At 67.3% G+C, this 112,769-nt stretch carries 114 protein-coding genes (2 of these 114 cut by a window edge); 49 read left to right on the forward strand and 65 right to left on the reverse strand.

Annotation, left to right across the window (positions count from 1 at the left end):
- Together ACFW6D_RS11810 and ACFW6D_RS11815 are read right to left on the reverse strand one after the other, a co-directional pair.
- Positions 1–117, reverse strand: the beginning of a protein-coding gene (locus ACFW6D_RS11810; RefSeq protein WP_379327314.1) for a hypothetical protein. It extends 123 nt beyond the left edge of the window; the window shows 117 of its 240 coding nt (coding positions 1–117); it begins with the start codon at positions 115–117; its stop codon lies off the left edge, out of view.
- Entirely contained in the window at positions 118–675 is a 558-nt protein-coding gene (locus ACFW6D_RS11815; protein WP_379327316.1) for a hypothetical protein, read from the reverse strand.
- A gap of 230 nt (positions 676–905) precedes the next feature.
- Between ACFW6D_RS11815 and ACFW6D_RS11820 the strand changes: the two genes are divergently transcribed.
- On the forward strand, positions 906–1,718 hold the full coding sequence (locus ACFW6D_RS11820; protein WP_379327318.1) for a CPBP family intramembrane glutamic endopeptidase: 813 nt from the start codon (positions 906–908) through the stop codon (positions 1,716–1,718).
- 251 nt (positions 1,719–1,969) lie between these two features.
- Here ACFW6D_RS11820 and ACFW6D_RS11825 read toward each other — a convergent pair whose 3' ends face one another.
- On the reverse strand, positions 1,970–2,875 hold the full coding sequence (locus tag ACFW6D_RS11825) for a GNAT family N-acetyltransferase (RefSeq protein ID WP_379327320.1): 906 nt from the start codon (positions 2,873–2,875) through the stop codon (positions 1,970–1,972).
- A 269-nt stretch (positions 2,876–3,144) separates the two neighbouring features.
- Between ACFW6D_RS11825 and ACFW6D_RS11830 the strand changes: the two genes are divergently transcribed.
- The 8 genes from ACFW6D_RS11830 (at position 3,145) to ACFW6D_RS11865 (ending at position 10,510) form a co-directional block, all read left to right on the forward strand.
- Complete coding sequence (locus ACFW6D_RS11830; RefSeq protein WP_379327322.1) at positions 3,145–4,383, forward strand: PQQ-binding-like beta-propeller repeat protein; 1,239 nt, start codon at positions 3,145–3,147, stop codon at positions 4,381–4,383.
- A 108-nt stretch (positions 4,384–4,491) separates the two neighbouring features.
- Positions 4,492–5,916 (forward strand): hypothetical protein, encoded by a 1,425-nt coding sequence (locus tag ACFW6D_RS11835; RefSeq protein ID WP_379327324.1) that lies wholly within the window; start codon positions 4,492–4,494, stop codon positions 5,914–5,916.
- 197 nt (positions 5,917–6,113) lie between these two features.
- Entirely contained in the window at positions 6,114–6,416 is a 303-nt protein-coding gene (locus tag ACFW6D_RS11840) for an urease subunit gamma (protein WP_379229652.1), read from the forward strand.
- A complete protein-coding gene (gene ureB, locus ACFW6D_RS11845) occupies positions 6,413–6,697 on the forward strand; it encodes an urease subunit beta (RefSeq protein WP_379229651.1) in 285 nt (94 codons plus the stop codon). Before ACFW6D_RS11840 ends, ureB begins: the two co-directional genes overlap by 4 nt.
- Complete coding sequence (locus tag ACFW6D_RS11850; RefSeq protein WP_379327326.1) at positions 6,694–8,403, forward strand: urease subunit alpha; 1,710 nt, start codon at positions 6,694–6,696, stop codon at positions 8,401–8,403. The genes ureB and ACFW6D_RS11850 overlap by 4 nt, the downstream gene beginning before the upstream one ends.
- Complete coding sequence (locus tag ACFW6D_RS11855; RefSeq protein ID WP_379327327.1) at positions 8,400–9,062, forward strand: urease accessory protein UreF; 663 nt, start codon at positions 8,400–8,402, stop codon at positions 9,060–9,062. Before ACFW6D_RS11850 ends, ACFW6D_RS11855 begins: the two co-directional genes overlap by 4 nt.
- On the forward strand, positions 9,055–9,786 hold the full coding sequence (gene ureG, locus ACFW6D_RS11860) for an urease accessory protein UreG (RefSeq protein WP_379327328.1): 732 nt from the start codon (positions 9,055–9,057) through the stop codon (positions 9,784–9,786). The genes ACFW6D_RS11855 and ureG overlap by 8 nt, the downstream gene beginning before the upstream one ends.
- Positions 9,758–10,510 (forward strand): urease accessory protein UreD, encoded by a 753-nt coding sequence (locus tag ACFW6D_RS11865; protein WP_379327329.1) that lies wholly within the window; start codon positions 9,758–9,760, stop codon positions 10,508–10,510. Before ureG ends, ACFW6D_RS11865 begins: the two co-directional genes overlap by 29 nt.
- A gap of 24 nt (positions 10,511–10,534) precedes the next feature.
- Here ACFW6D_RS11865 and ACFW6D_RS11870 read toward each other — a convergent pair whose 3' ends face one another.
- On the reverse strand, positions 10,535–11,827 hold the full coding sequence (locus tag ACFW6D_RS11870) for a DUF1576 domain-containing protein (protein WP_379327330.1): 1,293 nt from the start codon (positions 11,825–11,827) through the stop codon (positions 10,535–10,537).
- 220 nt (positions 11,828–12,047) lie between these two features.
- Between ACFW6D_RS11870 and ACFW6D_RS11875 the strand changes: the two genes are divergently transcribed.
- The 3 genes from ACFW6D_RS11875 to ACFW6D_RS11885 are packed head-to-tail and all read left to right on the forward strand — an operon-like array spanning position 12,048 to position 14,151.
- Positions 12,048–12,221, forward strand: coding sequence for a hypothetical protein (locus tag ACFW6D_RS11875; protein ID WP_379327331.1), 174 nt, complete (start codon positions 12,048–12,050; stop codon positions 12,219–12,221).
- Positions 12,214–13,869 carry an alpha/beta hydrolase gene (locus ACFW6D_RS11880; RefSeq protein ID WP_379327333.1) on the forward strand — a complete coding sequence of 552 codons (1,656 nt, stop codon included), beginning with the start codon at positions 12,214–12,216 and terminating at the stop codon, positions 13,867–13,869. Before ACFW6D_RS11875 ends, ACFW6D_RS11880 begins: the two co-directional genes overlap by 8 nt.
- Positions 13,870–13,923: 54 nt before the next feature.
- A complete protein-coding gene (locus ACFW6D_RS11885) occupies positions 13,924–14,151 on the forward strand; it encodes a hypothetical protein (protein ID WP_379327335.1) in 228 nt (75 codons plus the stop codon).
- Between the two features lie 21 nt (positions 14,152–14,172).
- Here the strand turns inward: ACFW6D_RS11885 and ACFW6D_RS11890 are convergent, their stop codons facing one another.
- Entirely contained in the window at positions 14,173–15,348 is a 1,176-nt protein-coding gene (locus ACFW6D_RS11890; RefSeq protein ID WP_379327337.1) for a M20/M25/M40 family metallo-hydrolase, read from the reverse strand.
- A 321-nt stretch (positions 15,349–15,669) separates the two neighbouring features.
- Between ACFW6D_RS11890 and ACFW6D_RS11895 the strand changes: the two genes are divergently transcribed.
- The gene (locus tag ACFW6D_RS11895) at positions 15,670–16,233 is read left to right on the forward strand and encodes a hypothetical protein (RefSeq protein ID WP_379327339.1); all 564 of its coding nucleotides are present in this window, start codon (positions 15,670–15,672) and stop codon (positions 16,231–16,233) included.
- Positions 16,234–16,300: 67 nt separating this feature from the next.
- On the opposite strand, the gene ACFW6D_RS11900 is transcribed toward ACFW6D_RS11895, so the two are convergent.
- The gene (locus tag ACFW6D_RS11900) at positions 16,301–17,632 is read right to left on the reverse strand and encodes an MFS transporter (protein WP_379327341.1); all 1,332 of its coding nucleotides are present in this window, start codon (positions 17,630–17,632) and stop codon (positions 16,301–16,303) included.
- Between the two features lie 159 nt (positions 17,633–17,791).
- On the opposite strand from ACFW6D_RS11900, the gene ACFW6D_RS11905 reads away from it, so the two are divergent.
- The 5 genes from ACFW6D_RS11905 (at position 17,792) to ACFW6D_RS11925 (ending at position 21,053) form a co-directional block, all read left to right on the forward strand.
- Positions 17,792–18,979, forward strand: coding sequence for a PucR family transcriptional regulator (locus tag ACFW6D_RS11905; protein ID WP_379327343.1), 1,188 nt, complete (start codon positions 17,792–17,794; stop codon positions 18,977–18,979).
- Positions 18,980–19,026: 47 nt separating this feature from the next.
- Positions 19,027–19,347: a hypothetical protein gene (locus ACFW6D_RS11910; RefSeq protein WP_379327345.1), complete on the forward strand. Its 321-nt coding sequence runs from the start codon at positions 19,027–19,029 to the stop codon at positions 19,345–19,347.
- A 399-nt stretch (positions 19,348–19,746) separates the two neighbouring features.
- A complete protein-coding gene (locus ACFW6D_RS11915; RefSeq protein ID WP_379327347.1) occupies positions 19,747–20,052 on the forward strand; it encodes a hypothetical protein in 306 nt (101 codons plus the stop codon).
- Positions 20,042–20,419 (forward strand): hypothetical protein, encoded by a 378-nt coding sequence (locus ACFW6D_RS11920; RefSeq protein ID WP_379327349.1) that lies wholly within the window; start codon positions 20,042–20,044, stop codon positions 20,417–20,419. Before ACFW6D_RS11915 ends, ACFW6D_RS11920 begins: the two co-directional genes overlap by 11 nt.
- A 34-nt stretch (positions 20,420–20,453) precedes the next feature.
- Entirely contained in the window at positions 20,454–21,053 is a 600-nt protein-coding gene (locus ACFW6D_RS11925) for a hypothetical protein (protein WP_379327351.1), read from the forward strand.
- Here the strand turns inward: ACFW6D_RS11925 and ACFW6D_RS11930 are convergent.
- The gene (locus ACFW6D_RS11930; RefSeq protein ID WP_379327353.1) at positions 21,044–21,724 is read right to left on the reverse strand and encodes a TetR/AcrR family transcriptional regulator; all 681 of its coding nucleotides are present in this window, start codon (positions 21,722–21,724) and stop codon (positions 21,044–21,046) included. The genes ACFW6D_RS11925 and ACFW6D_RS11930 overlap by 10 nt on opposite strands.
- A gap of 81 nt (positions 21,725–21,805) precedes the next feature.
- Here ACFW6D_RS11930 and ACFW6D_RS11935 point away from each other — a divergent pair, with 81 nt between their 5' ends.
- Positions 21,806–22,333 (forward strand): ester cyclase, encoded by a 528-nt coding sequence (locus ACFW6D_RS11935; RefSeq protein ID WP_379327355.1) that lies wholly within the window; start codon positions 21,806–21,808, stop codon positions 22,331–22,333.
- Positions 22,334–22,397: 64 nt separating this feature from the next.
- On the opposite strand, the gene ACFW6D_RS11940 is transcribed toward ACFW6D_RS11935, so the two are convergent.
- Positions 22,398–22,847 carry a MarR family winged helix-turn-helix transcriptional regulator gene (locus tag ACFW6D_RS11940; RefSeq protein ID WP_379327357.1) on the reverse strand — a complete coding sequence of 150 codons (450 nt, stop codon included), beginning with the start codon at positions 22,845–22,847 and terminating at the stop codon, positions 22,398–22,400.
- Positions 22,848–22,904: 57 nt separating this feature from the next.
- On the opposite strand from ACFW6D_RS11940, the gene ACFW6D_RS11945 reads away from it, so the two are divergent.
- From ACFW6D_RS11945 to ACFW6D_RS11955, 3 genes are all read left to right on the forward strand, one after another.
- On the forward strand, positions 22,905–23,300 hold the full coding sequence (locus ACFW6D_RS11945) for a hypothetical protein (RefSeq protein WP_379327359.1): 396 nt from the start codon (positions 22,905–22,907) through the stop codon (positions 23,298–23,300).
- A 54-nt stretch (positions 23,301–23,354) separates the two neighbouring features.
- A complete protein-coding gene (locus ACFW6D_RS11950; RefSeq protein ID WP_379327361.1) occupies positions 23,355–24,158 on the forward strand; it encodes a HEAT repeat domain-containing protein in 804 nt (267 codons plus the stop codon).
- Positions 24,159–24,236: 78 nt separating this feature from the next.
- The gene (locus ACFW6D_RS11955) at positions 24,237–25,625 is read left to right on the forward strand and encodes an FAD-dependent oxidoreductase (protein WP_379327363.1); all 1,389 of its coding nucleotides are present in this window, start codon (positions 24,237–24,239) and stop codon (positions 25,623–25,625) included.
- A gap of 416 nt (positions 25,626–26,041) precedes the next feature.
- Here the strand turns inward: ACFW6D_RS11955 and ACFW6D_RS11960 are convergent, their stop codons facing one another.
- From ACFW6D_RS11960 to ACFW6D_RS11980, 5 genes are read right to left on the reverse strand one after another with little or no spacing between them, the layout of a single operon-like run.
- Positions 26,042–27,406: a hypothetical protein gene (locus tag ACFW6D_RS11960; RefSeq protein WP_379327365.1), complete on the reverse strand. Its 1,365-nt coding sequence runs from the start codon at positions 27,404–27,406 to the stop codon at positions 26,042–26,044.
- A gap of 10 nt (positions 27,407–27,416) precedes the next feature.
- A complete protein-coding gene (locus ACFW6D_RS11965) occupies positions 27,417–28,250 on the reverse strand; it encodes an ABC transporter permease (protein WP_379327367.1) in 834 nt (277 codons plus the stop codon).
- Between the two features lie 20 nt (positions 28,251–28,270).
- The gene (locus ACFW6D_RS11970) at positions 28,271–29,218 is read right to left on the reverse strand and encodes an ATP-binding cassette domain-containing protein (protein ID WP_379327369.1); all 948 of its coding nucleotides are present in this window, start codon (positions 29,216–29,218) and stop codon (positions 28,271–28,273) included.
- Positions 29,215–30,636 (reverse strand): glycosyltransferase, encoded by a 1,422-nt coding sequence (locus tag ACFW6D_RS11975; protein ID WP_379327371.1) that lies wholly within the window; start codon positions 30,634–30,636, stop codon positions 29,215–29,217. The genes ACFW6D_RS11970 and ACFW6D_RS11975 overlap by 4 nt, the downstream gene beginning before the upstream one ends.
- A 4-nt stretch (positions 30,637–30,640) precedes the next feature.
- Complete coding sequence (locus ACFW6D_RS11980) at positions 30,641–32,131, reverse strand: condensation domain-containing protein (RefSeq protein WP_379327373.1); 1,491 nt, start codon at positions 32,129–32,131, stop codon at positions 30,641–30,643.
- 811 nt (positions 32,132–32,942) lie between these two features.
- Between ACFW6D_RS11980 and ACFW6D_RS11985 the strand changes: the two genes are divergently transcribed.
- A complete protein-coding gene (locus ACFW6D_RS11985) occupies positions 32,943–33,344 on the forward strand; it encodes a YybH family protein (protein WP_379327375.1) in 402 nt (133 codons plus the stop codon).
- Here ACFW6D_RS11985 and ACFW6D_RS11990 read toward each other — a convergent pair whose 3' ends face one another.
- Positions 33,345–33,686, reverse strand: a complete 342-nt coding sequence (locus ACFW6D_RS11990; RefSeq protein ID WP_379327377.1) for a hypothetical protein — start codon at positions 33,684–33,686, stop codon at positions 33,345–33,347.
- Positions 33,687–33,869: 183 nt separating this feature from the next.
- Here ACFW6D_RS11990 and ACFW6D_RS11995 point away from each other — a divergent pair, with 183 nt between their 5' ends.
- On the forward strand, positions 33,870–34,571 hold the full coding sequence (locus ACFW6D_RS11995; RefSeq protein WP_379327379.1) for a 2'-5' RNA ligase family protein: 702 nt from the start codon (positions 33,870–33,872) through the stop codon (positions 34,569–34,571).
- Here the strand turns inward: ACFW6D_RS11995 and ACFW6D_RS12000 are convergent.
- The 14 genes from ACFW6D_RS12000 to ACFW6D_RS12065 form a co-directional block, all read right to left on the reverse strand.
- The gene (locus ACFW6D_RS12000; RefSeq protein WP_379327381.1) at positions 34,561–34,899 is read right to left on the reverse strand and encodes a 4Fe-4S dicluster domain-containing protein; all 339 of its coding nucleotides are present in this window, start codon (positions 34,897–34,899) and stop codon (positions 34,561–34,563) included. The two genes, ACFW6D_RS11995 and ACFW6D_RS12000, sit on opposite strands and share 11 nt — an antisense overlap.
- The gene (locus ACFW6D_RS12005; RefSeq protein WP_379327383.1) at positions 34,896–36,485 is read right to left on the reverse strand and encodes an FAD-dependent oxidoreductase; all 1,590 of its coding nucleotides are present in this window, start codon (positions 36,483–36,485) and stop codon (positions 34,896–34,898) included. Before ACFW6D_RS12005 ends, ACFW6D_RS12000 begins: the two co-directional genes overlap by 4 nt.
- A gap of 78 nt (positions 36,486–36,563) precedes the next feature.
- On the reverse strand, positions 36,564–37,496 hold the full coding sequence (locus ACFW6D_RS12010) for a TauD/TfdA dioxygenase family protein (RefSeq protein WP_379327385.1): 933 nt from the start codon (positions 37,494–37,496) through the stop codon (positions 36,564–36,566).
- 109 nt (positions 37,497–37,605) lie between these two features.
- Positions 37,606–38,946, reverse strand: a complete 1,341-nt coding sequence (locus tag ACFW6D_RS12015; protein WP_379327387.1) for an LLM class flavin-dependent oxidoreductase — start codon at positions 38,944–38,946, stop codon at positions 37,606–37,608.
- Positions 38,947–38,959: 13 nt separating this feature from the next.
- Positions 38,960–39,835: an ABC transporter permease gene (locus ACFW6D_RS12020; protein ID WP_379327389.1), complete on the reverse strand. Its 876-nt coding sequence runs from the start codon at positions 39,833–39,835 to the stop codon at positions 38,960–38,962.
- Positions 39,828–40,670: an ABC transporter ATP-binding protein gene (locus ACFW6D_RS12025; RefSeq protein ID WP_379327391.1), complete on the reverse strand. Its 843-nt coding sequence runs from the start codon at positions 40,668–40,670 to the stop codon at positions 39,828–39,830. Before ACFW6D_RS12025 ends, ACFW6D_RS12020 begins: the two co-directional genes overlap by 8 nt.
- Complete coding sequence (locus ACFW6D_RS12030; RefSeq protein WP_379327393.1) at positions 40,667–41,749, reverse strand: ABC transporter substrate-binding protein; 1,083 nt, start codon at positions 41,747–41,749, stop codon at positions 40,667–40,669. Before ACFW6D_RS12030 ends, ACFW6D_RS12025 begins: the two co-directional genes overlap by 4 nt.
- 320 nt (positions 41,750–42,069) lie before the next feature.
- Complete coding sequence (locus ACFW6D_RS12035; RefSeq protein WP_379327395.1) at positions 42,070–42,798, reverse strand: IclR family transcriptional regulator; 729 nt, start codon at positions 42,796–42,798, stop codon at positions 42,070–42,072.
- Between the two features lie 97 nt (positions 42,799–42,895).
- Complete coding sequence (locus ACFW6D_RS12040; protein WP_379327570.1) at positions 42,896–43,051, reverse strand: hypothetical protein; 156 nt, start codon at positions 43,049–43,051, stop codon at positions 42,896–42,898.
- 47 nt (positions 43,052–43,098) lie between these two features.
- A complete protein-coding gene (locus ACFW6D_RS12045) occupies positions 43,099–44,241 on the reverse strand; it encodes a peptide synthetase (protein WP_379327397.1) in 1,143 nt (380 codons plus the stop codon).
- A 91-nt stretch (positions 44,242–44,332) separates the two neighbouring features.
- On the reverse strand, positions 44,333–45,376 hold the full coding sequence (locus ACFW6D_RS12050; protein WP_379327399.1) for an NAD-dependent epimerase/dehydratase family protein: 1,044 nt from the start codon (positions 45,374–45,376) through the stop codon (positions 44,333–44,335).
- Entirely contained in the window at positions 45,373–47,031 is a 1,659-nt protein-coding gene (locus tag ACFW6D_RS12055; protein ID WP_379327401.1) for a fatty acid CoA ligase family protein, read from the reverse strand. Before ACFW6D_RS12055 ends, ACFW6D_RS12050 begins: the two co-directional genes overlap by 4 nt.
- Positions 47,028–47,924: a hypothetical protein gene (locus tag ACFW6D_RS12060; RefSeq protein ID WP_379327403.1), complete on the reverse strand. Its 897-nt coding sequence runs from the start codon at positions 47,922–47,924 to the stop codon at positions 47,028–47,030. Before ACFW6D_RS12060 ends, ACFW6D_RS12055 begins: the two co-directional genes overlap by 4 nt.
- Before the next feature lie 8 nt (positions 47,925–47,932).
- Positions 47,933–48,982 carry a 3-oxoacyl-ACP synthase III family protein gene (locus ACFW6D_RS12065; RefSeq protein WP_379327405.1) on the reverse strand — a complete coding sequence of 350 codons (1,050 nt, stop codon included), beginning with the start codon at positions 48,980–48,982 and terminating at the stop codon, positions 47,933–47,935.
- Between the two features lie 460 nt (positions 48,983–49,442).
- Here ACFW6D_RS12065 and ACFW6D_RS12070 point away from each other — a divergent pair, with 460 nt between their 5' ends.
- Both ACFW6D_RS12070 and ACFW6D_RS12075 read left to right on the forward strand, forming a co-directional pair.
- Positions 49,443–49,952, forward strand: a complete 510-nt coding sequence (locus ACFW6D_RS12070; protein WP_379327407.1) for a pyridoxamine 5'-phosphate oxidase family protein — start codon at positions 49,443–49,445, stop codon at positions 49,950–49,952.
- Positions 49,953–50,069: 117 nt separating this feature from the next.
- On the forward strand, positions 50,070–50,468 hold the full coding sequence (locus tag ACFW6D_RS12075; protein WP_379327409.1) for a DUF779 domain-containing protein: 399 nt from the start codon (positions 50,070–50,072) through the stop codon (positions 50,466–50,468).
- A 4-nt stretch (positions 50,469–50,472) separates the two neighbouring features.
- On the opposite strand, the gene ACFW6D_RS12080 is transcribed toward ACFW6D_RS12075, so the two are convergent.
- The 6 genes from ACFW6D_RS12080 to ACFW6D_RS12105 all read right to left on the reverse strand — a co-directional run bounded on the left by ACFW6D_RS12080 (position 50,473) and on the right by ACFW6D_RS12105 (position 57,275).
- Positions 50,473–51,858 (reverse strand): hypothetical protein, encoded by a 1,386-nt coding sequence (locus tag ACFW6D_RS12080; RefSeq protein WP_379327411.1) that lies wholly within the window; start codon positions 51,856–51,858, stop codon positions 50,473–50,475.
- 14 nt (positions 51,859–51,872) lie between these two features.
- Positions 51,873–52,715 (reverse strand): ABC transporter permease, encoded by an 843-nt coding sequence (locus tag ACFW6D_RS12085; RefSeq protein WP_379229604.1) that lies wholly within the window; start codon positions 52,713–52,715, stop codon positions 51,873–51,875.
- A complete protein-coding gene (locus ACFW6D_RS12090; protein ID WP_379327413.1) occupies positions 52,712–53,665 on the reverse strand; it encodes an ATP-binding cassette domain-containing protein in 954 nt (317 codons plus the stop codon). Before ACFW6D_RS12090 ends, ACFW6D_RS12085 begins: the two co-directional genes overlap by 4 nt.
- A complete protein-coding gene (locus ACFW6D_RS12095) occupies positions 53,662–54,918 on the reverse strand; it encodes a glycosyltransferase (protein ID WP_379327415.1) in 1,257 nt (418 codons plus the stop codon). Before ACFW6D_RS12095 ends, ACFW6D_RS12090 begins: the two co-directional genes overlap by 4 nt.
- A 2-nt stretch (positions 54,919–54,920) precedes the next feature.
- Entirely contained in the window at positions 54,921–56,339 is a 1,419-nt protein-coding gene (locus ACFW6D_RS12100) for a condensation domain-containing protein (protein WP_379327417.1), read from the reverse strand.
- Positions 56,340–56,594: 255 nt separating this feature from the next.
- Positions 56,595–57,275, reverse strand: a complete 681-nt coding sequence (locus ACFW6D_RS12105; protein WP_379327419.1) for a TVP38/TMEM64 family protein — start codon at positions 57,273–57,275, stop codon at positions 56,595–56,597.
- A 173-nt stretch (positions 57,276–57,448) separates the two neighbouring features.
- On the opposite strand from ACFW6D_RS12105, the gene ACFW6D_RS12110 reads away from it, so the two are divergent.
- From ACFW6D_RS12110 to ACFW6D_RS12125, 4 genes are all read left to right on the forward strand, one after another.
- A complete protein-coding gene (locus ACFW6D_RS12110) occupies positions 57,449–59,320 on the forward strand; it encodes a methylmalonyl-CoA mutase family protein (protein ID WP_379327421.1) in 1,872 nt (623 codons plus the stop codon).
- The gene (gene scpA / locus ACFW6D_RS12115) at positions 59,320–61,584 is read left to right on the forward strand and encodes a methylmalonyl-CoA mutase (RefSeq protein ID WP_379327423.1); all 2,265 of its coding nucleotides are present in this window, start codon (positions 59,320–59,322) and stop codon (positions 61,582–61,584) included. Before ACFW6D_RS12110 ends, scpA begins: the two co-directional genes overlap by 1 nt.
- A 70-nt stretch (positions 61,585–61,654) precedes the next feature.
- Positions 61,655–62,752: a methylmalonyl Co-A mutase-associated GTPase MeaB gene (gene meaB, locus ACFW6D_RS12120; protein WP_379327425.1), complete on the forward strand. Its 1,098-nt coding sequence runs from the start codon at positions 61,655–61,657 to the stop codon at positions 62,750–62,752.
- Positions 62,753–62,941: 189 nt separating this feature from the next.
- Positions 62,942–63,265 (forward strand): hypothetical protein, encoded by a 324-nt coding sequence (locus ACFW6D_RS12125; RefSeq protein ID WP_379327427.1) that lies wholly within the window; start codon positions 62,942–62,944, stop codon positions 63,263–63,265.
- Between the two features lie 5 nt (positions 63,266–63,270).
- Here ACFW6D_RS12125 and ACFW6D_RS12130 read toward each other — a convergent pair whose 3' ends face one another.
- Positions 63,271–64,335 (reverse strand): magnesium and cobalt transport protein CorA, encoded by a 1,065-nt coding sequence (locus tag ACFW6D_RS12130; protein WP_379327566.1) that lies wholly within the window; start codon positions 64,333–64,335, stop codon positions 63,271–63,273.
- Positions 64,336–64,494: 159 nt separating this feature from the next.
- Between ACFW6D_RS12130 and ACFW6D_RS12135 the strand changes: the two genes are divergently transcribed.
- Positions 64,495–64,860, forward strand: a complete 366-nt coding sequence (locus tag ACFW6D_RS12135) for an ArsR/SmtB family transcription factor (RefSeq protein ID WP_379327429.1) — start codon at positions 64,495–64,497, stop codon at positions 64,858–64,860.
- The gene (locus tag ACFW6D_RS12140; protein ID WP_379327431.1) at positions 64,857–65,327 is read left to right on the forward strand and encodes an SRPBCC domain-containing protein; all 471 of its coding nucleotides are present in this window, start codon (positions 64,857–64,859) and stop codon (positions 65,325–65,327) included. The genes ACFW6D_RS12135 and ACFW6D_RS12140 overlap by 4 nt, the downstream gene beginning before the upstream one ends.
- 8 nt (positions 65,328–65,335) lie before the next feature.
- Here the strand turns inward: ACFW6D_RS12140 and ACFW6D_RS12145 are convergent, their stop codons facing one another.
- Entirely contained in the window at positions 65,336–66,646 is a 1,311-nt protein-coding gene (locus tag ACFW6D_RS12145; protein WP_379327433.1) for a cryptochrome/photolyase family protein, read from the reverse strand.
- Positions 66,643–67,230 carry a lipocalin family protein gene (locus tag ACFW6D_RS12150; RefSeq protein ID WP_379327435.1) on the reverse strand — a complete coding sequence of 196 codons (588 nt, stop codon included), beginning with the start codon at positions 67,228–67,230 and terminating at the stop codon, positions 66,643–66,645. The genes ACFW6D_RS12145 and ACFW6D_RS12150 overlap by 4 nt, the downstream gene beginning before the upstream one ends.
- 158 nt (positions 67,231–67,388) lie before the next feature.
- On the opposite strand from ACFW6D_RS12150, the gene ACFW6D_RS12155 reads away from it, so the two are divergent.
- Positions 67,389–68,225 (forward strand): MerR family transcriptional regulator, encoded by an 837-nt coding sequence (locus tag ACFW6D_RS12155; protein ID WP_379327437.1) that lies wholly within the window; start codon positions 67,389–67,391, stop codon positions 68,223–68,225.
- Positions 68,226–68,384: 159 nt separating this feature from the next.
- On the opposite strand, the gene ACFW6D_RS12160 is transcribed toward ACFW6D_RS12155, so the two are convergent.
- On the reverse strand, positions 68,385–69,737 hold the full coding sequence (locus ACFW6D_RS12160) for a TIGR01777 family oxidoreductase (protein WP_379327439.1): 1,353 nt from the start codon (positions 69,735–69,737) through the stop codon (positions 68,385–68,387).
- A gap of 54 nt (positions 69,738–69,791) precedes the next feature.
- The gene (locus tag ACFW6D_RS12165; RefSeq protein ID WP_379327441.1) at positions 69,792–71,303 is read right to left on the reverse strand and encodes a multicopper oxidase family protein; all 1,512 of its coding nucleotides are present in this window, start codon (positions 71,301–71,303) and stop codon (positions 69,792–69,794) included.
- 157 nt (positions 71,304–71,460) lie between these two features.
- Here ACFW6D_RS12165 and ACFW6D_RS12170 point away from each other — a divergent pair, with 157 nt between their 5' ends.
- The 3 genes from ACFW6D_RS12170 to ACFW6D_RS12180 are packed head-to-tail and all read left to right on the forward strand — an operon-like array spanning position 71,461 to position 73,864.
- Positions 71,461–72,603 (forward strand): sensor histidine kinase, encoded by a 1,143-nt coding sequence (locus ACFW6D_RS12170; protein ID WP_379327443.1) that lies wholly within the window; start codon positions 71,461–71,463, stop codon positions 72,601–72,603.
- Positions 72,600–73,232, forward strand: a complete 633-nt coding sequence (locus ACFW6D_RS12175; RefSeq protein WP_379327445.1) for a response regulator — start codon at positions 72,600–72,602, stop codon at positions 73,230–73,232. The genes ACFW6D_RS12170 and ACFW6D_RS12175 overlap by 4 nt, the downstream gene beginning before the upstream one ends.
- A 2-nt stretch (positions 73,233–73,234) precedes the next feature.
- Positions 73,235–73,864: an NAD(P)-dependent oxidoreductase gene (locus ACFW6D_RS12180; RefSeq protein ID WP_379327447.1), complete on the forward strand. Its 630-nt coding sequence runs from the start codon at positions 73,235–73,237 to the stop codon at positions 73,862–73,864.
- A 31-nt stretch (positions 73,865–73,895) separates the two neighbouring features.
- Here ACFW6D_RS12180 and ACFW6D_RS12185 read toward each other — a convergent pair whose 3' ends face one another.
- Genes ACFW6D_RS12185 through ACFW6D_RS12195 form a run of 3 tightly spaced genes read right to left on the reverse strand, consistent with a single transcriptional unit; the run spans position 73,896 to position 77,072 of the window.
- Positions 73,896–74,774, reverse strand: coding sequence for an amidohydrolase family protein (locus tag ACFW6D_RS12185; protein ID WP_379327449.1), 879 nt, complete (start codon positions 74,772–74,774; stop codon positions 73,896–73,898).
- Positions 74,771–75,811: a nucleoside hydrolase gene (locus ACFW6D_RS12190; protein WP_379327451.1), complete on the reverse strand. Its 1,041-nt coding sequence runs from the start codon at positions 75,809–75,811 to the stop codon at positions 74,771–74,773. The genes ACFW6D_RS12185 and ACFW6D_RS12190 overlap by 4 nt, the downstream gene beginning before the upstream one ends.
- A gap of 46 nt (positions 75,812–75,857) precedes the next feature.
- Entirely contained in the window at positions 75,858–77,072 is a 1,215-nt protein-coding gene (locus tag ACFW6D_RS12195; RefSeq protein WP_379327453.1) for an FAD-dependent monooxygenase, read from the reverse strand.
- A gap of 106 nt (positions 77,073–77,178) precedes the next feature.
- On the opposite strand from ACFW6D_RS12195, the gene ACFW6D_RS12200 reads away from it, so the two are divergent.
- Positions 77,179–77,748 (forward strand): TetR/AcrR family transcriptional regulator, encoded by a 570-nt coding sequence (locus ACFW6D_RS12200; protein ID WP_379327455.1) that lies wholly within the window; start codon positions 77,179–77,181, stop codon positions 77,746–77,748.
- Between the two features lie 10 nt (positions 77,749–77,758).
- Here the strand turns inward: ACFW6D_RS12200 and ACFW6D_RS12205 are convergent, their stop codons facing one another.
- Complete coding sequence (locus ACFW6D_RS12205; protein ID WP_379327457.1) at positions 77,759–79,207, reverse strand: CoA transferase; 1,449 nt, start codon at positions 79,205–79,207, stop codon at positions 77,759–77,761.
- 48 nt (positions 79,208–79,255) lie between these two features.
- On the opposite strand from ACFW6D_RS12205, the gene ACFW6D_RS12210 reads away from it, so the two are divergent.
- On the forward strand, positions 79,256–80,002 hold the full coding sequence (locus tag ACFW6D_RS12210) for a thioesterase II family protein (protein WP_379327459.1): 747 nt from the start codon (positions 79,256–79,258) through the stop codon (positions 80,000–80,002).
- On the opposite strand, the gene ACFW6D_RS12215 is transcribed toward ACFW6D_RS12210, so the two are convergent.
- Positions 79,983–80,357 (reverse strand): DUF2784 domain-containing protein, encoded by a 375-nt coding sequence (locus ACFW6D_RS12215; RefSeq protein WP_379327461.1) that lies wholly within the window; start codon positions 80,355–80,357, stop codon positions 79,983–79,985. The two genes, ACFW6D_RS12210 and ACFW6D_RS12215, sit on opposite strands and share 20 nt — an antisense overlap.
- Positions 80,358–80,426: 69 nt before the next feature.
- Positions 80,427–81,857, reverse strand: coding sequence for an SDR family NAD(P)-dependent oxidoreductase (locus ACFW6D_RS12220; protein ID WP_379327463.1), 1,431 nt, complete (start codon positions 81,855–81,857; stop codon positions 80,427–80,429).
- Here ACFW6D_RS12220 and ACFW6D_RS12225 point away from each other — a divergent pair.
- Positions 81,844–82,650, forward strand: a complete 807-nt coding sequence (locus ACFW6D_RS12225) for a TetR/AcrR family transcriptional regulator (RefSeq protein ID WP_379327465.1) — start codon at positions 81,844–81,846, stop codon at positions 82,648–82,650. The genes ACFW6D_RS12220 and ACFW6D_RS12225 overlap by 14 nt on opposite strands.
- Here ACFW6D_RS12225 and ACFW6D_RS12230 read toward each other — a convergent pair.
- Positions 82,647–83,000 (reverse strand): hypothetical protein, encoded by a 354-nt coding sequence (locus tag ACFW6D_RS12230; protein ID WP_379327467.1) that lies wholly within the window; start codon positions 82,998–83,000, stop codon positions 82,647–82,649. The two genes, ACFW6D_RS12225 and ACFW6D_RS12230, sit on opposite strands and share 4 nt — an antisense overlap.
- Before the next feature lie 258 nt (positions 83,001–83,258).
- On the opposite strand from ACFW6D_RS12230, the gene ACFW6D_RS12235 reads away from it, so the two are divergent.
- A complete protein-coding gene (locus tag ACFW6D_RS12235; RefSeq protein WP_379327469.1) occupies positions 83,259–83,966 on the forward strand; it encodes a hypothetical protein in 708 nt (235 codons plus the stop codon).
- Between the two features lie 3 nt (positions 83,967–83,969).
- Here ACFW6D_RS12235 and ligD read toward each other — a convergent pair whose 3' ends face one another.
- The 4 genes from ligD to ACFW6D_RS12255 form a co-directional block, all read right to left on the reverse strand.
- Positions 83,970–84,968, reverse strand: coding sequence for a non-homologous end-joining DNA ligase (gene ligD / locus ACFW6D_RS12240; protein WP_379327471.1), 999 nt, complete (start codon positions 84,966–84,968; stop codon positions 83,970–83,972).
- Positions 84,965–86,044: an ATP-dependent DNA ligase gene (locus tag ACFW6D_RS12245; protein ID WP_379327473.1), complete on the reverse strand. Its 1,080-nt coding sequence runs from the start codon at positions 86,042–86,044 to the stop codon at positions 84,965–84,967. Before ACFW6D_RS12245 ends, ligD begins: the two co-directional genes overlap by 4 nt.
- 121 nt (positions 86,045–86,165) lie before the next feature.
- A complete protein-coding gene (locus ACFW6D_RS12250; protein ID WP_379327568.1) occupies positions 86,166–88,031 on the reverse strand; it encodes an amino acid transporter in 1,866 nt (621 codons plus the stop codon).
- Positions 88,032–88,204: 173 nt separating this feature from the next.
- Positions 88,205–88,591: a cold shock domain-containing protein gene (locus ACFW6D_RS12255; protein ID WP_379327475.1), complete on the reverse strand. Its 387-nt coding sequence runs from the start codon at positions 88,589–88,591 to the stop codon at positions 88,205–88,207.
- 210 nt (positions 88,592–88,801) lie between these two features.
- Between ACFW6D_RS12255 and ACFW6D_RS12260 the strand changes: the two genes are divergently transcribed.
- On the forward strand, positions 88,802–90,313 hold the full coding sequence (locus ACFW6D_RS12260) for a condensation domain-containing protein (RefSeq protein ID WP_379327477.1): 1,512 nt from the start codon (positions 88,802–88,804) through the stop codon (positions 90,311–90,313).
- Here ACFW6D_RS12260 and ACFW6D_RS12265 read toward each other — a convergent pair whose 3' ends face one another.
- The 6 genes from ACFW6D_RS12265 to ACFW6D_RS12290 form a co-directional block, all read right to left on the reverse strand.
- The gene (locus ACFW6D_RS12265; protein ID WP_379327479.1) at positions 90,314–91,627 is read right to left on the reverse strand and encodes a pyridoxal-phosphate dependent enzyme; all 1,314 of its coding nucleotides are present in this window, start codon (positions 91,625–91,627) and stop codon (positions 90,314–90,316) included.
- Entirely contained in the window at positions 91,627–93,030 is a 1,404-nt protein-coding gene (locus tag ACFW6D_RS12270) for an alanine racemase (protein ID WP_379327481.1), read from the reverse strand. Before ACFW6D_RS12270 ends, ACFW6D_RS12265 begins: the two co-directional genes overlap by 1 nt.
- Positions 93,027–94,274 (reverse strand): heavy-metal-associated domain-containing protein, encoded by a 1,248-nt coding sequence (locus ACFW6D_RS12275; protein ID WP_379327483.1) that lies wholly within the window; start codon positions 94,272–94,274, stop codon positions 93,027–93,029. The genes ACFW6D_RS12270 and ACFW6D_RS12275 overlap by 4 nt, the downstream gene beginning before the upstream one ends.
- A gap of 25 nt (positions 94,275–94,299) precedes the next feature.
- Positions 94,300–95,577: an aminotransferase class V-fold PLP-dependent enzyme gene (locus ACFW6D_RS12280; protein WP_379327485.1), complete on the reverse strand. Its 1,278-nt coding sequence runs from the start codon at positions 95,575–95,577 to the stop codon at positions 94,300–94,302.
- A gap of 74 nt (positions 95,578–95,651) precedes the next feature.
- Positions 95,652–96,086 carry a CBS domain-containing protein gene (locus ACFW6D_RS12285; RefSeq protein WP_379327487.1) on the reverse strand — a complete coding sequence of 145 codons (435 nt, stop codon included), beginning with the start codon at positions 96,084–96,086 and terminating at the stop codon, positions 95,652–95,654.
- A gap of 87 nt (positions 96,087–96,173) precedes the next feature.
- The gene (locus tag ACFW6D_RS12290; RefSeq protein ID WP_379327489.1) at positions 96,174–96,362 is read right to left on the reverse strand and encodes a hypothetical protein; all 189 of its coding nucleotides are present in this window, start codon (positions 96,360–96,362) and stop codon (positions 96,174–96,176) included.
- Between the two features lie 353 nt (positions 96,363–96,715).
- On the opposite strand from ACFW6D_RS12290, the gene ACFW6D_RS12295 reads away from it, so the two are divergent.
- Together ACFW6D_RS12295 and ACFW6D_RS12300 are read left to right on the forward strand one after the other, a co-directional pair.
- A complete protein-coding gene (locus tag ACFW6D_RS12295; RefSeq protein WP_379327491.1) occupies positions 96,716–96,949 on the forward strand; it encodes a DUF397 domain-containing protein in 234 nt (77 codons plus the stop codon).
- An 18-nt stretch (positions 96,950–96,967) separates the two neighbouring features.
- Positions 96,968–97,852, forward strand: coding sequence for a helix-turn-helix domain-containing protein (locus ACFW6D_RS12300; protein WP_379327493.1), 885 nt, complete (start codon positions 96,968–96,970; stop codon positions 97,850–97,852).
- Between the two features lie 42 nt (positions 97,853–97,894).
- On the opposite strand, the gene ACFW6D_RS12305 is transcribed toward ACFW6D_RS12300, so the two are convergent.
- The 4 genes from ACFW6D_RS12305 to ACFW6D_RS12320 all read right to left on the reverse strand — a co-directional run bounded on the left by ACFW6D_RS12305 (position 97,895) and on the right by ACFW6D_RS12320 (position 99,985).
- On the reverse strand, positions 97,895–98,149 hold the full coding sequence (locus ACFW6D_RS12305; RefSeq protein WP_379327495.1) for a hypothetical protein: 255 nt from the start codon (positions 98,147–98,149) through the stop codon (positions 97,895–97,897).
- 351 nt (positions 98,150–98,500) lie between these two features.
- A complete protein-coding gene (locus ACFW6D_RS12310; protein ID WP_379327497.1) occupies positions 98,501–99,157 on the reverse strand; it encodes an SDR family oxidoreductase in 657 nt (218 codons plus the stop codon).
- Between the two features lie 12 nt (positions 99,158–99,169).
- Complete coding sequence (locus ACFW6D_RS12315) at positions 99,170–99,652, reverse strand: DUF2599 domain-containing protein (protein WP_379327499.1); 483 nt, start codon at positions 99,650–99,652, stop codon at positions 99,170–99,172.
- Between the two features lie 81 nt (positions 99,653–99,733).
- Positions 99,734–99,985 (reverse strand): hypothetical protein, encoded by a 252-nt coding sequence (locus ACFW6D_RS12320; RefSeq protein WP_379229559.1) that lies wholly within the window; start codon positions 99,983–99,985, stop codon positions 99,734–99,736.
- Between the two features lie 276 nt (positions 99,986–100,261).
- On the opposite strand from ACFW6D_RS12320, the gene ACFW6D_RS12325 reads away from it, so the two are divergent.
- The 3 genes from ACFW6D_RS12325 to ACFW6D_RS12335 all read left to right on the forward strand — a co-directional run bounded on the left by ACFW6D_RS12325 (position 100,262) and on the right by ACFW6D_RS12335 (position 104,473).
- Positions 100,262–101,491 (forward strand): lipase family protein, encoded by a 1,230-nt coding sequence (locus ACFW6D_RS12325; RefSeq protein WP_379327501.1) that lies wholly within the window; start codon positions 100,262–100,264, stop codon positions 101,489–101,491.
- Between the two features lie 251 nt (positions 101,492–101,742).
- On the forward strand, positions 101,743–103,107 hold the full coding sequence (locus ACFW6D_RS12330; protein ID WP_379327503.1) for a lipase family protein: 1,365 nt from the start codon (positions 101,743–101,745) through the stop codon (positions 103,105–103,107).
- A gap of 184 nt (positions 103,108–103,291) precedes the next feature.
- Positions 103,292–104,473 (forward strand): esterase/lipase family protein, encoded by a 1,182-nt coding sequence (locus tag ACFW6D_RS12335; RefSeq protein ID WP_379327505.1) that lies wholly within the window; start codon positions 103,292–103,294, stop codon positions 104,471–104,473.
- Between the two features lie 62 nt (positions 104,474–104,535).
- On the opposite strand, the gene ACFW6D_RS12340 is transcribed toward ACFW6D_RS12335, so the two are convergent.
- Positions 104,536–105,765: a PucR family transcriptional regulator gene (locus ACFW6D_RS12340; RefSeq protein WP_379327507.1), complete on the reverse strand. Its 1,230-nt coding sequence runs from the start codon at positions 105,763–105,765 to the stop codon at positions 104,536–104,538.
- 184 nt (positions 105,766–105,949) lie between these two features.
- Between ACFW6D_RS12340 and ACFW6D_RS12345 the strand changes: the two genes are divergently transcribed.
- Positions 105,950–106,426 (forward strand): HAD-IIIC family phosphatase, encoded by a 477-nt coding sequence (locus ACFW6D_RS12345; protein WP_379327509.1) that lies wholly within the window; start codon positions 105,950–105,952, stop codon positions 106,424–106,426.
- Positions 106,427–106,516: 90 nt separating this feature from the next.
- Here ACFW6D_RS12345 and ACFW6D_RS12350 read toward each other — a convergent pair whose 3' ends face one another.
- Positions 106,517–107,404, reverse strand: a complete 888-nt coding sequence (locus ACFW6D_RS12350) for a sigma-70 family RNA polymerase sigma factor (RefSeq protein ID WP_379327511.1) — start codon at positions 107,402–107,404, stop codon at positions 106,517–106,519.
- Between the two features lie 16 nt (positions 107,405–107,420).
- On the opposite strand from ACFW6D_RS12350, the gene ACFW6D_RS12355 reads away from it, so the two are divergent.
- Positions 107,421–107,861, forward strand: a complete 441-nt coding sequence (locus ACFW6D_RS12355) for a DoxX family protein (RefSeq protein WP_379327513.1) — start codon at positions 107,421–107,423, stop codon at positions 107,859–107,861.
- A gap of 45 nt (positions 107,862–107,906) precedes the next feature.
- Here ACFW6D_RS12355 and ACFW6D_RS12360 read toward each other — a convergent pair whose 3' ends face one another.
- Entirely contained in the window at positions 107,907–109,496 is a 1,590-nt protein-coding gene (locus tag ACFW6D_RS12360; protein ID WP_379327515.1) for a GMC family oxidoreductase, read from the reverse strand.
- 145 nt (positions 109,497–109,641) lie between these two features.
- Positions 109,642–111,114 carry an FAD-dependent oxidoreductase gene (locus ACFW6D_RS12365; RefSeq protein WP_379327517.1) on the reverse strand — a complete coding sequence of 491 codons (1,473 nt, stop codon included), beginning with the start codon at positions 111,112–111,114 and terminating at the stop codon, positions 109,642–109,644.
- Between the two features lie 174 nt (positions 111,115–111,288).
- Between ACFW6D_RS12365 and ACFW6D_RS12370 the strand changes: the two genes are divergently transcribed.
- Complete coding sequence (locus tag ACFW6D_RS12370) at positions 111,289–111,780, forward strand: glutathione peroxidase (protein ID WP_379327519.1); 492 nt, start codon at positions 111,289–111,291, stop codon at positions 111,778–111,780.
- Here the strand turns inward: ACFW6D_RS12370 and ACFW6D_RS12375 are convergent.
- A protein-coding gene (locus tag ACFW6D_RS12375) for a hypothetical protein (RefSeq protein WP_379327521.1) crosses the window boundary here: on the reverse strand, positions 111,771–112,769 show its 3' portion. The gene runs 222 nt beyond the window's last position; 999 of the gene's 1,221 nt are visible here — the last part of the coding sequence; its start codon lies off the right edge, out of view; its stop codon occupies positions 111,771–111,773. The genes ACFW6D_RS12370 and ACFW6D_RS12375 overlap by 10 nt on opposite strands.

A 112,769-nucleotide genomic window follows, 5' to 3' on the forward strand; every position in this document is an offset into this window, starting at 1 on the left:
ATCGGTGCGCAACCGGTCGATACCGGCGGTGAATTCCTGGTTCTGGGTCAGGATCCGCTGCCCGGCGTCGGCGAGCCGGGCCGGATTCCACTGGTTGACCTCGGCGCGAGTCGGCATCTATGCCCCACCCAGTGCGGTGATGCGCTTGCTGAACTCGAAGGTGTCGGCGTTGCCTCTGGCGATCTGTGAGATCCTGCGGCACCGGCTGCCCATTCGTCGGAACGCGGTCTCGGTGACCTCTCCGGAACTGGCGCAGATATCGGCGAGGTCCGCGCCGGGAAGCGCGGCACCGAAGCGTTCGCGGCAGTCCGGAGCTCGAGTGCGTCCAGCGCTCCGGCGACTGACCTCCATCGACGAAGTCAGGCTTCGCAATTCGTCGGGATCCACGTTCAGCATCACAATCCCCTTCAGGACCGAGCTTCCCAACCCCTTCATGCACGGTACCGCATGGCCTTTTGCGGAACGCTGACACTGCGCGATCGAGGCGGGAACCCGACCATCGCGAACCACCAAGGCCGAACTCCGCTCGGGCGGGTAGCTGCGGTCGGCGACAAACCCCTGATCAGGGCTGTCTTCGTTGATTTGCTCGATGGGCCAAGTGCTGGGCCGACGATCCTGCACCGGCGTCGTCGCGAGTTCAAGGCTGCGCAGAAGTAGTGCTGCCTCTGCTGTCACCGGAGATCACCTCGGATACCGTCGAGGTGACGCGGGTAGGGGAGCTTTCAGGGTAGAAATCCGGGTCTTTCCCGGATTCGGAGAACCGAAACCTATTGCTACGGTCCGTGCATGAACCATGCTGCCTGCTTGTCGACAACGAATTCTGGTCTGTGTGGCCCGTTGTCGACGTCGAGAGCGAAGCGAGGACGGGTAGGCGAGGAATCTGTCGACAGCGCCGACGGGCAGTCATGATGACAACCCGTGCGCGCGGCAGTGCTACCGGATCGAATTTCATGGAAGTCGCGTGGTTCTTCGCGATCGCCACCGTGCTGTGCTACGCGCTGTCCGTTCCGATGGTCTTCGGGCTGGTCTCCACGGACTTGAACAACCTGATCGTTCCGATTCTGCAATTGACCCCGCTGCTCGCTGCGGTCATCATGTGGCGCGCCCGACGACCCGGAACGTTCCGAGAAACATTCGCCACCGGGTGGCGCGGCACACCCAAGTGGGCGGGCATCGGCATCGGCATCATCGCCGCGATCGCCGCCATCCAGGCCTGCATCGCACTGGCATCGGGGATCTGGCCGCTCAACCCGCTCGACGAGATCTTGGCGGCGACAGTTTGGGTCGTTCCGGTCTTGGTGCTGCAGTCGGTATTCGCTATCGGAGAGGAGTTCGGCTGGCGCGGCTGGCTTGCGACCCGCGCCGCGTCGTGGGGATTCTGGCCGCTGGCCCTTGTCAGCGGTCTGGTCTGGATCGTCTGGCACCTGCCGGTGCTCGCCGTCATCGGAGACCGCCCACCGTGGGACATCGTCATCTATTTCGCGGGGATGCTGCCGTGGGCACCGCTGCTGCTCGCGCTTCGTTGGCGGTCGGGGAGTGTCTGGCCGGCAGTCATAACGCACGGAGCGATCAACAGCGTCCGGGTGTACTTGCTGCAATCGGTTCCCGATGCGACAGATCATCTGCTGATCGAAGTGATCGGCTGGGTGTTGACGCTCGCCGCCGCGGTGTGGCTGATGCGCGCGAGCCCGGCGCCGGTCGTCCAGGGAGCCGTTTAAGCTCGCGCCCTTCCACCGCTCGGCAGCAAAGAGCGGGAATCCCCGCGACCGACGACGCCCCCTGGACCGATCGCAGCTCGTTCCGACCGGACCGGACGCTTCTGGAGTCAGAGACGTAGCCGTGTGTGACCCACCGATCGCCGCCGACCACTACGCCGGCCGGATCGAGTACGTACTCGTCAAGAGCGAGAACTTCATCTACAGGCGCACCGGCGTCGCGTACTGCTTCCGCGAAAAGTAGCTGCGCCGGATCAGGGAAGCCGCTGGGTGACGGACCCGATGAGGTCGGGGACGGGTTCGCTCGTGGTGAATCCGGCTGCGAGGTAGGTGGCGAGGGCTCCGGGGGTGGAGTTCTCGGCGACGACGACTGCGGCAGAAGCGTTGTGCTGCTGCAGAACCCGCGCGGCGGCGAGGGTGATGGCCGTGCCGTAACCGTTGCCGTGGTGCTCGCGGTGCACTCCCATCGGTTCGATGAGTCCGGGGCGTCCGTCTCCGGCCGTCCAGACGGTGGCGACGGCGACGGGCCGGTCGGTGTTGTCGTAGCCGATGAGGTGGTGGGCGAGGTGTGCGAACGGGCCTGTTGCCATGGTGGTCCACCGTTGGGTGAGCCGCTGCCTGTCCTCGCTGCTCGGCGTTGTTCCCTTGAACGCAGCACAGTGCACCGAGGTCCACTGTGCTGCGTCGTCGAGGCCGATCTCCTCGACTCGCAGCGCCGCGTCGCGCGGATTCGCGGGGACGGGGGTGCGCAGGTCGAGCTGTAGCGGCGTCCAGGGTTGACCCTCGTCCCACCCTCGGGCGCGGAGCCGCTGCCGCAATGCGAGCGCGCCGCGGGCTTCGACGGTCACCGTTCCTGGTGGAAGCACTCGACCGCTCGTGAGATCGGCTTCGATCTGGAGCGCGAGTTCGTCATCGTCGAGGGCTGAGGGGTCCATCGCCATGCGGAAGAGATCCTCGCCGTCGAACATGCCGATCGCGACGATCGTTTCATCGACCGTCCAGCACCGCAGATCCGCGGCGGATTCGTCGGCCCCGACCATCGAGTGCCAACCCAGGTCTCCGGGATGCAGGAATCCCTTCCAGTCAACGGTCTGCCACTCACTCAGCGTTCTGGTGATCCCGGCGAGCTGAGCAGCAGTCGGTGTGGTGAGAGTGGTCATCTCTTCCATCCTATGAGCTTCGTTCGCCCATGCCGGTCTCATCAGCAACTATGAGTCAGCGGTAGACCAGTGGATGTTGATAGGCTCCCGCCGGGCGATGTGAACAGCAGCGGCCCAGTATGAGGGGGCCGAAGTTGCGCGGGTTGGTTACTGCTGGGATTGTCGTTGCGGCGCTGGTCATCTCAGGATGTGCCGGCACGGGGAAGCAGCAGGGCTACCCGATTCCCGCCACCACATCATCATCTTCGCCGACCACGACGACTACGACGGTGAACAAGCCCGCCGTGTGGACGATCGACGGTGAGGTCGGCGCGGAGGAGATCGCCGTGGTGGGCGAGATGGTTCTCGTCCCGCTCGAGACGTCGCTGGTCGCGGTCGACCGTGTCACCGGTCAGCAGCGGTGGCGTCGAGATCAGAAGATCGCCGATGGTGGCTGGTTCCGATACCGGATCCGTGGCGAGTTGATCGTGCTCTACGAGGGCAGGGCCGCATCCGATGACCCGATCTTGGTGGAAGTGATCGAGGCGGCCACCGGCCGCACCCGGTGGCAGGGGAGTTCCCATCGGGTGAATGTCTACGGCGACGCGGTGTACCAGACCGACTGCACGGGGTTGGGCACGCGGGATGTGCAGTGCACCACGATGCGTCGCGCTATCGGTGATGGAAAGCCGACGTGGCCGCACCCGGCGACCGGCACGCTCGGTGACGACGTGATCGGAAACTGGCACCAGCTGGCGCCACCGGAATCGGAGTATCTGCCTGTCTGGTTGGGGCCATCGACCCCGGTTCCTAGTGATCGGCCCTGGGGTTTGGTTGCGACAGCGACCGGCAACGTTCTACCCGGACGCGGTCCAAGTCACGCCTGGTATGCGTTCAGCGCCGGTGACCTGCTGGTGATCACCAACCACGACAGGGACGAGTACCGCTGCGAAATCGGCCTGGAGGCCATCAGCGGGCCGACCGGGACGCGGCAGTGGGAGAAACCTGTCCACGCTGGTCGATACAAGGATAAGGACGCTTGCCGGAAGCGGCTGAGTGGTTCGGAGCAGAGCCAAATGATCGGAAGTGGTTCCCGGATAGCGGCTGTCACCGCCGACCGGACTCCGCAACTGTTCGATTTGGCAACAGGTTCGACGGTGTGGGCAGCGGCTGAGCGCGGGAGCCCCATCGATGGCGACGAACGGTCGCTGCTGGTCGGCGAATTCGCCGACCAGGGTGCCTTGTCGTTACTGGATCTCGAGACAGGCGCGAAGAAGTGGTCGATACCTGATCCGGGCTTTTCCCCACACCCGAGCGAACGCAACACGTTTCTGGTCGGTGATCGGGTTGTAGTGGGCGCAACGATCCGGATGGGCAATTCCGGCGGACCGGCGGTGATCGTCTACGACCGCGAAACCGGTCGCGAAGTAGATCGCTACGTCGGCTATCTGCAAGGTGCGGGCGCTGACTGGGTTGCTGTGCTGGTGACCGAGTACGGCAAACCTGACACGATCCAGTTCCACGGCTGACGAAGTCGTGAGCCAGCCACGAGCTGCGTACATGCTGAGTTCGATGTCGGTGGCCGGTGTAACAATGCCGCCCAACAGGTTTCGAAGTTCATACGGTGGAGGACGGCTGTGGGGTTCGCCATTATCGCGGGCGCGATGTTCACATCGGTCATCGCGGTTGGGGTGGTTACCGATGAAGGGTGGGGCGAGGGGTGGTCGTGCGTCGCGTTCGCGGCGTTCATGTGGCTGTTCGGCCTGCCCGCTCTCGATGAATGGTTCGCCCGTCCCAACGCTCGAACAAGTGCTCAGCCGACGGTCGTCCCCGTTCGTAGGGAGCCGACCGGGGATGCGGCCGCCGCTCTCGCTCGATTGACCGCCATGTTGACCGCCGACCCGTGGGTCGCGATGACGGCGGACCCTGTTGAGTTGATACAGCGCCTCGGCCCGAACGGAATCGGACGCTTGGCGTGGGTCGACGGCGTCGACAGCATCGACGACCTACTCATCTCGCTCGCGTTGACCGACGGCTTCCCACCCGGAGTGTCCGACCAGCGGCTGCGCGCATCCCTTCGAGTCCTCGACTGGATCGACCCTGAGACAGGTGAAGTCGAGGAGATTCCCGATGAGGCATATCTCGATGAGGTCGCACTACAGCAGCTTCTGAGCGAGGTCGGGGCGTGCTGCCTCGAGTTCGGTACCGCAGCTGTGTTGCTCGGGGAGGTGGGTGAACGTGGTCTGGTATTCCTGTCGTACGAGCTGACCGATCAGTTCGAAAAACTGTCTGCGACAGCTGGATTAGCGGTCCAGCCGATAGGGGTCGAGCTGTGGCGACAGCGTGGCTGCCCGACGCAGCTTGCTGGTGAGACCGCAGATCTGATCGACGAGTTGGTTGATCTGTCCCTGTCTGGCGGTGAGTCGGCGCCAACTCGCCGTGAAGACGAATGGTGTCCGCATCCATGGTGTTTCGCGCCCTGGCACGGCTTGCCCGCCACCTGGGTGATCCCCGCAAAGGAAGGCCATGAGGTAATTCTTTGTCCTGGGTCGACGTTCGTTGGCGTGTTCACCCCGCCGACGGAACATGAACTGTGGCAATGGAGCGCCGCGAGCGAATACCGCGGGCGTGGCCGGACGGCGGTCCGTATCGGTGTCCGTCTGCTCGTTGTCGCCGTCGTTCTCGGATCCTTCGGTCTGCTCAACTGGGTGGCAACGGCCCGTGCGGCGGCCGTTACCGAGCGCCGCCGCGACTACGCGGCCTTTCTCGTCGTGATCGCGGCGAACGGATTCTTTTGGATTTCCGTGGCGATTGCTCCCGAGACAGACGCGTTGACAGAGTTCTGGAACATCCCCACGGTCGTGCTGGTCGCGACCACTGTCATCGGTACGCTGCACTATCTTGTCGCCGATCTCTGTCATGCCTACCGCATAAAACGGACGCTCCGAACCCAGCCTCTCCCTGAACCCATGCTCGAGCCGCGCAGTTTGTCGGCGAGTTCGACGACCGTTGCGCCAGGCAGCACAGACGGTCGCCGATCCGCCGTTATCGACATCGCGTAGCCATATACCCCGACCTTCGAACACGACAGTGGCCGGAGATCGCCTCGGATACCGGCTCGTCGGGTATTTCGCTCGTGAGGCGGAATATGGTCGGCCCACCAGTTGATAGAGTGGGAAACGCAACTTGTGTGTTGCTCGATCGTTGCGTGTGTTGTGTGAATCTCGGTGTCGGACTCCAGAGATCGGAACAGCTCGATATGCGACTTAATCCTTCGGATACGGAAAAGCTGCTGCTCAGCGTCGCGGGGATGGTCGCGCGCGACCGGCACCAGCGTGGCGTGAAACTCAACTATCCCGAGGCGGTGGCGTTGCTGTCGTGCTGGGCGATCGAACGCGCTCGCGACGGCAGGTCGGTGGCTGAGGTGATGAGCGCGGGTCGCCAGGTGCTCACTCGCGGCGATGTGATGGACGGTATCCCGGAGATGCTGGGAGACGTGCAGGTCGAAGCGACGTTCCGCGACGGTCGCAAGCTGGTCACCATCACCGAGCCGATCCGATGATCCCGGGCGAATACCGGTTCGGTGAGATCCCCTTGCCGGACGAGAGCGGTCGCGACCAACTCGACGTGGTGATGGTGAACACCGGGGATCGGCCGATCCAGATCGGCTCGCATCTGCACCTGCCCGAGGCAAACGCGGCGCTGGAGTTCGACCGCACCGTCACGGTCGGTTTCCATCTCGATATCCAGGCGGGCACCTCGATCCGATTCGAACCGGGGGTCAGCCGCAACGTGGCGTGCACCCGCTTCGGTGGCCGGGTGGGTCGGGAGATGATGCAGTGAACGCGATTTCACGGCATCGGTCAGCAGAATTGTTCGGGCCGACCACCGGCGATCAGATCCGGCTCGGCGACACCGATGTCTGGATCGAGGTCGAATCCGATCGCACCAACCGCTACGACGCGGTCGTCTTCGGCGGCGGCAAGACCATTCGCGACGGCATGGGCCAGGGGCGGGCCAGCCGGGAACAGGGCGCCCTGGATGTGGTGGTCACCAACGTTGTCGTGCTGGACCATTGGGGCATTGTCAAAGCCGATGTCGGGATCCGTGACGGGCGCATCGTCGCGGTCGGGCGCGCGGGCAACAGCGAGATCATGGACGGCATCGATGCGGGGATGGAGATCGGGCCGAGCACCGATGTCATCGCCGGGGAGGGCTGCATTCTGACCGCGGGCGCGGTGGACACCCATGTGCACTTCCTGTCCGAGATCGAAGTTCGCGAGGGCATCGCGGCAGGCACGACCACCATGATCGGCGGCGGCGCCGGGCCGACGAAGGGCACGAAGGCGACCTCGGTGACGCCGGGTGCGTGGTCGTTGGCGATGGTCCATCGCGCGCTGGACGAATTGCCGGTCAACGTCCTGCTTTTCGGTAAGGGCAGTACCACCAGCACCGATGCGCTGCGGGAGGATGCGCTCGCCGGGGCCGGCGGCTACAAGATCCACGAGGACTGGGGTTCGGCGCCACCGGTGATCGATGCGGCTTTGCGCGCGGCCGACGAGTTCGGTCTGCAGGTCGCCCTGCACAGCGACAGCCTCAACGAAACCGGGTACGTGCGCGAGACGATCGAGGCGATCGCCGGGCGCGGGATCCACGCGTTCCACTCCGAGGGCGCGGGCGGCGGCCACGCGCCCGACATCATGGTGTTGGCCGGTCAGCCCACTGTGCTTCCCGCGTCGACGAATCCGACGATGCCGTTCAGCGTCAACACCGTCGTGGAGCACCTGGACATGCTGATCGTGTGCCACGCGCTCAATCCGAAAGTGCCCGAGGATCTGGCGTTCGCCGAGTCACGCATCCGCGCCACGACCATGGCCGCCGAGGACATCCTGCACGACATCGGCGCCATCTCGATCATGTCCACCGACGGTCAGGCGATGGGGCGCATCGGGGAGATGATCTGCCGCACCTGGCAGACCGCGCACGTGATGAAATCCCGCTTCGGACGCGGTGATTCGACGCTGCCCGCCGACAACGAGCGCGCCCGCCGTTATGTCGCCAAGTACACGATCTGCCCGGCGGTGGCGCACGGCATCGACCACGAGGTCGGGTCGGTGGAGGCTGGCAAGATGGCCGACCTGGTGCTGTGGAAACCGGCGTTCTTCGGGATCCGGCCCGAGGCGGTCATCAAGTCCGGTGCGGTGGTCGTCGCGCCGCTGGGCGACCCCGCCGCCTCGATCACCACACCTCAGCCGGTGTTGATGCGGCCCGGTTTGGCGGCTCACGGTGCGGCGGCGGCATACCTGTCGACGACGTTCGTGGCGCCGATCGCCCTGGATACCGGCCTCGAGCAGCGGCTCGGACTCACCCGCAGGCTGGCGGCGGTGCGTCCCACCCGCGACGTCGGGAAGAAGGACCTGCCGCGAAACAACGCACTGCCGCGCATCGAGATCGACCCGGAAACCTTCATCGTGTCGATCGACGGAGATCCGGTGCCGCCGCAGCCCGCTGTCGAGCTTCCGCTCACCCAACGCTATCTCCTGTTTTGATCGGCGTCGTCGACCTGTTGCTGGCGGATGGGCGCCTGCCCGTGGGTGGTCACGCCCATTCCGCCGGGCTCGAACCGGCCTTGCGCGCGGCGATGCCACCGGCGCAGATCTCGCACTACCTGACCGCGCGCCTGCACACCGTGGGACGCGTGGAGGCCGCTACGGCGGTCCTTGCGCGGCGGGCAGCGCTCGGCGAGTTCACCGATCTCGATCAGATTCACAGTGCGTATGCGGCAAGGACTTCCAGCTCGGCGCTGCGTGCGGCCTCGGTACAGCTGGGCCGGGGGATCGCCAGGCTCGCGCAGCAGTTGTGGCCCGCGGAACCCTCGGTAGCCGCACTCGCCACGATGGCGGCACCGTATCGCCCGGTCGCCTTCGGAGTTGTCGCGGCGGTCGCCGGACTCGACGACATCCGGACCGCCCGCACCGCGCTCTACGACGATCTGCAGACCGCCGCCTGCGCCGCACCGAAGCTGATCGCCGTCGACCCGGTCGAGCCGGTGCGCTGGGTACTCGCACTGGCATCCACCGTCGAACGCATCGCCGACCTGGCCGTGACCGTCACCGGGTATGCCGATCTGCCCGCGCTGACCGCACCACAGATCGAGCAGTGGTCCCTCGAACATGCGAACCGACACAGGAGGATTTTCCATGCTTGAAAAGTCTGACCCGCCGACACGTCCGTTGCGTTTGGGCGTGGCGGGGCCCGTCGGTACCGGCAAGAGCACGCTCATCGCCACCCTGTGCCGACGTTTGGCCGACGAGCTCGAGATGGCCGTGGTCACCAACGACATCTACACCGATGAGGACGCCCGGCTGCTGCGGGCCGCGGGGGTGTTGCCGGTGGAACGGATCGTCGCGGTGGAGACCGGCGCGTGCCCGCACACTGCGATCCGCGACGACGTGACCCCCAACCTGCTGGCGGTCGAGGATCTCGAAAGGCAGTTCGCGCCTTTGGATCTGGTGCTGGTCGAAAGTGGTGGCGACAACCTCACCGCGACGTTCAGCCCCGCCCTGGTCGACGCGCAGGTATTCTGCATCGACGTCGCCGGTGGGGGAGACGTCGCCCGCAAAGGCGGTCCCGGCATCGAACGGGCGGATCTGCTCGTGGTCAACAAGACGGACCTGGGCCCGCACGTGGGGGTGGACCCGGATCAGATGGTGCGTGATGCCACCGCGGTGCGCGGCGGGTTGCCGGTGATCGCGTTGAGTCAGCGCGATCCGGCCAGCATCGACGAACTGGTCGACTGGCTGCGCACGGTACTGAGCGCACACCGCGGTGGCGCTTTGGTACCGGCGGATCCGGGTCCGATGGCGCCGCACTTCCACGCCGATGACGAGCACGGACACGTCCATGACCATCAGCACGCTCACCAGCACTGAGCCTGACATCGCGTCGGTGCTGCCGACGCGAATCTCAGTGCAGCCCAGTGCAACCGGTGTGGTGGTCGAGGTGCTCGATCGAGGCGAGTTCCTGGCGCCGCGACTGCTGAGCATCGACGGTCGACGGGTGCGGATCGCGCTGGTCGGCTGCTGCGCGATGCTCGTCGCGGGTGACCGGCTGGAGCTCGACATCGCGGTCGGCGCCGGTATGGAACTCGAACTCGTCGAGCCCTCTGGCACCGTCGCCTACAACGCCCGCGGTGGGAGCGCGAGCTGGACGGCTCGGGTGTCGGTGGCGCGCGGCGGGGTACTGAACTGGCAGGCAGCACCTTTGGTCATCGCCGAGGGCGCGGATCTCACCCGCTCCGTCACCATCGATCTGGCCGAGGATGCGCGTGCGGTGCTGTCGGAGGTCGTGGTGTTGGGTCGAACCGGCGAGCCAGGCGGGGCGCTGCGTTCCTGCCAGCACGTCACTTACGCCGGGGCACCCCTGCTGGTCGAGGAAATGGACCTCACCGACCACGAATTGCGTTCTTGCCCTGGCATTCTGGGCGGGTACCGTGTTGTCGGCACCGTCGCGATATTCGGGCATCGGACGGCGACGCTGCCGAGTCCGACCGCCACCTACCTGGCCGGGCCGGGCGCGCTGGTTCGGGTGCTGAGCGATGCGGCACATACGATCGAGCACGAGATGAACCACTGGTGGCGGGCCTGGCATCGGTGATTCCCGCACCGGACGACGCCCGATTCAGGCCGCCGGTACCGGTTCGTCGGTGGTGCCGGGGGTGCGGCGCGGCTGGGCCAGGAATGCCGCGACCGGTGCCACCACGGCAGCGACCAGGCCGGCGGCGAATCCGTTGCCGTAGAGGTTGAGTCCGATCACCAACACGCCGGTCACCTGAGCGGTCGACGCGTGCAGGAAACCGGCGACCACCCCCCATTGCGGGCCGAACCGGCCCGAGATCGGTGCCAGGCACGTGCCGAACAGCGCGGCCCAGATCATGCCCGGATCGGTCAGCTCGAGCGGTTTGAGCAGCCCGGCCAGCACCACGCCGACGACGATCGGAACGATATTGAGTGCGTGCTTGCCGCAGGCACCGAACCCGATCACGCTGAGAATCCCCGCCACGACCGGACCGTTGAGCGGTGCGCCGATGACGAGCACATAGCCGGTGGCCAGCGCACCGATCACGGCGATGTTGAGCAATACCGCTGCCGCGCCGTAGTCGGCGAGGAAATCCGACGGTGCACGGCCGTCATTGCGCAGCAGCCGTGCGTAGGCCCCCCACGGCGAGCGGTCGCAGACGAACGCCGCGACCAGCATGGCAACCAGGCAGATCGTCAACAGGATGAGAATCGCGGTGTTGTGCCCGGAGGTCCACGCCATCTCCGGTTGCGGGCCGAGTCCGAAGGTCTGATAGACCGCCACGATCACCGCGCCGATGACCCCGGCGACGAACCCCATGTTGTACAGGCTGTATCCAGCGTGGGTATGGAACAGGCGCCGCGCGACCGGCGGCACCACGAAACCGATGAGCACCGACGTCGAGACGCCGAGCGCGATCCCGGCCCACACGGGAAGCGTTGTGGTGAAGGCCAGTACCGAGAAGATCGGCGACAGTGCGGTGGCGAAGAACGCCGTCGAAACATAGTCGGCAAACCGATCACCGCGAACCACGGCATACAGTGCGACACCCGCGATGATCGGCCAGATATTGAGCAGCGTCTTGCCGTACATGGCGGTACCGAGCAGCAGCAGCAAGCAGGCCACCGCGTCCCCGTTCACCGGTGCGCCGGTGAGCCGAAACACCAGGCACGCCACCAACGTGACCAACCCCGCCTGGACGAACGCGCCGCCGAGGCCGCCGACGCCGACGAAGTCGGTGATCACCAGATCGCGCGCGAACACGATATCCCCGATGCCGCGCACCACCTGTTCGGGTGTGTCGACGAGGAAACCGAACAGTACGAATGCCAGCGCCGTTGCCGCGATGATCAATAGCAGCGTTTGTTGGTCACGTCGGCCGGTCGTCGAGTTCAACGAACTTCTCCTCGCTGTCGAGCAACTTCAGTCAATGCCGCGACAAACCGCGCGAGTCTTCGCAGCGATCAGAGGGCAATCGGTTATCGCGGGGAGAGTCGATCGCGATGCTAGCGGATACGACGTCAGCTCCGGAGTGGGCCGGGCGCATTCGGCGCGCCCTGCTCGATGGCGGCTACTGCCTGCGCCATCAGGGTTCGATGAGCGACATTTCGCGCGAATGAGCCGTCCGGTTCGCAGGCCGGGTGATATCGTCACGAATAGTGCTATTCGGGCCTGCCTGCTCGGATTTCGTTCGACAGATTCATCTTTCGGCAACGATATGGCATCCGCGATTGTCGGCGATATTCAAGACTTTGCTGGTGATCCGATTACAGAGGAACACGATGAATGACGTCGCAAGCAGTCGTGGTTCCGAGGCTCCACGGCGGGGATTCGCCTTCGGCGGCGCGGTCGGCGTACTGGTGTTGACCTGGCTGTCGTTGACGCCGTCGTTGTTGCCGCGCGGGCCGCTGTTCCAAGGCATTGTCACCGGCGCGGCAGCCGTACTCGGTTACGGACTCGGAGTAGCGGTCACCGCTGCGCTCGGATGGATGCTGGAACGTCGGATCGGGCCGGCGCCGAAGGCGCTGCGTTGGGGTTTGGCGGTAGTGGCGGTCCTCGGCACGATCGGAGTGCTGCTCTGGTATTCCGACTGGCAGAGCGAACTGCGTGCGCTGATGGGCGTGGAGGACCTGCCGTGGCACGCGTATCCGATCATCGTGGTGGTCGCCGTTGTCGTCTTCGCGATATTGCTCTCGGTCGTGCGTGTGTGTGCGGCGACGGCTCGGTGGGTCGGTCGGCAATTGGGACGGGTGCTGCCCGCACGCGTTTCCGCGGTGGTGGGCGCGGTGGTGGTGGCGCTGATCTTGGTCGCGGCAGTCAACGGTGTGGTTGCCGAGGCCGGGATGTCGGTGCTCAATCAGTCCTTCAAGGCAGTCAACGAGCAGTCGCCGGACGACACTTCGGCGCCGACGCTGCCGCAGCGATCAGGCGGGCCGGGCTCGTTGGTGAGCTGGGACTCCCTGGGCAGGCAAGGGCGCATTTTCGTCAGCAACGGTCCGACGCCCGCCGAGTTGACCGCGTTCAGCGGCAAACCCGCACCCGAGCCGATTCGCGTCTACACGGGTCTGGACTCCGCGGAGAACGTTCGCGCCGAAGCCGATCTCGCGGTCGCGGAGTTGCGGCGAACCGGGGGATTCGACCGCGCCGTGCTCGGCGTGGCCACCACGACCGGCACCGGGTGGATCAACGAGTCGACCGCTTCCGCGCTGGAATACCTGGCCAACGGTGACAGTGCGCTGGTGAGCATGCAGTACTCCTTCCTGCCGAGTGCGCTGTCGTTCATCGTCGATCAGGAACGCGCGCGCCAGGCCGGCCAAGCCCTGTTCGAAGCGGTGCACGCGGTGTGGGACACCCTGCCCGCCGACCAGCGGCCCAAGCTGGTCGTTTTCGGCGAGAGTCTCGGATCCTTCGGCGGTGAGGCCGCGTTCGCCAGCGTGCAGGACATCGCCGCGCGCACCGACGGCGCCCTGTTCGTCGGTCCGACCGGCCTCAACACCGTCTGGGGCGATGCCACCGCGCGCCGCGACCCGGGTTCGCCGGAAACGCTGCCGATCTATCGCGACGGACAGACCGTACGATTCGTCGCCGACGCTGCCGACCTGGCACGCCCCTCGGCCGCATGGCCGAAGCCTCGGATGGTGTACCTCCAGCATGCCTCCGACCCCATCACGTGGTGGTCACCGCAGTTGCTGTTCCAGAAACCGGACTGGCTCGACGAGGAACGCGGCAGCGATGTCCTGCCCAGCACCCGCTGGATCCCCGTCGTGACGTTCCTCCAGGTCTCAGCGGACATGGCAGTCTCCACCGATGTTCCCGACGGCCACGGCCACACCTTCCACGGCGCTATCGCCGACGCCTGGGCGGCGATCCTCGAACCGCCGGAATGGACTCCGGCAGATACTGAACGGCTTCGCGCAATTCTGCGCGGCGAAGGCTGAACGCGACGTCGACATGACTGATGACGGCGACGGAAACCATCGAGGAGACCTACGATGAATGCAGACGACAAACCCTCACTGCTGCATCGAGTATCGCCGACGCAATGGGTCGCACTCGGACTGAGCATCCTTGCGGTGATTTTCGTGCTGGAGAACCGCACCCACGTGTCGGTGGAGTTCTTGCTGATCACCCTCGGATCACCGATGTGGCTGATCCTGCTGGTGATGTTCGTGGCCGGCCTGGTCACCGGTGTACTGCTGACCCGCCGCCGACACCGCTGACTGCTGTCTCCGACGAACCGCTCAGTGGCTACGACGCAGGACTGCCTCGTAGAAGCGGATGCCGTGTTCGAGGGCGTCGACGGAAAGCCGTTCATTGACGGAATGGAGCAGGCCACGGGCCTGTGCGTCGAGCTCGAACGGGTAGAAGCGGTAGACGTAGTCGCTGATCTGGGCGAGATGGCGCGCATCGCTGGCGCCGACGACGAGGAACGGGGAGATCACCGCGCCGGGAAACGTTTCGGCGACAGCCTCTTTGACGCGTTCGAACGCCGGACCGTCGGTGCGCGCCGCCGGGGTCGGTTCGGAGGCGTTGATGATCGTGAGCTCGATCTGCGGGTCGTCGATGACCTTGCGGACGCGGTCGACGGTGCCGGTGACGGTTTCGCCGGTGAGGATGCGGATGTTGAGCACCGCCGACGCGGATTCGGCCATGATGTTGGTGCCCTGGCTGCCTTCGAGCATCGTCGGCACCGCGGTGGTGCGGATCATCGCGTTCATCAGCGGCCCGGATCGTGGCATGAGGGTTGTGATCAGGCGCTGGAACCTGTCGGCGCGTGAGAGGACCGCGGCGAGGGGGCCGCTGGAGTGTTCGCCGATGATGGTGAGCATTTCCATGATCGGCGGGGTGACCTGGGCCGGAAAGTTGTAGTCACCCAGTTTCACCAGGGCGCGCGCGATGCGGGTAGTGGCCGGGTTCTTGCCGGGCATCGAGGCGTGACCACCGGGATCGACCGCGGTGAGTTGCAGGTCGAGCAACCCTTTTTCGGCCGTTCCGATCACGGCGACCTTCTCGTTGATCGGGAACAGATCCCCGGCCACGCCGCCGCCCTCGTCGATGACCAAGCCGGGCACGATCTGTTGCTCGCGGAAGTACTCCACCACGGTGGGGACGCCGATGCCCGCGACCTCCTCGTCGTGTCCGAACAGCAGATAGACATCGCGATCGGGTGTAAAGCCCTGGGCGAGAAGGTTTTCGACGGCATCGCAAATGCAGACGAGCGGACCCTTGTCGTCGATGGCGCCGCGACCCCAGATCACCCCGTCCGCGACAGCGCCGGAAAACGGCGGGTGGGTCCAGCTGTCCAGGTCGCCGGGGGCGACGACGTCCTGATGGGCCATGAGCACGAGCGGGTCGGCGCTCGACCCGCTGTCCCAGTGGTAGACCAGGGTGTGGTCGGCGAAGATCTGCCGGCGCAATTCGCGGTGATCAGCGGGTAGAGGGACTCGAGAGTCTCGCGGAAGATCGCGAATTGCGCCCAGTCGGTATCCTTCGCGTCCTGCGTGGTGACGGTCGGGATCTGCAGCAAGGTGGACAGGCGCTTGACCGCGCCGTCCAGGTCGATGGTGCCCTCCGGCATGCCGCTGTCCTCTCCCGAGAAATGCACCTGCGGTGTGTCGATCCAGCTTCACACCGTATACCTCTTCCTCGCCTCCACCAGGCAGGATGGCTGGGCGAACAGTCCGAGGATTTCGCGGTTGCGGGCCCGGTCGAGGCGCTGTCGTTCTAGGGTGCTGATCATGTCGAAGGTGGGGACGTCGGGGGAGGTCGAGACGCCACGCGCGTGGCGACGGGCGATGCGGGCGACAACGGTGGTGACGTGCCTCGGGATCGCGGCCCTGTTGTTCGAGTTGGTCACTGATTACGATCTACTCGTTCTGTTGGTAGCGGGCGCCCTGCTGTTCGTTGCCGGGGTGGCGTGGATGGTGCTCGGCCCGATCGGCTGTGCCAAGTATCGGGAGTATCTGGCGGTCGCCGCCGCTCCGATCGTGGTGGGTCTCGGTCTCGGACTGGCGTTTTCCGGGTTGCCGGACCGACTCGCCTGGTGGTTGTCGGAGGGGGCGATGACGCGGGCCGCGCAGGATTGTTCGGACAGTGGTGCCTGGTTCGGTGTCATGCGCGTCGACAATGTCTATCGGACCGACGGTGGGTGCGTGTTCGCGAGGTACGCCACCGACGGTGGCGTGGCCTACTTCGCTCCCGGAACAACGCCACCGGACGGCCCACCACAGCCCTACCGTCACGTGTACGAGCCCTTCGCCCCGAACTGGTATCGGTTCAGTACGCCCATCCTGCACGACTGAATCGGCGAAATCCCCTGGGCGCGTTGGGCTCCAGGGGAATCGTCGTAATGGTGTCAGGTCTGTCGGGTCAGTTCTCGCGCCCGTCCTGCTCGTGCATACCGGCCAGCAGCCGAATGCAGATCACCGCCAGTACGGACAGCCCGATCAGCATCAGCGACAGAGCGGTCGTCGAGCCGGTGCGGTCGAGCAGTTCGACAGCGATCAGCGGTGTCGCGGCGCCGCCGATCACCGATCCCAGCTGATAGCCGAGCGACGCACCGCTGTAGCGGAGCTCCGGCGGGAATAGTTCGCCGAAGAACGCGGCCAGCGGCCCGTACATCATGGTCAGAAAGGTCGATCCGACGGCGAGGCCGAGCGTCATGCCGAGGAAGGTCTTGGTGTCGATCAGCGTGAAGAAGGGGAAGGCCCACAGCGCGGTGAGGACCGCGCCCGCGGTGTAGAGCGGTCGACGTCCGATCCGGTCCGACAAGGCCGCGAACAACGGGATGCACACGAGCAACAGCAGCGTCGACAGGCTGAGCGGCAGCAGCACATCGGCCATCTTCAGCTTCAGGGTCCGCGTGCCGTAGTCGAGCATGAAGGTGATGTAGAGGTAGAAGGTCGCGTTGACCACGATGAACGCGCCGCCGGCCAGCAGCACTCGCTGCCAGTGGTTGCGCAGCACCTCGATGATCGGCGATTTGCTGATCGACGGCTCGGTCGCCGCCTTCTCGGCCGAAGCGCGCTGCAGGTTCTGGAAGGCGGGGGTTTCCTCCAGGCGGTGATGGACATAGAGGACAACGCCGACGAACAAGATGCTGATCACGAACGGAATTCGCCACCCGTAGCTGGCGAACGCCTCGGCGCCGAGGGAGACCGAGAGGAAGAAGTACGCCGACACACCGAGCAGGACGCCGATGGGGACGCCGAGCTGGGCGAAGCTTCCGTAGAACCCGCGCTTGTTCGCGGGCGCGGATTCGGTCGCCATCAACGCCGCGCCACCCCACTGGCCGCCCACCGCGAGACCCTGCGCGAACCGGAGCACCGTCAACGCGATCGGCGCCGCGATACCGATGCTGGCGTAGGTCGGCAGCAGACCGATCAGCGCACTGGCGACCGCCATCAGTCCCAGCGCGGCGACGAACGCCTTCTTTCGACCGACTTTGTCGCCGAAATGCCCCCAGATGATGCCGCCGACCGGCCGCGCGATGAAACCGATGCCGAAGATGCCGAAGGAGGCGAGCACCGCGGTGACGGGGTCGGTGCTGGGAAAGAACAGCTTGGGAAACACCAACGCGGCCGCGGTACCGAAAAGGAAGAAGTCGAACCACTCGACACTGGCACCCACCAGGCTGACCAAGGCGACTTTGCGTACATCGGCCTCGCTCACGGTAGCTGGGCGCCCAGGGCTGATCGTCATAGCCCGTCTCCTTCGACTGCGTGCATCCACCCTGGGTGGATGCGGTTCCACTGATACCGCTGGAACGCTAGATTCTGCGGTCGCGCAGGTCAGTGGTCGCCGCGACACCGTAGGCGGCCCCGCAGTGTCGCCCGTCACACTCGCGGATAAACTGGGCGGATGCTCAGCGCTGTCAGTTCCACGGATTCGGCCCTGGTGCAGGAGGTCGTCAGAAGAGTGCGGCACGATCTGCCCGCGATGGCCGATCGCGTCACCAGCCAGATGTTCGCCGAGGTGCCGTTCTACCGAACCGGTGGGGCGGGTGAGCACGCGGAGGTTCGGGCGCGTTTGCTGCTCAATCTCGAGGCAGCCCTCGCGGCGTTGCTCGGCGCCAGGCACGCCCCGCAGGCGCCCGCGGAGACCGGGCGCTTACGGGCCAGACAGAATGCGCCGCTCGCCGACGTGCTGTGCGCTTATCGGCTCGGTTACCTGGCGATGTCGACGGCGCTCGTGGATGCCGGTGCGCAGACCCCGGTCGTGCCCGCCGCGGTCATCATCGAACTCATGCAGTCGGTGTTCCGCAATCACAGCCTCGACGCCGACGCGATGGTCGACGCCTACCGTGAGGAGGCGGATTACCTGCTGTCGCAGCGCGAGCGGGAGCGCGCCGCACTCGTCGACGTACTCCTGTCGGACGATCCGGGGTCGGCGATGCTGATCGATGTGGCACGCGCGCTGCGTCTTCCGATGGACGGGTCGTTCCTCGTTATCGCCACCGCGAGCGACCGTGGCCAGGATCCGATGCCGCGGCTCGGGTCGGCGCTGGCAGCGATCGACGTGACGATGGTCTGGCGCGTCCGTTACGACACCGCCGTCGGCGTGCTCTCGATGCACCACCCCGCCCGCGCCGACCTGGCGATCAGCGTGCTGCGCCGACATGCGAGCGGTCCGGTCGGCATCAGCCCCGCCTTCGGGTCGCTGCGGCAGACCGCCTGGGCACTCGACCTGGCCGAACTGGTGCGTGACGGTCTGCACGGCAGCCAGACCGTCGAACAATTCGAGAACACCCCGTTGAACATGCTCGTCGCCGGTGGCCGCGACGTCACGCGCGAGACTGCGCGCACCGTTCTCGGCGGGTTGCTCGACGCACCCGACGAGACACAGCAGATGTTGCTGGGCACCCTGCAGATGTGGGTCACGTCGGCAGGTTCGGCGGATCGCACCGCCGAACGACTGCACTGCCACCCCAACACCGTGCGCAAAAGGTTGCGCCGACTCGAGGAACTCACCGGCCGCAATCTGAGCGAGCCGGGTGGAATCGCGGAGCTCGTCACCGCAAGCCACGCCTGGGCGCAACTCCGGCACTGAACATTCACGGCGTAAATGGCGATGTTCGACTGAACCGGATAGAGATGATGGCTGATAGCCCGATGGGGAACATGATGTACGCGACATTTTCTGATATCGCGGAAAGTATTCGCAGACTTCCCGAGGAGAAGAATATATCTGCCGCGTGTTTCAACGAACTCCGTGAGCTGTACATCGATAACGGCTGGCGGCGGATATACGAGTACGACGGCCCCGATGCCGGGATAGATTACGTTCGCGTTCACCTGAAAAAGGGTGGCAGTGTGCTGCGGTTTCGCTGGGACCACTATGACCAGGGCAGCGTGGCCGGTCCTCGGAGGTACATCGAGGAAATCGCCCGCTACGTTCGCGAGAACTGTGGTCAGTAGGGAGATACGAGCGACGTGGCCGAGGGCGGTTGCCGCAGCACCTCGCACACCGATGTCGTGGCTGGCAAGGAGCGGCACTGCCTGTGCGGTAACCCAGCTTCCGTCGTGGTCGTGCAGCGCCAAAACTCAAGATCGCTTCGACTACCACCGCCGTCCGGCGAACCGAGCAGGGCGACAGCATGTTGCCGATCTATGGGTTCGAGACTTTGGTACAGATTCAATGCAGCCGGCCTGTCCTGTTGCATCGTTCATGTTGATGAAATCCCGTGGCAGGATGCTGGTTTCAGGAGAAATCTGCGCTTCCGGTTGCCCCGGACCGACGGCAAGCTCCGGTAAGGGCAACGATAGTCCCTCGGGTGTGGCTCGTTCGTGTCGGTGGGTGCGGTTAGGGTCGGTGGCGTGTCTGTGAATGTCGGTGTCTTCGTGGAGATCTCCGGGTTGCGTGACGATCGGGAGCAGGTGGGGATGACCGCGCTGTTGACCGAGGTCGTGCGGGCGGAGGGGATGGAATTTGAGGTGTTCGTGAGTATGCGGGGTGAGGGGTCGGATCTGGCCGTGCGCGCCGATTCCGGCGAGCACAAGGTGATCTTCAGCGGGTTCTTTCGCTGGCAGCCGGCCTTCGAGGAGCGGCTGACGGCGCGGGCTACGCAGTTGGTCCCGCACGCTCAGGTGCGGTTCGGTTGGGAGTACGAAGATGAGTTCTGATCCACGTCCGAACGAAGACCGGCTCCCAGATCCGGTGCCGGTCGTACATCGCAATCTCGATGTGCGCGTGGGCGGATGGGAGCTGACGACGGTGACCCGCGAGCACCTCGAATACTGGGTGGGCTGTATCCCCGCGCAACAAGGGAACACCTTCATGGTGGTCTCGCGCCAGGATCAGCCCGGATTCATCCAGACCTACCGCAACGGTCCCAACAACTACGACCTCGAATTGTCCACCGTCCCACCGGAGATCAGCCGCACCGTCGTCCGCGACGAGGCACAGATCGTGGAAGTCCTGTGGGCCTGGCTGGAAGGCGATCTCGCGACGGTTGCCGCACTGGACTGGGAGCTCGCCGATCAACTGTGACCGGCACTGTCCGATAGCTGGATAGTGTGGGCGCATGACTACGGTGGGGGAGCTTCAGCGGCAGGCGCGACGACGTCCACCACCGTCTGGGTGGTGGACGTCGACGATGTGCGTGCTGTGCGTCGTGACGTGGTTCGCCGCCGTGATACTTGTGATCACGGCGGCTGTCAGTCCGAATCTGATGGCCGCGCTTTTGGCGATGGTGACAATCCTTGCGGCGGGGATAGCTTGGCTGTTCTCGGCGTTGTTCGGCGCGATCAAGTACCAGGCGTTCGTGGTGTCGTCGATCCTGCCGGTGATCGTCGGGCTGACGTTCGTGGCGGGTGAGCAGCGACTGCCGGAACGGGCGGCGTGGAGACTGTCGGAGGGGGCGCTGACAGACGCGGCACAGGAGTGCGTCAAGCACAGCCAGTCGCAGTGGATCGGCGTGTACTACGTCGAGTCGATGGGCCGAAGTCGTGACGGCGCCTGCTTGTTCCAAATCGGCGACGGCGTCGGGTCGAATGGATTCGCCTCCTTCGCGCCAGGCACGGTGGTACCCGAGCGAAACCGATCCGAGGGTGCGACTTACTACATCCCGTTCGATCTCCCGTCCGACGGGACCTGGCACAGGTACGACTACAACTACTTCTGACGCGGTGGGTCGGTGCTCATCCCGGAGGGTTCCGGGGTGAGGAGGGATTCGGTGGTGGCGGTGTAGAGCCACTGCTGGTATTTGTCCCAATCCCAACCGCGGCGGTTGATCAGTCGATCGGCGAGTTCGGGGGCGGTGAGGGCCCACAGAATGTCGGCGGCGTCGGCGGGAGTGAGGCCGGAGCGCAGGCCGAAGCGGCTGTGGAGGTGGTTGGCGAGGTGGTTGGCGCCGAACGCGCGTTCGTTCTCGGTGGTGTCGGTGAAGGCGCGTAGGTCGGGGTCGCCGGTCGCGGCCTGAGCCAGTGCCATCGAGACCAAGGGGAGCACGCGATGGGCGATGGTGCGGCCGATGGCGGTGTAGTGGGCGAGGCATTCGGTGGCGGTCTCGGCGGCGTGCATCGCCCGGAACTCGGGGCGGTCGATCATGGGGACGGGTTCGTCGTCGCCTGCGAGCATCGTGTCGTACACGGTCTTGAGCAGGGCGGGTTTGTTGCCGACGGTGTTGTAGATCGTCTGCACGCTGACCTGGGCGGATCGCGAGATGGCCGAGACCGTGGTGCCGAGGTAGCCGTGTTCCAGGAACAGCTCGCGGGCGGCGTCGATGATGCGAGTGCGGGTGAGGGCGGTCTGCTGGGTGCGCAGGGCCGTCGAGTATCGACGCTTTTCGGTCACCAGATCTCCTGAACCATTTTGGATGGAGCGCCGTTCTAACTAATAGAACTTCATTCATTCTAATCCTGGAAGGCGACCAACATGGCGCGTGAGTACGGCGACATCGCAGACCTGGCGGTGCGGTCGATGCAGATCATGGCGACCGGCGAACCGTCTGATTTCGAGAAGCTGATCCACCCGGAGGCGGTCAACAGGGAAGGGGCGACGGAGCCGCCGGCGTGCCGAGGGCTCGGACCGGACGCGTTCTACGCCACCGCGTTGTGGTTGCGGCAAGCGTTCGCGGACCTCGCCTGGGACGTGCACACGGTCGTGACCGAGGGCGACACCGTCGTCGCGCATACCACGATGTCGGGCCGCCAGATCGGGCCGTTCGTCGCCTATGACGCGGAAGGTGCTGTCGCGCAGGCATTCCCCGCCACCGGCAATCGGTTCGCGATCACCCAGACGCACTGGATCCGGGTGGTCGACGGCATGGTCGTCGAGCACTGGGCCAACCGGGACGATCTCGGGATGTCGGTCCAGCTGGGCTGGAATCCGCCGACGCCTCGCTACCTGCTGCGGATGCGCCGCGCGACCAAGCAGGCCCGGCGAGCGGAGGCTGCGGGATAGGTCACGCGCACTTGACCTGGCGAAATCCCCTGGGAACCGCAAAGTTCCAGGGGATCACGCGGTGCTAGGTGTTGCATGAGGGGTCGTGTGCGGTGAAAAGTCGAGACAGCGACGATTTCATCGCTTGCTTGCCTGTGGGGCTCAATGTAGCGAGGAACTCCTCCTGAACCTGCTCCAGTTCGGCGAAAGCGTCTGTCAGGGTTTGCAATCCGAGATCGGTGGGGACCACAACCTGTCGGCGCCGGTCGTCTCCGCGTTCGCGCACGGCCATGCCGAGTCGTTCCAATCGGTCGATCACGCCGACCATGGTGGTGCGGTCCAGACCTGTTGCCCGGGACAACTCCTGTTGGGAGTGGGCGCCGGTGCCGGCATAGGCGAGCGTGCGAAAGTCTTTGCCGCGCAGGCCATGGCGGTCCAGCGACTGTTCCACAGCATCGCGGGCGGCGTCGCCGACCCGGAACAACAGGAAGATCGGCGCCTGGGTGATCCGCTCTACTGGATTCGACTCTCGCATGGAGTCATTGTAGTCACGTACACTGATCGTCAGTACCGCTGATGATTGGAGTCTGCAATGTCTACCGATAGAGCCGTCAAGACAGCCCTCGTCGTGCTCGGTGTGATCACGATGACGCCGGTGCTCGCCCTGGTGAGCCCGGCTGCCCTCGAGTACTACGGGCTGACCCAGCTGAGCCCGATGGAAACCGCCTTGTTGCGACACCGTGGCGTGATGCAGGCCGTGCTGGGTGCCGCGCTGGTGTGGGCGGCGTTCGTGCCGGCGGTCCAGGTGCCGGTCGCGGTGGCCGCGATCGCCACCAAGACGGCGAATCTTGTTCTGACCCTGTCGGATCCGGTTACCCGACCGGATGCACCGCTGTTCAGCACGGTATTCGACACCCTGGCCGTGCTGTTGCTGATCGGTCTCGTCGCACTCCGCCTCCGGCCTGCTCCGAGTCGTGCGGTCGCCTGACAGGCGCCCCTGGCGTGGTCCGGGAAGGAGTTGGTCGCGAGGTACCGTTGGTCGGTGAACCCAGCTGACATGCGACTCCTCAAAGACGGTGACCTCGAGACCCGCGAGGAGAACCTGCGGCAACTGCTCGCGCAGGCCGAGGACGGCGACACGGCTGCCAAGGAAACATTGCGCACGCTCGTGCGCGACTATCCCGACTACCACCGGTCGCTCTACAGCCGTGCGATGAACCGGGCGGAGGTTTTCGGCGACGACACCCTGCGCGAACCGCTGCTCGCGTCACTCGCCGACACCCGCTACAACTGCCAGGCCTGGGCCGCGATGGGCTGCGCTGCCCTCGGCGTCCGCGACGCGGTCCCCGGCCTGGTCGCGATGCTCGACCACCCGCAGGACATCGCACGCGACCAGGCGGTAATCGCCCTCGGCGCCCTCGGCGACGAATCGGTCGTCCCGTCGCTGGCGCCCCTGCTGCAGGACTCGGTCAGCGGAATGCGCGAACGCGCCGCCGAAGCCCTCGGCATGATCGGCGGCGACGCGGCCCTGGCCGCCCTCTGGGACGAATTCGACAACCGCCGCTACTACCGCATCGGCTACATCGCCAGCGCACTGTCCGAGTTCGCCCCCGCCATCATCCCGAGGCTGATCGAGGCCGCCTCGAGCGACGACCCGGACAAGCGCTACTGGGCCGCCGTTGCACTCGGATCGACCGGCGACGACCGCGCCGTCCCGACCCTGGAACGGTTGATGGCCAACGACCGCGGATCGACCGTCTTCGACGGCATGGTGAGCGTCGCCGCGAAGAAGGGCCTGCGCACCCTCCGCCGAATCCAAGCCGCGATCGCCGCCCGCGAATCCTGAACGTTCTGCTCCGGTACAGCAGTGGCGACTCGCGGTCCTGGTAGTCGAAACCACGAGATGCTCTCGTACGGTGGTGCCATGGGCGAACGCATGGTGGTTGTCGGCGCGGATGCGACGGGGATGGCGGCGGCGTCGCAGGCTCGTCGGCTGCGGGGTGTCGAGGAGTTCGAGATCGTGGTGTTCGAGAAGGGGAATGATGCGTCGTATTCCGCGTGCGGGATTCCGTATTGGGTTGCTGGGGATGTGGCGGGGGCCGATGATCTGATTGCGCGTTCGGTGGCTGAGCATCGGGCTCGTGACATTGATCTGCGGATGCGGACCGAGGTGGTCGAGATCGACACGGGGCGCAAGCGGGTGCGTTCGCGTGATCTCGACAGTGGCGCCGAGGTTTGGACGAGTTACGACAAGCTCGTGATCGCTACGGGGGCGACGCCGGTCCGTCCGCCATTGCCCGGGATCGATGCCGAGGGCGTTTACGGGGTGCAGACTCTCGATGACGGACAGGCGCTCATCGAGGCATTGGAGTCGGCGACCGGGCGGGAAGTTGTCGTGGTCGGCGCGGGGTATATCGGTGTCGAAATGGCGGAAGCGTTGGTGCGTCGGGGGTTCGATGTCACCATGATCACTCGGGCCGCCGAGCCCATGGCGACCCTTGACCCCGATATGGGGGCGCTGGTGCGAGAAGCCATGGTGGGGATGGGAATTCGGGTCGTTCGCGATACCGAGGTGACCGGAATGCGGACCGGTGAGGACGGGCGCGTGTGCGCGGTGACGACCGCCGACGGCGAGTATCCGGCGGCTGTTGTCGTGCTGGGGATCGGCGTGCGACCGGCCACCGATCTCGCCCGTGACGCCGGACTACCGCTGGGTGAGAGCGGTGGTCTGCTCACCGATCTCGCGCAGCGGGTGCGCGGGTATGACGACGTCTGGGCCGGTGGTGACTGTGTGGAAGTGTTCGATCTGGTGTCGAATACGCTTCGCTACATTCCGTTGGGCACCCATGCCAACAAGCACGGGCAGGTGATCGGCTCGGGTGTCGGCGGTGGTTACGCCACGTTCCCCGGTGTGGTCGGGACGGCGATGAGCAAGGTGTGTGATCTCGAGGTGGCGCGAACAGGTCTGGGCGAGAAGGACGCTCGCCTAGCCGGTCTTCAATTCCACTGTGTCACTATCGAATCCACCGGCCGTGCGGGGTATTTCCCCGGCGCGGAACCCATGACGGTGAAGATGCTGGCCGAACGCCGCACCGGCCGACTGCTCGGCGTGCAGATCGTCGGACGCGACGGCGCCGCCAAGCGTATCGACATCGCCGCAGTGGCACTCACGGCCCGAATGACGGTGGAGCAGGTGACCGCCCTCGACCTCGGCTACGCCCCACCGTTCTCCCCGGTCTGGGATCCCATCCTGGTCGCCGCCCGCGCCGCCGTCCGCGCGGTGGCATCAGCACATTCGGGCGGTGCAGCGTGAGTGTTGGAAGGGCCGCACGAGACAGGGCCGCGCGCGAGGCTAGAAAACGATTGCAAGACCCTGTGGTTGTAGCGGCTCGAAATCAGCGGATCAACCGGTTGAATACTGAATCACGTGATCTTCTCGAGCGTCTCGCCGATCGGTTGCCCCCCGATCTTCTCCAGACGTATCGGACGTACAGCGATGTAGGGGAGTGGGCTTTGCTTGTCGACGATCTGTGCGCAACCCTCGTCAAAGGTCAGGTCCCTGTCACCGAGGCAGAACGGGGTGAGTTGGCCAACGTACTCGGCCAATTCACCCTGCCGACAGATTGCTGGAACTACATCAACAACCGGGAATCCGTTCTGTCGCAGTTAAATCTTGTGTCGGCATAGGTGCCGAACTGGTCATCCGTGGTCAAGCGCGCACCGAGTTCTTCACCAGAAACGCGGAGTCAGATTCCAGGATTCGAGCTCGGCGGTCAGCAGTTCGCGGAGGGTGGTGCGGGTGGGGAAGTGGTCGGGGTCGGCGGCGGTTACGGCGAGGGTGATGGTGTGGCCGTCGGTGGAGAAGGAGAGGTTTACGCCTACTTCTACCTGGCGGAACATGGTGGTGTCGTTGGTGCAGACGACGGGGCGCATGAGGACTGCGGAGGCGTGGTGGTTTGCGAAAGCTGCTACGCCGCTGGCGGTTTCGCCGAGGTTGGTGCACAGGCATTCGGGGGCTTTGGCGGTGCGGGCGAAGTGGCGTAGGACGAAGCGGGGCAGGATCATTTGTAGCGGTTGGAGGTGTTGTAGGGCGGGGGTGGTGGCTGGGTCGCGGTAGGCGGTGGCGGCGCGTTTCACGGCGGTGCGGATGGTGGGGAGGTCGATGGGGGTGCCGGTGCGGTAGGGGACCGAGATGGGGAGGCCGGTGGTGGCGTTGGCGCGGGGGTCGTCGGGGGTGCGCATCGAGTGGGGGATGTCGACGCGGATTTCGGCGGTGTCGCCGACGCGCCCGCTGCGGCCGAGTAGGCCTGCGCCCAGGGCGATCAGGAGGCCGTTTGTGGTGCCGGATTGCTTGGCGGCGGCGGTGTTCCATTCGGTGAGATCGAGCTGGACCACCAGGTCCGATGGTGACCACTGAGAAGGGAGTCGGAGTTCGGGGAGAGGAGGACGGGGGTTGCGGTCGGGCTCGGTGACGTCGCGGGTGGCTATCGCCGCCCGGATTCCTTTCGCGACGGCGCTGAGCTGTCGGCCAGCGTCGATGATGTTCGCACCCAACGGGTTCCGTGGTCGCGTCCCGACGAGGCTGCCCGAACCCGTGGCGAAGTCAGGACTCTCGTCGAGCCGAGCGAGCGCGTCGCCTACGGCGTACAACACCGCGCCGCCATCGGATGCCACATGCGAGGTCACCAGCGATACCAGTGTCCCGCCCGCAGCGGTCGGTGCCGCGGACAGCCGCCACACCCGACCGGTCTCTGGATCGAAGTCGACCCGGCTCTGTGCGAAATACCAGTCCAGTACCTCGTCGTCAGCGACCGGCTCCGTATCCCAGCCCAGGGGAAGCGATTCCGTCGCGGGCAGCCAGTAGGGGCGGGCGAACGGTACCCGGGTGGGTTGGACTCGGCGGGCCAGGAATCCCTGGGCCAACTGCGCGTGGAAGCGGGCGAGCAAATCACGGGGCAGGGGTTCGTCGAATCGCCAGGCGAGCTGGTTGACCAGCGCGTTGCCGTAGAGGCTGTGGAGCTTCAGGAACAGGTCGTCGTCGGCGGTGAGCCGGTTGACGGCGGCGGGCATGGTGGCGGGGGCGGTGAGTGTCATCGGAAACTCCTCAGCGGGCACGCAGGGTGCGGACGGTCAGGGGTGCGAAGACGGCGGCGATCACCAGCGAGGCGACCACCGACCACAGGGCGTCGGTGCCGATGACACCGTCCTCGGCGAGCCCGCGCACCGCGGACACGAGGTAGGACACCGGGTTGTAATCGGAGACGTAGCGCAGCCAGGTCGGCATCGCCGATTCGGGCACCAGCGCGTTGGACGCGAAGCTCAGGAAGGTGAGCACCAGCATCGACATGCCTTGCACGGCAGCGGGTCTCGACACCGTGACGCCGATGAACGCGAACAGCCAGCTGATCGCCGTGGTGGCCAGCACGACCAGTACCGCACCGGCGACGAACCCGACCGGATGATCGGGCCGATAACCCATCGAGAACCCGACGATCACCACCGTGGTCGCGGCGATCACGTACCGGGTGGCCCCGGCCAGCAGCGCCCCGGCGACCGGCGCCGACCGGGCGATCGGCATGGCGACGAACCGATCGAACACCCCGGACCGGATGTCCTCCGACAGTTGGACACCGGTCGCGACCGACGAGGTGAGCACGATCTGAACCAGCACGCCCGGAATGAGAATCGGCAGATACGCCTCGGTACTGCCTGCGATAGCGGTGCCGAAGATGCTGCCGAACAGCAGCGGCCCGACGATGGGCAGCAACAGTGCGTCGTAGAGCAACTGCGGGCTGTGCCGGAAGGTGAGCAGACCCCGCCACGCCATCATCAGCGATTGGAACAGCGAGGCGCGCAGGCTCACGTGGGTGATGCGGGGGCGGCGGTCGATCGTCGCGGCGGGACGCTCGACGGCGGTCTCGGCAAGGGTGACGGTCATGATGGCCTCGGTCTTTCGGATCAGGCGGCGACGCGGTCGGTGCCGGTCAGAGCGAGGAACACGGCGTTGAGGTCGGGGCGGTCGACGGCGAAACCGCGCAGCCCGATCCCCGCGGCGCGGCAGGCGGCGACGATGTCGGCGGCGGTGCCGGCATCGGTCAGCGCGACGGTGAGCGTGCCCGCCGTCGATCCCTCGGGGACCTCGCCGGTGAGTTCGGCGACGATGGACTCGGCATGGGCGGATTGGGTGGCATCGGCCAGGTCGAGGCGCAGCACCTGGTCACCGATGGAGGCCTTCAGCTCCGCGGCGGTGCCCTCGGCGACGATGGCGCCGCGGTCGATCACGGCGATCCGGTCGGCGAGTGCGTCGGCTTCCTCGAGGTACTGGGTGGTGAGCAGGACGGTCGCGCCACGGGCGACGAGCTTGCGGATGATGCCCCACATCTTGTCGCGGGTGTGCGGGTCGAGGCCGGTGGTCGGCTCGTCGAGGAAGATCAGCGGGGGGTCGGTGATCAGGGTCGCCGCCAGATCCAGGCGTCGTCGCATGCCGCCGGAGAACTGGTTCACCGGCCGGTCGGTGACCTTGGACAGTTCGAAATCTTCGAGGAGTTCGGTGCTGCGGCGGGCGGCGTCGCGGCGGGAGAGGCCGAGTAGGCGGCCGAACAGGCGCAAATTCTCACCGGCGGTGAGGGTTTCGTCGACCGAGGCGTATTGGCCGGTGAGGCCGATCATCGAGCGCACGGCGGTGGCATCGCGCGCGATGTCGTAGCCGAAGATCTCGGCGGTGCCGCGATCGGGACGGACGAGGGTCGCGAGCATGCGGACGGTGGTTGTTTTGCCTGCGCCGTTGGGGCCGAGCAGGGCGAAGACGGTTCCGGCCTCGATGGTGAGGTCGACGCTGCCGACGGCGGTGAAGTCGCCGTAGGACTTGCCGAGACCGGTTGTGCGGATGGCGATTTCGGTGCTCATAGCTGCCTCCCGGCGGTCTGGAACTCTGCGGTGTCGACGAGGGCTTCGATGGCATCGACGGCGCGTTCGACACCGTCGGTGGCGACGTTGGTGGCGTAGGTTGCCGCGCGCAGGACCACGTCGGGTTGCGCGACCTGATCGAGCAGCGCGTCGAGGCGCGCGCCCGTCAACCGTTCGGCCGGAATCGTGGCTGCCAGCCCGAGTCGTTGCAACGCCTGGCCCCAGTACGGCTGATCGGCCTGGACCGAGCAGATCACCTGTGGCACACCGGCTCTCAGTGCGGCGGCGGTTGTACCCGCACCGCCGTGGTGCACTGCCGCGACACAACGAGGCAGCACCCGGGCGTGATCGACCTGGCCGACAATCGCGACGGCAGTGTCGAATTCCGGGTCGATCGTCGCCCAGCCCGACGCGAGGAGCAGCCGACGACCTCGCCGCGCGCAGGCCTCGCGCAACATCGCGACGAATGCGGCCGGGTCGCCGACATCCATGGAACCGAACCCGACATAGATGGGTGCGGTTCCCGTGTCGAGCCAGGATTCGAGGGGCGTCGCAGACGGTTGCGGAGGAGTAGCGGACCTAGCGAGGGAGTCCGAAGCCCCTGTCGTACTGGGGGAATCGATGGAGTCGGGGAACAGGGCCGCGCCGTGATCTCGAGTGCCAGCCGATGTGACGGCTGGTTCGTAGCTAGCGGAACGTGGTGCGCCGGTGAGGAATCCGTCCACGTCGGTCAGAAATCCCGTGAACGGTCCCGGCACCTCGCGTCGCACACCGGGGAACAGTCGCGGGTCATAGGCCTGGATTCGCGTAGTCGCCGCATCCGGCGCGGTACCGGATCGGGTCATCGATGACGCGGTCACGGCGCGAGTGGGCTGATGTCCGGTCGGTAGAACGGGCGCCAACGCGGCCGCGCGCGCTCGGGCCAACACCGACCAACCCCATCGGTGCACGAACCCGGGCAGTCGGTCTGCCCAACGCATCGGTACGACCGGGACCGCACTGTTCGGCTGGATCGGGAAGAAATGCACCGCCGCGAACGGCAGCCCGTGCGCCCGCGCCACCGACTCGGCTACTTCCTCGCCCGCCATCCCCGCGACCACCAGATCGTGTCCGGGTGCCAGCACGCGCAGGTCCTCGAGCTGCTCGGGCACGCCGCGTCGCTGCAGCTCGAACAGTGCCCGCAGCCGGGCACGCGGATCGCGGCTGGCGAACCGGTGGTCGGTGCGCTGCGCCTCGAGGAGGTCGCCGGTATCGAGGCCGAATGGCACCGCCCCGACCCCGTGGTCTCGGGCGAAGGCGACGAGGTTGGGCGCGAGCGCCAATGTCACGTCGTGGCCGCGCTCGCGCAGCGCACGAGCCAGCAGGATGCCGGGTTGGGCGTCGCCGCGGCTGCCGGTGAAGGCCAACAGTGCGCGCATCCGCTCACCCCGCCTGCACGGCAACGCGCAGAGTGTCCGTTCGCAGTGCGCGTGCGTCGGCAGGCGTTTCCGTGGTGACGGACGGCTGCGGTTCGGTCGCCGCGGGTACCTCGTGACCTTCGTCGGGAGTCGGAACCGCGGCCGTGATCGACGACAGCGCGTGACCGAAAGCGGTCAGGAACTCGTCCATCACCTCGGCGGGGAACCCCGCGGGATATCGGGTCGACACATACAGACCGTCGGCCGCCCGCACGACCCACAGGAACACTTCGTCGGGCGAGTACGACTCCGCACGCAACGTCCGTCCGCGCAGGTCGGCGACCAATTCATAGCCGGGCAGCACGCGAATGTCGAGGAAGGAGATGCCGAACCGCGGCGTCTCGGCGACCCCGAGCAGCTCGAGTACGCGCGACCAGGACGCATCGTTGGCGGTGCGCGAACGACGCAGTGCGGCGCGCGCCTGATCCATGGCGTCGGTGATGCCGAGGCCGGGCGTCACGGCGATGTCGACCGGGACCACATTGACGAACCAGCCCATCGACTCCATCCACCGCAGGTCAGGACGGGTCGCGATGGGCATCACGGTCCGCATCCGGTCAGCGCCGAACTGCTGCCGATTCGCGACGGCCAACGCCGCGAACACAGCCACCGACATCCGGTGCCGGACCTGGTCGAGAGTCGCTTCGACCTGCTCGAGTTCGGCCAGATCGAGCAGCCGCCGCGACACACTTGGCTGGGGCAGTTCCGCGTTCGCGGGCCGCTGAGCGTGCGAGGCGAACCGTGGCATCGCACCGTCGGCGAGGAATTCGCGCCAGGTCGCGACCGCGGGGGAATCCAGGGCCAGGTCGGCCGCGCTCGCGCGTTCCAGCACAGCGAAGTCGGCCGCGCTGCCGAAAGTGACCGACTCGCGCGACGGCTCACCGGCGGTGACCTCGCGGTAGAGCGTGCGCAGTTCGAGGATCAGAATCGCTTGTGAATAGGCATCCATCACGGAGTGATCGGCGGCGACGAGCACCGTGAAATCGCCGGTGTCGGGATGCTCGACCGTGGCCGTGAGGCAGTGCGGCCACACCAGTGGCGACAAGCGCTCTTCGAGTGTGCCGCACAGGAACTCGTTGATCCGGGTGCCATCGGTGAGTCCGGCCACGGGCTGTTCGGTGATGTCGACGGCGGTGGGTGCGGCGACCAGCCTGCGCGGTTCGCCCGCGGACGCGGTGGTCACCGTGGTGCGCAGCCCCTCGTGCCTGGCGTGCCAGCGCCGCAGCGTCTCGCGCCAGCTGGAGCCGTCGAGTGGGGCATCCATCTCGAAGACGGTGCCGATCCAGCGTCCACGCCCCGGCCTCGGATCAGCGGGATCCACGCTCGCGCAATAGCCGACATGCACGCTGGTCAGCGGGCGATCGTCGGGCTGCCAGGTGTCGGCGGCGAGTTCGGGCTTCCACATCGACAAAGCGCCCGAACGGATATCGAATTCGGACAGGTGGGTGTATTCCATGATCGGGTTCACCTCGTGACGAATACATGCCGAAGCGGCGGGCGGATGAGATCGAAGGAGAACACCGCACTGTGCTTACTTTGATCTTCTACGGGGTTGATCGTATATGTGAATCCGCTGAGAGCATTACGGTGACGGGCGTCACTATCGTGTTGAACAAAACTTCACAGCCTGCGGGTTTGCGCTGAATAGTCATGGATTGTCTTGTCCTGCAGTAAGGTTCGGAAGGGCGTGATCGGGTACGTGATTGTCTGTCGACATTTTGTTCATGTCAGATGGAATGGCATCTGTCGGCACCGTCACACCGCTGATGGGCGGTCGTCCAAGTGCGTTTCCCCGGCGTTCATCTGACGCAATTCATATACGCCATTCGCAATATGAGAACGTGCGTATCCGGGAAATTCGGTCGGTGATATCCGCCGACGCACCGTCCGGTGGTGGGGCGGGGTCGTCGCCGCGAACCAATCGTGGCCACCGTCATCTGTCCGTTATCACAACGTTGCTCACTCGATGCCGGTTGCTATGGTGGAGGCGCGAAGTGTTCGTTCGAATGTGAAGGAAGACAATGGGAAGCACTGCCCTCGACGTCATGGCGTTGGTCCTCAACCGCGTCACCGAGTTCTGGAACTGGATGGCGACCGGGTCGTCGGGATTCCCGCCGCTGTGACCGGCTGACACCACGTCGTGTCCGTGAAACCCCTGAGGGCCGTTGGCTTTCGGGGGTTTCGGCGTTCCTCGGGGCGCGTGTGGCGATTCGTGTCGTACCCCGGCGTTACCGTTGTCGCACAACCCGAGTCGAGGGAGGGTGGCGATGACCGAGAGTGTGCGAGAGCGTGCGCAGCGCCCGGAAGATCTGAGCCGACTGGTGGTCGAGCGGTTGAATGCCGGGGACGTGGACGGGCTGGTCGAGCTGTACGAGTCCGACGCGGTACTCGCGCTGCCCGACGGGGTCGTCGCGACGGGGGTCGACGAGATACGGGCCGCGTACACACGCCTGATCGCCGTTCGACCGGTGTTCCAACCCGGTCATCAGGCCCCGGCCTTACTCGCGGGCGATCTGGCCCTGACATCGTCGCGGCTGCCCGGCGGCACCGGTGCGACCGTGGAGGTGGCGCGCAGGCAACCCGACGGGAGCTGGCGCTGGATCCTCGATCAACCGAACGCGCCCTGGGTCGTCAGCGAACCGGCGGACCGGTCGAACGTGCCAGAGTGATCAGTTGGTGTTCAGGCCGGTGGCGAGCACGACGACGACCTTGTCGTCGGTCACCTCGCTGACCCGCACGTCCATGCCGTTGCTGGCCTGCGACTGACCCACCGGCACGGTGACCTGCTGGCCGCCGATGCTGAGGGTGACCATGTCACCGTTCACGGCGACGAGCTCCGCCTCGATCCCGAGCACCGAGGCCTTGGCGCTCACACCTCGGTCGAAGGTGACGGTGCAGCCGGTGACGGTGCATTCGGAGGTGGTGCCGGGTCCGGTCATGGTGCACGCGGAAACAGCGAAGGGAAGCAGGATGGCGAACGCGGAAAGCGTGATCAGCCGTCGAACAGGCATGGCGTCAGTGTAGTGCGTCGAAGACACAACGGAACGGTCTCACCAGGTTGCTCGCCGATTACAGCGGGAATACCGTCGCTAGGAGGTAACTGGCATCGCAAGCGTCGGTGCCGATCGTGTCGGGTGGACGGTCGGCCTGCCGGATTAACCGGCGGGTAGGCCGAGATCGGGAGGTGGCGCACCATGATCGCGAGCGAAATGACCGTTGCCAGCCGCTGGTGGTGGCGTCCGGGGTGGACGCCGGGTCGTTCGTTCTACGACTGGCAGGTCGTGCCGACCCAACCGGTCGCCGACAAACTGGTCGAGATCTTCGCGCCGACCCTGTCGAGCCTGCCGGGATTCGAGCAGGTCGACGCGGGGCGACTGCGGATCGGGGTGCAGGGGATCGGGTTCGTCGACGGGGTGAAGGGCGTGCATCTGGCCGCGTTGGTCGCCGGTGCGCGGGAGTTGCTCGCCGGGCACGCGCCGTTCCAGATCACGTTCGGGCCGCCGGTGGTCGCCCAGGATTCGGTGCGGTTGCCGATCGCGCTGCCGGAGGAATTGCTGCGGGTGCGCGAGGATCTGACCAGCGCGCTGACCGAGGTGTGGATTCGCGAGCGGATCCCCGACTTCGGTGAGCCACTGCACCCGTACCTGACGCTGGCATATGCCACCCGGCCGACGCCGGTGCGCGACATCAGCGACGCGCTCGAGCAGGACGGGTTCACCGATTTCACCATCGACGACACGGTTTCGGCGGTGTCGCTGGTCGAATTGCAGTGTGAGAACGAGCGATACGACTGGGACGAGGTGAGCGCCGCCGATCTGCTTCGTGTCCCCGATCCGATCGTGGAGCGCAATATCTTCGACGACCTGCCACCCGTTCGGTGCCCGCTCAGGACGTGAGTCTCGGCGGCGGCGTGCCGTGCGGCAGCCGCGGACCCACGGCCACCCGTGCACCCGGAACCCGCCCGTGCCCCCATCCGAGCTTCTCGCGATACCCGCCGATGTGCTCGGTCGGCACGGTCGACTCCGGCGGCAGCGGAGTCACCTCGGGCGCGACATAGAGAGCGTCGGTAGGGCAGTACGCCTCGCACATGAAGCAGGTCTGGCAGTCCGATTGTCTTGCGATGACAGGGATTCCGCTGTCGGTGCGGTCGAAGACGTTGGTGGGGCAGGCCAGCACGCATTTGTCGCAGCCGATGCAGTCCTGCGCGCGCAGCAATTCGATCACGACGCCACCAGTCCCGAATCGCGGGTGCCCGCGGGATCCACCCACGGCTCGTCGAGCCCGCCCGAATACAGGCGATGGTGCTGTGCCGGATCGAGATCGGGGTAGTCCGCGCGCTTGCTCATCCCACGGGTCTCGGTGCGCGCCAACGCGGATCGATACATCAGGCGCCCGACAGCGGTGATGGCCGCGGCTTGTCTGGCCCTGACCCGCTCCTCGCCGGTGCCGCCGCCCAGACCCGCCGATGCGGCATCCCACAGTTCATCGAGCCGGGCCAATGCGGGCCGCAGCCGGGCACCGTCACGTAGATAGTTCTTCTCGAACGGGATGAGTTCGTCCTGCGCGGCGGCGACGACGTGCTCCGCGGTGATCGACTGTGAATCGGTGGGGCGCAACCCGACTCGGCCGATTCCTGACAGCGCTGTGCTGGATCGACCGACAGCGACGGCGTGCTCGGCCGCGCCCGACCCGGCCCAACTGCCCGAAGACATCGCCCAGGCGGCGTTGTGACTACCACCGCCGGTGAAGCCGCCGCAGATCCGCTCACGAGTGGCCGCGTCGCCTGCGACATAGAGTCCGGGGACCGTGGTGGCGCAATCGTCGTCGACGACATCGATGCCGCCCGTGCCGCGCACCGTGCCCTCGGCGAGCAGATCGATCTCGAAACGTTCGGTGAACGGGTCGACCCCGCGACGATCGAACTGCAGGAAGAAGTTCGGCTGACCGAGACGCATCTGCGCCTGCACGGTCGCGTCCGCGCGATCCAGCTGTGCGAACACCTTCTCCTGCAACAGTGTTCGCGCGATCACCGAACGGCCCTTCGTCGATCCCGCCTCTTCGAGTACGCGGCCGTCCTCGCCGAAGAAGGTGGCATAACCGTAGTAGGCGGTCTTGGTGATCGTGGCGCCCTTGGGGACGATGGCGTAGGCGTTGGAGAACTCCATGCCGGAGAACCGCGCGCCCGCCTCGGCGGCCATCAGCGCGCCGTCGCCGGTGTCGACGTTGGTGCCCAGTGCCTGGGACAGGAACGCGCAGCCGCCGGTCGCGAGCACGACCGCGCCCGCGGTGATCCGGTAGTCGCGGTCGAGCTGACGTTGATAGCCCGCCGCGCCACGCACCGCACCCGTGTCGTCGACGAGCAGTTCCAACGCCGGGGAGTGATCATGGATCCGCACACCGAGTCGAGTGAGCCAGGCGCGCATCCGGCGCATGTATTCCGGACCCTGCACGCCGGTGCGCACGGGTTCGCCGGTGGCCGGATCGGTGGGGAACGGGTAGCGGCCTTCGGTGGCGAGGCGGTTCATATTGGCGTAGGTCCGATCGAGGACGCGGTCCATCCAATAGTGGTCGGCGAGATAGCCGCCCAGCGCCTCCCTGCTCGCTTTCGCGTTGGCGCGGGCCGTCGCCTCGGGCGCGACGTACCAGACGCCGGTGCCCGAAGGCGCTGTGGCGCCGCTGGTTCCGCAGTAGCCCTTGTCGACCAGGGTCACCTCGGCGCCTGCTTCGCGGGCATGTATCGCGGCCCAGCAGGCCGCGGGACCGCCGCCGATGATCAGCACGTCGGTCTCGGTGTGCCACGGGTGGGTCAATTGTGCTCCTGTGTGTTCATCGCGCGGCGGGGGTCGGGTGCGGTGCCCGGCACGGATGCGCGGGCACCGCAACGGGGGTCAGGCGCCGGCGAACTTCGCGCCGGCGATCGAGGTGGAGGGTGCGCCGTCGACACCGACGGGGATGTCGCCCTCGAGGGTGGTGCGGTAGAGGACCCGGGTGACGTCGAGGTGGTCGAGGTCGCTCGGGGCGAGGTGGGCGGTGGCGCGGTTGTCCCAGAACGCGATGCTGCCCTTGTCCCAGCGGAAGCGGACGGTGTAGGCGGGCGCGGAGATCTCGTCGAACAGCAACTGCAACAGGGCATCGCTCTGCGGCGGGGTGAGGCCGAGAATCCGGGTGGTGAAGCCGGGATTGACGAACAACACGCGCTCGCCCGTCACCGGATGCACCCGGACCACGGGATGTTCGGTCACCAGCGGCGATGCGGCGATCTTGCGGCCGTAGTCGCTGTCGGCTTCCCACGGTGGAATACGCCCACCGAAACGGTGTTCGGCGCGCAGGCTGTCGAGGAGGGTGCGCAAGGATTCCGGCAGGCCGGCATAGGCGGCGGCCAGGTTGGTCCACTGGGTGTCGCCGCCGGTCTCGGGGGCGATCTCGGCACGCAGGATCGAGGCCGCGGGCGGATTGATCAGCGGGGAGACGTCGGTGTGCCACTTGTTGGTGTAGCTGAACTTCTTGCGCCCGAACCGCTTTTCGTAGAGGCGGCTGTCGACGGCGAGGATCTCCGGGTACTCGGTGGGCGCGTCGTCGTCGTACGGGTGCGACGGGGTGACGGCGCCGAAGCGGCGCGAGAACGCGATCTGTTCGGTGTGACCGATGTGCTGGTCGCGGAAGAACAGCACCTTGTGCCGGTACAGGGCGGCGGTGAGTTCGTCGACCTGGGTGTCGGTGAGTTCTTCGCGCAGATCTACGCCGGACACCTCGGCGCCGATGTGGCCTGCGACCGGGGCGATCGTGAGAGCGGTGACGCTGGGGCTTTCGAGGGTGGTCATGTCGGTGGTCCTTCGAGTGAAAGCGGCGGTGGGGGTGCGAGTTCCGTCGGATCGCGACAGGAACTACTCGCCACCCGCATGAACTCGATATCGAGCCGGCGGGCGCGCATCAGGCACTCACTCGCGAATCCTGGTCGGCGAACTGGCTTTCCACCGGGGCAAGGCCGTAATGGCCACGCAGCGTGGTGGAGTCGTAGTCGGTGCGGAACAGACCGCGCTCCTGCAGGATCGGCACCACCCGGTCGACGAAGGTCTCGAGCCCGCCGGGCAGGTAGGGCGCCATGATGTTGAACCCGTCGGCGGCGCCCGCGTCGAACCAGCTCTGCAGTTCGTCGGCCACCTGTTCGGGTGTGCCGGCGAAGGTCCGGTGGCCTCGGCCGCCGCCCAGTTTGCCGATGAGCTGGCGCACAGTGAGCTCCTCGGTCTCGGCGAGGTCCTTGACCAGGGTGAATCGGCTCTTGCCGCCTTCGATCTCGGTCTCGGCGGGCAGCGGCGGCAGCGGTGCGTCCAGGGCGTGGGCGGTCAGATCGACACCGAGGATCGACGACAGCTGACGCAGTGCGTAGTCGGGCGAGATCAGATCGGTGAACTCCTGCTCGAGCGCTCTCGCCTCCTCGACGCTGTCGGCGATGAACGGCACCAGACCCGGCAGCACCTTCAAGTCGTCCTGTGCGCGACCGTATTTCGCCAATCGGGACTTGAGGTCGCGGTAGAACCGCACGCCCTCGTCGAGGGTGCGCTGCGCGGTGAACACGGCTTCGGCGCGATGCGCGGCGAACTCCTTGCCCGATTCCGAGGACCCGGCCTGCACCAACAGCGGCCGACCCTGCGGACCGCGCGGCGAGTTGAGCGGGCCACGCACCCGGAAGCGCTCACCCGCGTAGTCGAGAGCGTGTACCCGGGTCGGGTCGGCGAAGACGCCGGCCTCGGTGTCGAGCACGATCGCCTCGGACTCCCAGCTGTCCCACAGCGCCACGGCCACGTCGACGAACTCCTCGGCCCGTTCGTAGCGGCGGGCGTGCTCGGGAATCGCGTCGAGCCCGAAGTTGTAGGCCTCGTCGACATTGCCGGAGGTGACGATGTTCCAGCCGGCCCGGCCCGCGCTGATGTGGTCGAGCGAGGCGAACTTGCGGGCCAGGTTGAAGGGCTCGTTGTAGCTGGTGGAGGCGGTGGCGATCAGGCCGATGCGGTCGGTGACCGCGGCGATCGCCGACAGCAGGGTGACCGGTTCGAACACGGTGAGGGTGTTGCGTTCGATGCGCGGGCCGACGGCCAGGGTGTCGGCGAAGAACACCGAGTCGAGCTTGCCGCGCTCGGCGATCCGGGCGAGTTCCTGGAAGTGCCGCACGTCCAGGACGCGCTGTTCGTCGGTGCGCGGGTGGCGCCACGCGGCCTCGTGGTGGCCGACACCCATCAGGAAGGCGTTCAGGTGAAAAGTCTTGCCAGGCATGGTGATCTCCTGATCAGGCGTTGGTCGGTGCGGTGCGCCAGCGCGAGAGCCGGCGTTCCAGGGCGACGAGGGCGAAGTTGAAACCGAGGCCGATCAGCGAGATCGCCACGATGCCCGCATACATCTGCGGGATCTGGAAGTTCTGCTGCGCGGCGGTGATGAGATAGCCCAAACCGGCTCGCGCGCCGATCATCTCGGCGGCGATGAGGACCAGGATCGAGCCCGCCGCCGCCATCCGGATGCCGGTGAAAATGGACGGGATCGCCGCGGGCAGGATGACCTTCTGGAACAGCCGCAGCGGCGAGAAGCCCAGCGAGACCGCTGATTTCACCAGCAGCGGGTCGACGGTGCGGACACCGGTGATGGTGTTGAGCAGGATGGGGAAGAAGGTGGCGTAGCCGATCAGTGCGATCTTCGACGTCTCACCGATGCCGAGGATCAGCACGAACACCGGCAGCAGGGCCAGCGCGGCGGTGTTGCGGAACAGCTCCAGCACCGGATTGAGAAAGTCCGAGATCGGCTTGTACCAGGCGATGGCGATGCCGACCGGGACGGCGAGTACCAAGGCGAACGAGAAACCGGTGACCGATCGGGTGAGGCTGGCCGAGGTGTGTTCGGCCAGTTGGCCGTTGCCCGCCAGTTCGACGAAGGCCTGCACCACGGTGGAGAACGGCGGGAGGAACACCTCGTCGACCAGGCCGAACCGTGGTGCCAATTCCCATGCGCCGAGCAGCAACGCGAAGGCGAGCAGTGGTTTGGCGAGGCGAAGTACTGCGGAGCCGACTACTCGGGTGCGGCCGCTGGACGCGACCGGCACGGCGGTTGGGATCGCGACCGGTTCGGCGATGATTCGGGTAGGTCGTTCGAGGACGGGGACGGCGCTAGACATGGGCGGGACTCCTGTCGGGGGTGCTGTCGTCGGCGGTGAGTTCCAGGCGCTGGGCCCGGCTCACCTCGCTCTGCAGTTCGGTCCAGATCCGGTGGCGGTAGTCGCGGAACTGTTCGCTCGAGCGGACGTCGATCGCGCCGCCACGGTCGATGTCGATATCGATCACGGCTTTGACCCGGCCGGGTCGTGAGGTGAGGACCGCGACGCGTTGGCCGAGATACACCGCTTCGTCGATGCCGTGGGTGATGAACAGGATCGTCTTGCCGGTCGTGCGCCAGATCCGCAGCAGTTCGTCCTGCAGTGATTCCCTGGTCTGGGCGTCGAGCGCCGCGAACGGTTCGTCCATCAGCAGTACCTCGGGGTCGAAGGCCAGGCTGCGGGCGATCGCCACCCGCTGCTTCATCCCGCCGGACAGTTCGTGCGGGTACCGGTCACCGAAGCCCGCAAGACCGACCAGCTCGAGGTAGTGCTCGGCGATCGCCTTGCGTTCCTTGCGGGCGATGCCCTTGGCTTCGAGGCCGAACTGGATATTGGCGCGGGCAGTGCGCCACGGCAGCAGGGCGTACTGCTGGAACACCACGCCACGGTCGAGGCCGGGACCGGTGATGGGGGCACCGTCCAGGAGGATCTGGCCGGAACTGGGTTTGCTCAGTCCACCGAGTAGGTCCAGCAGGGTCGATTTTCCGGAGCCGCTCGGCCCGACGAGGACCAGGAATTCGCCGGCGCCGACCTCGATGGAGATGTCGTCGATCGCGGTGAACTTCTCGTCGGCGCCGCGCACGGCGAACTGCTTGCCCACCGATCGCAAGGCGAGTTTTGCTGGGGTGCCGGTCATTTCGCGGCCACCACCTCTCCGGTCGGGCCGCTCGTCGGCTGGTAGGTGCCGTTGGCGTAGGGGTTGTACTCGTTGGTGAACAGTTCCTCGGCGGTGACCTTGCCCTTGGGGAGTTCGCCGTTGCGCTCGAGCCAGTCGATCCAGATCTGGATCTCCTTGTCCGCGATCACCGCACCGGGCACGGGGATGCCGAGGCTGCGCCAGTAGTCGAGCAGCTTCAGGTTTTCGTTGCGGCCGCGCTTGTTGATGATCTCGGTGAATGTCGCGACGACCTCTTCGCGTGGCGTGAGCTGCAGCCACCGGGTGGCACGCGCGGTGCCCTGCACGAAATCCTTGACGGCTTCGGGATTCTGGGCGATGAAGTCCTGGCGGAAAACGTAAGTGCCGTAGTCGAATTCCCCGAAAATGTCCTTGTCGGTGAACAGTGGATGCAGGCCACCGCGCGCCACGGCGGTTTCGCGGTACACCGCGCCGAGCGCGCCGACGTCGATCTGCCCGCTGCGCAGCGCTTCCTCGGTGTTGACCGGTGGCACCACGATCAGCTGAACCTGCTTGACCTCGGCCTCGGTCAAACCCTGCTGGTGCAACCATTCACGCGTGACGAATTCGTGGTGTGCGCCAAGGGTATTGATGCCGACCTTCTTGCCGATCAGGTCACGTGCGCTGGTGATACTCGTATCGTCGCGGACGAAATAGCCGGTGAACGATTTCGCGTCGGAGCCATAGGAACTCAACACCGACCGCACGGGCGCGCCACCCGCGGCGAGTTTGACCACCGCGCCGTTGAACGCGCTGCCGAATTCGACCTGCTTGGTCGCGGCCGCCTGGATATTGGCGGGGCCGCTGGTGGTGTCGCCCTCCCACTGGAGGCTGATCTTGCTGAAGTAGCCCAGGTGATCGGCGAGTTCGTAGGGGGTGACCTGGCCGGTCTGTCCCTGATAGCGCAGCACGGTCTTGCCGTCGGCGGTCGTCGCCGTGTCGGCGCCACCGCACGCGGTGACGACCGCGAGGACGGCGGGGGCGACGAGCGCGGCGGCGAGCGCACGCAGCGGGCGTCGTCGCAGAGAAAGGGAGAACATGTTTCGCGAATTCTTTCGACGGCGCGCGGGACCGCGCGGCGGGCATCACGGTGCGCACGCCGCGACAATCCGCACACGAAGCGGATCAGCGGGATATCAGAAAGCGAGAATTCGGCGACGGTAGGAATGTCGCCGCTGTATCAGCTGCGACAGGATCCGGGGGACAGGCGCATCAAGTCCACCGTTCGGCGGCGGACGAGCGCGGGGGATTCCATCATGGCGAGACTTTCGGTGGGTGCGACATCGTTGCGACATCGCATCGAATTACATAGTGCGCCTGGCGATATCGGCTCGGCAATACCGTTTCCACATCGTGGAAATCAGGCTGCGCCGAATCCGTCACCAGCGGCCGCGGTGTGAAAATACGGACCGATGCGCACAGCTATCCGATGCATGGCGGGAATGACCGCGCGCACCAGGTCCCGATCCAGGCGCACGGCGCGGGCTTGCACACCGAGCGCGCCCCACACCTGCTTGTCGGGGCCGAGTACCGGGACCGCGATCGCGCGGATCGGTTCGTCACTGTCGATTTCTTCCACGGCGAACCCGCGACGACGGACGGTGTCGAACAGCGCGCCGTCGGCGGCGGTGGTGTGGGCGAGCAGTGCGTGTCCGACCGCGCTGGAACGCAACGGTCTGCGCTCCTGCGGAATCTGGTTGTGGCAGAAGTGGATCGGTGGCCGCGCCTGGAAGAGCGTGAGTGCCTCATCGGCGTCCGGCACGCTGAGGCTGACGGTGATCTTGATGCCCGCCGCCAGCGCGTACAGGTGGGGCGCCGCGGCGTCCAGGCCGAGCCGCGACAGGGCGGGGCGAGCCAGGCACGCCAGACCGTGCCCGATCCGGTAGCGATCCGTCGCCGGATCCTGCTCGAGCAACCGGCCACGCACCAGTGCCTGGGCCAGCCGGAACGTGGTGCTCACCGGATACCCCGCGCGCTGGGCGAGCTCGCTGAGCGACAGTTCCGGGTCGCCGCCCTGGAAGCAGTTGAGCACGTAGACGGCACGGTCGACGGCCTGTGCGCCGGAACGGGGTGGTTCGGTGCCGGTCATGGTGGCCTCCTGCTCGACGACGTGTCGAGAACTATGGCCACCCGCGCCCCTGCGCACAATGATTGCGCGCAGGCGTGAGCGGAAAGGGGGAGGTGCGTCAGTCGGCGTCGGTCGGCTCGATGGCACCGGACACGCGGATCACGCCGGCGTCCAGGTCGAGGTCGAGGCGAGGTTCGTGGTTTTGGCCATCGCTGTCGCCGGTGCCCTCGTTCTGCAGCTTCTTGCTCGGAAACATTTCGCCCATGATGCCCACGCCTCCACGATAGCCGCGGTGGCCGTCGGTGCGCCGTCAGCCCGGGGTTAGGCGGGGCGTTCCAGCAGGTCGACGAGGCGGTCGAGCAGTGCTTCGAGGCGGGGTTCGATGCCGGCGCCGTTGCGTGCGGACACCGTCAGCTCGGTGTGGCCGTCGAATTCGGTCAGGCCGAACAGTAGGGGCATGGCGACGCTGTGCTGGGGCAGGACGAACAGCCCGGTCGGGCGGAAGCCGGGGACCGCGAGTTCCTCGGCGGTGAAGCGGCCCATGTGCGACACGGTGGCCGAGGCGAGATTGCGGCCGAAGCGGGCGCCGAGCCAGTTCGTGGTGCGCAGCACGCCCCGGTTGACCGAGTCGGGGACGAGCGCGACCCGGGTGTTCGCCAGTTGGTTCAGTTCGCGTCGGTCGTGAAGTCCCGCTTTGATCTGTTCCTTGACTGCGGTCCAGTCGCTGCCGGGTTCGATATCGAGGAACAGCGGTAGTGCGAGGTTCGCGGTGGAACGCAGCGTGGGGTCGTGGCGGCGCAGGTCGACGGGCATCATGATGCGCGAGGTGCCAGGGGTCTCGGCGGCCAGTAGCGCGCAGACCCGGGCCAGTGCGCCGGGTACCGCGGCTTCGACGCGGCGATGACGGAGCAGGTGGGGTGCGAGATCGCGGCGCTGCCTGCCCCGACCGACGGCGGTGCGGTAGCGCGGCACCAGTGGGGTGGGCCTGCCGGGTGCGCCCACCTTCGCGACAAGTTCTTGGTCGGCGACCGGATCGGGGTAGGGAACCGGATCCTCGCCGCGCAGTGCGCGCAGCACGTTCGTCGCCCAGGCCACCATGCCGATGCCGTCCATCACGCCGTGGAAGACGCGGAAGATCAGAGTCGTCGGCGCACCGGTGAGCAGTAGGACCTCGACGGTGGTGTCGGAAGTCGGTCCGATCGCGCTGGTGAGAACGGGGTCGGTCTCGAGGGCGGGATAGCTCAGGTGGTGGTCGAGCACGCGCACGGCCGGTGTGATGCCGCTGTCGACCCACTCGGTGCCGTGGCGGCGTAGTCGCGCGCCGGGGGTGGCCGCGGCGGCGGTGCTTACCGCTGTGCGCAATGCCTCCGGGTTGATGTTGCCCTCACCGGGAACCGCGAGTTGCATGAGGAAGGGTGGGGCCAGCTCCCGCATCGGGAAGTACATGCGCTCGGTGGTGGTCACCGGGCGACGAAATACCTTGCAGCCGTTCATATCAGGACTCCTGGGGTGGTCGCCACGCGGGCGTCGCTGTCGAAAACGGTAGGGCGCGTGATTACCGCAGGTCCTGGGCGAGAACCTCGATGCCGCCCTGGTCCCGAAGCCATGCGAGGAATTCGGTGAGGCCGGTGTCGCGGTCGATGACGGGCGCGTAGCCGAGATCGCGGCGGGCCGCGCTCGTGTCATAGGTTGCGGTGCGGGTCATCAACGCGACCGCGTAGCGTGACAGGGGCGGCGACCAGCGATTCGCCACAGCCGGTATGCGCCAGACGGTTTCGATCGTCGCGACCACCGCGGCGAGCACCCGGGGATTCGGTCGGCGCGTCGGTGCCGCGAAGCCCAGCCGAGTGGCGACCTCGCCGAGAAATCCCCAGACATCGGTCTTCTCGGCGTCGGCGATGAAGTAGGCCTTGCCGCCCACCGTGTCCGAGGTCAAGGCCTGCAGGCAGGCGTGCACGATATTGCTCACGTGGCACAGTGAGGCCTCGATGGTGCGCCCGTAGGACAGGTCGGGCAGGGCGCCCGTGGCCGTACGGTCGAGCAGTCGAACGATCGGCCCCGAGCGGTCTCCGGCACCCCAGATGGCTCGCGGCCGTAACGCCACGGTTGTGAATTCTGCTGTGTCAGCGGCGAGTACGGCGCGCTCGGCCGCGGCCTTGGTTTCGGAGTAGTGATTGAGGTAGCGGCTCGGATACGGCAGTGACTCGTTCACGTCGATCTGATCGCCGCCGTCGCGCGCCATCAGGGCGCTCGGGCTGGAGATGAACACGAACCGGCCCGCGCCTGCGCGTCGCGCGGCGTCGAGGAGCAGTTCGGTGGCGCGCACGTTCTCGGTCCAGAAGCGATCCCTGGTGCCGCGTTCGTCGACCCGCGCGGCGCTGTGGATCACCGCGTCCATCCCTCGGGTGGCACTACTGAGTGAGGCCGCGTCGGCGAGATCGCCGTAGACCACCGTGACCTGCTCCACGGCAGGGCCGAGATCGTCGAGAACGCTGGTGCGGCGCACCAGGATCGAGACCTCGTGGCTGCCCTCGGCGACCAGCGCGCGCACGATGGCGCCGCCGAGGAATCCGGACGCACCGGTGACCAGGATCTTCATCGTCGGGAGTCCAGTCTCTTCGTGGCCCAACGGGCGAGTTGTTCGCGCCCGATCTTGGCGTTGTGCCGGATATCGACGGGGAAGTGCGGGTGCACGAGGAACTCCGCGATGGGAGCAACTGTGCCGAATTCGGCAGCCCGCGTGCGCAATCTAGTGAGCACCGCCACCTCGTCGGCACCGGGTTCGAGCTCTACGCAGAGGACCGGTCGCTGGGCGCCGGGGGCGCCTACCCCGACCAGCGCCGTGCGCGCGACCCCGCTCACCGCATTGAAGACCTGTTCGACCTGCACGGTGAACATGGGCCCGAGTGCGGTGACGATCCGTTGACTCTTGCGCCCGCAGAACCAGATGCGGCCCTGCTCATCGAGCCGACCCAGATCGCCGGTGCGATGCCAGATCTGCTCGCCGTCGGTGATCTTGCCGGCCGTGTTGGCGTGCGCGGGCCAGTAGTAGCGGGTGCTCACATTCGGGCCCGCCACCACGATCTCACCGACCGCTCCTTCGCCGGGCAACTCGGCGTCGGCCCAGGTGGCGACCGGGTCATCGGTGATGGCGAGCAGCCGGACCCGCACGCGCTCGGTGGGTCGGCCGATGCAGGTGCCCTCGCCGCGCTTGGCGCGCTCGACCAGACCGTCGAGCAACTCCCGCGATTCGATCGTCGACATGGGCAGCGCCTCGGTGGAGCCGTAGCCTGCGTAGATCTCGACGTCGGGGTGCAGGACTTCGCGCAAACCGGCGACGCACCAGTACGGGACGGGCGCGCCACCGGAGAAGATGCTCACCAGGGATTTCAGGTCGACCGGATCCTCGCGCAACCACTCCAGCAGCGGGATGAGGACCGCCGGGGAGGCGAACATGGTGCGCACACCGAAACGCTGGATCGCATCGACCACGTGGGCCGGATCGGTGGCGCCGACCTTGCTCGGAATCAGCGGCGGCAGTACGCATCTCGACCCGAGCAGCAGGTCGAGGACGCCGACCAGCGGCAGCGTCACGAGGGAGGTGTTCGGGGGTGTGTGCCCGCGGGCCGCGTGCACCTGCTCGACCATGGCGGCGAGATTGCCGTGGGTCAGTTCGACGGCCTTGGCGGGACCGGTGCTGCCCGTGGTGAATGCGATGATCAGCAACTCGTCCGGGTCGGCGGGCACCCGCTCGGGCAACGCGTCGGCCGGGGTGCGGCGCCACGAATCCAGGGTCGGTCCACCCCAGAACCACCTGCGCCCGACGGTTAGCGTGGTGCGCACCCGCCGGAAACTGCGCGGGAAGAGCACCCGAAGGGCATGCGCCTGCGGGATGCCGATGAACGCCTCCGCTTCGACCGCGCGCAGGCAGTGCACCATGCGGCGCACGCCCATCCCCGGATCGATCACCACGGGCACGGCGCCGATCTTCAACAGCGCGAACAGGATCGCGTACAACTCCGGGCTCGGCAGCACGAGCACGATGGTGCGGGTGCCGCTGCCGACTCCGGCGGCGGTGAGGTGTTCGGCGATGGCGTCGGACCAGCGATCGAGCTCACGGTAGGTGATGTGGCGGTAGTCGGGCAGGCCCTCGGAGGTCATGCCGTCGGGGTAGATGACTGCCTCGCGGTCGGGCTCCTCACCGGCGAGGGCCCGGAACTGGTCGATGGTCTGCCAGTAGGTCGGCGTTGTCACGCGGTGGTCTCCGGGAGGCGGTACAGCGTCGCGGCAGCGGACGGGCCCGCGCCCGCGGCGACGAACAACACGTGGGTGTAGCCGGCGAGGGTGCCCTCGGCGATCGCGCGGGCATAGGCCAGTGGCAGTGCGGCGGTGTGCGGGTCGCCGTCGGACAGGTCGGGCACCCGCACCGCGTCCTGGTCGATGCCCAGTGCGTCGGCGAGTCGTTTCGGGAAATGCGGGCTCGGGGTGGACGCGATCAACGCGACGAAGGCGCCCTCGAAATCGGCGAGCGCGGCGTGCCCGACTTCGGTTGCCACGGTGAGGGTTCGGTCCTCGAAGTCGGGGTCGCGCTCGACCGTCATCAGGGTTCGGCCCGCGGTGCCCATCGTCGCGGTGTCGACGTAGGCCTGTCCGGCGGGCGTGCCGGGTCCGGTCGCGGTGTGCACCGGGCCGAAGCCCTCCGGACCGTCGACCTGGTCGAGCAGCAACGCGGCACCCGAAGTGGCGTAGGGGAATTCGGCGTCAGCACTGGACCGGGCCATCGACGGATGGGTGTCGCCCGCCACGATCAGGACGTGTTCGGTACTGGCGGTCGCCAATACCGAACACGCCACCTGCACCGCGTTGACGACGCCGACCGCGCCGTTCATCAGGTCGAAGGAGAAGGTCCGCGGATCCGACTTGGTGTAGTCCAGGCCGATGCCCGCGGCCTTCTGGATCAGTGCGGACACCGCCGGTTCGACGGTGTTGGAGTCGCGGAAGACACCAGTGTTGATGAGGACGCCGACCTGGTCGGGGCGGACACCGGCCTGCTCCAGGCACTGCGCGGCGGCGCGACCGCTGTGCGCTACGACGCTGTGGGTGTCGGTGGATCTGCTGGTTCCGGTGGCGCGGATACGGATACCCATTATGAACCTCAGACCTTCAGGGAGGAGACGGTGGTGGACAGGAAGCCGGCGACGACACCGGAGGCGGCCGGAACCAGGAGCAGCTTCGATCCCGCCGCGATGTTGTCGTCGGCGAGCTGATCGTGCAGCACGAGGAAATGCGAAGTGGTCGAGGTGTTTCCGTACTTCTCGATCACATTGAGGTCAGGGGGCATCTCCGCGCCGAACTCGCGGGCGGCGACCGCGTTCATATACGGCACTGCGGCAGCGCCGAACTGGTGATGGATGACGTAGTCGAACTGCTCGCCCGCGAAGTCACGGCCCTGCTGTTCGAGGAAGTCGCCCTGGGCGTCCGGCCACAGTAGGAACCGGGCCTCGTTGTGCATCTTGCGGTTGTCGGTGTAGAGCGCGACGCCCGACGACTTGTCGCTCGGCATGCCGAGACACAGGTGCGAATGCTCGGCGGCGGTGAACAATTCGATGTAGTGGATCTTGTCGGCGTCGTCGACGGCACGGTCGAGCACGACCGCGCACCCGGAGTCACCGACCGACAGCGAGGCGAACTGCAGATCGTATTTCTCGGAGATCTCGTTCACTGCGGTCTCGGCGATGGGCGTGATCGCCTCGCCGCTGACCACCATGCCGTTGCGCACCACACCCGAGCGGATCATCCGGTCGAGAATGTAGGTGCCGGTGAGCATTCCGGCGCAGGCATTGGAGACGTCGAAGGTGATGGCCTGCTCGGCGCCGAGGGTCTTGGCGATCGTCGACGCGAACGACGGTTCCATGTAGATGCGGGTGCCGTCGTTGCTGCGGGTGATCGAACAGGAGATGATCACATCCAGCTCGCCCGGCGCGTAGCGCGACCGGCCGAGGCAGTCCCGTGCGGCGTTCACGGCGAGGGTGAACGAATCCTCGATCGACTCCGGGTCGGTGTCGCGCACGCGGCGTTCCTTCACGCCGGTGATGCGTTCCAGATCGAAAGTCGGCGGTTTTTTCAGCCGGGAGATCAATTCGGTGGTGGACAAGATGGTCGACGGAAGATATGCCCCGATGGATTCGAAACGCGAATGCGACACGTGAGCTCCCGGATGCAGTCGAAGAATGGTTTCCGGACGATTCGCGATCGCCGGTGGAATCGAACCCTACCGGTCACCAGGGCATGTCACGTGTAGTGATCCGGCGCACTCTGCACCGCGATTATGTGTGTGCGACAAAGCGTTTCGGGAATATCGGCAATCACGTTCGGCATCGTGGAATGCCTGGACAAGGGGCTTGTCGTCGGAATCGGTCAATAGCGGGCTATCGGCCGGATCGTCCTCGGGGCAGCGGTGCTGTGTTGCAGAATGGTGCGCACGCAGTGAGTGACCTCACGATCGTGGAGTCGGTCGAATATGTCCCAGCTCGAGCGAATCTGTTTCAGGAGCAGAATCGCACTCCCGAAATTTGTCGCAGGAGTGCATCGCGACGATCGACACCGATGAGTTTCGCCCACTCGGACAGTCACTACAGGTATCCACTCACGGAAAAGGGAGCATCATGGTGATCGAAGCAACCAACCTGGACATCTACGGCGACGCCGAACTCCCGTGGTCACGGGCCGCGCAGGCGCTGGACAACTACGTCGGTGGCCCCGGCGGCCCGGCCTTCCTGAGCACCGTCCGACCCGACGGCCGCCCCCACACCGCAGCCGTCGGGGCACTGTGGCTCGACGACGGGTTCTATTTCACCAGCGGAGAGACCACCCGCAAGGCACGCAACCTCGCCGTAAACCCGGCCTGCACCATCGCCGTGTCGCTGGACGGAATCGACCTCGTGGTCGAGGCCACCGCCACCGTTGTCACCGCCGCCGAAACACTCGAGCGCATCGCCGCCCGGTACCGCGAGGCGGGCTGGTCGGCCGAAGTCGACGGCGCGGCGTTCACCGCCCCCTACAGCGCACCGAGTGCGGGCCCGGCGCCATGGCAGCTCTACTTCGCCACCCCGCATACCGTGATCGGCGTCGGCACCGCCGAACCGAACGGCGCCACCCGCTGGCGGTTGACCTGACCGCATCGGCGGGGTGATCTTCGCAAAGTTGGCCCGCACCAACCCTGGACCAACCTTTCGCAACCATAGTGTCCTTCGAGCACGTTCACCGTCGAGAACATTGCGAGGAGTACACCCATGGTTCGACAACCCCACGGCCGCAAGGCCGATCATCGACACCGTGCCGTCGAGGCCAGCGACGACGCACTGGATGTGCTGCGGCTGCTGCTCGAGATGCACGGCCCGGTAGTCCTGTACCTCGCGCCCGACACCGATGGCTACACCCCGGTCTGCCTGCCGCTCAGGGACTTTCGGCCCGGTTCCGACGACATCCTCGCCGGGCAGACCGCCTGGCACACCCAGTTGTGGATGGCGCAGCGGTTCCACGTCGGCTTCGACGAGCTCGACGTCAGGATCGAGGTCCGCAACCGCCCGCCGCGCGACAGCGCTTCGCTGGAGGCCGCGTGCGGTTTCCGATTCGCCTTGCACATCGAAAAGGCTGATGAAGCAGGCGAATTCATCGAGGAAGCCTCCTAGCTCGTCACCAGAACCGCGGCGTCAAGCCCCAGTCGGCGAACTCGGCGGCCAAGAGCTCACGCAGCGCGGCGCGGGTGGGGAAACGGTCGGGGTCGCCGCCGGTGACCACGAGTGTCACGGTGTCGTCGTCGCAGGAGAAGGCGAGGTTGACGCCGACCTCCACCTGGCGGAACAACTCGACCGGACCTGGATTGACCACCGGGCGCATGATGACGTCGCGTGCGCGGTGCGTACCGAGCACCGCGATGTTCTGCGCTGTGCGACCCATGTTGGTGCACAAGCACTCCGGCGCCTTTGCGGTGCGCGCGAACTTGTGCAGCACCATCCTCGGCAGCAGCATCTGGACCGGTTGCAGGTGTTGGATCGGTGGGATGGTCTCGGGATTGCGGTAGGCAAGGCCGGCTGTTTTGAGTGCGGCGCGGATCGCGGGTAGGTCGGCGCGTTCGTCCGCGCGGTAGCCGACACTGATCGGCAGACCCGTCGTGGCATTGGCGCGCGGGTCGTCGACTTCGCGCATCGAATGCGGAATGTCGACGCGGACGTCGGCGCCGTCGGCGATGCGGCCGGTGCGACCGAGCAGCCCGACAGCGACGCCGATCAGCAGACCGTTGGTGGTGCCGCCGTGTGCGGCGGCGACGGCGTCCCATTCGGCGAGATCGAGCTGGACGATGGACTCGGCGGCCTGCCAGACATCGACGTGTGGCAAGCGCGGCTCAGCTGGACGCAGGTTGCGAGCCGGTTCGCTGACCCCACGAGCCCGGCGAGCCGCGCGCACCCCGCGTGCCACCGCACGCAGCTGGCCGCGCGCATCGGCCAGGTCGGCAGCGATTCGACCGGCGCCCGCCACGGGTCCGACGAGCCTGCCCGCGCTCGCCGAGCGGTCGGGTGTCTCACCACGGTTGAGGCGGTCGAGGGAGTCGACGATCGCATGCATCATGCCGCCGCCGTCACACGCGACGTGCGAGGCGACCAGGGTGACCACGGTGCCACCGGATTCTGTCGGCGCACCAGCGAGTTGCCACACCAGTCCGCGTTCCGGATCGAACTCGACGGCGGCCTGCTCGAGAAACCAGTCGAGTACCTCGTCGTCGGGAATCGGGGTGTCCGACCAGCGCAGCGGCAGGGATTCGGTAGCCGGCTCCCAGTGCGGGCGGGCGATCGGGAAACGGGTGGTCCTGACTCGGCGAGCGATGAATCCCGTTGCCAGATGCGCGTGCCACTCGGCGAGCAGGTCGCGGCCCAGTGCGGTGTCGAAGCGGTAGGCCAGCTGGTTGACCAGGGCATTCGGGTACAGGGAGTGCAGTTTGAAGAACAAGTCGTCGTCGGCGGTGATCCGGTTGAGCCCCGTGGGTCCGGCGGCCACCGTGGCGGCGGGGGAGGTGATAGTCATCGACAGACTCCTGATCAGCGGTTACGAAGAGTGCGCACGGTCAACGGCGCGAAAACGGCCACCACGACCACCGAGGCCACCAGCGACCAGCAGGCATCGGCGCCGACGGTGCCCTCGGCGGCGAGGGTGCGCACCGCCGACACCAGGTACGACACCGGATTCAGGTCCGAGACGTGCCGCATCCAGGTGGGCATGGACTCCTCGGGCACCAGCGCATTGGAGGCGAAGCCGAGGAAGGTGAGCACCAGCATCGACATGCCCTGCACGGCGGCGGGGCGGGCGATGGTCGCGCCGATGAACGCGAACAGCCAGCTGATCGCGGTGGTCGCGAACACGACCAGCACCGCACCGGCCAGGAATCCGGCGGTGTGCTCGGGTCGGTAGCCCATGCAGAAACCGACGATCACCACGGTGGTCGCGGCGATCAGATAGCGCACGGCCCCGGCCAGCAATGCCCCGGCAACCGGGGCGGAGCGGGCAATCGGCATGGCGACGAAGCGGTCGAACACCCCCGAGTGGATGTCCTCGGACAGTTGCACGCCCGTCGCGACCGAGGAGGTGAGCACGATCTGCACCAGCACGCCCGGGATCATGATCGGCAGGTACGCCGTCATGCTGCCCGCGATGGCGGTGCCGAAGATGCTGCCGAAAAGCACCGGGCCGACGATCGGTAACAGAATCGCGTCGTAGAGCAGTTGGGGGCTGTGCCGGAAGGTGAGCAGTCCACGCCACGCCATCATCAACGAATGCTGCAGCGCGGCAAGGGGACTCACGCGGGTCACGCGTGGCTTGCGCACCACCTGGGTCGGCTTCTCGGCGGTGAGAGTCACTGTCGGCCTTTCGCGAAGGGTGGTCATGCCGCGTCCACGGCGCGTGCGTGTCCGGTCAGCGACAGGAACACCTCGTTGAGATCGGGCCGGTCCACCGCGAATCCGCGCAGGGTGATGCCCTCGTCACGGCAGGCGGCGACGATATCGGCACCGCGCGTGACGTCGTGCAACGCGACCGTCAACGTCCCCGTCGACGAACCCTCCGGCACTTCGCCGGTGATGTCCTGGATCAACGCCTCGGCCCTGCGCAGGTCGGCGGTGTCGGGAATGTCGAGGCGCAGCACCTGCTCGCCGATGGAGGACTTGAGTTCGGCGGGTGTCCCGTCGGCGACCAGGGTGCCTCGGTCGATGACCGCGATCCGGTCGGCGAGCGCGTCGGCCTCCTCGAGGTACTGGGTGGTGAGCAGCACGGTGGCGCCGCGCGCGACCAGGCCGCGCACGATGCCCCACATGCGGTCGCGGGTATGCGGATCCAGGCCCGTGGTCGGCTCGTCGAGGAAGATCAGCGGAGGCACCGTGATCAGCGTCGCGGCCAGGTCGAGGCGACGCCGCATGCCACCGGAGAACGCGCTGACACTGCGGCGCGCGACGGCCGAGAGCTCGAACTCCTCGAGAAGTTCGTCGGCCCGGGCTGCGGCTTCGCGGCGCGAGAGGCCGAGCAGCCGACCGAACAGCCGCAAATTCTCACCGGCGGTGAGGGTTTCGTCGACGGAGGCGTATTGGCCGGTGAGGCCGATCATCGAGCGCACCGCGGTCGCGTCGCGCACCACGTCGTAGCCGAACACCTCGGCGCTGCCCCGATCGGGTCGCAGCAGCGTCGCCAGCATGCGGACGGTGGTGGTCTTGCCTGCGCCGTTGGGGCCGAGCATCGCGAGCACCGATCCGGCCGCGATGCTGAGGTCGATACTGCCGACGGCGGTGAAATCGCCGTAGGACTTGCCGAGTCCGTTGGTGCGGACGGCGATCTCGGTACTCACTGCGGCCTCCCGGCGTGCACGGTTACTGGAGTCGGTAACGACCGGGGGACAAGGGTTTCCACCTCGTCGATCGCGCGCGCCACCCCGTTGTCGGCGAACGTTCTCGCGTAGGCGGCCGTCCGTGACAGCACCGCCGGGTCGGCGACCCGGTCGAGCAGGGTGGTGAGCTCGGCCTCGGTGAGGTCGGCGGCGCGCACGGTGCCCGCCAGGCCGAGCCGCGCCAGCGCCCGGCCCCAATACGGCTGATCGGCCTGGATCGCGCAGATCACCTGCGGGACACCGGCTCTCAGCGCGGCCGCGGTGGTGCCCGCGCCACCGTGGTGCACCGCGGCGAGGCAGCGCGGGAAGACCGCCGCGTGTTCGACCTGGTCGACGATCGCCATCTCGGGCGTCAGCACGGGTTCGATGCCGGCCCAGCCCGCGGCCAGCAGAAGTCTGCGCCCACGACGTCCGCAGACCGTGCGCAATGTCGTCACCAGGGCGGCCGGATCATCGACTGCCATCGAGCCGAAGCCGACATAGATCGGTGCCGAACCGGCGTCGAGCCACGCGGCCAGTGCGGGATCGGCTGCGGCACTGAGGAATCCGTCGGCATCGACGGCGAACCCGGTCACCGGGTGCCGATCCGGCAGCTCGGCCGCCAACCCGGGAAACAGGTCGACGTCATAGGCCTGGATCGAAACCCGGTCGGGCAGAGCGTGTTCGACGATGCCGAACTCGGACAGCGGCTGTTCCAGCGCGGCATCGCGTGCCCACCGCAGACCAGACCAGATCGCCCTGTTGAGCACCCCGGGAAGCCGGTCGCCCCATGCGGTTGGCACGACCGGCACGGACCGATTCGGATGGATTGGAAAGAAGTGCACTGCTGCCAGCGGCAAGCCGACGCGGCGCGCCGCCTTGTCCGCCGCTTCCTCGCCCGCCATCCCGGTCACGATCACGTCGTGACCGGGTGCCAGAGCCAGTAGGTCGCGCACCGCCTCGACGACCCCGCGCCGCTGCAGATCCAGCACCGCGCGCAGTCGCTGCCGCGGATTCGCACTGCGGAAACGGGGATCCTCGTGCTGGGTGCGCAGCAGTTCGGCGCTGTCGCGGCCGAAGCCGACGGCGGCGATGCCGTGCGCGGTGGCGAAGCCGACGAGATTGGGCGACAGCGCGAGCGTCACCGAGTGCCCGCGAGCCAGCAGCTCGCGGGCCAGGAGGATGCCGGGCTGGGCATCGCCCCTGCTCCCGGTGAAGGCCAGCAGCGCACGCATGTTCAGCCCGCGCTCAGTGCTGCCGCGGCATCGATGACCGGCGCGGTCGCGACCTCGGCCATGGTCACCGAGTACATGGCCCTGGCGAATTCGGTGAGGAAGCGCTCCATGACCTCGCCGGGCAGACCCGCGGGGTGACGGGTGGAGACATAGAGGCCGTCGGGGCCGCGCACGACCCAGAAGTAGACCTCCTCGGTGGAGTACGACACCGCGCGCAGGGTGCGTCCGCGCAGGTCGGCGACCAGTTCGTAGTCGGGGAGCATGCGGATGTCGAGGAAGGACGCACCGTAGGTGGGGCCTTCCACCGCGCCGACCATCGCCAGCGAACGTCCCCAGGAGGCGTCGTTGCAGAGGTGGGCACGTTTGAGCGAGGCGCGGGTCGCGTCCAGCGCCACGGTCATGTCCGCGCAGGCGGGCAGGGTGATGTCGACCGGGACCACATTGACGAACCAGCCCATCGACTCCAGCCAGGTGAGGTCGGGTCGGGTCGCGATCGGCATGACCGTGCGGAATCGGTTGTCGCCGAACGTTTCCCGGGAGGCCATCGCCAGCGCGGCGAACACGGTCACCGACAGCCGGTGCTTCATCCGATCCAGCGCCGCCTCGACTTCCTCGAGCTGGTCGATGGTGAGCAGGGTACGCGAGACGCTGGGCTGGGCGTGCTCACCGTCGAGGACGGCGACCTGATCCGCGGCGAACCGGGGCATAGGAGAGCCGGGTGTACCGAGGAATTCGCGCCAGACGGCGACGGCGGGGGAGTCCGGGGCGAGCTCCTCGGCGGCGGCGCGTTCGATGACGGCGTAATCGGCCGGGCTGCCGAAGGTGGCCGAGTCGCGGATCTCGCCGCCGGTGGTGACCGCGGTGTAGAGGGTGCGCAGCTCGAGGATGAGCACGGCCTGGGAGTAGGCGTCGAGCACCGAGTGATCGGCGCCGACCAGGACGGTGAAGTCGTCGGTGTCGTGCGCGACGGTGGCGACCAGCAGATGCGGCCAGACCAGACCGGAGAGGCGCAATTCCAGTGCATCGCAGAGGTATTCGTTGATCTCGTCGCCGTCGAAGAGATCAGTGACGGGGGCGCCGGTGACGCGAACGGTGCCGGGGGCGGTGCTCACGCGGTGGTAACCGCCGTCGCTGGTGGGAACGGCGGTGGTGCGGAAACCCTCGTGGCGGTCGTGCCACAGCTGCAGCGTCGTGGCCCAGGCTTCGGCCTCGAGCGGGGCGTCCATTTCGAAGATGGTGCCGATCCAGCGGCCGCGACCGGGGCGGGCGTCATCGGGATCGAGGAAGCCGAGGTACTGCTCGTGGACGCTGGCCAGTGGACGTTCGTCGTCGCACCAGGAGTCGGACGAGATGAGTTCGGGGGTCCAGATCGTCAGGTCGCCGCAGCGAATCCGGAATTCGGAGAGATGGGTGTATTCCATGCCGAGCACCTCATGAGGAATGCAAGCCGAGAAACGGCGCGAAGGATTCGGTGATCGCGGGTGCGACACCGGGTGTTGCTCTGGATCCCCGCACCGGATGTAGCTGGCGAACCCTGGGCTATTTGCGAGTCTATAACTCTGAGAGTTTTCTGAAATATTGCTTAGTCACAATTGGAAGGTGTGAAGAAGATCACTTTCAGAATTGTCACGAATCACAACCTAGATCAGGTGCCCCTGGCGTAGGGGGCTTTTTGTTCAGATCGACTGAACACGGTCGGCTGGCTCGGGAGCCGGCGCGTCGACCGGCAGGCGCAGGTCGACGACCAGGCCGATCAGGCCGATCGACAAGCAGACCGCCGACACGGTGATCGCGATCGGGTGGCTGTCACCTGCCAGTGAACCGGCCAGCACCACCGTCGAGATCGTGCCGGGGGCCGAGCCGCCCAGCGTGGCGGCCAGATACGGGGCGACCCGGACCGAGGACAGTCCGCAGCAGTAGTTGACGATCGAGAAGGGGGCGAGGGGGATCAATCGCAGGGCGGCCACGGCGAGCCAGCCACGGCGGGCGAGGCGGTCGTCGACAGCGCGCACCGCCGGGTGCGTGAGGTGTTCGGCGACCCGGTCGCGGCCGAGTGCGCGCACGCCGAGCAGGGCGGCGGTGGCGCTCACTCCCGTCGCGGCCATGGCGATCGCCGAACCGAAGATCGGTCCGAACAGCACGCCGCTGGTCACGGTGAGTACGGTGCGCGGCACGGGAAAGACGGCGACCACCGCGTAGAAGAGGAAGAAGAACAGTGGTAACAGCGGGCCGGCCCCACCGGCCCACTCGCGGATCCGCTGCGGGCCCGGCAGCGGCACCAGCATCGCCAGCACGAACAGCGCGGCGAGCCCGGCCAGGGCGATGAGCAGGCGCGGGGAGCGGATCAGGCGGGACACGCGGGTAAGCGTACCGGCCGGTAGGGGATGGCCCCAGTGAGCGGACACCCTGTCACAGATAGCATCATGAGCGAACCGGACACATCCTGGTTCACCGTGATCCCCGTTGTGGGATGTCACGGATCGGCAGTACACCGGGGTGCGGTCGTCGAATGGAAGAGAGAACAGCAGCTATGCCGATTGGTTCAGAGTCCGGGGCGGGGCTCGCACCGGATCCGGTGCCCGAGTACGCCGCATGGCGCAAGGGCGTGGCGGGAGTGCTGGCGAAAGCGCGACGGGTCGAGGCTTCCGAGCTCCCCGCCGAACCGGAACATCTGCTCGACGAGACTACCTACGACGGGCTGACCATCGCCCCGCTCTACACCCGCCGCGACGAGCTGCCCGAGCAGCCGCTGCCAGGCGCCTTTCCTTATGTCCGCGGTGGCGACGCCGCCCGTGACCCACAGCGCGGCTGGTTCGTTGGCGCGTTCGCCGGGGAAGACGATGCCGAGGCCACCAACCGGGCGATCCTGACCGGCCTGGAGAACGGCGTCAGCGCGATCTCGCTCGGAGTGGGTGCCTACGGCGTCGGAGTCGACGACATCCCCCTCGCGCTGCGCGGCCTGCTGTTCGAGCTGGCCCCGCTGACCCTGGTGGCCGGTGCGCAGACCAGCGCCGCCGCCGAGCGGGTGTTCGAGGTGCTCGACGGATATTCGATCGCTGATCGTGGGCAGATCCGGGTCGGCCTCGGCGCAGCCCCGCTGACCAGCGCTTTCGCCGGTGCTGAAGACCTCGACCAAGCCGAGGCTGTCGCGCTGGCTGTCCGCGCGATCGCCCGGCCCGAGGCGGTCCGCGCGATCACGGTGGACGGCATCGCCTTCCACAACGCCGGTGCCGCCGACGCGCAGGAAGTGGGCGCCGCCGTCGCGGCCGGTCTGGCCTACCTGCGTCTGCTCACCGGTGCCGGGGTCGACATCGCCGACGCGTTCGGTCAGCTCGAGTTCCGCTTCGCGGCCACCGACGACCAGTTCGCCACCATCGTGAAGTTCCGGGCGGCCCGTCGACTGTGGGCGCGAGTCGCCCAGGTCTCCGGCGCACCCGCCTTCGGTGCGGCGCCGCAGCACGCGATCACCTCGGCCGCCATGATGACCCAGCGTGATCCGTGGGTGAACCTGCTGCGCACTACCCTCGCCGCGTTCGGCGCCGGTGTCGGCGGCGCCGATTCGGTGACCGTGCTGCCCTTCGACGCGGCCCTGCCCGCGGGCGAACTCGGTGTTTCCACGACGTTCTCCCAGCGCCTGGCGCGCAACACCCAGCTGCTGCTGCTCGAGGAATCCCACCTCGGACACGTGCAGGATCCGGCCGCCGGTTCCTGGTACGTCGACAAGCTGACCGACGAACTCGCCGCCAAGGCATGGGAATTCATGCAGGAGCTCGAGTCGGCGGGCGGCTACCTCGCCGCGCTCGACGCCGGTCTGCTCGCGACCCGCATCGCCAAGACCGCTGCCACCCGTGCCGCCGATGTGGCCCATCGCCGCACCGCGGTCACCGGCGTCAACGAATTCCCGAACCTCGCCGAGAAGCCACTGTCGGAGCAGGCTCGTGAGCCGGGCACCGTCGCACGCTACGGTGCCGCTTTCGAGGAGCTGCGTAACCGATCCGACGCCTACCTGGCTGCGAACGGCACCCGCCCGAAGGCGCTGATCGTGCCGCTCGGCCCGGTCGCCGAACACAACGCGCGCACCATCTTCACCGCGAACGTGTTGGCCTCCGGCGGCATCGAGTCGGTCAACCCCGGCCCCCTCGCGATCGACGGAATCGCTGCCGCGGCAACAGAATCGGGTGCGCGCATCGCGGTCCTGTGTGGTGCGGACAAGCGCTACGCCGAACAGGCGGGCGCCGCTACCGACGCGCTGCGTGCCGCCGGAATCGAGACCGTGCTGCTGGCCGGAGCCGAGAAGTCGGTCGAGCAATTCAGCGGGACGCAGCGTCCCGACGGGTACCTTGCCCTGCGCATCGACGCGGTCGCGGTCCTGTCGCAGCTGCTGGAGAAGGTGGGAGCCTGATGACCACATCCGATATCGAGCACATCATCGGCAGCTTCGCCGAGGTGCCGCTCACCGACCACGCGCCCACGTCGGCCGATGTCGATGCCGAGCAGGTGCGCACCTTCGTGGCCGATGCCGCGACGGCGAACCACACCACCGCCGAGCAGCTGGTCTGGTCGACCCCGGAAGGCATCGACGTGCCGCCGGTGTTCACCAAGGCCGATCGGGATGCTGTTGTCGCACAGGGCTATCCCCTCGATACGGTGCCCGGTGTGGCGCCGTTCCTTCGCGGTCCGTACCCGACGATGTACGTGAACCAGCCGTGGACGATCCGCCAGTACGCGGGCTTCTCCACCGCCGCCGACTCCAACGCCTTCTATCGCCGCAACCTGCAAGCGGGCCAGAAGGGTCTTTCAGTCGCCTTCGACCTCGCCACCCACCGGGGCTACGACTCCGACCACCCCCGCGTCCAAGGTGACGTCGGCATGGCCGGTGTCGCGATCGACTCGATCCTGGACATGCGCCAGCTCTTCGACCAGATCCCCCTGGATCAGGTGTCGGTGTCGATGACCATGAACGGCGCGGTGCTGCCGATCCTGGCGCTCTACGTCGTCGCCGCCGAAGAGCAGGGCGTGACGCCCGAACAGCTGGCCGGAACCATTCAGAACGACATTCTGAAAGAGTTCATGGTCCGCAACACCTACATCTACCCGCCCAAGCCCTCGATGCGGATCATCTCCGACATCTTCGCCTTCACCAGCGCGAAGATGCCGAAGTTCAACTCGATCTCCATCTCCGGCTATCACATCCAAGAGGCCGGTGCCACAGCCGATCTGGAGCTGGCCTACACCCTGGCCGACGGTGTGGAGTACATCCGCGCCGGGATCGCGGCGGGCATGGATGTCGACAAGTTCGCGCCGCGCCTGTCGTTCTTCTGGGCCATCGGCATGAACTTCTTCATGGAGGTCGCCAAGCTGCGCGCGGGCCGGCTGCTGTGGAGCGAGCTGGTGTCGAAGTTCGAACCCAAGAGCGCGAAATCGCTGTCGCTGCGTACCCATTCGCAGACCTCGGGCTGGTCGCTGACCGCGCAGGACGCCTACAACAATGTGGCGCGCACCTGCATCGAGGCGATGGCCGCGACCCAGGGCCACACCCAGTCGCTGCACACCAACGCCCTCGACGAGGCCCTGGCTCTGCCGACGGACTTCTCCGCCCGCATCGCCCGCAACACCCAGCTGCTCATCCAGCAGGAGTCCAACACCACCCGCCCGATCGACCCGTGGGGCGGCTCGTACTACGTCGAGTGGCTCACCCACCAGCTCGCCGAGCGGGCCCGCGCCCACATCGCCGAGGTCGAGGCGCACGGCGGTATGGCGCAGGCGATCTCGGAGGGCATTCCGAAGCTGCGCATCGAAGAGGCCGCCGCGCGGACGCAGGCGCGCATCGACACCGGGCAGCAGCCGGTGATCGGCGTCAACAAGTACCAGGTCGAAGAAGACCACGCGGTCGAGGTCCTCAAGGTCGAGAACTCGCGGGTGCGGGCCGAGCAGATCGAGAAGCTGGAACGGCTTCGCGCCGACCGGGATTCGGTTGCGGTCGAGCAGGCTCTAGCTGAATTGACCCGTGCGGCAGCGTCTTCCGAAGGCGGCATGGAGAACAACCTCCTCGCACTGGCCATCGACGCCGCGCGTGCGAAGGCCACCGTCGGTGAGATCTCCGACGCGCTGGAGAAGGTGTACGGCCGTCATCAGGCCGAAATCCGTACCCTGTCCGGTGTGTACCGTGACGAAGCAGGCAAGGCATCCAACATCGGCGCGGCCATCGCGTTGGTCGAGGAGTTCGGCGAGGCCGAGGGGCGCCGCCCGCGCATCCTGGTCGCCAAGATGGGCCAGGACGGGCACGATCGCGGCCAGAAAGTGATCGCGACGGCGTTCGCCGACCTGGGCATGGACGTCGACGTGGGCCCGCTGTTCCAGACACCCGAAGAGGTGGCGCGTCAGGCCGCCGACAACGACGTGCACATCGTCGGGGTGTCCTCCCTTGCTGCCGGTCACCTCACCCTGGTGCCCGCGCTGCGGCAGGCGCTGGCCGATGTGGGTCGACCCGACATCATGGTCATCGTCGGCGGCGTGATCCCGCCCGGCGACTTCGACGAGCTCTACGAAGCCGGTGCCGCGGCGATCTTCCCGCCCGGCACCGTCATCGCCGACGCGGCCATCGATCTGCTGAAGAAGCTGGGCGCGTCGCTCGGGCACGAGATCGGCGGCGGCGCACAGGCATGAGCGGTCAGCGCCCGGAGGCGGCAGCCTGCGTAACCACCGACGGCGTCCGAGCATGCCGCATCGGAACAGTATGAGCGACGGCACACAGACGGCTGGGGGTGCCGACGCGCACCCTCGGCTCGGAACCACCGCGGGCGTCGGCTCGCCACGCAACGAAGGGCGCACCGCTGTGGGTGTCCGCCGCACGATCGATGTCGACGCGCTCGCCGCGCAGGTCCGAGCCGGTGAGCGGTCGGCGCTGGCGCGCGCGATCACGCTGGTCGAATCGACTCGCTCCGATCACCGGGAACTGGCGCAGCAGTTGCTGCTGAAGGTCGCGGCGGAGCCGGGTGGTGTCGTTTCGAACCGGGTCGGCATCACCGGTGTTCCGGGCGTCGGCAAGTCGACCTTCATCGACGCGCTCGGCATGTATCTCCTGGCCAAGGGGCATCGGGTCGCGGTTCTCGCGGTCGACCCGTCGTCGACCCGCACGGGCGGCTCGATCCTCGGTGACAAGACCCGCATGGCGCGGCTGTCGCTGGAAGCGGACGCGTTCATCCGCCCGTCGCCGACCGCGGGCACCCTCGGCGGCGTGGCCAAGGCGACCCGCGAGACGATCGTGCTCCTGGAATCCGCCGGATACGACGTGATCCTCGTGGAGACCGTCGGCGTCGGCCAATCCGAGGTGACCGTCGCCAATATGGTCGACGTGTTCTGCTTCCTCACCCTGGCCCGCACCGGAGATCAGTTGCAGGGCATCAAGAAAGGTGTGCTGGAACTCGCCGAACTCGTCGCCGTGAACAAGGCCGACGGCAAACACGAGATCGAAGCCAAAGGCGCTGCCCGCGAACTGGCGGGCGCCCTGCGCCTGATCCATCCGCACGACGCGCTGTGGAAGCCGCCGGTGCTCACCATGAGCGGTCTGGAAGGCGTAGGCCTCGACAAGTTCTGGGACACCGTCCTCGACCACCGCCGAGTCCTCACCGACGCAGGCGAATTCGCCGAGAAGCGCCGCCGCCAACAGGTCGACTGGACCTGGACCATGGTCCACGACCAGATCCTGCGCCGCCTGGCGGACAACCCGAACGTGAAAGATGTTCGCGCACAGGTGGAATCGGCTGTCCGTGCCGGAACGCTCACCCCCGCGCTCGCCGCCGAACAGATCCTCACGGCCTTCGACCGGAGTTGAAGTGCCAGGCAGTAGCTGCTGTCGGCCCGGCTGTGTCGTGACGACGGTGATTGGTCGGAATTTTTAGCTCTCACATCGGAATTTGCGGATGATATTCCGATTTCCGTCACTTTGCCAGCTGTTGTCTGCGCCGATTTTCGAGGATCCTCGGAGGTGGACGCCGAGAGCTGACGGCCGAGGAGGTAAGTGATGACGATCTTCCGCACGAATCGGACCTTGAGCAGCGACAAGACGCCCGAACGGGCGATTCTCGGGGGCGACGGTCGCTGGCGGCTCACCTGGCTGCCGGAATTCGGTCTGACGTCGGATCAGGCGATATCCGGACTGAGGCTGGACGAAATCCTCAGCGACCCGGCCCTGGTCCACGACCGGATGGCGCTCGCGGAGGCCACCACCTGCGCCGACCGCATCGGCATCATCCTCGAACTCGCGATGGTGCGACTCTGGAAGCGGATGAGCACCGCCATCGCGCTCTGCGGGTTCGTGGCGACCCGATGGGGTCGACTCGCCTGACCGGGCTACAACCAGCGGATACGCCGGAAAACGATGATCAGTGCCGTGCAGATGGCGAGCATGACGAACATCGTGGCGGGGTAGCCCCAGGACTGGTGGAGTTCGGGCATGTGATCGAAATTCATACCGTAGATGCCGGCGATCATGGTGGGCACCGCGAGGATGGCGATGGACGCGGAGATCTTGCGCATGTCGGTGTTCTGCTGCACGGCGATCTTGGCCACGGCCGCGCCGACCAGCGTGGTGAGGGTTTCGTCGAGGTCGTTGATGCGTTCGGCGACACCGCTGTGGTGGTCGGCGACATCGCGCAGGTAGCGGCGCACTTCCTTGGGCAGGGGAGTGCGCGGTGCGGTGAGGGTCTGTAGCGGGCCCGCCAGCGGGCGCACGGCGCGACGCAGCTCGACGATTTCGCGTTTGAGCTGGTAGATCGCCTCGATGGGGATCTTGCTGCGTGGGCTGAAGAGCTCCTCTTCCATCGACTCGACATCGAACTCGACCGCCTGCGTGACGTCGATATAGGAGTCGACGACGTGATCGGCGATCGCGTGCAACACCACGCCGGGTCCGAGTGCGAGCCGCTCGGGTTCGGCTTCGAGCCGGTGCCGAACCGCGGTGAGTTCGTTGTGCTCACCGTGACGAACGGCGACAACGAAATCGGCGCCGAGGAAAACCATGATCTCGCCGGTCTGCACGATCTCGCTGACCGTGTGCATATCGTGCTCGACGTAGGCGACGGTCCGCATCACGGTGACCATGGTGTCGTCGTAGCGTTCGAACTTCGGGCGTTGCTTGCCGGTGACAGCGTCCTCGACCGCGAGTTCGTGCAGGCCGAAGGTCGCGGCGATCTCGCCCATCTGATGCAGGTCCGGTTCGAACAATCCGATCCACACGAAACCCGTACCGCGACTGCGGATCTCGGCCAGTGCGGTCTCGGGGGTGAACCGGCCGGGCAGTCGCTCGCCGCCGAGGTAGGCGGCGCAGTCGATGATGGCGCGCGCGGTCGGAATCGAGGGCTTCGGTACCACCTCGACACGGCGCCTGCTGCGGGACAACAACGGAGAACCCGCCATCACCGACCCGAAACTACGGCGAGCAGCGGGGACGGCGTTCGGCTCGTCGACCATCATCCACCCCGCTCTCTATCGTGGCGCAGCATCCCACGGCGGTGAATGCCCGCGCAACCGGACCAGGGGTTGCGCAGATTGCCGCGAGCGTGAATACTTAGGCATGTGCCTAAGTATTTGAGTGGCGAACCGGTCGGAGGGCTCGACAGTGTCTTTCGGGCATTGGCCGATCCGACTCGTCGCGCGATCGTCGAACGGCTGGCGCGTGGTCCCGCCTCGGTGTCGGATCTCGCCGCACCGTTCGACGTCGCGCTGCCGACGATCGTTGGGCACCTGAAGGCACTGGAGGCGGGGCAACTCGTCAGCTCGGCCAAAATCGGCCGCGTGCGCACCTACCAGTTGGTGCCGGATGCCTTCGGGACGGCGATCGACTGGCTGCACCGCCAACGTCCACCCGCGCAACGGCAGGTGGACAGGCTCACGGCACTACTCGTGGAATCAACCAAAAACTCAGAGGGAGAACAGCAATGACCGACACGGTGACCCGCTCCATCAACCACGCCCAGTTCACCATCGAGCGCGAGGTGCCCGTGGCGCCCGCCGTCGTCTTCCAGGCCTTCGCCGACCCTGCCGTCAAGGCGAAGTGGTTCGGTGGCGAGGAAGGTTGGGAGCAGGGCGAGGTCTCGGTCGACTTCGAGGTCGGCGGCCGCGAGATCAACGAAGGCACCTTCCAGAAGAAGATGACCTCCCGTTTCGTCGCCACCTACACCGACATCGTCGATAACGAACGCCTCGTCTACACCTACGACATGTGGATCAACGGCGCCCACATCTCCACCTCGGTGGCCACCTGGGAATTCGAACCGATCCCCACCGGCACCAAGCTCACCCTCGTCGAATTCGGTGCCCACCTCGACGGTTTCGACACCGGCGCCCAGCGCGAAGAGGGCACCCGCGACCTCGTCGACGCCCTGGTGAACTACCTCACCCAGGCCTGAGCAGGTCGCTAGCGGCCGACGCAGTCGATGATCGGCGGGGGATAGTCCGCCGGATCGACGTGCTCGCTCCACGGACGGTGAATACGCGCCCCGGGCAGGTGCGCCAGTTCGGGCAGCCACCGCCGCACGTAGGTGCCGTCGGGGTCGTAACGGGCGGCCTGGCGCAGGGGATTGAGGACCCGGTTGGGGCGGGTGTCGGTGCCGGTGCCCGCGACCCACTGCCAGTTGAGCTGGTTGTTCGCGAGGTCGGCGTCGACGAGCCAGCGCAGGAAATGTGCCGCGCCGGCCCGCCAATCCTGTTGGAGTGACTTGGTGAGGAAGCTGGCCGCGATCAATCGCGCTCGCCCCGGCAGCCAGCCTTCGGCGCGGAGTTGCCGCATCCCCGCGTCGACGATCGGGTAGCCGGTACGTCCGTCTCGCCAGGCGGCGACGACCTTTTCGTCCTCGGGGCCGGGACTCACACGGGTGCGGTAGTCCGACCACGCGGCATCGGGACGGGCGGCGAGCACCTGGTGGTGGAAGTCGCGCCAGGCCAGCTGCCGGACGAAGGCGAGGCCGCCGTCGGTCGACGGATCGACCCGGCTCACCACCTCGGTGGGCGACACGCAGCCGAAGTGGAGGTAGGGCGAGAGTCGGGAGGTGGCGTCGGCGGCGAGCTGGTCGTTGTCGCGGGCATAGTCGGCGATCGGGCCGTCGAGCCAGTCGTGCAGCAGCGCACGTCCGGTGGTCTCCCCGCCGACCCGCAACTGTGGCGACGGCTCGCCCGAGCTCAGATCCTGTGCGGTCGGCAGCGTCTCGCTCCGGATCTGCGGCATCACCAGTGATCGCGGCGCCGGGAGCGGGGTGCGGTGACGGTCCGCACTCCAGCGCCGGAAGTAGGGGGTGAAAACAGCGAAATGATCGCGCCCCGTCGACGGGACGAGCTCGGCGGAAGTGGCTGTGACAGAACCGGAATGACATTGCACAGTGATGTCGGGGAGCTGACGCAGCGCCTTCTCGCGCTCACTGCTGTAGCGGCTGACATCCTCGGCCAGGTGCACGCTGGCGGCACCGGTCACCCGCACCACTCGCTCGACTTCGTCGATCACCGCGCCGCGCCGCACGATCAGCGCACCGCCAAGCGCACGCAATTCCTTGTCGAGTTCGGCCAGTGCGGCGGCGAGGAAATGCGCGCGATTGGGTGGGCAGCGATCGGGCACCAGTGCCTCATCGACGACGAACAGCGGCACCACCTGGTCGGCCTCACGGGCGGCGGCGGTGAGCGCCGGATTGTCGTGCACGCGCAAGTCGCGAGTGAACAGGGCGATGGCGACGGTCATCGCGCGCACAGGGGCGCCACACCCTCGCGTCCGCCGGTCGTGGGTGAGGTGAGATAGAGGCAGGGGTCCTGACCGGCGATCTTGATCGCCTCGTCGACCTGCTGCCAGGTGGCATCGTCGAGTGCCGGGGTGCGGGCGAGGACGAAACCGGAGAGCCTGCTCGGCGAGGTGATCAGAGCCCACGAATAGTCCGGGCCGAGCGCGGTCACGATGTAGTTGGTCGGTCCCTCCCGCCCGTCCTGGCCGGGAACGCCCGGAAAGCTCACGTGCAGTTGGGCGTTCGTGACCGGATCGTTCACGGTCGCGGTGCCGCGGATCTCGTCGACACCGCCGGTCCAGGTGTGGCAGCGGTTGAAGACGCCGACGTCACCGTACGGGTCGAGGGTGTAGGTCGCGGTGGTGTCACGCGCGCAAGTGAGGTTGAACGGCTGCGGCACCGCCGCGAGCTGATGCCATTCGCCGAGATAGCGGTCGAGCTGGAGAACGGGCACCGGCGCGGGTGGTTCGGCGGCCGCGGTGCCCGTGACGGCGAAGCCGACGGTGATCAGCAGGGCGGTGGTCCACGGGCCGAAACGGGTGCGCACAGGAACTCCTCACGGTAGGTGGTGCCCCCACCCTAACATCAAACGATGCACTAGCGATGCATGACATGGTTCGGTGGTCCCTCGGCATCGGCGGGTTGCCGACGCGCGCGGGCCGGGTCGTGACGCCCCTGTGAGGGCATTCCGGGCAGAATGAAACGATGCCCGCCGGTTCTGCTCCCGAATCCGCCGCGGCCGGATTCACGGTGCGCGCGGTGGCCGACCGTCTCGGCATCCCGACCGCGACCCTGCGCAGCTGGAATCGCCGCTACGGCATCGGCCCGGCACAGGACCGGCCCGGGCGCCATCGCCTCTACTCCGGCACCGATATCGCTGTGCTCGAGCACATGCTCGAGTTGATCGGCGGCGGCGCGAGTCCTGCGGGGGCAGCCGCGGCGGCGCGTGGGCCCGTACCGGTCCTCGGTGACCGCGTCGGCCTACTCGATGCGGCGTTCGCGCTGGACACCACCACCGTCTGCGTCCTGCTGGACGCCCACGTGCGGGCTCATGGCGTCGTGCAGACCTGGGAGACCTTGTGCCGCCCGGCATTCACCGACATCGTCGCGCGGCAGGGCGCCGGTGAGGGATGTATCGACGTCGAGCACCTGCTGTCGTGGTCGATCGCGGCGGTCGTGCAGCAGGTGAAACCGGCGCGCAGCAGTGCGCCCGTGTTGCTCGCGTGCACGAGCGGCGAAACGCATTCGCTCCCACTCGATGTGCTGCGTGCGGCGTTGGCGCAGGCCGGGGTCGGTGCGCGCATGCTGGGTGCCGACGTGCCGACCGTCGCGTTGTCCGATGCGCTCGCCCGGCATTCGGACGAGGCCTCGGTGCTGCTGTGGTCGCAACGTGAGTCGACCGCGTTGACTTCGGCGGTGCTGGCTTGCGCAGGAGCCGGTGCACGGGTGCTCGTCGGCGGGCCGGGATGGGATGTCGTGATGCTGCCCGACACGGTCGAGCGGATCGGTAGCCTGGCGGCCGCGGTCGACGCACTGCGCTGAATGCCTTCGGGCGCAGTGCGTTTGCACCTGTGTAGTCGCGTTCCCGGCGGTGCGAGATCAGGCGGGGCCGTCTTCGCGCAATGCATAGGCGATGCGTTGCGCGAACGGTCGACTCGAAGTCGATGAACGTGCACCGTTCGCCTGCGCCGACCGGCGTGGTCAGCTCCCGGTTCGCCCGAGCAGGTGGCGCAGCGTCTGCTCCAGCCCCTCGGTTCGAAAGGTGTGCCCGGCTTTCATCAACCGGGTCGGCGTCACCCGCTGACTCGCCTCGGCGAGTTCGCGCGCACCCTGCCTGCCCAGCAGTATCGCGGGACCGAAGCCGGGGACCGGCAGCAGTGCCGGGCGATGCAGCACTCGCGCCAGCACCCGGGTGTACTCGCTGTTGCGAACTGCCTGTGGCGCAACAGCATTGACCGGTCCACGCAGGGTGTCGTCCCACAGCGCGCGGTGGTAGACATCGACGAGATCGTCGATACCGATCCACGACAACCATTGTCGGCCGTCCCCGATCCGCCCACCGAGCCCGGCGCTGAACAACGGTCGCAGCAACCGCAGGGTGCCGCCGCGCGGAGACTGCACGATGCCGGTACGCACCCGTACCACGCGGACGCCACCCACCGCGGCGGGTTCGCAGGCGTCCTCCCACTGCTCGACCACCTCGGCCAGGAACCCGTCACCACGCTCGGACTGCTCGGTCAGCGTCTGGTCGCCGCGGTCGTATCCGTAGTAGCCGATGGCCGAAGCGCACACGAAGGCGTCGACCCCCGAGGCGGCGGCGAGCTCGGCCAGCCGCCGGGTCGGCTCGATCCGGCTGTCGGCGATCGCTCGTCGATGCGCGGCGGTGAACCGTCCGGCGATGGACTCCCCGGCCAGATGCACGACGGCGTCGACGTCGGCGAGCAGGTCGGCGGCGGGCGCGGCGGGGTCCCATTGTCGTTCGTCGGGATGACGTGGTGCATGGCGGACCAAACGCACCACCCGGTGCCCGCCGGTGCTGAGGAAGGCGCTCAGCGCGGAGCCGACCAGGCCCGACGCGCCGGTCATCGCGATCGTCGCCGACTGCCAGCCGGACTCCGCCGCGCGCAGGTGGGCGGCCAGATCGTTCGTCAGCTGGCGGTAGCGGTAGTCGAACATCGGCCGCAACACCGACTCCGGAATCGGTGTCCGCACCCGATCGATCACGCGGGTGTGCGTGTCGTCGATCTCGGCGAACTCGTGGACGTGGTGCCACGGCAATAGCCGGGCGACCGGCAACGAGGCTGGTCCGTCCGCCGCGACGGCGTCGGCGAACCGCTGCGGCGGTCGATACTGCTCGGGGTCGTGCCGCGCGACCCAGCGCAGTCCGCCGGGCAGGCCGAGCACCGCTCGCCCGGTGGCCAGTGAATCGGCCTCGGAGAGGAGGGTGACCGGCTGCCACGGTGGCGCCAGGCGTGTGAAGGCGCCACGGCGAGCGAACCAGGCGAAGACGTCGGCCCTGGGTGTGGCGACGATGTCAGAACACTCGATGCCCATGACTCGACTGTAGTCACAACCGCGATCTATGAATCGCTAGCGCATCGAATTCCATCAGTGGTGGCCCATGCCGCCCATACCCGGCTGCGCGGTCATGTCCATCTGCATGGGAGCGGGTTGCTGTCCCGGGGCCAGAACCAGGAATTGGCCCATCATGCCCTTGTCCTCGTGGTGGAGCAGGTGGCAGTGGAACATGTACGGGTAGGTGGGATCGGTGTGGTCGGCGAAGTGCATGGCCAGGGTGTAGGTGGCGTCGAGAGTGGTGTACACGGTGTCCTTCCAGCCGGAAAGGGCTGGGGGAGGGGGCTTTCCGTCGATGGCCAGAATCTGGAACTGGACGTCGTGGACGTGGAAGTTGTGCGGCCAGTTGTCCTTGTTGCGGACGGTCCAGACCTCGGTGGTGTCGACGGGGATCGTCATGTCGATGCGGTTCATGTCCATGCGGCGGTTGTTGATCATGAACCACTGCAGTTCGAACGCGCGGGTCGGCGCGGTGTTCGCGGCGGCGAGCGCGCGCATCGGGATCAGGGCCGCGGGAACGGCTGCCGAGGTGCGCAGCGAGTCGGTGGCACGCAGTGTCAGGATGTCGAAGGTGTCGTCGAAACCGTATTCGGCGACATTGTCGAAGCCGCGCCGTTCGGTGATCGGTAGGGACCGTAACGTGACGTTCTCGCCCGCGCGCATGGTCACCACCAGTTCGGCACGTTCGCCGGGACTGAGTTGAATCGTGTTCAGGGCAACGGGTTTCGTGAGTAATCCGCCGTCGCTGGCGATGAGCTGGAACTCTCTGCCATCTGCGAAGGCCAGGTTGTACAGGCGGCCCGACGAACCGTTGAGAATGCGCAACCGGACCCGCTCGGTGGTGACGGGCAGGTGGGCGTCGGAAATGCCGTTGGTGATGATCGTGTCACCGAGCAGACCCATGTCGGTGGTGTCGGTTTCGTTGAGAGTGCCGTCCGCGTTGAAGCGGCGGTCCTGGACTACCAGCGGAATGTCGTCGATACCATAGTCTTTCGGCAGATCGAGGGCATTCGCCTCGTCGTCATCGATCAGGAACAGACCCGAAAGCCCCCGGTTGACGTGCTTTTCGGTGGCGCCGTGCGGATGCGGGTGATACCAGAGCGTCGCGGCCTGCTGCTGGATCGTCCACGTCGGTTCCCACGTCGCACCCGTCGCGATCATCTGATGCGGGCCGCCGTCGAACTTCGCGGGCAGGTGCATGCCGTGCCAGTGCACCGACGTGGGCTCGGGGAGGTCGTTGGTGATGGTGAACGCGACCTTCTCGCCGCGGCGGGCCCGCACGGTAGGGCCGAGGACCGAACCGCTGAAACCCCAGGTCGGGGTCGCGGAGCCGCGGACCATCTCGGTGACGCCTGTCTGGACCCGCAGGGTGAACCGCCGGACACCGTCGGAACCGACCGTCGACGGGGCCAACGGGGGGATCGGCAGCGGCCGCGTCGCCGCGGAACCGGCCGAACCGGGTGCCGAGGTGCGGATCGAACAACCCGCCGCGTACACCACCGGTGCCAGGGCGAGCCCGGTGAGAAAACCTCGTCGCGAGACCAACGTGCACTCCTTGTCTGGGGGAACCTCCAGCCTCGCGGGCCCAGGTCCGCGTCGACTCCGCCGAACAGCCGGACCCCAGCGCCCTGATTCCACCCGCGCGACCCTTGCGGCCGCGCCGATCGCGTGCTAGCGCCCGTCCGTCACCTACCGTGAGGACGTGATCGACACACATCGCGACTGGCGCGGGCTGTTGCGGTGGCTGCCGCTGGTGCTGATCCCGGTCCTGCTGCTGGCCAGCACCTACCCGGACCAGTACCGCGTGCCACCGCACTACTGGGTACTGGCGATGACAGCCGGGGTGGTGTTCCTGGCCGGCTCGCGATGGCCCTTAGCGGTCTCGCTCGCGCTGTCGGCACTGGCGGTGCCGATGCTGCGGACCGACGCCTGGGGTGTGTCGGGCCTGGTGCCCTACCTCGGGGCGGTGGCCCTGGTCGATGTGGTGGCGCGCACGCATCGGTGGTCGATCGTGGCCGTGGCGACGGCGGGATGGGCGGGCGCGGTCGCGCTCGGACGGGTCGGAGTGCACGACAACTCGGTCGGTCGGGCGTCCACGCTCGTCGAGGCCGCCGCGTATGTGGGACTGCCGTTGCTGCTCGGGCTGTATCTGCGCGGACAGCGCGACCTGGCGGAGAACCTGCGAATCCGCGCCGTCGAGGCGCAGGCGCGGACCCGGCTCGACGAACGCGCCGCGCTGGCCAGAGAACTCCACGATGTGGTCGCCCACCACATGGCTTCGATCATTCTGCGGATTTCGGTGGCCGGACATGTTGTGCGCGAGGCGGATCCGCGCGTCGTGACCGTTCTCGACGATGTGCGCGCCACGGCGGCCGACGCGCTCGCCGATATCCGCCGACTGCTCGCCGCGCTGCGTGATCCGGCGCTCGGCACCGTCGCCATGGTCGAGGCCGACGCGGTCGCGACCGAGATCACGGCCGCGCTCACCCGGGTGCGCGCCGCCGGGTTCACCGTGACGGCAACCCTGGAAACCGACCTCGACCGGCTCGACGCCATCAGCAGGCTCACGTTGTTGCGGTTGGTGCAGGAATCGCTGACGAACGTGATGAAACACGCCGATCGTGGTGTGCCCGTGCGGTTCCGGGTCCACCGGCACGACGGCGGCATCGAACTCGAGGTCGTCAACGGCGGGCGCGAGACGGTGGCGCCGCCGGGACACGGCATCGTCGGCATGCGAGAACGGGCCGAACTCGCCGGGGGAACACTCACCGTCGGCGCCGAGGAGCGGAACTGGGTGGTGCGGGCATGGCTGCCCGACAGCACGCGAGCGGAGGAACTGTCGTGATCACGGTGCTACTCGTCGACGACCAGCGCCTCGTGCGCGCGGGCCTGCGGATGCTCATCGAGGACACCACCGACCTCACCGTCGTCGGGGAGGCATCCAACGGTGTCGAAGCGGTGCGGCTCTACGCCGAACTCGTCCCCGACCTCGTCGTCATGGACCTGCGGATGCCCGGCCTCGACGGTGTGGCCGCGACCCAGCAGATCCTCGCGTCGTCGCCGCGCGCGAAAGTGCTCGTGCTCACCACCTTCGACGACGACGAACACCTGTTCCCCGCGCTCTCCGCCGGGGCTGCGGGCTATTTCGTCAAGGACACCGAGCCCACCGTGCTGCTCGACGCCATCCGGCGCACGGTGGAGGGCGACCTGCTGTTCTCGCCCGCACTGCTGCGTCGCCTGGTCGACCGGGCACTAGCGGCGCCGTCGACACCGGTCCCCGTGCCGGACCTGACACCGCGCGAACTCGACGTCCTGCGCCTGGTCGCCGAGGGGTACGGCAACCAAGAGATCGCCGACCGGCTCCACCTCGGCGTGAGCACCGTCAAAACCCACGTCGCCAACCTGCTCGGGAAGACCGGCACCGACAACCGGGTCCGCCTCGCGGTCTACGCGGCCGAGGTCATCGGCCGCTGATCATGCGGATCGCGGTGTTCGGGGCTGGCGGGGCCGTCGGGAGTCGGGTGGTGGCCGAAGCGGTGTCGCGCGGGCACGAGGTGACCGCGGTGTCGCGTCGCGCGGTGCCGGTGCCGGACGGCGTGGGGTTGCGGATCGGTGACGCGAGCAAGGTGGACGACGTCGAAAGAATCAGTGCCGGGCACGATCTCGTGATCTCGGCGACCAGGCCCGCGGTGGGGCGCGAGTCCGAACTTCCTGTCGTCGCGGCGGCGATGCTCGACGGTGTCGCTCGCGGCGGCGTGCGACTGCTGGTCGTCGGTGGTGCGGCGACGCTGATGGTCCCCGGTACCGGGGCATCACTGAGCGAAACCTCGGATTTTCCGGCCGAACTCGCCGCGATCGCGCAGGCCTGCACCGATCAACTCGCGGCGTGCCGGGCGGATACGGCGGCGGACTGGACCTATCTGAGCCCGCCCGCGGAACTGATCCCCGGGACACGCACGGGTGATTACCGGGTCGGGGCCGACGAGTTGCTTGTCGACTCGAAGGGCGTGTCGTCGATCTCCATGGAGGACTTCGCGGTCGCGCTGCTCGACGAGGCGGAGCAGCCTGTCCATCGGCGTGCCCGATTCACCGTCGCGGCAAGATGATTCGTCGAAGTGGCCGTGGGGATACATCTCCTCAGAGGTCGAAGAGGGTAACCGCGTTGTTGTGGCACACATTGCGAATCCACTCGGTGCCGAGTTCCAATCGCTCGAGCGCGTTGATCGCCTCGGCGTAGGGGTAGGGGATATTGGGGAAATCGCTGCCGAAGAGAATGCGATCACCGAACCGGATCAGCCGGTCGCGTTCCTCCGGGGGATAGGGCGCGCCACCTTCGCTGAAATCGGTCCAGACCATCGTGGTGTCGAGATACAGCTGAGGGTACCGCTCGGCCAGGTCGAGGAATTCGCTGTATTCCGGGGTGCCCATATGGGCGATGATCAAGCGCAGAGTCGGAAAGCGGTGCAGCAGTTCGGCAATCGGGGCGGGACCGGTGAATTCGCCGGGCGCGGGACCGGATCCGCAATGGATGAGAACGGGGGTGCCCGATTCGGCGAGGATCGCCCACACGGGGTCGAGCAGGGGGCCCAGAGGTGAGAACGCGCCGACTTGGATGTGTACCTTGAAGACTCGCGCGCCCGCCTCGATCGCCGCGCGCACATAGCGGGGTGCGTCCGGCTCGGGGTAGAAGGTGGCGGTGTGTAGACAGTCGGGGGTGCGGGCGGCGAATTCGGCGGTCCAGGAGTTGAGCCACTCGCCCATGCCCGGCTTGTGCGGGTACACCAGCGAGGTGAAGGCGCGAACGCCGAAGTCGCGCAAGGTCTTCAGGCGCACCTGTTCGTCGTCGCGGTAGGTGATCGGCCACGGTCGGCCGGTGAGCGGCCCGGCGGCGTCGAAATAGGCCCACACCTTGCGCATCACCTGGTCGGGCATGAAGTGGGTGTGCACGTCGACGATCGCGGGCAGGTCGTATCGGGTGCGGAAATCGGCGAGGTAGGCGACGGTGTCTACGGTCATGACGGCTCCGGGTAGAGGCGGCGGGCCATGGCGCCGACGCGGGTGACGAGGCGTTCGAAGAACACGGCGGGGTCGGTGTCGATCACGATGTCGGCGTTGGGTTCGCGGCCCCACATGCCCGCCCAGTCGGCGACCGTGGTGGCGCGGGTGATGGTGCCCGCCAGCTCCACGTCGACGGTGGCAGGGCGGGTGATCGCCAGGGCGGGGTCCAGCGCGACCGCGGCGGCGAACGGGTCGTGCATGTGCGCGAGATAGCCGAGGTCGTACTGGTGGTGGAAGTCGAAGTAGAACCGCACCGCGTCGGTGAGATAGCGGATGATCGGATTGCTTGCCGCCGAACGGAATTCGGGGGTATCGCCCGCGCTCACCTGCTCGACCGGTGTGCTGTGTGCCGCGTGCGCGAGCTGTTCCAGGTGTTCGGGGAGCATCTCGATGGACTCGGTGATGTCGAGAGCGCAGACCAGGGGCCTGCGCTCCGGTGGGGCGGCGGAGAAGGCGTCGAAGACCTCCTTGGCCGCTTCGGGGTCGACGTGGATGTTCCACTCGTTGGTGGGTGTCGTGTTGCCGGGGTGGTTGTACGCGCCGCCCATGATGACCAGGCGGTGCAGCAGACGCGGCAGTTCGGGTTCGATCCGCAGGGCCAGCGCGAGATTGGTCAGCGGACCGGTGCACAGGCCGGTCACCTCGCCGGGGTTCGCGCGAACCAGGTCCACCCAGAGCTGAGCCGCCGACCGCGACGACAGTGAACGCGGTGAGACGGGCAGTTCGGCGTACCCGAGGCCCTGCGGGCCGTGGGTGTCCTCAGTGGTGCGCAAGGGAATGGCCAGGGGTTCGGCTGCGCCGAGTGCCACCTCGATCTCGGGTGCCCGGCCGAGGTCGAGCATCGCCAAGGTGTTGGCCGCGACCTGCGCCCCGTCGACGTTGCCCGCGGTGGCGGCGATGCCGATGATCTCGGCCTCGTCGGAGGCCAGCAGGTAGAGGATGGCCAGGGAGTCATCGATCCCGGTATCGACGTCGAGGATGATCTTCTGCGGCACGTCATCGAGGGTAGCCGCGGGCCCGCGCGGCCGGTCGGCGGGTCGATCAGTAGGTCGGGAGGGTGAATTCCTCGGTGTGGCCGAAGAAGACCTTCTTGGTGAGCGGGCGCATCGGCCGCGACATCATGAGCCGCACACTGGTCTTGGCCAGCCGCGTCAACAGCGGGGACTTGGGGATCATCATCGCCATCCCACCGCCGGGGATCTCCTTGGCCTTGTCGAGGAACGGCAAGATCTTGTCCTGGTAGCGCTGCTGCGCGTCGGCGAGATCGTCCGGGGTGGCGGCGATCTCGGCGGCCAGGATGTAGGCGCCGACAATGGCCATCGCGGTGCCCATGCCGCTCAGCGGGGAACCGCAATAGCCCGCGTCGCCGATCAGCGTGACCCGGCCGACCGACAGTTTCGGCACATCGACGCGGGCGACCTCGTCGAAATAGAAGTCGGGCGTGGAATCCATCGCCGCGAGGATGGCAGGGGCATGCCAGCCCGCATCGGCGATGGCCTTCCTGATGAGTGCGCGCTGGGCGTCGACATCGCGGCGCAGCGCGGGGTCGACCTCGGTGCGGACCGTGATGATCGCTTTGGCCGTGCTCGGGTCGGCGTCGGGCCGGATACCGAGCATGGCGCCGGGAATCAAGCGCATGCTGAACCAGCCGGGCTCGACATCGGCCGGCTTCGGCATGGTGAAGAACGCGCCGTAGCCACCGAGGTTGGTGCTGAACTGCTCCTCGGGTCCGAAGACGAGTCGCCGCGTCGCCGAGTGCACGCCGTCGGCGCCGATCACCAGGTCGAATCGCTCGGCGCCACCGGAGGCGAAGGTGACGTCCACGCCGGTGTCGTCCTGAACGACCTTGTCGATCCACTCGCCGTAGCGGTAATCGAGCTGACCGTCGTCGGCGGCCGCCACCGCATCCAGGAGTACCTGGTTCAGGTCACCGCGGGTGATCTCGATTTCGGCGACAGCGCCCTGCCCGTCGAAGTCCTCCATCGCCATCCGGGCGTAGATCTTGCCGTCGTCGTCGATGTAGGACATCCCGCGCTCGTCGAGCTGATACTTCGCGATGCCCGCCATCAGACCCATTCGCTCGGCGGCCTCCTTGCTCGGGCCACGCAGATCGACGGCCTGGCCACCGGGGCGGGGGACCGATGCGCGCTCGACGACGGTGGTCCGAATGCCGTTGCGCAGCAGCTGGAGTGCGACCGCGTTGCCCGCGATACCGCCGCCGGAAACGAGAACGTGCAGGGGGCTGGTGGTGCTCATGATGGTGCATCCCGTCTGATGTACGAATGTCTTAGACATATGTCTAACAGAGGTTGACACGGATGTCTAGAACAAATGTCTTAGACGCTCGGGTAGGCTGCTGAGCATGGGTAACAGAGAAGATCTTCTGGCGGGGGCGCGCAAAGTGATCCTGGAGCGTGGGGTCGCGAAGACGACCGCGCGCGATATCGCCGCCGCGGCGGGAGTGAGCCTGGCCGCGATCGGCTACCACTTCGGGTCGAAGGACCGCCTCGTCACCGAGGCGTTGAGCGAGGCGCTCGGCGACTCCATGGGCGAGGCGATGAACGAGCTGATCGCCGCGGGTGCCGGGAAGTCACCCATGGAGGGGCTGGCTCAGCTGTGGAACGGGATGCCCGCGGTGTTCGCGGACAATCACGAGGCGATGCTGGCCAGCCTGGAAAACATCGTGCGGATCGTGCGCTCCGACGACGCGCGGGCCCAGTTGGGTGACCAACTCGCCGGTGCGTACACCGACCTCGCGGCCAATGTCGCCGCGGCCCATCCCGAACTCGACCCGGAGCAAGCCGCCGTGATCGGGCGAATGTACTTCGTGCTCGCGCAGGGACTCGCGATCCTGTGGTTGCTGGATCCGGGGGCGGTGGCCGCCGACGGCGATCAGCTCGCGACGGCGGTGCGGGCGCTGGCGGGGAAGTGACCGGGGCTGGTCACGCGGGGTGGTAGTGGTCGGGTGCTTCCACCCAGAACGGCTGCGCCGAACCGTAAGGTGGTGCGGGCCAGCGGAAGTCGTCGTAGTCGGCGAATGCCGGTGCGGCTGTGACCAATTCGCTGTGCGTAACGGTCGATCCCGGGTCGGGCGGCGTCGCGACGGGGTGTGCGGGGGAGCGGTCGTCGGCGGCCAGCAGCCAGGATGCGGTGCGGGCCAAGGAAACCCGGACCGTTCGGCCGAAGCCGTCGGCCGCGCGAGCCAGCAGGGCATCCATGACACTCGCGGCCAAAAGATAGCCCGAACTGTGGTCGAGAGCCTGGGCAGGTAGTGCGCCGGGATGGTCCGGTGTGCCTTCGAGAAGCGAAATACCGGATGCCGCTTGGACGATGCTGTCGAAACCACGACGATCACCCCACGGTCCGCTCGTCCCCCATGCGGAGACGGAGGCCTCGATCAAACCGGGACCGCGGTGCACACCGGCTGCGGCCAGCGCGCCCGGGCGATATCCGGTGACGAGCACGTCCGCCGCGGCGAGGAGATCCTCGAAGGTGGCGAGGTCGGTGCGCAGGTCGAGCAGAGTGGAACGTTTGCCCTGGCAGGTATCGGCGAACTGCCAGTCGATCTCGGGGAGCTGCGGTGGGTCGATGCGCAGGACGTCGGCGCCGAGCAGGGCCAGCGTTCGGGTGGCGACCGGGCCCGCTAGGACGCGGGTGAGGTCGAGGACGCGAATACCGGTCAGCGGTCGGTCGGTGGTGGGCGCTGTCGACGGGACGGCGATGCCGAGTCGATCCGGCCCGTGCCCGGCTGCTGGCGCCGTACTGGTGTTGGATCGGTGGTCGTCGCTCGCCGGGTCGGGCGCAGCGGTGGCCGACCGGCGGTCCTCGCGCACGTTCATCGCGACCAGTGGGCCGACGGCAGCGGCACGGCCCATCGGACTGCTCGCCCACTCGTCCTCGGCGCGAACCCGGGCTGCGATCGCACCGGCCGCGGCGGCCGCGTCTTCGACCTCGGCGCCCTTCATCGCGGACAGCCGGGCGCTGAGCTGGGCGGCGTCGCTGTCGGCCGACAGCTCGAGGGCCCGCAGGATCCGCTCGCGATGATGCGGGTAGTTGGCATGCGTACGAACCCAGCCGTCGGCGGTGCGGAAGAAGCCCGAGAACTCGGCGAAGGCCGACGGTGCGTTGCCGTCGCGGCGGAACAGTCGCTCGCTGCTGAATGCCGCGCTGACCCGGTCGGCATCGAGGTGGATCGCACGGGTGGACAGGCCCTGCGCGGCCCGAACCCGGTTGGCGGCCGCACTCGCCGCCGCGACCGAGCCCGCCGCGAGCGCCCACACCGGTAGGGTGGCCGCCAGTCGCGCATCGGGGTCCGGCACGTCGGCCTCGCCCGACGGCGGGATTCCGAGTCCCGTCTCGTAGGCGTGGACGAGCTGCTGCGCGGTGGTCACACCGATCAGCCTAGTTGCGGTGATGACGGTGAGGAGTGTGATGTGGGCGTGAATACGGCTGCGACGGAGTGGGTTCGGATCCTGCGACCGGGCACGGCGGCAGGTGGGCGGCTGACGTGTTTTCCGCCGGGCGGGGGATCGGCGACCTTCTATCGGGAGCTGGCCCGGCACATCGGCGCGGGCATCGAAGTGACGGCGGTGCAGTATCCCGGCAGGCAGGACCGCCTCGACGATGCGACGATCACCGACCTGCGTGTGCTCGCCGACCGGATCGCCGCGGATCTCGCGCGTCAGCCGGGAGCGGGCCGTGTGCTGTTCGGGCACAGCATGGGCGCGACCGTGGCCTACGAGACCGCGCTGCGCCTTGCCGCCGCCGGACAACCGGTGCACGCGCTTGTCGTATCCGGCCGTCCCGCACCGGAATTCGTCGAAACAGCCCGCCTGCACCAGGCATCGGATGCCGCCCTCATCGACGACCTCGAACGGCTCGCGAACGACCCGGCACCGGTGCGGCTGCTGCGCACCGAACCGGGACTGGCCGATCTCGTGCTGCCCGCCGTCCGCGCCGACTACCAGGCGGTCGAAACCTATCGGCACCAGCCGGGACCGCTACTGAGCTGCCCGGTCGTCGCGCTGGTGAGTACCGAGGACCCGACGACCACCGTGGCACAGGCCGAACAGTGGCGTGCGGTCACCGACGGGCCGTTCAGCCTGCGCACCTTCAGCGGCGGACACTTCTACCTCGACGAACAGCACGCCGCGGTGGCGCAGGAGATCACGCGGCACGTGAACTGAGTCGGCGCTGGTGCAAGCGCGCGTAGCCCAGCCACGACACGAGCACCGCCAGCGCGGCGAGCGCGCGGACCAGGCCGACCGCGCTGTCGGGGTAGATCACCCCGGTCAGGTAGTAATCGATGAAGCCGGCTTCTGGTAGCTCACTCACCCCCGCCTGCCTGCGCGCCCAGTTCTCGGCGAAAGTCAGCGGGCAGTGGAACCCGATCAGGACGGTGCCGAAACCCCACGCCACGGCCAGCGCGTGCAGGCCGATGGTGCGAGGCCACCGCCACGCGAGGAAACCACCGGCGACCACGTACGCGATGAACGCGACGTGGGTGACGGCGAGAACATCGGCCAACACCCGGAACGGCACCTATTCAGGATATGTACCAGTTCCCCGAGTCGGAATCATGATCATGATTCCGGTTCGGCATCGCTTGGGTCACCAGGGCGAAGGCCGGTAATCCTTCAGGAAGCAGCCGTACAGGTCGATACCGGCCTCACCCTGCACGATCGGGTCGTAGACGCGGGCGGCGCCGTCGACGAGATCAAGGGGGGCGTGGAAGCCCTCCTCGGCGAGGCGGACCTTCGTGAAATGCGGGCGCTCGTCGGTGATCCAGCCCGTATCGACCGCGGTCATCAGGATCGAGTCGGCCTCGAACATCTCCAGCGCGCTGGTGCGGGTGAGCATGTTCAGCGCGGCCTTGGCCATATTCGTGTGCGGATGCCCCGGGCCCTTGTAGCCGCGGCCGAACTGGCCTTCCATCGCGGAGACGTTCACCACGTACTTGCGCCTGCCCGCCGCGGCGGCCAGCGCCGGACGCAACCGCGACACCAGGATGAACGGCGCGACCGAATTGCACAGCTGCACTTCGAGCAGCTCGGTGGCCTCCACCTCGCCGACGGTCTGCACCCAGCTGTTGGTGTGCGCGAGATCGGGGACGAGACCACCGGCATCGATGGCCACGCCCGCCGCGATCCGTTCCGGGGTGGCCGAACCGGCGACCAACGCGAGTTCGGCCACATCGACGGCCGACAGCGACGGCGTGAGCGAGGCGGTGAGCGCGGTCGGGTGGGCCTGCATGGTCTTACCGAAGGTGACCATCTCCGGCATGACGCCCGCGGGCAGCGGCGCGGTCTCGGCGTCGACCAGGGCGCTGTAGGCACCGGCCGATCGGCGCACGGTCTGGGCCGCGTTGTTGATCAGGATGTCGAGGGGGCCCTGCGCGGCGACGTCGTCGGCCAGCGCCACGACCTGGGCGGGGTCACGCAGGTCGATGCCGACGATGCGCAGCCGGTGCAACCAGTCGGCGCTGTCCTCCATCGCAGCGAAGCGACGGATCGCGTCGTTGGGGAAGCGGGTGGTGATGGTGGTGTGCGCACCGTCGCGCAGCAGGCGCAACGCGATGTACATGCCGATCTTGGCGCGGCCACCGGTGAGCAGGGCGCGCTTGCCGGACAGGTCGGTGCGGGCGTCGCGCTTGGTGTGGCTCGAGGCGGCGCACTCGGGGCAGAGCTGGTGGTAGAACGCGTCGACCTGGGTGTACTTCTGCTTGCAGATGTAGCAGGGGCGCGCCTTGAGCAGGGTGCCCGCGCTCGCGCCGGAGGTGGCCGAGCTGATCGGGATGCCCGCGGTCTCGTCGTCGATGCGCTGCGGGGACCCGGTCGCCGTCGCGGCGATGACCGCGCGGTCGTTCGAGGAGATCTGCTCCCTCGCCTCGATGCGGCGGCGGTGCTTGAGCTTTTTGAACATGTGCCCGACCGCGCGCTGCACGGCGATGGAATCGGGGTGTTCCTTCTCCAACTGCCCGGCACGCTCCAGCACCCGCAGACAGGTCGCCAACTCATCCGGATCGATCATGTTCTCGGTCATCGGGGAGTGCGACATTCCTTCGTGCGACAGCGGTGGACGACATCTATTGTCGCATTGGCCGCGCGAGCGACCCGCTGGGTATCGTGATGGACCGTCGCCGCAACCGCGCGACGGCTATCGACCTCGACGGAGCACCGCGATTTCCCCGCTGGACACCGACACCGCAGACGCGCCGCGCAGGCGCAGGCTCGAACCCGACGAGCGACGCGCGCAGATCCTGGCCTGTGCCATCGACATGTTCGGTGAGCGGCCCTACGCGGCGGTGTCGACCGCGGAACTGGCCCAGCGTGCGGGAGTGGCGCGCGGCCTGATCAACCACTACTTCGGCAACAAACGCGACCTGTATCTGGCGGTCGTGCGGCGCATGGTGACACTGCCCCGTCAGGACAAAGTGTCGATTCCCGACGGCACAGCGGGCGAGCGGGTCGACGCGATCGTGGGCTGGCTCCTCGACACCATCGCCGAACACGGCACCACCTGGGTGAAGGTCACCAGCCACGAGGGCGTCGGGGACGACCCCGAGGTGCAGCAGATCCTCGACCAGGCCGACGATGCCGCCGCCGAACGCATGCTGGTGATGATCGGCCGTGCCGATCTGGCAGACAGTGCGTCGTTGCGTGCGCTGGTCCTCGCCTACGCGGGCCTGGTCAAAGTCGCCGGACGCGAATGGATCACCCGCGCCACGCTCACCCGCGCACAGGTGCATCAGCTGCTGGCCGACACCTTGCTCACGATGATCACCGTGACGATTCCCAGCGTGCTGACCACCGAGCCGGTGGCGGGCGACCGCTAGGAATCGAGCGCGCGTCCCGAGTGTCGCATCGCGACGTCGGCGGCACTGTAGCGCTGCGGCCCGGCATGGCCCGGCGCGTGGCCGGTGCGGCCGAGCGCCTGTTCGATCTTCTTCTCGCGGTGATGCTCGAACATCAGCGCGCCGACACCGCCGCCGAGGAAGAACAGCGTCAGTGTCGCGGCCACGATGGCCCATCCGGTGTGCTCGGTGCCCGCCGCGACGAGGGTGCAGGCAAGGCCGACGACGCCGATCGCGCACATGATGATGCCGGGGACGTTGTAATCGTCGGCCAGGAGATCGCCGGCCTGGGCATGCCAGGGCCGGTCTGCCGGAGACGTGCTGTGGGACATGGAGTCCTCCTCGCGAGCTCGGGGTGCGCGCAGTGGTTCACGTGGTGATCAGCATGAACCTGTTTCGGCAGGAGGTGCAAAGATGTTTGCCGGTTCGTTACTGGGTGGGTGGTGGCAGGATCGCACGTTATGTCACTGTGACCCTATTTCGCGTTTGAGCTGTCATAGCGGGCTCCGAGTCCCTATTCTCGTCGCGTAACCCGGCGTCGCACCTGTTTAGTTGTGCGCCCGGGGAGATCGGAGAGGGACCCGGGGTTGATGGCACGGTACGAGGAATGGGATGACGACCCCGAGCATGAAGCCGATGATCGGCGGTGGGACGGCCAACGGTGGCCACAGGTGAGCGCTGACGGTGCGGTCGGGGGTCGGGGCCGGGATCAGCCGCGCGTGAATCCGTACGCGATGGTGGCGCTCGCCGCCGCGCTGGTGGTGCTGTTCCCGATCGCGATCGTGTTCGGGCTGTTGTCGTTCGGGCATCCGCGTGGGCGGGGGATCGCGGTGCTGGCCTTGCTGCTCGGCATCTCCGAGGCGGCGGTCGCGGTCGCGATCGGGCTCGCGGTGTTCGGCGGGCTCGATGTGTCCGTGCCGGCGCTGGCGCAGTCGCAGTCGGTGACCACGACACCGCTGCCGGTATCGGTCACCTCCCACAGCACGCCGACGGCCACCGAGACCGTGCCGGTGACGAGTTCCGTGGAAAAGGCGACTGTCGTCGAGAAGGGCACGGAGTGCGCCGCGGAGAAGGCGGGCCTGCTCGGTGTCGCGGCAGACGGTGCAACATTGCTGTGCCTGCGGGGAGCGAAGGGTTATGCCTGGTCGGGGCCGTTCCGGGTGTCGGGGTCGTACTACACCGCGGGGGCGAAATGCGATCCTTCGGTGGACAAGTCGGGCCGCACCTCCGACAATCACGCGCTCGTGTGCGAGGGCAAGGGCAGTGCCGCGGTCTGGTCGCCCTGGACCAGCGAGTAGGGCTCAGTCCTTCTTCGCTCGACTCGGTTGCACGCGCGGCGGCTCGTTCGGCATCTTCGGATACTGCGGTGGCCACGGTGCGTCCATCAGTCCCGCAGCCATATCGCGTTCTGACATCTCGAGAAGCCGTTCGATCGACTGCGGTGCCCGGTTCGCCCACGGATCACCTGATTCGGCAAGGCGTGCGGGCACGGTGGCGAGGGTGAGTTCGTCGGGGACGACGGTGGCGAGTTCGGCCCAGGCGATCGGCGTCGACACCTGACCGCCGACCTTCGGCCGCACCGACCAGGCACCGAACACGGTTTTGTGCGGTGCGTTCTGGTTGTAGTCGATGAACACCCGCGAGCCGCGCTCCTCTTTCCACCACTGCGCGGTGATCTCCTCGGGGTACCGGCGTTCGAGTTCTCTGGCCAGCGCCACCGCGGCCGCCCGCACCTCGTAGCCGTCCCATCTGGGCTCGAGCGCCGAATAAAGGTGCAGGCCACGCGAACCCGAGGTCTTGACCGACGAGTCGATGCCGAGTTCGGCCAGCAGCTCGCGCGTGCGCACCGCCGCGGAACGCAGATCATCGAACGAGATGCCGGGCGAGGGATCGAGATCGATCCGCAGCTCATCGGCGATCCGCAGATCCGGGACGTGATTGGGCCATACGTGAAAACCGAGGCAGCCCTGGTTCACCGCCCACAGGATGTGCGCGAGATCGTGGGCGACGAGAGCGTCGCTGGTGGTGCCGTTCGGGGTGGACACCTCGACGGTCTGCAACCAGTCCGGCGCCGACTTCGGCACCCGTTTCTGGAACCACGACTTCCCCGACGCCCCATCGGGATAACGTTCCAGCAGCAGCGGACGGCCACCGATCACGCCGAGCAGTGGTTCGGCGACGGCCCGGTAGTAGTTGACCAGATCGAGCTTGGTCTCACCGCGTTTGGTGAAGTAGACCTTGTCGGGATTGCTGATGGTCAGCGCGCGGCCGTCGATGTCGAGTTCCACCGCGGCGCTCATCGGCCTGCTCCGAAGATCGCGTCGAGTTCGGCGGGCGCGACTTCGTCGAGTTGGGCGTAGGTGCACGAATCCGGGGTGCGGTCGGCCCGGAACCGGGCAAGGCGGCCGCCGTGCCGGAAGCGCCCCGACTGCACGTGCTCGTAGCGGACCTCGGCGACCAGCTCGGGCCGTAACGGTTCCCACGACAGGTCCTTGCCGCCGCTCCAGCGACTCTGCCCGCCGGGCATCTTGCCGTCGGCGTTGGCCTGGGCGGCGGCATCGGCCCAGTCGCGCCACGGATGGTCGTCGAGGGCGTTCTCGCGCAACGGCGCCAGCTCGTCCAGTAGGTCGCGACGTCGAGCCGCCGTGAAACTCGACGCCACCCCGACGTGATGCAGGTTGCCCTCGTCGTCGAACAGACCGAGCAGCAGCGAACCGACGCCCTCGCCGTCCTTGTGCATGCGATATCCCGCGACCACACAATCGGCGGTGCGTTCGTGCTTGATCTTGAGCATCACCCGCTTGTCCTGCAGATACGCCAGCTCGTCGGACTTGGCCATCACACCGTCGAAACCGGCGCCCTCGAATCGGGTGAACCAGTCCTGCGCCACGTCGGGATCAGAGGTGATCGGCGTGAGATGGATCCGGCCGGGCGCGGCCTCGAGCAACGATTCGAGCTCGCGGCGCCGCTGTGCGAACGGTTCAGTCGTGAGGTCGCGATCGCCGAGCGCGAGCAGATCGAAGGCGACGAAACTGGCCGGTGTTTCCGCCGCGAGCTTGTTCACCCGCGAGGCGGCCGGATGCAACCGCTGCTGCAAGGTGTCGAAATCGAGGCCGTGGTCGGTGACGACCACGATCTCCCCGTCCACCACACAGCGTGGCGGCAGCGCGGCTTTGAGCAGCTCGGCCAGTTCGGGAAAATAGCGGGTGAGCGGGCGATCGTTGCGGGACCCGAGTTCGATCTCGTCGCCGTCGCGGAACACGATGCAGCGGAAGCCGTCCCATTTCGGCTCGTAGCTGAACCCGGGTTCGCGCGGCATCGACGGCGTCGACTTGGCCAGCATGGGACGCACTGGCGGCATCACCGGTAGATCCATCCGATCCTCCTCGCGGGTGTGTTCACCCGTATCGACGATGCGAGCACGCCCGATTCATCGGTGTGTGAGGCGATCGTAGGACGAGCCACCGACAGGTGCGCGGACATCGACTGTGTCGCGACTAGCTGTCCACGTGCACGTGCGGTCGACGTGCCGGATCCGGTTCGGCACGGCGGATGATCTCCCTGGTCACCGGTGCGACTTCACCTTCGCCGACGAACAGGAACCGCAGCAGATTGACGATCGGATTGCCTTCGGTCCATTCGAAATACACGTGCGGTTCCAGCCCCGTTCGGTCGCGGATCGCGAACAGGATGGCCGCCACCGAGTTGGGTACGGCGGTGGCCTCGACGCTGAGAATGTGGTGGCGGCCCACCTCGACCGCGCTCACCCGCAGATCGGTACTGAATTCGGACGCGTCTGCGACGACCACCTCGAGGAACAGGATGGAATCGGTGGCCGGGATGTGGCTCTCCCAGCGCTGCACGCGCTCCTTCTCGTCGTATTCCTCGGGTCGGCGGTCATCGATGTCATGGGTGACGATCCGGATGACACCCGTCGCGGCCGCCGCATCGATGAGCGCGCCGGCGTCGGCACTGAAGCTCACTTCGATCGCCCGCAATTCGAACGCGCGATGCACCCGCGAAGCCAGCGACACCACGATCACCGCCAGGATGAACAACGACGCGAGATGCACGCCCTCGGGCCGTTCGATGACATTGAGCACCGTGGTGTAGGTGAACACGATCGTGACCAGCGCGAACCCGATCACCTTGGCGCGCTCGCGAGCCCGATACGCCGACAGCGTCACCGCGACCGCGGCCGAGGTGATCAGCACCAGCACGCCGGTCGCGTAGGCGGCGCCCTGTGCGTCGACGTCGGCGTCGAAGTACCAGGTGATCCCGAACGCGATCACCGCGAACACCAGCACCAGCGGGCGCACCGCCCGCGCCCATTCCGGCGCCATGCCGTAGCGCGGCAGATAGCGCGGCACCAGATTCAGCAGCCCGGCCAGCGCCGACGCACCGGCGAACCACAGGATCGCGATGGTCGCGATGTCGTAGACGGTGCCGAAACCGTTGCCGAGATACTCGTGCGCGAGGTAGGCCAGCGCGCGCCCGTTGGCCGAGCCGCCGGACTGGAACTCGTGCTCGGGAATCAGCACCACGGTGATGAAACTGGATACGAGCAGGAACACGCTCATGATCAGCGCGGCGGTGGTGAGCAATTTGCGGGCGCCGATGATCCGGCCACGCGGATTGGTCGGCGTGTCGCCCGGTGCGCCTTTGATCAGCGGCATCACCGCAACCCCGGTCTCGAAGCCGGACAGACCGAGCGCCAGTTTCGGAAACACCAGCAGCGCGACGCCGACCATCAGCCAGATGTTGCCGTGCTCGGTTGTCATCGCGTGCGTCCAGTCGACGACCAGGCCGGGCGCGGTGAACACATGCCACAGCCCGACCGCGCCGACGATCGCGTTGAGCGTCAGGTAGACGGCCACCAGCACCACCGAGATGCCGATCGCTTCGGCGAACCCCTTCAGGAACACCGCGGCGAGCAGCGCGAGCAACACCAACGTGATGATCAGTCGCTCGTCGTGCCAGCTCGCCGGCGTGAACGGGTTCTCCACGATGTGCGCGGCGCCGTCGGCCGCCGACAGCGTCATCGTGATGACGAAGTCGGTCGCCGCGAACCCGAGCAGCACCAGAATGAACAGCTTGCCCGACCAGCGCGGCAGAATATCGGCGAACATCGCCAGCGAGCCGCCACCATCGGGACTCTCCCGCGCTACCCTGCGATACACCGGCAGCGCGCCGAGCAAGGTCAGCAGCACCAGGACCAGCGTGGCCAGCGGGGAGAGGACGCCCGCGGCGACAGCGGCGATGCCGGGCTGGTAGCCGAGGGTGGAGAAATAGTCGACACCGGTCAGGCACATCACCCGCCACCAGGATCGCTGATGCGGTTCGGCGTGCTCGACCGCGCGCATCGGCCCTGGCAGTTGCGCGTGAGCGGGCTCCTCGGTGCCGTCGAGCAGCCAGCGGGTGAAACCGGATCGCGACACCGGAGCTCCTCTGCCTGAGCGGTTCCGGTGCGCGAGCCGCGCACCGGATCAGGCCGGAGTTTATGCGCTGACGGGCAATTCGCCCGGCAGGCGCGAGGTCAGCTGTCGAGCCAGCCGTGCTCGTCGGCGAAAGTGGTGAACCGGTCGCGGATGGTGATGATCTCGGCCGCGGTGAGCGCGGGGGAGGCTTCCAGCAGCAGCTCGGTGATCTGCTGACGCAGCTCGTCGGGGCCGAGCTGGTCGCCGGACTTGCGAGTCTTCGGCGCCGCAGCGGGCTGACCGACTCCGGTCAGGTTGATCGCCTTGGGGCCCCGATCACCTTCGGTCACATCGAATTCGAACAAACGACCCTGACGCAGTTCGTCTTCGTCGAGGCCGATGTCGTTGACGTGGACGAACACATCGGGCCCGCCGTCGTCGGGCCGGATGAACCCGAAACCCCGTGAACCGTCGAACGACACCAATTTCCCGATGGACACCAACACACTCCTCGCTCCGCTTCCCGTCGCTACTCTAACGCGGCTTTTGGGCGATTTCGCCCGGAAAGTGGATAGTCGGCGAAATCTTGGATATGCGCGAGACGACCGAGCATGGTCACGGTCCGGTAACTGCGTGTTCATATGCTGTCGTTAGCGTTCCTCACCTGTCGGAATCGGTGTGGAGGTTGTAGACGCGTGGTGAGCCCCGGTGTGGGGATGAGCTCGGGGGGATTGGACTCGGTTCGCGGTGTTGCGCCGACGGCGGCGCGCACCGGAGGTATCCCGGTGTGTTTCCGGCCCGCCGCTCCACCGGTTCTCGCGCCGCGACCGTGTCCGGCCCACGTGCCGCTCGCGCCCGCGCAGGAACGGATGTGGCACGCCGCGCGGCGCGGCCGGTCGGCGGACTGGAATGTCGCGCGGGCCATCCGCCTGCGCGGCGCGGCCGTCGACGTTTCGGCATTGCGTGCGGCGCTGAAACTCCTTGTCGCCCGCCATGATCCGCTGCGAACCCGTTATCCGGCCACCGAGTGCGGCCCCGCGCAGCAGGTGATCGACCCCGGCGATGCCGTCCTGGATGTGGCCGAATGTGTCATCGGTGAAGCCGAACTCGCGCCCGCGGTCGCCGCGCTGGCCGAACAGTCCTTCGACCTCACCCGCGACCTGCCGATGCGCGCGCGGCTGTTCGTGCTCGGCCCCGACGATGTGGTGCTGGCGCTTGTCGTGCACCACATCTCGGTCGACGGGCGCTCGATGAGGCCGCTGATTCGCGATCTGGTCACCGCCTACTCGGCCTGCCGCGCCGGTAGCGCCCCGCAGTGGGCGCCGCTGCCGATCAACTACACCGACTACACCCTGTGGAAGCACGAGCAGCTCGGCGAGTTCACCGACGAGTGGAGCCGCGCCACCCATCAGCTGCGCTACTGGGCCAACGCACTGGCCGGTCGTCCCGACCTGCTCGACCTGCCCGTGCGCGAACAGCCGTCGACACCGATCGATCCGGTCGCCGGTGCGCTGCTGCCGATTTCGTTCGACGCCGCGACCCACGCCGGGCTGCTGCGGTTGGCGCAGGACGGGCGAGCGAGCCTGTTCATGGTGTTGCAGGCCGCCTTCGCCCTCACCGTCGGTGCCTTCGCGCACTGCTCCGATGTCACTGTGGCCACGGCGATCTCGGGTCGTGATCACCGCCTGCTCGACGACCTCGTCGGCAACTTCTCCGACGACGTGCTGATGCGGGTCCGCTTGGACCGCGCGCGCGATGTCGAGGAGCTCCTGGAACAGGTGCGCCGGGTCGCGCTCGCCGCCTACGCCCATCCCGACACTCCCAACCCCCGCCTCAAACGCTGCCTGCTGCAGGATGCCGCGCTGCCGCTGTTCCAGGCGACGCTCATCCTCCAGCGCGCCGATGCGCCACGGACGGAATCGGCTTCGGCGCAGGGACTCTCGATCACCGAGGTGCCGATCGGGGTGGTCAGGGCCAAGCACGATCTCGAGTTCGGGCTCGCCGATCACTACGACCCGCTGGGCGCGCCGATCGGTATCGACGGGTCGTTCATCTATCCGATCGCCCGATTCGACGAGGCGACCGCACAGCAGTTCGTCGCCCGTTTCCGCGCGGTGGTCGGACTGCTCGCCGACGGGTATCGGGGCCCGCTGACAGCGTTGGCGGCCAACACCGCCCGTGGCCCCTCGCTGAACACGGTCCGCCGCGCCACCAGGGTGCTCGTCTGATCAGCCGCCGCGTTCCATGGCGTAGCCCGCGTCACGCCACGCGACGATGCCGCCCGCGAGACTGAACGCGTCGTAGCCCGCACGGTGTGCCAGTGCGGCGAAACGCCGCGAGGTCTCACCCACCGGGCAGACGAACACCACCGGCCGCGACCGCGGAAACGGCACGCCATGGGTGAGCATGTCGTCGAGTTGATCGTCGCGGATGTTGAGCGCGCCGGGGACGTGGCCGACCCGGTAAGCCATCGCGCCACGGGTGTCGACGACGGTGGGTCTGCCGGTGCGATCGAGTTCGGTCAGTGCTGCCGGTGAGAGGGTGGGCGCGGTGTCGTCGGGGCTCGGGGGTGCCGGCGCGGTCGCCTTGCCGAACAGATCGGGCCTGCGTTTGGCGAAATAGGACAGATACGGTTCGATCCGGTCGCACACGATCAGCACGGCCACCAGCGGTCTTCCCTCGGGTCGCGGTGCGGCCGCCAGGGTACGTAGAGCGGCGAAATAGCCTGCGCCACTGGTCGGTCCGGCGAGCACGCCGTAGCCGCGGACCAGATCGAGGGTCGCTTCGATGGCGGCGGCGGAGTCGACGGTGACGATCTCGTCGTAGAAATCGGGCCGAAACAGGCCGACGTCCCACATCTCGCGCTCGGAGCGGATACCGGGGATGAAATCGAACCGGTCCGACACCACCCCGATGGTGCGCAGCTGAGGATGGTGGGCCAGCAGGGCGGTCGCGGTGCCGCGCGTGGAACCGGTGGTCCCGAGGCCGCCGATGAGATAGTCGAGATGCCCGACACCCGCTTCCGCGAGGTCGGCGGCGATCTCGGTCCCGGTGCCGTCGTGATGGGCCGCGATATTGCGCTCGTTCGTGTACTGCGAGGGGTGATACCAGCGATCCGGCGCCTGGCTGACGGTCTGCTCGATGACCGCCGAAACATCGTCGGCGGCATGCGGATCGGGACATTCGGACAGGCCGGGCAGCTCCACGATCTCGGTGCCGAGCAGCTGTAGCAGCTGGCGGACCTCGCCCACCCTGATCCGATTGGTCACCGCCCGCAGCGGTATGCCGTGGAGTGCGCCGATGACCCGCAGTGCTTTGGCGGTGTTGCCGCTCGACGCCTCGATGAGCGACTGGCCGTCCGCGCCGATGCGGGCGAGGTCGTCGCGGATCATCGCCCAGGCGACCCGGTCTTTCACCGAGCCGAAAGGATTGTGCGACTCCAGTTTCGCGTACAGCTCGACATCGGCCAATCCGTGCACGGCCGGGTCGAGGCGAAGCAGGGGCGTGTTGCCGATCAGCTCGGTGATGTGGGTGTAGACCATCACCGGTCACCGGGGCGATAGTCGGCGTCGGGCCAGACCGTGAACCGTCCCTCGTGCTGCAGCACAGCGGCTTTCGCGGGAACCGGGTGCATGCTGGCCTGTGCGGCCGACAGATCCATGTGGTAGGCGGCGGTATTGGCGAACACCACCGGATCGCCGGGGGAGGGCAACCGTTCGAGGCGCACCTGACGCTGGGTGATCAGGTCGCGCTCGAGGCACAGATGCCCCGCGAAATAGACGCCGACAGGCCGGGTTTCGACTTCGGTGGACAGCACGATCGGATCGATGAGCACCTCCTGGTCGGCGGCGGTGACGGTGTCGCGGCTGAGGTCCAGATGCACCAGCGTCGCACCGTTGCCCGCCCGTTTGACGAATTCGACCTGCGCCACGGTGATACCGGCATGGTCGACCAGCGCCTTACCCGGTTCGAGCCACAGGTCGAGGAGATTGTCGGTGAGCACCGTCCCCAACGCCCGCCCGCCGTGCCCGGGCAGCGGCGCGGCGAGTAGCTCGGCGAGGATGGCGGTGGCGGGTTCGGTATTGGCGTACTTGTGGAACACCGGCCCGCCGTGCACCATTCCCTCGGCGACGTGATACCCGAAAGTGTTGTTGCCCCAGTGCATCGCGGGGCCGCGCCCGAGCAGACCTTCCCGCAACGCACGGTCATACGCGTCGTACCCCGCCGCGTCGGCCGTGAAGACTTGGCGCAGGCCACCGCCGATATCGAGCACCGTCGGCGCGAGCCCCCGTGCGTAGGCGAGTTCGATCAGTTCGAGACAGTCACCCACGGCGTTCACCCGTTCGGTCGTGGCCGCGGTATCGAGGTGGAAGGCGAAACCGAGCAGCCGCAACCGATCTCGGTGCCGAACGAGCAGATCCAGCGCCGCCGGGATCTCTGTCAGATCGATACCGAACCGGCTCGGTGAGCTACCGGGAAATCCCGAAACACGGAGCAGCACAGGCACTTCCGAGCCCGCGAGTTCGGCCAGCGTGGACATCTCCCACAGATTGTCCACGTTCACCGTCACCCCCGCCGACACGACCGCACGCAGCATCGCGCCCCCTTTGGGTCCGGTCACCTCGATCCGCTCGGCCGGGAACCCGGCGGCCAGCGCCGAACGCAGCTCCTGCGCAGACGCCACATCGACCGAAATCCCCGCATGCGCGGCGGCCCGGGCGAATGCTTCGGAGCGATTCACCTTGTGCGCATAGCAGATTCGATGTCGCAGACCCGCGGCACCGAGCGCGGCACGCAGTGCCGCGAGGTTGGCGGTGAAGACCTGCGGGAACACCAGGTGCAGGGGAGAGCCGTAGCGGCGCAGCACCGCGCCCACGCCGTCGCGGTCGGCGAGGAACGCGGCGACGAGCGGGTGCAGCGCGGCGGGAACGGCTGGCGGGATCATCCCACCGACGTGCCCGGCACCTGCGCCGGCACGTCGTCGACCGGGTTGTAGCCGCCGTCGCGCAAGGCCTCGAACACGCGGAACCTGTTGCGCGGGCTCCGGATCCGGGCGATCACGCGCTTGGATTCCAGATCGACCTCGACGACAGGGATATCCATCGACTCGAGCACCGCGGTGATCGTGCGGACACAGTGCCGACAGCTCATATCGGGCACGTAGAAGACACCGTCGTCGTGCTCGGTTCCTGGTAGCGCCTCGGTCAGGTCCTCGACCACCTCCACCGTGTCCGCCAGCGCGGCGAACGTCTCGACGAACCGGTCGGAAACCGCGGCGAGCACGTGCACGCCCGCACCGTCGACATCGTGCTGCGTCGCAGCGAGGCAGGTGGGGTGGACGTCGGCGGGCAGCAGCGCGTACTGCCGTGAGATCAAGTCCAGATCGTCGTGGTATTTCGCGACGGCAGCCTCGGTGTCGAGGCCTTCCTCGGTGGTCGCGCGCAGCATCACCGCGTGCGCGTCGGCGATGGTGGCGTCCTTCATCGCGCGCAGGACGGCGATCGAATCGGCGGTGTAGCGCACCGACCCGTCGGGCTGGGCGGTCAAGCGCACCGGGATCATCCCGCGCCGGAACGTCGAAGCCTGCAATTCCCAGAACCAGCGGGCGGCGACGGCGGTGAAGATGCCGGAATCGTGGATCCCCCTGGCGAATTCGACGACACCGCGATAGGGGGTGTCGGCGGCGATCAGCCCGTGCTGGACCAGCGCGCGTCCGGTGGCCTCGATCCCGACCCGGAAGATCTCGTGCGGATCGTGATCGGTGGTGGTCGCGGCGAGGACGGCCTGATCGTCGGCGGCCAGGGCCGCCGCCCGCTCCGGCAAGCCGGAAGCGGCAAGCGAATGCCAGAGCGCGAGAACGGTTTCCCGTGCGATCACCGCGAGCTCGGGCCCCGCACCGGCGGTACGGAAGTACCCGGTGTTGGGGATGCCCGCGCTGTCGGTCCAGGTGAGGCGGTGGGTCGCGCTGGTCACCTGGTCGGGGCGGCACGGTCGCATGAACCGTTCCAGATACATCCGCTGCGACTGTGTCAGCGTGGCATCGGGTTCGGGCCGTAATGTGCTGGTGCGGAAGGAGATACGGGCCGGAGACGGCAGGTCGGTGGCGGCGAAGAGTCCGGGGGCGGCCAGACGGGCCAGGATCCTGGACGCGGCGCGGCGATCGTGGTGCTGCACGGTGGGTGTACCCATCGTTCCTCCTCGGCGTCGGGGCAGGTCAGCGCCCGTGCCCGGCGATGCCGGACACACAGGCGACGAATCGGTCGATCTCGTCGAGGGTGTTGTAGAGCTGGGTACTCACCCGCACCGAGCCGCTCCCGGCATCGGCCGATGGCACGCAGTGCGCCCCGGTCCGCACCATGAATCCGGCATCGGCCAGCACGAACCCGAGATCGGCGGCGGTGATCGGGTCGAGGGTGAACGAGACGATCCCGTAGCCGACGTTGCACGGCGCGTGCGCGGGCCCGGGGAGGAAATCGATCCCGGGAATCTCGCGCAGACCGTCGATGAGGCGCAGCGTGAGCACCCGGTTGTGCGCGGCGACCGCGAACCTGTCGAATTCGTCCAGCAGATCGAAAGCCGGTGCCAGGGACAGTATTCCGGGGATGTTGTGGGTGCCGCCTTCCAGGAGCTCGGGCATCCCGGTGCCGACGAGGCCGGCATCGGTGATCGTGACCCCGGAATGCCCGCCCGGCAGGAAGGGGCGCAACCGATCGTGCACTCGCGGATGGCAGTACAGCAGTCCCGTACCGGGCGCACCGAACATCTTGTGCCCCGCGAAGACCGCGAAATCGGCGCGTAGGGCGGTGACGTCCACCGGTAGATGACCACCGCTCTGCGCGCAGTCGAAGCACAGCAGGATCGCGGGATCTATCCGGCCGTGCAATTCCTCGAGGGTGGTGAGCCCGCCGTACACGTGATGCAGGTGGCTGGTGGTGATGAGGCGGGTGCGCGGACCGACCTGCGCGAGGATGTCATCGATATCGGCCTCGCCGGTCGCCGTGCTTCGAAAGGGGCGCAACACGATTCGGCGACTGAATCTGGCGAGGGTGTCGCGCAGGTGGTGCCACGGCAGCACATTCGCGGCGTGGTCGGCCGGGTTGTAGAGGATCTCGTCGCCGTCGTTCAGCTCGGCCAGACCCCAACTGTGCGCGACCGCGTTGAGCGCGGCGGTCGCTCCGCTGGTGAACACGATGTCGTCGGGGTGCCGCGCGCCGACGAAACCGGCCGCCCGGGTCCGGACGGCGGCGATCTGCGCCGACAGCGAGGTGGCCCACCCATAGGCGCCCCGGCCTGCGTTGGCGGTGTGCCTACGGTGGTAGTCGGTGACGGCCGCGATGACGGTGTCGGGCTTCTGTGTCGTCGCGGCACTGTCGAGGTAGACCAGCGTGGAATCGGCCATGGCGGGAAATCGCGCGCGAATCGTCGCGGGCACCGGGGTGGGTGCGTGCCGCAGCGCCGAGGCTGCGGCGAGCTCGGGCCGGGCGGGGTGCACCTGTTCAACGATACGCACGTTTGCGGCGCGGCTCGCGAAGAATTCTCAGGCGCAACGCTTTTCGTCTGCTGCGCTCAGTAATTTCCCTGGAGATACTCGACCAGGTGTTCGCGTTCGGCGGCCAGTTCGGTGATCTCGCTCTTCACCACGTCACCGATGCTGACGATGCCGATCAGCCGCTCGGACTCCACCACCGGCATGTGCCGGATCCGGTGCTCGGTCATCACATCTCGCAGCGACGACACATCGTCCTCGGGCCCACAGGTGCGCACCCGGGCGGTCATGATGTCGCTGACGGGCCGATCCAGCAGCGCGGCGCCATGGGCATGGAGGTGGCGTACCACATCGCGTTCGGACACGATGCCCGCGATCTGCGCACCGTCGGGGGAGACGACCACCGCGCCGATATTGTGCGCGGCCAGCGCGGCGAGGAGGTCGCACACCGTGGTTTGCGGTGGCACCGTGGTCACCGCCGTGCCCTTATGACGCAAGATCTCCGATATACGCATCCGCGCACCACCTGTCCGGATCGGTCGTTGCTGCCGAGTATGACCGGTCGGCACCGACCTGACCAGCACATCGACGTCACAACCGGACTATTCGTCGTCCAGCCCCGCGGACAGATACGCCGCCGCGGCCAGCCACTGGCGACACTGCGGACCGTGGATGTCGTGCTGGCGCAGCATCTCGCGCGCCTGACGGTAGGTGAGCCCGTTCGGCTCGTCACTACACGCGGTGGGCGGTGCGTCGGCGACAGCGAGGTGTCGCTGAAACGGACTACTCATCGAAGTCCCCTCCCATCCGGCGACGGGAGGTCTGCCGGGCTGGTAGAGCCGACGTGCCTCCCGATGATCTTGCGGCCTGAGTCTACGGGTGGTTCGTTTTCAAATGCAAGCACATCTGCACGTTCGTTCAGGCCGTGTCGGGCCGCGATGGGGTTGTGGCCCTTACGAATTCAGGGGGCTGGACGAGTCGCTCGGATCGTGGCCTCGGTCCTGACGTCGGGTAAGTACCGACCGGTGCGCGGTGCCGTTTCGCATGTTAATGTCCCCATCGCGCAAGGCAGATGCAAGAACGTTTGTGTGTGCATCTGCAATTTTCGTACCGTTGGGCACCATTCGAGAACGAGGAGTGCGGTATGTCCGGAATGCAGCATGATCAGCGCGAACGCCCGGAACCCGGCGCGTGGCGCAAGAGCACCTACAGCAACCCGAGCGGAAACTGCGTCGAGGTCGCCGAAGCCGCCGACGGTTCGGTCGCGGTGCGCAACTCGCGCGACCCGCACGGCTCGGTGATCTTCTACACCCGGCCCGAGATCGACGCGTTCATCCGCGGCGCGAAGGCCGGAGAGTTCGACTATCTGACCGGGTAATCGGTAACATCTGGGTCCATGACGGCTGAACCCGACGAGATCGGTCGCGTACAACCTGTTGTCGACCGTGGCCCCACCGTGTTGCGCATCGCGCTCGGCGGTCAGTTGCGCAAGCTACGCGAGGGCAAAGGCATCACCCGCGAGGCAGCGGGCGACGCGATCCGCGGCTCGCACGCGAAGATCAGCCGTCTCGAGTTGGGCCGCACCGGTTTCAAGGAACGCGACATCCGGGATCTACTCACCCTCTACGGCGTGCACGACCCCGGCGAGCGCACCGCGTTCTTCGAATTGGCCAGGCAGGCAAGCGAACCCGGCTGGTGGCATCGCTACAGCGATCTGCTGCCGTCGTGGTTCAGTACCTACCTCGGGCTCGAGCAGGCGGCCAGCCAGATCCGCACCTATGAGGCCCAGTTGGTGCCCGGCCTGCTGCAGACGCCGGAATACACCAGGGCCATCGTCACGCTCGGGGTCGACGACGCCGAAACCGATCGCCGCGTCCAGGTTCGGCAGAAGCGCCAGGACGTCCTGCGCCGGCTCGACCCGCCCGTGGTGTGGGCGGTGATCGACGAGGCCGTCCTGCACCGGCCGATCGGCGGACGTGAGGTGCACCGGGCGCAGTTGCGTCACCTGGTCGAGTTGTCGGAGCTGCCGAATGTGACGGTGCAGGTGCTGCCGTACTCGGCGGGTGGGCACGCCGCAGCGGGCAGTTCGTTCAGCATCTTGCGTTTCGGTGAGCCGGAACTGCCCGATATCGTCTACCTCGAGCAACTCACCAGCGCGCTCTATCTCGAGCGGCGCCAGGATCTCGCGCTGTACCTGTCGGTGATGGATCAGCTCAGCGTGCAGGCCTTGCGGCCGGACCGTTCGCGAGAGGTCCTGCTGGAATACGCCGAGCGGGACTGAGCGAGGCCCCGATACCGACGCGAGAGCTGTTGTATCCGCTACTCAGTACCGGATACAGCCGGCGGCGATGCGCCAGAAGGTATCGGGGGTCAGCATCTGCAGATCCCAATCGTCGGCCAGTTCGTGGGCGGTGCTCACGATCCGGTCGATATCGAAATCATTGCGGGTCGCCGCGCCGGTGGATTCCACGGCGTCGATGACGAAGGCGACCGCGCTTTCCCTCGACCACTGTGCGGTGCCGGGGTGAGTGGTCACCGTGCGATCAGCGAGGCCGAAACGCCCTGTGGTGTTGTTCATGTCAATGCCCCTGTGCTACTCAGGCAGTGGCAAACCCAAGGCAATCCTGACCTCGGGTGCGCCGCTCGCGGCCTCCCCTGACTATCCCCTGAATGGTGTTGCGGCCCTGAGTTTAGGACGGAGTCACTTTCAGATGCAAGCACATCTGCACTATCGATTCCGTCTCGATGCGGTGCTTTTCCCGGCTTCTGAGCGGCGAATTCGGGTTCACGTCACAGCCTTCTCCGCGGTCTGCGCTCGAATAGTGGCGTGACCGGCGGCTCACTGTGTTCATCGGATGACGACGCCGGGGTGCGGGTCGGTGGAAATCGCGCCGTGTGAACGAAATTGATTGCGATAGTTAATTTCTGGTTATCGAATGGCCGCGACGGCCGACTCGATCGGCTCCGCTCCGGAAACTAGCTCGAGAGTACGTCGAAAAGTGTTGTCCGCGACCAAGATCGACGTGAGCGTCGCGGCGACGTCGGCACGCGGCACCGCGGCACGCGAAATCGGCGGCGGTCCGAGCGTGATCAGACCGTTGCCTTCGGTGTCGGTGAGCAGGCCCGGTCGCAGGATCGTCCAGTCCAGATCGCGCGTCCGCAGATCCTCTTCGGCGCGGGTCTTGGCGTCGAGGTAGGCGGCCCACACCTCGTCGGTCCCCGGTGCGGGCGGGCTGCCCGCGCCCATGGTGGAGATCTGCACGAACCGCGCGACGCCGGTGTGCTCGGCGGCGTCGGCGAGCTGGACCGAACCGTTGAGATCGACCGTGTACTTGCGTGCGGCACCGCTGCCCGCACCCGCCCCTGCGGCGAACACCACCGCATCCGAACCGGCGACCGCGGCCGCGAGGTCGGCGGGGGTGTCGCGTTCCATGTCGTAGATGACCGGGACGCCGCCGGTCGCGACGATATCGGCGGCCTGGCTCGGTTCCCGGATGAGCGCGTGGACCTGGTCACCGCGGCGGGTCAGTAGCTGGGCGAGCAAGAGCGCGATCTTGCCGTGTCCACCAGCGATGACGATGCGCATGGGGTGCTCCTATCAGCGTTCGGGGCCGCCGGGATTGCAGTTCGCCGACACCGTGGCCTGATAGCCGACGTCGGGGCGCCACGGTTCGAGATTCCAGCTCGGTTTGTCGGGTGCCACCATCCTGGCCCACACCCAGTGACAAAGGAACTGGTCACGCATGCCCGGCGCGTCGGCGTCGGCGTCGAGGGCGCGGACCTCCTGCCAGGCCAGCTCGTCGGTGCCGGGTGCGGCGGTCTTGCGGCCGGCCTGGGTGGGGAAGACGAGCAGGCGGGGGCCGTCGGCGTTCTCGGTCCAGGTCACGTGATCGATGAGGGGCAGACCCGCGTACGGATCGACGGTGGTGGTGGGCGGTGCGATGGTGGCGGGCACGCGCAGGGTGGTCGTAGTCGTGGGGGCGCTGGTCGATGGCGCGCTGTCGGTGGTGTCGGCCGCATCGCATCCGGTCATGGCGGTCATGGCGGCGAGGAGTGCGAGCTGGTACTGCCACCGTGTCACGTTCGCCCTCTCTGTCACCGCGGGGCCTGCGAGCGCCCGCCTCGCCAGCCTAGTGCGCTCGGCGGGGCGGCGCCGCAGCTGTCAGTGCCACAGGGATCGGCAGGGCAATCGGCGCAGGCCGGGGCCGACCTGGCCGTCGACGGTCACCAGCAGGCCGGAATGCACCGCCGCCGAGGTGAATTCCCAGGCCTCCGCCTGAGTCGCCGCGTATTCGAGCACCAGTGCGTCCTCAGGAGTCGGGCCATCGAAGTAGACCGTGATCCGCCGGGTCGGTATCTCGTTCGGGTCGATGCGGTGGAGGGTGGCGGCGATGTTCTCGTCGGTGGGAATCATGGCGTGCTCCTTTCGCCCCGGCACTGGTGAGCGCCTTCCTACTCGACGGTAGGTCTTGCACCATCGAGCGGAACACGTTCCGATTTCGCTTGGAGATCTCACAATCCACCTGTCGCCGTGGCGGTGCGTCCGCATATCGGAACTCCCTGCTTCCGATCACAACTTCGGATGGGCGAGGTTGTGAGCTCCGCCGATGTTCGGCGTGACCCGTCGACGAGGAGCCACGGTACCGGCGATGATCGCTCACAACAGCAGCGACACGGGAGGGACAGCCGCATGATCTGGGTTGCCGCGGCACGACACAGTCGGCCGCGACGAACACTATTGGCCTGCTTGGCGGCGGCAGTGCTCATTGTCGGCCCCGCCGCGGCGGGGCAAGCCACACCGCTGTACCCGACTGCCGACTCCGACCCCTTCTACAGCCAGCCCGCCGATATCGCCGACAGCCAGCCCGGCGACGTCCTCGGGGTGCGGGCGATGCCGCCGCTGGCGATGTTCCCCGACACCACGATCACCCTGATCCAGTTCCGCTCCACCAACTCCGCGGGCGATCCGATCGCGGCGACGACCACGGTGTTGCAGCCGAACAACCATCGCCCTGATGCTCCCGTGCTGTCCTATCAGCACATCATCAACGGCCTCGGTACGCGCTGCTCGGTGTCCAAAGTGCTCTACACCGACGACCCGGATCTGATGGTGCGCGAGGCGGTGGCCTGGAACTACGCGCTCAAGCGCGGGTGGACGATGGCCGTGCCCGATCACCTCGGACCCAATTTCGCCTATGGCGCAGCGAAATTGGGCGGTCAGGTGACCCTCGACGGCATTCGCGCGGTGCGCCAGGTGGAGCAGTTGCGGGTGGCCGGTAGCCGGGTCGCGATGGCCGGGTACTCCGGTGGCGGCATGGCGACGGCGTGGGCGGCGGCGCTGCAGCCCGAGTACGCGCCCGAGCTGGAGATCGCGGGTGCGGCGATGGGCGGGGTGCCGATGAACCTGGTCTCGATGCTCGAGGGCCTCGGCTTCGGATCGCATCCGGTCTTCGGACTCGCGCTGGCCGCGGGGATCGGCCTGGAACGTGAGTACCCCCAACGGTTTCCGATCAGCGAGCAGATGAACGCCAGCGGCCTGGCCGCCCGCGCCTCGATCCGCGACGCCTGCACCAACGACATTCTCGGTGCGGGCGCCGGGCGCGGCATTCTCGACTTCGCGGCCACGACTTCGCTGGTGGAGGATCCCGAGGCGCGCGCCGTGGTGGAGGAGAACAGCCTCGAGCTCTATCCCGGTGCGCCGACAATGCCTGTCTTCGAATGGCATTCGCCGATCGATGGACTCATCCCGGTCGAGGCGATCACCTCGACCATGCATCGCTGGTGTGCTGCGGGCGCCAAGGTTGTCAGCCAGCAGACACCGACCCCTGACCACCTGACCGCAGCTGTGCTCGGACTGCCTTCCGCGCTGAGTTGGCTCGATGCCCGGCTGCAGGGGGAACCGGCGCCCAGCACCTGCTGAGTCCGGTTCGGTCGACCCGGATCCGCCCACCCCGAGGCGGATCCGGGTCGAGTCATGTCGCGACAGGCGATTCTTGTTGCGATACAGCGGCATTGCGCACACGACTCGGGCACAACGCCGAAGTTTTTTCGCCGCGGCCCGTAGCGTGAAGGATCTGACGACGGCGCGGTGGGGGAGTTTCGGCGGGGGTCGGAGCACCGCATAGTGGCACGTCATCGACGAATCCGTTGCCACCCGAGGACGTGTGTGCCATGAGATCTGTTCGAGTACTTGTCTGTTCGATGTTGCTACTGTTCTCGTTCGCGGCAGGCACTGCCGCCGCCGATCCGCCACCGACTCAGGAATTCCCGGTCCCACAGCTGGGGACACCCGGTTTCCTGCCCGATCTGCAACGCTGGATCGACCAGGTGATTCCCTCCCCGATCCAGCCGAATGCCGCCGATCCGGCCGCCGAGCTCGCGGCGCTGCACGCGGCGGTGCTCCCGTCGGCGGTCGGTGATCCGATCTTCGACGAGTGGCCAGACGGCCTCGAGGGCTTGTCGCCGGGTGACCTGATCGAATCCCGCGACATCACCGCGACCGCGGCCTGGCTGACCCTGGTGCCGATTCGTTCGGCGACGCTGCTGAAATTCCGCACCGACGACTCGCAGGGCAGACCGTCCTACTCGACGGCGACCCTCATCGTGCCCGCCACGGACTGGACCGGTCCGGGTGATCGCCCGGTGCTGGTGAACAACCTGCCCATCGACGCGTTGGGTCGCAAGTGCACGCCGGGTTACTCACTGGCACACGGACTTACGACCCAGTCCAGCGCGACCGAGTTCATTCCGCCGACCACCCAGTTGGCGGTGCTGCGTGGATACGCGGTGCTGTTGCCCGACCACCAGGGCCCGTGGATGGCCTACGCCGAACCGTACGTCGCCGGGCACAGCGTGCTCGACGCGATCCGGGCGGTGCGCGGCGTCGACCCGGCGACCTACGGCGAGAGCCGCTTCGCGATGACCGGCTACTCCGGCGGCGCCATCGCCACCAACGGTGCGGCCAAGCTGATCGATTCCTACGCACCCGAACTGGCCGAGGTGATCGTCGGCGCGGCACTCGGCGGTGTCCCCGCCGATTTCGAAATGCTCTCGCGCAGTATGAATGCCAACCTCGCCTCCGGAATCTTTATGGCCGCGACCTTCGCGATCGGCCGGGAACGGCCCGAAATCCTCGCCGCGATGAACAATCTCGGGCGCTGGGTCACGACATCGGCGATCAAAGATACATGCGTCAGTATCTTCGCGATTCCGGGAATTCTGCATCTGCCCATCGATGTCGGCGCGAATATCGCCGACCCGTTGCGGTCGGAACTGGCCACCGATATCTACGAGGTCACCCGGATGCAGGGCATGCGGTCGGCTACGCCGCTCTACATCTACAACGGTGACCAGGAGTGGTGGATTCCTGCCGAGGGCGCGCGCAATCTGTACGCCGAGCAGTGCGAACTCGGCGCGAACGCGGTGTATCGCGGTGTGCTGGGCGAACACATCATCGGCGCGGCGACCGGCTACCCGGAGGCGATGCTGTGGCTCGACGAGCGACTGCTCGGGGTCCCCGCGCGCGGTGAGTGCTGAATATTTTCCTGTGTCGTGTCATGGCAGTTTTCGAGGAGCTGTGGTGACCTGCCCAGACAGGGCGTGACAATCGTCTCGTAATGAATTCTGCGGCTTATGTTTTGGGCGGTTTCGACAAGCCATTCGTTCTCCCGGCAGGAAAGGGCGACGAATATTCGAATCGCAGAGGAAGACAAGTCAACACATGAATTCTCCCAGTCGCAGGCGCACGCTGCACACGGCGGTAGTCGCCGGAGTCGGCGCTCTGTCCATGGTGCTCACCGGGCCGGGGGCGAGCGCGGCTCCCACCGCGGCGCCGACCGAGCAGGATCTCGCCGCCATCATTTCCGAAGGCCGCCAGGTCGCCGGGACCGGTTCGGCGTGCGACTCCGGCAGTGGTGCGGGGTCCGGTAACGGGTCCGGTGACTGCTACGGCGGTTCGGGTTCCAGCTCGGGTTCCTCGGGCGGTTACTCCTCCGACCCCGGTGGCTACGGTCCGGCGGCGACGTCGTTCCTCGCTGCGTTCGGTTACGGCCTGCTCAACCCGGACGCGGGTGCCCCCGGCACCAACGACTGGAACTGCAAGCCGACCGCCGAGCACCCGCGTCCCGTGGTGCTGTTGCACGGTACCTGGATGAACGCCTACAACGGCTACGCCTACATGGGTCAGCCGATCAAGGACGCCGGCTACTGCACCTTCACGTTCAACTACGGCCGTTCCAGCATGGTCGAGGGTGGCGGTCTCGGTGCGTTCCTGCCCGGTGTGATGGGCACCGGCTACATCGAGGACTCGGCCAAGCAGACCGCGGCGTTCGTCGACCGTGTTCTCGCGGCGACCGGTTCCGACGAGGTCGACATCATCGCCCACTCGCAGGGTGGCTCGATGGCGAACCATTACACCAAGTTCGAGGGCGGTGCCGCCAAGGTGAAGAACCTGGTCACCTACGGCGCCACCCACCACGGCACCAGCCTCGACGGCATCGGCGCCCTGGGCCGCATGATCAACAACCTGGGTATCGACATCCTGGGTCTGATCGAGATCTTCGTCGGGCACGCCGGTATCCAGCAGACCATCGGCTCGGATTTCGTCAACAACCTCAACGCCAACGGTGACACTGTCGGCGGCGTCGATTACACCGTTGTCGGTACCCGGTACGACGAGGTCACCAACCCCTACGACCTGACCTTCCTGAAGGCAGGCCCGGGCGCGACCGTCAACAACATCACCCTGCAGGACGGTTGTGAGCAGGACATCTCCGATCACTTGACGATGATGTACTCGCCACGTGCGCTGTCGATCGCTCTGCGGGCGCTCGACCCGGTGCAGAACCCGCAGTTGACCTGCGCGTTCAACCCGTGGCTGGTCGGTGGCGGCGGCTCGCTGTAGATCCGCTGACAACGACGAAGGCGCTGTCCACACTGTGGACAGCGCCTTCTTTGTGTCTGCGATCAGGCGGCGGGCGCGGATCGGTAGCTGCGCGCGACGAGCGCCGAACGCAGGTACCACAGCCCCGAGGGCTGGGTGGGATCGAAGCCGGTGAGCTGGCCGATCCGCTTCAGTCGGTAGTCGACGGTGTTGGTGTGTACATGCAGCACGCGCGCGGTGCGCTGACGGTTGAGGTTGTTGGCGATATGACGCTGCAGGGTTTCGAGCAGCTCGGGGTACTGATCCAGCGGATCCAGCAGCGAGCCGAGGAATTCGCGCCCCGGTCCCGGACGGGTCAGCTGGTATTCCAGGGCGAGCTCGTCGAACCGGTACAGACCCGAGGTCACTTCCAGGCGCTGCACCATGTCGAGGAGTTCGTGGGCCTGGTCGGCGGCGTCGGGCACCCCGGTGGTGGACGTTTCGACCATCGCGGCGGTGATACCGACCTGCGCTGCCTGGGAGAGCTGAGCGACCAGCGCGGCCAGACCTTCGCGGTCGAAGGCGTCGGCCGGGATGAGAACGGTGCCGCCGTCGACGCTGAGCAGCGACAATGCCGAGTCACCGCAGCGCTTGGCCAATTCGGCCTGCACCCGGCGCAGCTTGCGGCGGGCGACGACCTTCGAATCCAGCGCCGGATTGGCTTCCTCGCGGTGCTGCGGGATCGCCAGTGCGAAGACCGTGTAGGTCTCGGCGATGGTGATGCCGCATTCGCGGGCCATCGTCGAGGTGCTGTGGCCGCCGAGCAGGGCGGAGGTGAGGGTGTGAACCGCGGTGTGGTGTTCGCTCACAACGCCGCGCAGCTCGCGCACATAGGCCATCGAGATCTGGGCGGTGATGGTGTCGAGCAGTTCCATCACGACCTTCACACCACCCACGAGGCTGTCGAAGTCGTTGCCCGACGCGCTCGAGATCACCAGGTCGAGGCCCATTTTGAAGCCCTCGGCGATCGAGTGATGGATCGTGTCGATCGGCACGCCCTCACGGGCCCACGCGCTGGCCGCGTCCTGCAGGCGTTGCAGCTGGCTCGGGACATCGCGCCCGTCGAGCATGCCGACCGCGAATTCCAGGCAGATCCGGGTGATCGTGGTGACGTCGCCGGAGATGGCGTCACCAGGCAGCGTGCCGCAGGGTGCGACGTTGGCGACGAAATGGCCGACCATCTGCCGCGACAGTGCGCGAACGTCCTTGAGTGGCAACGACATCGGTTTGCCCGAGACGGTCAACGACGGTCGGGGTGGATTTTGGACGGACATCTGTGTTCCCTTCGCCAATTTTCGGCTGTACCCCCCGCTGTCCAGCAAACCTCACCCTAACGAACTACAAAGAAAACCGGAATGGATTGTCAGGTTCTGGGTACGGGGCCCACGGACACGGGCTCCAGTAGTGACAGATCACAAGTCTGGTTCTTCGCTATCAGTGGTTGTAGAGTTCACCGCCATGCGACCTCCCGTCCGTTGTCTGGTCTGGGAACTGGACGAGACCCTGTGGGAAGGTGTCGTCCACGACGAGACCGGCACCACGCTGCGCCCACCCGCACTGCGCACGCTGACAAAACTGAGCGAGCGCGGTGTGCTGCACGCCGTCGCCGCCCGCGGTGATCGAGCCAGAACCATGCGCACTCTCTACCGCCACGGCGTGTACGAGATGTTCTCCGCGGTCGAGGTCGGCTGGGGACGCAAATCCGCCTCGCTCGTCCGCATCGCGGGCACCCTCGGCCTCGGCCTGGACGCCCTCGCCTTCCTCGACGCCGAACCGGTCGAACGCGCCGAGGTCTCGCGCGCCCTGCCGATGGTCCGCTGCTACGCCGCCCGCAATGTCGACATGCTCCCGCTGCTCCCCGACTTCCGCCACGACCTCACCTCCGGCCGCGCGCCCACCCCGCCCTTGGGCTTCGCCCGCGTCCCCGCCTTCTGATCGGGGGTTGCCGGACCGATCCCGCCGGTGAGCCGAATCCGCACTATCTGCCTATTTGCAGCGAATGCCACAAATGCCGGAATCCGGCCATCACGGCCGCTCCGGTAGCAGCGACAGCGTGAGCGCACCCAACCGTTCCGGCGACGCCACGACGTCGTAAGCCACGATCCGCCCCGCGCGCACAACGAACGTCACGGCGAACACCGGCCCACCCGCTCGCGCCACCACCAGACCCGGTCGGCCGTCGACGAGCACCAGCACCGCATCCCGCGACCGCCGCCGCAGCGCGAGCGCACCCCCCGCCACCGCGCGGGCTCCTCGCACGACCAGGGCCATCCCCGGCGAGAGCGCCGCCGGGTCGGCCGTGCGCACCACCTCCGGTGCGAGCACCGCCAGCAATCCGCCGAGATCGCCCTCACGAGCAGCCCGCACAAAGGCCGTCACCGCAGCCTGATGCGCGGCCAGCTCGGTCGGCTCGATCCGGGCGGGCGCGTGCACCCGAAGCCGCGCGCGACTGGCGAGCTTCTTGGTCGTGGCGGCCGTGCGCCCCAGCATCGGCGCGATCTCGGCGAACGGCACGGCGAACAGATCGTGCAGCACGAACGCGACCCGTTCCTCGGGACCGAGAGTGCCGAGAACGACGAGCAGTGCCCGCTCGACGGAATCCGCTCGCAGCGCTTCGGCTTCGGGATCCACCCCCGGCCCAGACGCCGCCCGAGCGGGAGCATCCGCGGACACGACCTCGGCGCGACGGGTGCGAGCGCGCAGCATATCGAGGCAGATCCGCGACACCACCGTGGTGAGCCAGCCATCCAGATCGGCGATCTCGGCCTCGGCTCCGGCCAGACGTAACCAGGCCTCCTGCACCGCGTCCTCGGCTTCGGTCGTCGAACCCACCATCCGGTAGGCGATGCCACGCAGCCGATCACGCCGCTGTTCGAACGCGCGCGCTGCGACTTCCGGCCGATTTGCGCGCATCGGTCACCTTTCGCTCATGCCGGTCGTCCTTGGAGTGAACGGCACTCGCCGTCCGGCGACGTCCACGATGTCACCAGTCGCCGATCACTCGAAACCGGAGGACCTGATCCCGATGCACACCACGTATCTCATCGTCACGGTGCTCGCCGCGGCAGCAGCGTTGGCGGCGGCGCTGGTCGATGTTGTTCGCGCCGATTGGGTGCGCGAGAACATGCGCCACTACGGCATCGCGCCCTGGACGCTCACCCCGCTGGCCCTGATCAAGGCGGCGGGCGGACTCGGTTTGCTTGCCGGACTGGCCTATCGGCCGCTGGCGATCGCCGCCGCGGCCGGGCTGGTGCTGTACTTCCTCGCCGCCGAATTCACTGTGTTGCGGTCGCGCCGGTACGCGGATCTGAGCTATCCGCTGCCTTATCTACTGCTCGCGGCGGCTTCGCTGGGGCTCGCGGCAGCGTGAAGCAGGGGTGGCGCACCGTTTTCCGGTGCGCCACCATTGCTTCGATCAGGCGTCAGCCAGGATGAAGTCCGCCGCCTGTTCGCCGATGAAGATGGCGGGGGCGTTGGTGTGGCCGCGGATGATCAGGGGCATCACCGAGGCGTCGGCGACGCGCAGGCTCTGGACGCCGCGGACCTTCAGGTCGGGGGTGACGACGCTGGCGGCGTCGGTGCCCATCCGGCAGGTGCCGACCGGGTGGTAGAGGGTGTGCGAGAACTGCTCGATGGTCAGCGCGATGGTGGCCTCGAGCTCCTCGGGTGCTTCGGGCGGGTAGATCAGCGCGCCGAGCGCACTCTTGAGCGCGGGCTGGCCTGCGAGTCCGGCGCACACCCGCAGCCCGGCGGTCAGCGCGGCCCGGTCGGCACCGTCGGCATCGGACAAATACCGCGGATCGATCACCGGCTTGGCGGTCGGATCCGCCGAGGCGAGGCTGATCTTGCCGCGACTGCGCGGGCGCAGCAGGATCGCGCCGAGCACCACACCGTGCTCGGTGGCCTCGACCAAACCCTCGTGATAGAACGGCGCGGGCGCGTAGATCAGCTCCAGGTCGGGGTGCTCGAGCTCGGGCTCGCTGCGCACGAAACCGTAGGCCTCACCGACATTGGAGGTGAGCATGCCGCGATGGCGGACCAGGTAGTTGATCAGCTCGAGGGGCTTCTCCGCGTCGAACAGCGAATCGCCGTCCACGCTGTAGCCGAGCGCCGAGATCAGGTGGTCCTGCAGGTTCGCGCCGACCTCAGGGGAGTGGGCGACCACTTCGATGCCGTGCTCTTCGAGCTCGTCCTGATCGCCGATGCCCGAAAGCTGCAGCAGCTGAGGACTGTTCACCGCGCCACCGCACAGGATGACCTCGCGCTCGGCGCTGACCGTGCGGGTTTCGTCGCCACTGCGGTACTCGACACCGGTGGCCTTGGTGCCCTCGAACAGCACGCGGGTGGCGAGCGAGGAAGCCAGCACCGTCAGGTTCGGCCGCTTCATCGCCGGTCGCAGATACCCGTCGGCGGTGCTCCAGCGCCTGCCGTCACGCTGGGTCACCATGGTCTGCGTAAAGCCCTCGGGCGCAGGACGATTCGCCGATTCCAGCTCGTGGCCGGCCTGGCGGGCGGCCTCGAGGAACGCGTGTGTCGACGCGCGCGGGCTGCGCTGACGCTGCACGTGCTGCGGCCCCTTGGACCCTTCGTCGGGAAACTGCGCGTCCTGCACGTTCTCGATCTTGCGGAACTGCTCCACCGCGGCGGCGAAGTTCCACTTCTCGCCCGCCAGCAGCCCCCATTCCTCGTAGTCGGCGCGGAATCCACGCACCCACATCATCGCGTTCATCGACGACGAGCCACCGAAGGTCTTGCCGCGCGGCCAGTAGATCTGCCGGTCGCCGAGCTCGGCCTGCGGCTCGGTCAGATAGTCCCAGTCACGCTCGCTGCGAAACAGTTTCGAGAACGCGGCCGGAATATGGGCGAACTTTTCGTCGTCGGCCGGGCCGGCTTCCAACAGCACGACCGTGGTGCTCGGGTCGGCACTGAGCCGATTCGCGAGCACCGCCCCCGCGGATCCGGAGCCGACGATCACGTAATCCGCGGACGTCCCACCTGCTTGCACTGTCCAACTCCGATCTGCACTGCGTTCGTTGTTCGGCGCGCCTGCTCACGGGCGTGAAAATGCCGTGAGCGCAGCCGGACTCGTCGTCGGGCGTGGCGCTGCAAGCAGAGTACTGACAGAGCGCGCCCGGTGGGTCGTGCGCGGCTCAGCCCGCCGCCGCGGCTTTCCCGGCGCGACGACCGTAGAAGCTGCCGTCACCGAGCGAGGCCCCGCTGACATACCCGTACGCGCACAGCCCCGACGTGCAGCGACCCGCCGCGAACAGCCCGGCGATCGGCTCACCGCTCACGTGCAGCACCCGCGAATCCAGGTCGGTGCGCAGCCCGCCGAGGGTGAATCCGGCGGTGAATCCGCGCAGGTCGAAGCAGGCGAGCGACCCGGTGATCGGCCGCACCCATTCGGGTTTCTTGCCGAGCAGTGGGTCGGTGCCGTGCTCGGCGTGCTGGTTGTAGGTGGCGACGGTGGTCTGCAATGTCTGTGCGGGCAAACCCATCTCGGCCTCGAGCTCGGCGACCGTCTCGGCGACCCACTTCGGCTGGAAACGGAAGAACGGGGTCGCGCTCTCGGTTTCCAGGGCCTCCTCCAAGGAGGTTTCGTCGATGATCAGGAACGCCTGATTGTCGTTCTGCAGCAGCGTCGCCTGCCCGATCCGGCCCGGGTAGGTGTCCTCAGTGACGTAACGCTGGCCGCGCCCGTTGACGAGGATGCCGCGCGCCATCATCTGCGGATCGCCGAAGATGGCCACCTCGCTGGCATCCATGTGCGCGAGTTCGGCGCCGAGCGCTTGAGCCAGCCGGATGCCGATCCCGTCGTGCTCCTCGATCGCCGCGCCCGGCCTGCCGCTCAGCCGAGGGGTGTAGCGGTCGATCATCTCGGTGTCGTAGGCGAAGCTGCCGGTCGCCAGCACCACCCCGCGCGCGGCCCGCACGAAAACAGGCTTGCCGTAGGTGGTCGCCAGCACGCCGACCACCCGGTCCTCATCGTCAACGACGAGCCGACGGATGCGCGTGTCGTACTCGACGTCGATATCGAGTCCGGCGACGGTGTCCGCAAGGGGTTTCATCAGCATGTACCCGCCGCTGCGCTCACCGATCTTCTTGCCCGCCAACTCCGGAACATGGCCGCGCGGAGCAGGTTCGGCGATGTCGAGGAACGGCGCGGCGTTCTCCCCACCGGAATACATCAGTCCCTCGTCGTGCGGGGGTTCCCAGCCGGGCTCGCCCCAGAACGACTCCTTGAACGGCACCCCGCAGTCGACGAGCCAGTTGTAGTGCTCGACGCTGCCCGCGCAGTAGTCGTCGATCTTGGCCTGGTCGACGCCGGGCCCGAGCGCCGCGGTGAGGAAGGCCGCCATGTTCTCCGGGGTGTCGTCGAAGCCGAGCGCCTTCTGCAGCGGGGTGCCGCCGCCGAGGTAAACGAACCCGCCTGCCAGCGCTGCCGCCCCGCCCCACCCGCCGGTCCGTTCCAGGATGAGCACCTTCGCGCCGGCCCGCGCGGCTTCGATCGACGCGCACACGCCGGCGATGCCGAATCCGGCAACCACGACATCGGCCTCGAAATCCCAGTGCGTCACCTCGCTCGCGCGCAGCGGGCGGACGGTGTCGATCCGATGGGGCATGTCGCTCACGGTGTTCCTCCGGTGCTCGGGCGTCGTCGCCATTACTGGAATGGTGCCGTCAACCGCGCCACAAAACAAGAACGTGTTACAGATTCTTCCGCCGAGCGGGACACTCGCCCACCTCCGGTACGGTGGCGGGCGACAGCGACAGCGACGAGATCTGGTGGTGATGTGATGAGCGCGAACATCCGAGACATTGCGGTGCAAACCCTGGCGGGCGAGGACACCACGCTGGGCGAACTGGCGGGTGAGCGGGCGGTGCTGCTGGTCAACGTGGCATCCAAGTGCGGCCTGACCCCGCAGTACGGCGCCCTCGTGGAACTGCAGAAGACCTACGGCGAGCGCGGTTTCACCGTGATCGGCTTCCCGAGCAACCAGTTCATGGGCCAGGAGCCGGGCAGCGCCGAGGAGATCCAGGAATTCTGCTCGGTCACCTACGGCGTCGACTTCCCGCTGCTCGCCAAGGCCGATGTCAACGGCGACGACCGGCACCCGCTCTACACCGCACTGGTCGAGACCGCCGATGCCGACGGCGCGGCGGGCGACGTGCAGTGGAACTTCGAGAAGTTCCTCGTCGGTCGCGACGGCACGGTCGCGGGCCGGTTCCGCCCGCGCACGACCCCCGACGCCGCCGAGGTTGTGCAGGCGATCGAAGCTCAGCTCTGAGAGTTCGCCAGCAGCGCGTACTGTGCCGCCGCCTGCTGGCGAACCCCCGCCGGTTCGGCGCCGCTGACGAACGCGCCGTAACGGCGGTAACTCACATAGCAGCGGGTTAGTGCAGGTGCACTGCCCGCCCGACGTTCGGCGCACCGCGCCTGCGGCACACCTTCGGGCGCTGAGACGGGATGCGCGGCCGCGCTGAGCGTGTCCTGCCAGGTGGTGCCGAAAGCGGTCGCCGCGGCCTCGTCGCGGAACCGGAACAGCGTGGTGCTGTAGGAATGCGCGACGCCGTCCACACCGCCGCGATCCCATGCCGCGCCGAGCTCGGCGGGTTCGGCGGGACGGAAGTGCAGGCTCGCGCGACCCGACCACGGGGCGAACTCGCGTGAGGAGATAGCGATCTGCTGATTGGCCGGGCCGGGAATCAGGGTGCGGCGCAACAGATCGTCGGGGTCGCGGGGGAGTTCTGCGATCTGGTCGGGTGCGGTCGGCGTGAAGTTGTCGAGCAGCGGGATCTGGGCGTCGAGGACCGCCGCGACGCGCTTGGCGAGGGCGTCGATGTCGGGGGAGGGGTGCTGCAGGAACATGCTCACCACGATCTCGCCGTGCGCGAAGGTGGCGCCGATCGTTTTGATGCCCGGTCGCCAATGTGCGTGTGCGGCAGGGTAACCGGGGATCGGCACCGGCCGGTTGTCCGGGCTCACCCCGAAATCGGTCGCCTCTAGATCGCGCGCCGCTTCCTTGGCGGTCGCGGCGCCGGGAAACCGCAACAGCACGACCCTGGTGATCCGCGCATCGGTCTCGATCGCCGGTTTCGTCTTGTCGAACGCCTGGCTGCCTTCGGCGATATCGAAGCCGACGATCATCCGGTGCCGTTCCAGCACAGGCAGATTGACATTCGAGATGGCCGAGACCTCGGACGTTCGTCGCGGCGTGTCCAAGACGTCGGTGCCCCAGTTGTAGGTCAGCGCCGGATCGATCTCGTGCGGAAACAC

Source organism: Nocardia sp. NPDC058705, from assembly GCF_042749305.1.
In the GTDB taxonomy this organism is placed as follows: Bacteria; Actinomycetota; Actinomycetes; order Mycobacteriales; family Mycobacteriaceae; genus Nocardia.

Coding starts and splice junctions, on each gene's coding strand:
- ACFW6D_RS12130 (WP_379327566.1), bottom strand. CDS start 64,335: ATGGCGGGTTCTCCGTTGTTGTCCCGCAGCAGGCGCCGTGTCGAGGTG.
- ACFW6D_RS11820 (WP_379327318.1), top strand. CDS start 906: ATGATGACAACCCGTGCGCGCGGCAGTGCTACCGGATCGAATTTCATG.
- ACFW6D_RS11900 (WP_379327341.1), bottom strand. CDS start 17,632: ATGACGATCAGCCCTGGGCGCCCAGCTACCGTGAGCGAGGCCGATGTA.
- scpA (WP_379327423.1), top strand. CDS start 59,320: ATGACCACATCCGATATCGAGCACATCATCGGCAGCTTCGCCGAGGTG.
- ACFW6D_RS12155 (WP_379327437.1), top strand. CDS start 67,389: ATGCCCGCCGGTTCTGCTCCCGAATCCGCCGCGGCCGGATTCACGGTG.
- meaB (WP_379327425.1), top strand. CDS start 61,655: ATGAGCGACGGCACACAGACGGCTGGGGGTGCCGACGCGCACCCTCGG.
- ACFW6D_RS12070 (WP_379327407.1), top strand. CDS start 49,443: ATGGTGATCGAAGCAACCAACCTGGACATCTACGGCGACGCCGAACTC.
- ACFW6D_RS11990 (WP_379327377.1), bottom strand. CDS start 33,686: ATGCCTGTTCGACGGCTGATCACGCTTTCCGCGTTCGCCATCCTGCTT.
- ACFW6D_RS11875 (WP_379327331.1), top strand. CDS start 12,048: ATGAGCCGTCCGGTTCGCAGGCCGGGTGATATCGTCACGAATAGTGCT.
- ACFW6D_RS12270 (WP_379327481.1), bottom strand. CDS start 93,030: ATGATCCCGCCAGCCGTTCCCGCCGCGCTGCACCCGCTCGTCGCCGCG.
- ACFW6D_RS11925 (WP_379327351.1), top strand. CDS start 20,454: ATGACTACGGTGGGGGAGCTTCAGCGGCAGGCGCGACGACGTCCACCA.
- ACFW6D_RS12180 (WP_379327447.1), top strand. CDS start 73,235: ATGCGGATCGCGGTGTTCGGGGCTGGCGGGGCCGTCGGGAGTCGGGTG.
- ACFW6D_RS11885 (WP_379327335.1), top strand. CDS start 13,924: ATGAATGCAGACGACAAACCCTCACTGCTGCATCGAGTATCGCCGACG.
- ACFW6D_RS11935 (WP_379327355.1), top strand. CDS start 21,806: ATGGCGCGTGAGTACGGCGACATCGCAGACCTGGCGGTGCGGTCGATG.
- ACFW6D_RS11980 (WP_379327373.1), bottom strand. CDS start 32,131: ATGGAATACACCCACCTGTCCGAATTCGATATCCGTTCGGGCGCTTTG.
- ACFW6D_RS12095 (WP_379327415.1), bottom strand. CDS start 54,918: ATGCGTGCGCTGCTGGCCTTCACCGGGAGCAGGGGCGATGCCCAGCCC.
- ACFW6D_RS12125 (WP_379327427.1), top strand. CDS start 62,942: ATGACGATCTTCCGCACGAATCGGACCTTGAGCAGCGACAAGACGCCC.
- ACFW6D_RS11825 (WP_379327320.1), bottom strand. CDS start 2,875: ATGACCACTCTCACCACACCGACTGCTGCTCAGCTCGCCGGGATCACC.
- ACFW6D_RS12310 (WP_379327497.1), bottom strand. CDS start 99,157: ATGCGCATCGTCATCGCTGGTGGACACGGCAAGATCGCGCTCTTGCTC.
- ACFW6D_RS12275 (WP_379327483.1), bottom strand. CDS start 94,274: ATGGGTACACCCACCGTGCAGCACCACGATCGCCGCGCCGCGTCCAGG.
- ACFW6D_RS12330 (WP_379327503.1), top strand. CDS start 101,743: ATGAGATCTGTTCGAGTACTTGTCTGTTCGATGTTGCTACTGTTCTCG.
- ACFW6D_RS12195 (WP_379327453.1), bottom strand. CDS start 77,072: ATGAGCACCACCAGCCCCCTGCACGTTCTCGTTTCCGGCGGCGGTATC.
- ACFW6D_RS12320 (WP_379229559.1), bottom strand. CDS start 99,985: ATGATTCCCACCGACGAGAACATCGCCGCCACCCTCCACCGCATCGAC.
- ACFW6D_RS12350 (WP_379327511.1), bottom strand. CDS start 107,404: ATGCGCGCAAATCGGCCGGAAGTCGCAGCGCGCGCGTTCGAACAGCGG.
- ACFW6D_RS12295 (WP_379327491.1), top strand. CDS start 96,716: ATGTCCGGAATGCAGCATGATCAGCGCGAACGCCCGGAACCCGGCGCG.
- ACFW6D_RS12285 (WP_379327487.1), bottom strand. CDS start 96,086: ATGCGTATATCGGAGATCTTGCGTCATAAGGGCACGGCGGTGACCACG.
- ACFW6D_RS11840 (WP_379229652.1), top strand. CDS start 6,114: ATGCGACTTAATCCTTCGGATACGGAAAAGCTGCTGCTCAGCGTCGCG.
- ACFW6D_RS12015 (WP_379327387.1), bottom strand. CDS start 38,946: ATGCCTGGCAAGACTTTTCACCTGAACGCCTTCCTGATGGGTGTCGGC.
- ACFW6D_RS12265 (WP_379327479.1), bottom strand. CDS start 91,627: ATGGTCTACACCCACATCACCGAGCTGATCGGCAACACGCCCCTGCTT.
- ACFW6D_RS12370 (WP_379327519.1), top strand. CDS start 111,289: ATGAGCGCGAACATCCGAGACATTGCGGTGCAAACCCTGGCGGGCGAG.
- ACFW6D_RS11905 (WP_379327343.1), top strand. CDS start 17,792: ATGCTCAGCGCTGTCAGTTCCACGGATTCGGCCCTGGTGCAGGAGGTC.
- ACFW6D_RS12160 (WP_379327439.1), bottom strand. CDS start 69,737: ATGGGCATCGAGTGTTCTGACATCGTCGCCACACCCAGGGCCGACGTC.
- ACFW6D_RS12260 (WP_379327477.1), top strand. CDS start 88,802: ATGAGCTCGGGGGGATTGGACTCGGTTCGCGGTGTTGCGCCGACGGCG.
- ACFW6D_RS11910 (WP_379327345.1), top strand. CDS start 19,027: ATGGCTGATAGCCCGATGGGGAACATGATGTACGCGACATTTTCTGAT.
- ACFW6D_RS12290 (WP_379327489.1), bottom strand. CDS start 96,362: ATGAGTAGTCCGTTTCAGCGACACCTCGCTGTCGCCGACGCACCGCCC.
- ACFW6D_RS12185 (WP_379327449.1), bottom strand. CDS start 74,774: ATGACCGTAGACACCGTCGCCTACCTCGCCGATTTCCGCACCCGATAC.
- ACFW6D_RS11865 (WP_379327329.1), top strand. CDS start 9,758: ATGACCATCAGCACGCTCACCAGCACTGAGCCTGACATCGCGTCGGTG.
- ACFW6D_RS12035 (WP_379327395.1), bottom strand. CDS start 42,798: ATGACCGGCACCGAACCACCCCGTTCCGGCGCACAGGCCGTCGACCGT.
- ACFW6D_RS11970 (WP_379327369.1), bottom strand. CDS start 29,218: ATGAGCACCGAAATCGCCATCCGCACAACCGGTCTCGGCAAGTCCTAC.
- ligD (WP_379327471.1), bottom strand. CDS start 84,968: ATGAGCGCCGCGGTGGAACTCGACATCGACGGCCGCGCGCTGACCATC.
- ACFW6D_RS11945 (WP_379327359.1), top strand. CDS start 22,905: ATGTCTACCGATAGAGCCGTCAAGACAGCCCTCGTCGTGCTCGGTGTG.
- ACFW6D_RS12050 (WP_379327399.1), bottom strand. CDS start 45,376: ATGAAGATCCTGGTCACCGGTGCGTCCGGATTCCTCGGCGGCGCCATC.
- ACFW6D_RS12075 (WP_379327409.1), top strand. CDS start 50,070: ATGGTTCGACAACCCCACGGCCGCAAGGCCGATCATCGACACCGTGCC.
- ACFW6D_RS11975 (WP_379327371.1), bottom strand. CDS start 30,636: ATGCGCGCACTGTTGGCCTTCACCGGCAGCCGCGGCGACGCCCAACCC.
- ACFW6D_RS11880 (WP_379327333.1), top strand. CDS start 12,214: ATGAATGACGTCGCAAGCAGTCGTGGTTCCGAGGCTCCACGGCGGGGA.
- ACFW6D_RS11985 (WP_379327375.1), top strand. CDS start 32,943: ATGACCGAGAGTGTGCGAGAGCGTGCGCAGCGCCCGGAAGATCTGAGC.
- ACFW6D_RS12145 (WP_379327433.1), bottom strand. CDS start 66,646: ATGACCGTCGCCATCGCCCTGTTCACTCGCGACTTGCGCGTGCACGAC.
- ACFW6D_RS11920 (WP_379327349.1), top strand. CDS start 20,042: ATGAGTTCTGATCCACGTCCGAACGAAGACCGGCTCCCAGATCCGGTG.
- ACFW6D_RS12305 (WP_379327495.1), bottom strand. CDS start 98,149: ATGAACAACACCACAGGGCGTTTCGGCCTCGCTGATCGCACGGTGACC.
- ureG (WP_379327328.1), top strand. CDS start 9,055: ATGCTTGAAAAGTCTGACCCGCCGACACGTCCGTTGCGTTTGGGCGTG.
- ACFW6D_RS12335 (WP_379327505.1), top strand. CDS start 103,292: ATGAATTCTCCCAGTCGCAGGCGCACGCTGCACACGGCGGTAGTCGCC.
- ACFW6D_RS11960 (WP_379327365.1), bottom strand. CDS start 27,406: ATGACACTCACCGCCCCCGCCACCATGCCCGCCGCCGTCAACCGGCTC.
- ACFW6D_RS12365 (WP_379327517.1), bottom strand. CDS start 111,114: ATGCCCCATCGGATCGACACCGTCCGCCCGCTGCGCGCGAGCGAGGTG.
- ACFW6D_RS12100 (WP_379327417.1), bottom strand. CDS start 56,339: ATGGAATACACCCATCTCTCCGAATTCCGGATTCGCTGCGGCGACCTG.
- ACFW6D_RS12110 (WP_379327421.1), top strand. CDS start 57,449: ATGCCGATTGGTTCAGAGTCCGGGGCGGGGCTCGCACCGGATCCGGTG.
- ACFW6D_RS12010 (WP_379327385.1), bottom strand. CDS start 37,496: ATGACCACCCTCGAAAGCCCCAGCGTCACCGCTCTCACGATCGCCCCG.
- ACFW6D_RS12200 (WP_379327455.1), top strand. CDS start 77,179: ATGGGTAACAGAGAAGATCTTCTGGCGGGGGCGCGCAAAGTGATCCTG.
- ACFW6D_RS11940 (WP_379327357.1), bottom strand. CDS start 22,847: ATGCGAGAGTCGAATCCAGTAGAGCGGATCACCCAGGCGCCGATCTTC.
- ACFW6D_RS12340 (WP_379327507.1), bottom strand. CDS start 105,765: ATGTCCGTCCAAAATCCACCCCGACCGTCGTTGACCGTCTCGGGCAAA.
- ACFW6D_RS11995 (WP_379327379.1), top strand. CDS start 33,870: ATGATCGCGAGCGAAATGACCGTTGCCAGCCGCTGGTGGTGGCGTCCG.
- ACFW6D_RS12030 (WP_379327393.1), bottom strand. CDS start 41,749: ATGTTCTCCCTTTCTCTGCGACGACGCCCGCTGCGTGCGCTCGCCGCC.
- ACFW6D_RS12235 (WP_379327469.1), top strand. CDS start 83,259: ATGGCACGGTACGAGGAATGGGATGACGACCCCGAGCATGAAGCCGAT.
- ACFW6D_RS11955 (WP_379327363.1), top strand. CDS start 24,237: ATGGGCGAACGCATGGTGGTTGTCGGCGCGGATGCGACGGGGATGGCG.
- ACFW6D_RS12080 (WP_379327411.1), bottom strand. CDS start 51,858: ATGACTATCACCTCCCCCGCCGCCACGGTGGCCGCCGGACCCACGGGG.
- ACFW6D_RS12300 (WP_379327493.1), top strand. CDS start 96,968: ATGACGGCTGAACCCGACGAGATCGGTCGCGTACAACCTGTTGTCGAC.
- ACFW6D_RS12025 (WP_379327391.1), bottom strand. CDS start 40,670: ATGACCGGCACCCCAGCAAAACTCGCCTTGCGATCGGTGGGCAAGCAG.
- ACFW6D_RS12085 (WP_379229604.1), bottom strand. CDS start 52,715: ATGACCACCCTTCGCGAAAGGCCGACAGTGACTCTCACCGCCGAGAAG.
- ureB (WP_379229651.1), top strand. CDS start 6,413: ATGATCCCGGGCGAATACCGGTTCGGTGAGATCCCCTTGCCGGACGAG.
- ACFW6D_RS12020 (WP_379327389.1), bottom strand. CDS start 39,835: ATGTCTAGCGCCGTCCCCGTCCTCGAACGACCTACCCGAATCATCGCC.
- ACFW6D_RS12345 (WP_379327509.1), top strand. CDS start 105,950: ATGCGACCTCCCGTCCGTTGTCTGGTCTGGGAACTGGACGAGACCCTG.
- ACFW6D_RS12060 (WP_379327403.1), bottom strand. CDS start 47,924: ATGGGTATCCGTATCCGCGCCACCGGAACCAGCAGATCCACCGACACC.
- ACFW6D_RS12230 (WP_379327467.1), bottom strand. CDS start 83,000: ATGTCCCACAGCACGTCTCCGGCAGACCGGCCCTGGCATGCCCAGGCC.
- ACFW6D_RS12245 (WP_379327473.1), bottom strand. CDS start 86,044: ATGGATCTACCGGTGATGCCGCCAGTGCGTCCCATGCTGGCCAAGTCG.
- ACFW6D_RS11895 (WP_379327339.1), top strand. CDS start 15,670: ATGTCGAAGGTGGGGACGTCGGGGGAGGTCGAGACGCCACGCGCGTGG.
- ACFW6D_RS12325 (WP_379327501.1), top strand. CDS start 100,262: ATGATCTGGGTTGCCGCGGCACGACACAGTCGGCCGCGACGAACACTA.
- ACFW6D_RS12250 (WP_379327568.1), bottom strand. CDS start 88,031: ATGCGCGCGGTCGAGCACGCCGAACCGCATCAGCGATCCTGGTGGCGG.
- ACFW6D_RS12220 (WP_379327463.1), bottom strand. CDS start 81,857: ATGACCGAGAACATGATCGATCCGGATGAGTTGGCGACCTGTCTGCGG.
- ACFW6D_RS12355 (WP_379327513.1), top strand. CDS start 107,421: ATGCCGGTCGTCCTTGGAGTGAACGGCACTCGCCGTCCGGCGACGTCC.
- ACFW6D_RS12225 (WP_379327465.1), top strand. CDS start 81,844: ATGTTCTCGGTCATCGGGGAGTGCGACATTCCTTCGTGCGACAGCGGT.
- ACFW6D_RS11965 (WP_379327367.1), bottom strand. CDS start 28,250: ATGACCGTCACCCTTGCCGAGACCGCCGTCGAGCGTCCCGCCGCGACG.
- ACFW6D_RS12140 (WP_379327431.1), top strand. CDS start 64,857: ATGACCGACACGGTGACCCGCTCCATCAACCACGCCCAGTTCACCATC.